Here is a 115,343-nt window from a genome sequence, read left to right as displayed (position 1 = left end):
GTCAAAAAGGATTTTCCCGACCATCAATTTGTCATTGCAGGGGCACCGAGCCTTCCAGATGATTTTTATGCTCCATTCCTAAAAGGGGACACCGTGAACTATGTTTCCAACAAGACCTACACTTTGCTCAAACACTCCCATGCCGCATTGGTCACGAGCGGAACGGCAACCTTGGAGACCGCTCTTTTTGGCATTCCCCAAGTCGTTTGCTACAAAGGCAACTGGATCTCCTACCAGATTGCGAAGCGTATCATCACTTTGGACTACATCTCCCTCGTCAACCTCATCATGGACAGGGAAGTTGTCAAGGAATTGATCCAAAGCGAATTGACAACAAAAAATCTCAAAAAAGAACTCTCCAAGATTGTTGAAGGACCAGAACGTGAGCGCATCCTGTCCGATTACCAACTGCTAAAGGAAAAATTGGGTGGAGAGGGGGCCAGTGAATTGGCGGCCCGATTAATCGTCGAAAATGCTTAGTTTTATCATCCAAGAAAGTAAATCTATTCTTGGATGTTACGAAAAACCATAATCTTACTACTGATTTTTACCGTTGCGGCCTGTGGTCCCGGTAAGAAGAAACGAACCTACAGCAAGACCCGAACCATTACGGTAGAGGGGTCCACGAAAGACACCATCCCCTTACCGAAGCCTAAAAAGGAAGAACGGAAAAATGATAAGGCCGAGGCCATTATCTCCACTGCGATGACTTTTTCAGGAACCCGGTACAAGTATGGGGGCACCACCAATAAGGGCATGGACTGCTCTGGTTTGGTGTATGTTTCCTTAAGGGAAAACGACATCCCTTTTCCGCGAGCTTCCCATCAGATGGCCCTGGAAGGCCAAAAAATAAGGGTGGAAGACGTGCAAAAGGGCGATTTGCTCTATTTTCAGACCTCAAAAACAGGAAAACGCATCAACCACGTGGGCCTAGTGGTGGAAGTGGACGGCGATGACATCCAGTTCATCCATGCCACTACCTCGCGGGGCGTTCTGGTATCCTCGTTACGGGAAGGATATTGGAACCACGCTTTTGTGAAGGCGATGCGCATCCTATAGTGCAACAACTCAATTTTGTGTCCATTAAACTCACGCTGTGGGTCATTTTGGGCATTGTGATCGGTTTTTATGCCGATGTCGCACCGCTCGTGCCCTTGGCCTGTTTGGTCCTCTTGCTGCCCGTCCTTTTTTGGACAGGCAAAAGACAACCTAGGGAAGGGGTCCCGTATTTTGAGCTGGCGACCATGGCAACTTCATTGTGTCTGGGCATCTTCGTTGTTGGAATGGCAACATCGAATGGTATGCCTCGCCATTATTCCGGCCAAGAGCTGGCCAAAGAAAACTTGTGGCACCTAAAGGTGAGGGAAGTGCTCAAGCCCAATCCATATACCCAGCGCTATATTGCCCAGGTGAATTCCGTGGGGGACAACAAAAAACAGGGGAGCATACTCTTGGTGCTTCCTTCAGATTCGTCAAGGACCAAGCTCATGGTCGATGATGAAGTGTTTGTGCTTTCGAGACCTGAGACCATCCAACCGCCATTGAACCCACATCAGTTCAATTACAAGGATTACCTGAAAAAACAAGGAATCCATCATCAGATCAGGTCCGACCGTGAATCCATTGTCATTAAAAAAAATCCATCCCCGACGCTTTTGGGCAGGGCCCAAGGATTCAGGGAGCATATCATTTCAAAATTGAAGAAGGAAAATTTCGGGGACGATGAGCTCGCGGTGATCCAAGCCCTCTTGTTGGGCCGACGGGACGATATTTCCGAAAGCACGTATGAAAACTACAAAAATGCAGGTGCGGTACATATTTTGGCAGTTTCCGGGCTCCACGTGGGCATTTTGCTGCTGTTGCTGCAATTTCTTTTGACTCCATTGGAACGTTTGCCCAAAGGCAAAACCTTGAAACTGGTCTTGATTGTCTTGTTGCTTTGGACCTATGCCTTTGTTGCAGGGCTGTCCCCTTCCATTGTACGTGCGGTGACCATGTTTTCCTTTTTGGCCTACTCTATGTCCCTCAACCGTCCCACCAACTCGTTCAACATCATTGCACTTTCCATGTTGTCCATATTGCTGGTGAAACCATTGTTCCTGTTCCAAGTGGGGTTCCAGATGAGCTACGCGGCGGTTCTCGCCATTGTCTGGATCTATCCAAAACTGCAACGGTTCTGGTTTCCCGAAAATATTGTCATTCAAAAAGCATGGCAGTTACTTTCGGTGAGCGTTGCGGCCCAGTTGGGGGTGCTACCCATCAGTCTGTTCCATTTTCACCAGTTTCCCGCACTTTTCTTTGTTTCCAATCTGCTCATCATTCCTTTTTTGGGATTGATCTTGGGCCTCGGGATTTTGGTCATTGCATTGGCATTGGCCGATCTGCTCCCCGCTTTTTTGGTCGATGGATTCAACTGGACCATCCGGATGATGAATTCGATTGTGGGGTGGGTGGCACGCCAAGAAAGTTTTATTATCAAGGACATTCCGTTCGATGCTGTGCAACTGGTGCTGGGCTATTTCATTGCGATAGCCTTGGTCACTTTTCTGTCCAGACCCAAATGGAAAATGGGCTTGGTATTCTTTGGCGGAATCATGGTCTTTCAAGCGTGGAACATTTGGAACGAGACACAATTGTACCAAAAAGAAACATTGGTCCTTGCCCACAAGTCCCAAAACACGGTCTTGCTTCACCAAACCGGCAGGAATCTTATAATCTTGTCATCTGACACTACCAATCTAGGTAGTGTGGCCCAAGATTATGCTGTTGCGGAACGCATCCAAAACATAAGCCTGTCACCATTGAAGAAGAGCTATATGATTGATCAAAAAAAGCTCTACATTATAGACAGCCTTGGTCTATTTCCTTTGGAAAAACAGCCTGATTATGTCCTGCTCACCCAATCGCCAAAAATCAACCTGGGGCGTTTGTTGGATTCCATCGGTCCCAAGATGATCCTGGCCGACGGCAGCAATTATAGGAACATGGTCCACCAATGGCAAAGGACCTGTGCCCAAAAAGAAATCCCCTTCCACTACACGGGTGAAAAGGGATTTTATGTTTTCGATATGGAGGAAGATTAAGCCCTTTCTATGGTCTCTACTTCATCTTCAACGGTGACTATTGTTTCTTTGTCTTCCGCACCATGTGTCAATCGTTTCAAAGGTTTCATAAGCAGTAGCACCAATGTTCCAAAAAGCACTGCAAAAACAAAAAGTCCACCAAAAACTTTCAGCTCACCTGCCTGTACCGAACTTTCCCCGACTATCCCGGCCACTTTGTTGCCTAGGCCGGTCGCGGCCCAATAGACCCCCATCATCAAGGCCATGTACCTCGCTGGTGCCAATTTGGTAAAGAACGATAAAGAGACAGGTGACAGACACAGCTCTCCAATGGTATGGAAGAGATAGGTCAATACCAACCAATACATTGCGGAAGAACCTGAGCTTTCATACTGCAACGATGCAAAGACCATATAAATGAACCCTACGCCCATGATAATGACACCGACGGCCATTTTGAACAAGGAGTTGGCCTCCTTGCCCTTAAGTTTTCGCTTTGCCCAAAAGTTGGCCACCAATACGGCAAAAAGAATGATAAACCCTGCATTTGCGGCCTGGAACAATGCAGCCGGAACCTCCCATCCCAAAAACATCCTATTTGTTTTCTCTTGGGCATATAGGTTCATCAGTCCTCCCATCTGCTCGAAGCTTCCCCAAAAAACGATGACCATCAAAAGAGAAATGAGCAACACCACATACCTGTCCTTTTCTACTTTGCCATTCAAATTTTTATAGATCATCATCATCATCCCAGTAATGAGTGACAAAAAGATATAGAGTATGCCATAGCCCCAATTGTCCGGTCCCTCATAGGTAAAGCCGGCATAAATGGAATAGGCCAATAAAATGGCCACAATGCCCAATTGTAGGGGGGACTTAAACAATTGCAGAAACAATTGCCCCAAACTTATGTCAGATGCCTTTTCTTCCATGGTGGGTTCGTTGCCCACATGGACCAAAAATCGTTGTCCGTACAGGTACACCAACAGCCCCACGAACATTCCTATTCCTGCAAGTCCAAAACCATAGTGCCAGCCATAGACCGCCGCGACAATACCCACCGTGATGGAGGCAAGAAACGACCCTAGGTTTATCCCCACATAGAATATACTAAAGCCTTTGTCACGTCTGATATCGTTTTGTTTGTACAGCCCACCCACCATGGTTGAAATGTTGGGTTTCAACATCCCGACACCGAGGATCACAAAGCCCAAACCTGTATAATAGGCCCATAAAGCGTCTATTGCCAAAACCCCATGCCCGATAGTGAGGAGAACGGCCCCAATGGTCACCGCTTTTTTCTGTCCCAGATACCTATCGGCCAAAAAACCTCCTGGTATGCTCATCACATAGACCAGCATCGTGTACCATCCATAGAGTGCCAAGGCTTCCGTGGTTGTCCATCCCAATCCACTTTGTGGGTCGCCGTCCAAAGTTTGGGCGGTCATGTACAAGGTAAGAAGGGCGCGCATTCCGTAGTAGGAGAATCGTTCCCACATTTCGGTGAAGAAGAGCACATACAATCCTACGGGATGGCCAAATAACTCTCTCTTATGGGCTGGTTTGGTTATTGCTGACATACTATTAGTTTTTGATTATAGATTTTCCTTGACGAAGTTGGTCAGTTTGTTGAAGAAGTGCAATCTGGTATTGCCTCCATAGATTCCGTGGTTCTTATCGGGATAAATGGCCCAATCAAAAGGTTTGTTGGCCTGTACGAGGGCCTCGATCATGCGCATGCTGTTCTGTACATGTACATTGTCATCACCCGAACCATGTACCAATAAATATTTTCCTTTCAACAATTCTGGATAGTTGAAAGGGGAATTATCATCATACCCACTAGGATTTTCCTGCGGTGTCTGCATGTATCTTTCGGTGTAAATGGAGTCGTAAAATCGCCAAGAGGTCACGGGCGCCACGGCAATGGCCATCTCAAAAACATCGTTGCCCTTCAAAATACAGTTGGTGGACATAAAACCGCCGTAGCTCCATCCCCAAATGCCAGTTCTGTTCTCATCGATATAGGGAAGCTCGCTCAACTTCTTGGCTGCGGCAATCTGGTCTTCCACTTCGTATTTGCCCAATTCCTTTTGGGTCAATTTCTTGAAATCACGTCCCTTCAGTCCGGTGCCCCTACCGTCCACACAGGCCACAATGTAACCCTCGGAAGCGAGAAGTTGGTGCCAGTAATCGTTGGTGCTGATCCAACTGTTGGAAACGGATTGGGAACCCGGGCCGCTGTATTGGAACATAAAAAGCGGGTATTCCTTATTGGGATCAAAATCGGCGGGCTTCATCATCCACATGTTCAGGTCATGGCCATTGATGTTGATGGTGGAAAATTCCTTTGGTGAAGTTTCATAACCCTCCAATTGGGCCAACAAAGCTGAATTGTCCTTTATCGCTTTTACCAATTTGCCATCGGATGCCCTGTGCAAAGTGAACTCGTAGGGCGTAACGGCATTGGAAAAGGTATTGATGTAGTAAGTATAGTCTGCACTGAAAGCAGCGGAATTGGTTCCCTCTTTGGTGGAAAGACGTTTCTTTTTCTTTCCGTTCGTGGAAATGCTGTACACATCGCGATTGATGGAACCATTCTCCACCGACTGATAAAAAATCCTATTGTTCTTTTTGTCGTATCCATAATATCGGGTCACTTCCCATGGGCCTTGTGTAATCTGGTTTTTCAATTTTCCATCCCTTCCGTAGAGATAAAGATGGTTATATCCATCGGCCTCGCTGGTCCAGATAAAACTGTCATCGGCCAAAAAGGTGAGGTCGTCATCAATATCTACATAAGCATCATCCTTTTCCTCTAACAGAAGAGAAACAGAACTATCAGTTGCCTTAACATCGAACATCTTCAAATCGTTTTGGTGCCGGTTCAAGGTCTGCACGCTCAAATGGTCCGGGTTGTTCATCCATTTTATCCTTGGGATGTAATAGGCATTGTCCAAATCCACATTGGAAATCTTACCAGAGGCCACATCGTACATGTGTAGCGTGACCAGGGAATTGTTTTCGCCCGCTTTAGGGTATTTGAACTCGTGCTGATAGGGGTAAAGCTCCTTACCATACACATCCATGGAAAAATGGGGCACTTCGGTCTCATCGAACCGCAGGAAGGCTATTTTGGTTCCATTGCTGTTCCACTCAAAGGCACGTACAAATCCGAATTCCTCCTCATATACCCAATCGGTGACCCCATTGATGATGGTTCCCTTGCTTCCATCGGTAGTTATTTGCTTGGTGGTCTTTGCCTTCAGGTCCATGATGTACAGGTTGTTGTCCAGCACGTAGGCTACTTGGCTGCCATCTGGCGAAAGGGTCGGTTCTTGGATCTTGGTATCCGAAATCTTGACCAAATCTTTGGTGGCTATATCGTATACATAAAAAATACCCAAGGTAGATCTCCTGAAAATGGATTCGACCTCGGTGGCCAAAAGCACCTTGGATTCATCATCACTGAACGAGTAGGATGAAAAATAGGGCACGTTTTCCGAAGAAGCGACAATGGTCTCCACCTTTTGCAAGGTCTCGTAATCATACTTGTCCAGACTGCTGGACCGGGGCGAACGTTCGGTGTTCAAAATGGTGTATTGCGTACCATTGTCCATGGAACGGAGCACATCCATGGATTCGGTCCTAAAGGCCCCGCCCCAAATTTCCTCAAGGGTTATTTTCTTTTTTTGTGCTGTGGATAAAGTCAAAAATCCCAAAAGGGACAGAAACAGGAAAAACGGTTTCTTCATGTAGCAAGAATTGATTAAAAACTCCCAAGTTTACTAATATTTATCGGAATAATAAACTTTACTGTTGCAAATGCAACAATGCGAGTGTTTTTGGAACACATAATGTACCGTGGAAAGTTAGCAGAAGTATCCTATCAAGCACAATCAAAGATTGTATGCTTATATTTGGTTCCTTTAACCGAACACATATGAAAACTCCCGTTGAAGGATTTTCGAAGCTTTCCAAAGCGGAAAAAATAGATTGGATCGCCCAAAATTGCACGGAAGACCCCAAGACCTCCAAACAACTGCTGGAGCGTTATTGGAACACGGATCCCCAAGTGCAAAAGCTGCATGATGAATTCATAGAGAATACGCTTTCCAACTACTACCTGCCCTTTGCTGTGGCCCCCAATTTTTTGATCGATGGGGAAATCTATGCCATTCCCATGGCCATTGAAGAAAGTTCGGTCGTGGCCGCAGCGAGCAAAGCAGCCAAATTTTGGTTGGACAGGGGCGGTTTCAAGACGGAGATCTTGGGCACAGAAAAAGTGGGTCAGGTCCATTTTATCTATAAAGGTGACCCAAAAAAGCTGACCCGTTTTTTTGAAACGCTGAAACCAGAACTGCTGCAAAGTGTTTCCACCATTACCCAGAATATGGAAAAACGGGGCGGAGGCATCAACCATATTGAACTTCGTGACCTCAGCGACAAAATAGAGGGGTACCATCAATTGCACTGTACTTTTGAGACCTTGGATGCCATGGGGGCCAACTTCATCAATTCCTGTTTGGAACAATTTGCCCAAACCCTGAAGGAAAAGGCCAAGTTACACACCGATTTCTCGGAAGAAGAAAAGAATATCGAGGTAGTCATGAGCATCCTTTCCAATTATGTCCCCCATTGTTTGGTAAAGGCAGAAGTGAGTTGCCCGATTGCACAATTGGAAACAAAGGACATGCCGGCTGAAGAGTTTGCGCAAAAATTCCTTCGGGCCGTGAACATTGCCAAAGTGGAGCCCTATCGTGCCGTTACGCACAACAAGGGCATCATGAACGGCATTGATGCCGTGGTGCTCGCAACGGGGAACGATTTTAGGGCCGTGGAAGCCGGGGTGCATGCCTATGCTGCAAAGGAGGGCCGCTATTCCAGTTTGACGCATGCCAAAATTGAAGATGGGGTTTTTAAGTTTTGGATAGAGGTGCCCCTCGCCCTTGGCACGGTCGGTGGCTTGACCACTTTGCACCCGTTGGTCAAATTGGCCCTGGAGATCCTTCAAAAACCATCGGCCAAGGAATTGATGCGGATCGTGGCCGTAGCAGGACTGGCCCAAAATTTTGCGGCGGTCCGCTCTTTGGTGACCACGGGCATACAAAAAGGGCACATGAAGATGCACTTGCTCAACATGCTCAATCAAATGGGAGCCTCGGAAAATGAAAAAAAACAACTTGTGGAATATTTCAAGAACCATACAGTGACGAATGCCTCGGTCAAAGAAGCCTTGGACAAAATCCAATCGAAGAGATGAAAAAAGCCTTTTACAGCAACGGAAAACTATTGCTCTCTGGGGAATATGCCATTTTGGATGGTGCCCTGGGCCTGGCCATTCCCACGAGTTATGGTCAATCCCTAGAGGTAATGCCCAGTTCTACCGGGATATTGGAATGGACCAGTTTTGATGAGCAAGATAGGGTGTGGTTCAGCGCAAAATTTGACCTGGAAAATTTGGCCACACTTTCCACTTCCGATGAGGCGACTTCCCAAACATTGACCACCCTGCTCTTGGAGGCCAATGCGCAAAACCCTCTTTTATTGACGGACAGCGATGGTTTCTCTGTGGAGACGCATCTCACTTTTCCACGTGCCTGGGGGCTTGGCACTTCGTCCACGCTTATCAACAATTTGGCCCAGTGGGCAAGGGTAGATGCCTACCAACTTCTATGGGATGCCTTTGGCGGTAGCGGGTACGACATTGCTTGTGCCCAGCACCATTCTCCCATCACCTACCAATTGAAAAATGGCACTCCGGATGTGAAGGAAATCGATTTTGACCCTGTTTTCAAGGATTCCCTTTTGTTTGTGCACCTCAACCAAAAACAGAGCAGTAAAAAGGCCATTGCAGCATATAGGGAACAAGCATTTGACAAGGAAACTTTGCTCCGTAAAATTACCAACATCACCCAAAAGATCATCTTGGCCCCCACTTTGGCTGATTTTGAGGTGTTGATGGAGGAACACGAGGCCCTATTGTCCGGAGTATTGGGGATACCTCCTGTGAAAGAGCTCCTTTTTCCAGATTATTTTGGGATGGTCAAAAGCCTTGGTGCCTGGGGCGGGGATTTTGTGTTGGCAACGGGCGATGAAACGTCCTTGGACTACTTCAAGGCAAAAGGGTACGAAACCATGGTTCCCTATTCAAAAATGATCCTCCAATGAAAAAGCGTGCATTTACCCTATTGATTGTCCTTATCCTATTTTCGTGTGGTAAGAAGGAAAAGCAGATAGCCCTCAAGACGGACACGTTGGAGATTGTACAACTCACCGAACACATTTATGTCCATATCTCCTATCTGGAGACCGATAGTTTCGGAAAAGTGGCCTGTAATGGGATGATCGTAGTGGATGATGGGGAAGCCATCGTGATGGATACCCCGGTGGACAATGCCGTATCCAAAGAACTTATGGATTGGCTGGAAACACAGCATGTTTCGGTAAGGACAGTTGTGGCCACCCATTTTCACGATGATTGCCTTGGTGGGTTAAAAACCTTTCATGAAAAGGGGATTGCCTCGTATGCCCATCAAAGGACCATTGCATTGCTCCCCGAAAAAGAAGGGGAACGTCCCCAAAATGGGTTCACTGATCTTATGGAAATTCATGTGGGGGATAAAAAAGTAGTCCTCGACTTTGTGGACGAAGGACATACTCAGGACAATATCATTGCCTATTTTCCCCATGAAGATGTGATGTTCGGGGGTTGTTTGGTAAAATCCATCGGGGCCAGCAAAGGGTTTTTGGGGGATGCCAACGTAGCAGCATGGTCCCAAACGGTTTCCCGTATCAAATCGAAATACCCCAACACCGCCATGGTTGTTCCCGGACATGGCGAAAGCGGGGACAGTGAACTTCTTGATTATACCATAGCTCTTTTTAAAGAGTGATTCGTTAACATTTACTCTAGTTTTTCATCCATCCGTAAACCCAAACCCCGCATCCGTCAATTGGGAGCCGATCATCTGGATTATTGATACTATGTTTGATGGTTCCATCAATCCAATTGATCCATATGACCCAAATCCATAAATCATTGGCATGCAAATCCCTTTTAGGAATCCTTTTTCTATCATCCTTCGTTTCCCTTGCCCAACAGGATGGACCTTCGACCCATCGTCTCGACACCTTCATGAATGAAAGTTGTGAAATGACCTATAGGGAAATCCCGGCCGACTCCATAGCGCAAATCCTGAAGCACAAGGTATACCACATCACCCAAGAGGTCAAAAATCTATATGGCAAAAAGGACTCCGATATACATAAGTTCATTGTGATCGATGATGGGGAAAAAGTAAGTTGCTTTGAGCGGATCCAAGGGGACACCGACCTTCCAAAATTCAAAAGTTACATCCGGGAAGATTTTAAACTTACGGACCAAACGGCCCCTTATTTTCAAGGCATGCTGGACCTGACCTATCCCTTACCGTCCTGGAAACCGGACAAAAGGGAATTCTTTTTTACCAACGGCAAGTGGTATTTTCTACGGGATGCCTATTTCCGGACCAAGCAGGGCTTCGAAGTGACCGTTGATGCTGATGGAAAAATCCTTTCCATTTGCTATAAAATGAAATGGGACGAGCCTGAGAGTAGGTAATTGTAACATGTCGGCATAAAAAAAGCCCCTTTAAAAAAGGGGCTTTCCATTTTTTTCATCCACAAATCCTAATAGAATGTTGCGCGGTTGTCCTCTATCTCTGCCTTGTCCTTAAGGGCATTGTATACCGAGCCGCTCACTCTAGCGGCGGTACTGGCCCGCAAGGTGTTGGCATAGGTACTGTAGTTCTCCACATTGGGAGCTTCTGTCTTTTTAGTTACTTTGAGCATATAAACTCCGGTTTCTCCTTTGATCAATCCAGAAGTCTGTCCTTCGCCCAAGGCAAATGCGGTACCGACTACCATAGGCTCCCTACCTGCTCCGGGCAAAGTGGGAGATTTTACGGTCAGTGCCGATGCATTGCTCGTTGTCACGTTGTTATCAGAAGCAATGGCATCCATGGATTTTCCTTTGTTTGCGGCGATAATCTGTTCGGCCTTGAGCTCTTTTCGTATTTCCGGCAAAGCTGTTGCGGAAGCATCCTCAGGGGCCATAAGGCCTTTATCGTATTTTTTGGTCAACTGCACCACGGCATAGCCATTGTTCACGTTGAAACGTCTGATATCCCCTACCTTGGTGTCCTTGTTAAATGTCCACTGCACAACGCTTCTTTGGGAACCAAGCCCTGGAAGGTTTTCGTCCATTTCCTTGATCTTGTTCACGGGCCTTACGGTATAATTACTCTCCCTTGCAATGTCCCCAAAATTTTCAGCTTCTGAGTCCAAAGCGGCCATCTCGAACTTGGTGGCATCGGTGAACAGGGTATTGATGGTCTCTTCGGAAGGTTCGATCTCCCTTGCCAATGTGGCAACTTGGATCACATCCTGCTTGTCATCCACTTTGATGATATGATACCCAAATTGGGTCTCCACCAATCCTATGGTGCCGGTTGGGTTTCCAAAGCAAAAATCGTTGAACTCATCTGCCATTATACCTTCTTGAAAGTACCCCAAATCACCTCCTCGTGGTGCTGAAGGACCGTCTGAATTGTCCCTGGCCAAAGCAGTGAACACAGTGCCCTCTTTCTTGGCCTCGGCCAAAAGCTCCTTGGCCTTGGTCTCGGCCTCTTCCTTGGTCCTTGTAATGGCGGGGTTGGCACGTTCCGCACCTTCCCAAGCAATCAGGATATGGCTGGCCTTTACAGTTCCATTGGCCTTCTTGTCCATCACCTTGGATATTTTATAGAAATTACCGTCTTTGTAGGGACCATATATCTCTCCCACTCCCATGGCCATCAACGTATCTGCGGCAACTGAGGGAAGTTCATTTTTCGCCTTGTATATGGTATCGAACTTGGCATCAGAATTCCTGTCCAAAAACGCAATCATGTCCGTAGTGTTCCTGAAGCCGGCGATGGTATCATTGGAATCGGTTTCTTCAGAGTACTCCACAGTATCGTCCAATAGTGCGGTAATGGCCTCTTTTACACTGCTCTCATCCTCTGCAGATGGCTTTTCTTCAAAATATACAAAACGGATGTCACGGGCCTTGTCCTGCTCAAACCTTTTCTTGTGGTTGTTGATGTATTTTTCAATCTCGCTCTTGGAAACTTCTATGGTACTGTCCGGAATAGAGGAATAAGGAACACGTACATATTGGATATCCACTTTGTCATTCGCCAATTTGTAATCAAATTTTCCTTCTGAAAGTGTGGCACCAACGCCTCCTTTGATCAAGTTGAAGTACATACGCTCCTTGGCCGCCTCTATAATGGCTTTCTCATCCTGCAACCAAGCATCGTAACGAAGTGGGTCGTTGGCCCTCCAATCGGCAATGGCGCTTTTGAACACCGCTTCATTGAAGATTCCGTTCTCGTCCTGAAAGTCTGGTATCTGAGCGTATCCTGAAGTTCGTACAAACTCGATGATCTGATCACTCTCCACATCGATGCCCAAGTCCTCGAACTGTTGGTTCAAAAGGGCCTTGCGCACTTCTTGGTCGTACACCATGTTCACCAACTGTGTGGAAGAAAAATTTGGGCCATAGCTCCTGGAAGCGGTTTCCACTTTGGTCCTAAAATCGTCAATGGAAATATCCTCCCCATTTACCTCGGCGATCGAGGAACCTACTTTGCCCCCAGCAAAATCGTTGCTACTGAAGACGCCTGATATTACAAATGCGAACAACGCCAAACCGATGATAAGGATCAGAACGGTGGTCCGTTTTCTAATATTCTCTAATATTGCCATTTTACTGCTAGTTTTCTTTAAATTCAGTGGGCGAAAATACCACTTTCTTTTCAAATAGGAAAGCGCAAAAAGATACGGAAATCATTAATCCTCAGTATGGACCCGCACGCTCACCAAGTCTATTTTGGTATTGGACACCTCTAGGATCTGAAAGGTAAAATTGTCGATGGTGACTTCGGAGTCCTGCTCAGGTATGTGTCCCGTCTTGTTCACGATAAGGCCGCCCAAGGTTTCGTATTCCTCCCCTTCGGGCAGTTCCAGTTTATAGTTTTCGTTGATGTAGTCCACCTCCAACCGGGCAGAGAACTTGTAGAGGTTTTCCTCGACCCGTTCTTCATGGAAGTCAATGGTATCGTGCTCGTCCTCTATCTCCCCGAAGAGTTCCTCAATGATGTCCTCCACGGTCATGATGCCGGACGTTCCGCCATATTCGTCCAAAACCACGGCCATACTCTTTCGCTTTTTGGTCAGTACATTGAGAATATCCTGGATCATCATGGTCTCCGGCACAAATTCCACCGGCATCAAAATGCTCTTGATGGTCTTGGGCTTTTTGAAAAGTTCGTAGGAGTGCACATAACCTATGATCTCGTCTATACTGTCCTTATAGACCAAAATTTTCGAATAGCCGGTCTCGGTGAAGAGCTTGGTCAGGGTTTTGGGCGTTTCGTTAAGTTCCACAGCAGTGATCTCGGTACGCGGCACCATTACCTCACGTGCCTTTACGGTGGAAAACTGTAGGGCATTCTGGAATATCTGTATTTCCGAATCCACCTCATCTTCTTCTTCCACGGTCTCCATATGCTCGGTAATGTAATCGCCCAGTTCCAACTTGGTGAAGGAGAGCTGGACCTCATCACCGTCCGTCTTGAAAAACACCCGGAGTATGAAATCGGAAACCTTGATGACAAACCATGATATGAAGGAGAACAGCACATAGAAAAAATAGGCGGGTATGGCCAAAATCTTCAATAAGGTGTTGGAATAGATCTGAAAAAGCACCTTGGGCAAAAATTCGGCAGTGAACAGGATGATCAATGTTGAGATCACCGTTTGGGAGACCAGGCTGAAATCCGTCAAGAGCGCATCCAAAAAAGCAATGTCCGTGGGCACCAAACTTTGGAACCAGCCCATGAGCAGCTCTCCCATGAACATCCCGTAGATAACCAAGGCAATATTGTTGCCAATGAGCATCGTGGCTATGAACTTGGACGGCTTTTCCGTGAGCCAAGTGAGCACCTTCGCCAAGATACCTTCCTGCTTTTTTTCAATTTCTATATGGATCTTATTGGCGGAAATGAAAGCTATCTCCATTCCTGAAAAGAATGCCGAGAACAATAGGGAAAGAAATATGATGATGACCGGGGTGTCCAAGGCTATTTCTGGTTTTCCTTTTGTCGTTGTTCAAAGCGTTTCCGATATCTTCTCCTGAAGATGAACATGGCCATGGACACGACGGCGAAGAAGATAAAAATATAGGTTTCCTTGGGGTCGATGCTCCAGAGCGTCACTATCTTGTAGATGGAAACGACCGCAACGGCCAAGTAAAGGTATTCGGTGTACTTTAAAATATTGATCATTCGTCTTCTTCTTTAATGGTCATGAGGCCAAAGGTCTTATGGGCTTTGAAAAAGGTGAAATCCTTGTTGAAATCCATTCCCTTTCCGTCCATAACGGTGCCGTCGTCCGGGTTGGTATAGGTGAATGCCCCTTCGGTAAAGATCCAATTGTTCTTCCTGTCGAAAAACAATTGATCGGTTTCCAATTTTTTCCCGTCGTGGCTTTCAATTACCACATTTCCCTGCAAATCTATCAAATTGGTCTGTGAATAGACTATCCCATAGTCGGCCACAATGACACTTTTTTGGTTCTTATCGTCAAAAAAATCCACTTTGAGTCCTTCGGGAAAGGTACGGAATTTAAAGGCTTGGTTGTCAAAATCCTCTGAAATCGGGCTACTGAGCACGGCTATCACCCTTGATTTTGCCGAATCCTGTGAGTTCATGGCCTCAACGGTCTCAGTGTAGGTAAGTGTGAAATTCTGTGCCACCCCTTGTGGAAAAATGGGTTTAACTGCCTCCTCTCCAACCCGCTCGTAGTCATCCCCACAGGATATAAAAAGGATTGCCACGGCGGATACCGTGGCAAAACACTTTAAAATATTTCTTGATTTTCGTTTCACACTATAGGCTTGGTACCGTAACGCTACCCCCAACCCAACAACTGAAAGTAATGGTCTGTCCGGCCTTGCCAGAACTGAAGATCATTTCCTTGGTAGGTGCCTTTGCATCGTAGCTGGCCGCAGTTTGGCCGGCAGTTCCGCTTAGAGCGGGGTCAACCCTTCCTGCTTTTCGGGCCATTTCGGCTGCTTTCCAGTATATGGCTCTCTTCTCAAATGCATCGTTTCCACAATCATTGGCGCTACTGGCATATAGATTGGCAATCAACAAATATGCTTTTCCATTGGCAGGATCTGCATCGATGGCCTTAAGGGCATAGCTTCTTGCCTGAGACTTGCTGCTCTTTCTAACAGTAGTAGCAATTTTATACAGGATGTTGGATTTTTTGTACGAATCCGTTTCCAATTCCACAGCCTTGTTGAAATCTTCGATGGCCCCTTTGCTATCACCAGACTTTTGCTTCAAAGTCCCACCATATAGGTAAGCACTGGCAGAGGGATCCAAAGCCAATTGGGCCTCGAACAGTTTTCGGAACATAGGGTCATCGGTACAGTCTTTGGAGAACATTCTTCCCACTGCTCGTTTCACCCAGTTTACGTCACCCTTTTTTGCATCGTAGCTCTTTTCATAGAGCGGAATAAGGTTATCGCAATCGGCAAGGTTACCCAATTTGGCGTCGATACTGCTGGCAATCTTACCAAAAGACTCTGAGTTGGTATTGGCCACTCTTAACTGGCTCTTTTCCTTGGATGTCAATGTTCCCAAAGAATCCTTGGGTAGTAGTTTTGTAACGATATCGGTCCACTCTTTGTTTTCTTCCTCAATTTTTTCAGTGACATCATCATAGGTATCAAAGACATCTTGAAGGTCTTTTTTTCCTGCTGCATGAAGGTCTACCAAACTTGAGAAGTATAGGTAAAGTGCCTTAGGGTTCTTGAAATTGGCCCTGTCCTCTTTATAGGCCGCATCCAACATATTAAAGATTTGCTCGTCGGATGCCATCTTATTGTCGTATAGCAAAAGTGCCTTGTCTATGGCCACTCCGGCTTTGGTGAACTTGGTAGGGAAATATTTGATACTGTTGTCATACAATGACATCAAATCCTGCACATATCCATCTTTATCCGCACCGGTAGATTTATCAATCTTATGGGCAAGAATCTTTTCCCCATAGGTAAAGTTGGCCCTATTGATGTCGGGGCAACTTTCATACACCATTTTCCATGGTTCATAGGCGGCATCGTAGTTCTTCACCTTTGCGTGTTCGGCGTAAATGGAAAGATTCGTCATGCACTCGGGGTTCTGTGCCTGGGCCATACTTAATCCCGTCAACATAACGACCGTTATCATTGTTAAGTAGTGTCTCTTTTTCATCTTACTAATTTTAAAGTGGTTAAAGTACAAATTTTCATTAAAAAATCCGCTTACCAGATTTTTTATGGGTGGTTATTTATCATTTTTTCAAAAAAAGGGCCTATCAATTTATTTTTGTTTTCCTAAACCATCTATCATTTAGGGATATGCCCACGTTGATCTTCAAATAACTTTCCTCTATGAGGTTTGCGTCCGTTGTTCCCCTTCTGCCCAATTCAAAACCTAGGTTCAGGTTGGAGAAGAAGGTATCGAGCGTCGTGCCGCTCAACGGTAATCCAAGACCAAAAGTTATGCCAAAGTTGTTTATCTCTTTGTTGTTCACCTCTAAGCCGGTCCTATCATAACGAAGGCCTGCGCGGTAAGTGACTCTTTTAAAGTAGCCTGTCAGGGCAGTGTGGTTCGGTACCCAATAGCCTCCAAAAGCCAATGTACTGGCATTGTTGTAGACCACATTGTTCAGGCCCAAAAACCTGTTCTCAAAATCGCTGAACTGCTGAAAGCTGTACTCCCCTCCCAAAAACCATTTCTTGTCTTCTCCAAAACCTAGCCCAACCGTTGTGCGCGTTGGTATTTTGAGCTCTGTATTTCTCAGGTTGGTGGCGTCCAGATCCACATCCACCACTTCTATATTGCTCCCCGTGGACAACGAGAACGACCCCAAGGTCTGTGTATTCTTTGACACCAAATTGCCCTGTGTGTTCACCAATACGGAAGCATACAAGGTATATTTGTCCATGATTGTCGGGGTGTAGTTCAGGGCATATTTAAAGTCATACCCGTTTACCCTGGACTCCCTATTATCCACCGTACCGAACTGCACGTCCTCCACACTTTGAACCCTTTGGTACTCCAATGTACCAAAGTTAAAGTTCGCCGTAATACCCAGACTAAGGTTCTTTATGGGTTCATATCCTATGGAAGCATAAATCCGGTTGAGCCCTCCATCCCCGTTATACACATTGATCACATCCGCCCCATCATTGTTGGTAGTTTCGTCCCTGAGGCTGTACCCTACGGATGACAATGGCATGAGACCAAAGCCCACGCCCATATTCTTGGCTATGGGGAAGCCAATGGCCAAATAGTCCAAATTGGTCACCGAGGTGTTCTGTTGGGTGGACCAATCCTTCAATCGATATTCTGTACGTGAAATTCCGGCGGTATAAGCGGTAAGCTTCAACTTGGAATAGGCTGCAGGGTTGGACAGGTTGATATGGATACTGTCGCCGTACATACTGACGCCCCCCATCATTTGATTTTCCACGGAACCATTATCCCGAAGGTCTCCGATTCCAAAATATGAATATGGGGATATGGTGGCATTTTGCGCAAAGAGCCCATGGGCTCCCATGCAAAAAAAAGCGATCAATATTTTTTTAATCATCTAGCTTTTGTTGTATTCCAGCAAGTAATTTAGACCCTCCAAGAGAAATTTGGGGTTCGCAAATATGGTGTTTTTTAGCCTTTTGGCAAAAAAATGGGCATCACCCCCTGTTAAAATAACTGTTAAATCTTGAAAGCGGGAACGATACTGGCCTATAATGCCGTCCACTTCCTGGGCAACCCCGTTGATCACACCGCTGTGCATGCACGCCTGGGTTGAGTTCCCGATAAAGTCCAGGATGTCCTCGGGCTGGAGCAATGGCAGGCCGGCCGTTTGCTGGTGCATGGCCCTGTACCGCATCTGCACACCGGGGGAAATGGCCCCACCGATGTATTCCCCAAAATTGTTCACCATGTCGTAGGTGATGCAAGTGCCGGCGTCCACCACCAGGGTGTTTCCCCGTGGGTTCTGGTAAAAGGCCGCGGTGGCCAGGGCCAGCCGGTCCACCCCCAGTGTCTGTGGTGTGGCATAGCTGTTCTTGAAAGGCACCTTGGAGGTGTTGGAGAGCACGTGCACCTTGCAGAACAGGGCCACAATGTCGCGCTCTTTCCCTTCCAAACGGCCCACCGAGGAGATGAGCGAACGGTTGATTTCGGGGAATTTGCCAAACAGCCCTTTTACCTTGGACAAAAAGAGTCCCGCCTCCGAGCTTTCGTCGTACATGAGCGTGCCGTTGTCAAAAACCGCATACTTTACCAAGGTGTTGCCAATGTCTATGACCAGATTCATAGGGCAAAGGTCGGGAAATGGAAAAAAATCGATGCCTTTTTTCCAGTTTTTGTTTGTATATCCTATTTTTGAAATTATATTTGCACCCGCTTTAGGGCATGGTACCTTAGCTCAGTTGGTAGAGCAACGGACTGAAAATCCGTGTGTCCCTGGTTCGATTCCTGGAGGTACCACAAAAAAACCCGCAAACATAGTTTGCGGGTTTTTTGTTTTTGGTGCAAAATGGAATCGAAGTGTATGCTGAACAAAAACGCTGTTTTTTGTCGAAGCAATGTCTTGGAGGTACAAAAAGATGCAATCTTGAGGAATCTGGGGATGGGGATTATTTCAATCCATTCAACATGTTTTTTAATGTTTCATTGTTTTCATCTAGTTTCAATCCCTCTTCTATTAAATCAATTGCTTTTGTTTTATCTGATTCTGCAATCAATGTCAATCCCTTCTTTAAGGATTCTCTATACTTGTAAATAAAAACTTTTGAAAGTAAGCCCAATGTAATGACATTTCTGTCATTAGCCAATAGCTTTTGAGCAATTGACTCTGCTTCTGATAATTTTTCATCCTTCAAAAAGTAGTTTGCTTTAATGGATTGCAAAACATTTGTTTTAAAACCTTTCACTTTGCGCTCAAGTATCTCTATATGCCTTTTAGCTTCATCTAGATAACCTAAATCAATACAAGTATCTGCTAGTGAAAGTCTAGCATCCAAATAGCTGTCATCAATTTTGACGACCTCTGAAAAGATATTATATGCTTCATGGCTTTGGTTTTCCTCAGCCATAAATCTGCCTGCTCGAAAAAGGAAATTTGGATTTTTTGGTTGGAACTTTAGTACATTCATTATTTTATCAATTGCCTCAGGTTTTCGGCCCATTGACCATAGAATATCTGAATAGATACTTAAAGCATATGGATCAGAAGGCGATGTTTCGAGTTTTCGTTCGATAAATGCCGCGGCCTCCTCTAATCGACCCCTTCTAAACAACAATTCACCCATACTTTGCAGTGCAGCTTCATGCTCGTTAATTCTTATGGATGTCATAAAGTATTTTTCTGCTTTATCTAAAAAAGTGTCATTTTTTTGATCATTTTCTATATATGCACGCCCGATAGCATAATTATATTTTGACAGTCGATATTTACTGTTTTCATATTCAGCTAATTTGCTAAGTATGTCTATTGATTCTTTTAACTTACCTAACCTTGACAAACATCTTGCCTTTGTAAACAATACATCCTTATCGTCTGGCCTGGATTCTAAAAAATCGTTGCAAAATATTAAGGAGGTAGAATAATCCTGTCTTTGATATAATTTAATGGCCGCATCTTTAAGTTCACCTATTAAGTCTCTTCTTAGCTGATAACTTTCATTTTGTTTTCCAGAGTAAAACAATAATCGACAAGCATTGGTAAGCCAATATACATACATTTTGTCTGTAGATTCGAGCTCTTCCAAATGTTGCTTGGCAATCTCTGAAAGCTTTTCAGTAAAAACTTTAAACTTTGGACTTGTTCTAGCCAGCCTAAGATAAAAGTCATTTACAAGTGGATGCAGTAGTAGGCCATTCCCATCAGTTTCAATAAGATTGTAGGATACCAAATTATCAACAAATTTGATGTAATCACTTGGTGGCAAGTCTAGAATATCATTAATATGTTTTGAGCTTAAAGGATGTTCGAAGATTGCTAAAATTTCCAAGATTTCTATTTCGGATTGTTTCAGTTTTGCTTTTGAAAGTATTTCCTCAGCAATATCAATTTTCAATTGATTAATGACTTGGATATTATCAATAAGATAATCAGTTCCATATTTTACAATGAATGGTGCAGCAAGTCTGCCTGCAAGAGGGTAACCATGTAATAAATGAGATATTCTTGAAATAGACTTTTCATCAAACTTCCTCGAAGGATCTGTTCTTTCTAATTCAGAACTGATAATTTGATTTAAGTGTTTATTTGATAGGCCTTTTAGATATAAATTATCTGAAATTTTGCTTTCAATGTTATTTAACTGTAACCATCTTGTTGATAAGAAAATCAATGGAAATCTGTTCAAGATTTCCTTCTCTTTAAAATGGTCAATAATATTCAAAATGTCTTCGTTCGGAGTTCCATTATCATCTAGAATAGATTCCATTTTGTTGAAGACAATAAAATGGCCTTTCGAGAGAAGAATTTCAACGGAAAGTAAATTTAATGAATTTAACTCTGCCATTGAAGCACCATCTTTAGGCAATTCAACTCCAGCTTTGGAACAAAGTTCCAGAGTTAATCTTGAACCAAAATAAGATGGTGACAATATAATTTCAGATATTTCCGGGTTACTATATGTTCTTTTTAAAGTTTCTTTAATCAGAGAAGATTTACCAATTCCAAAAAAACCGATAAGGGAAATAAATTTGATATTAGAGTCATAAAACATATCTTGAAGAGAAGTAATCTCATCATTTCTGTTTACAAACTGTCTTTTGAAGCTTCTAGCATCACCATTTAATGAATCAATTATTGAATTGATAATATTTTTGGAACTTGATATATCAACCCTAAGAAATGGTTTCAACCTCAATGGAACTTGAACATCATCAATTCTTGCCACTATTAGACGATAATCTTCATTTTCCAAATACTTGATTAATGCCATATTCAGCTCATATTTAACCCATGAGCTATCAATGGAATTCTTTGATAGAATAATAAGGAAGTTCTTTGCTTCATCAATTCCCTCTTCGATTTTATCACTTAATACATCTCCAACATCTATATCCCAAGTATCAAACCATACATTTTGTTTTTCTAATTTTTCGGCAATTTGGTTTACGAACTTTTTATCCCTGCTAGAGTGAGATATAAATGTCTTTCTTTTCATCTTCTACAAACTAATTTAGAGTTACCAAATCCTTACAAAGAAGCAAATGGCTTTAAACATTATCAAAGGGGGCCTTTGTGATGGACTAAGTTAGTAAAATAGTAGGATTTTTCTTGTGAAGAGATCTGCCGTTGAGTTGAGAATATACGCGCCATATTTTCTATCTAGGTTAGAATTTGGATCGTTTGCAATCCAGTAGAGGTTAGCATTCCTTAGTACACTTTTTTCAAAATTATCTACTCTTTTGAAAGCAATGTGTAAAAGTCGCTGCGTAAAATTGGTTGCACTGCTGGAGATGGCAGACATATTTTATATTCCCAAGCTCAACTCCTAAACTCAAAAAGCTGTGCTATATCAACATCTAATGCCTTGGCAAGTAATTTCAAATTGGAAATCGTAGTGTTCACTTCGCCATTTTCTATACGCCACACTTGATTTTTAGATAATCCGGCAATGGCTTCCAATTTGGTCTGCGATAAATTCCGTTCTTCACGTAAAGCCCTGAGATTCATCCCAAAATCCCGTATAAATAATTTCTCTTCAAGGCTTAATTTATTTCGCATGCTCCAATTTGCACTATATATAGAGATAAATCTCCCCTATATATAGGGGTGTATAAAAAATTATAGTATCTTTAAATGCCTACTTAATAAATTTCAATGCTTAACAGCCCAATACAAACCATCACCAACTTCCTCCACCAAAGTTCCCCTGCCCCGTTGCAGATCACCTTTGCCAGTCTGGAAATCTGTAGCCATCAAAACGGGGCATTGCTCCACCGCGTGCAGCGGAAACAGAGCCGCATCCTCCTCCAGCAAACCCCACAAAAAGGGCTTGCGGAGATCACGGTGCTGGACAATCTGGTCTTTAGCTTTTCCTTCCGGTTCCAGCTGCCCAGTGCCCCCACCCTCCATGAGGTGGACATGCGCTGTCTGCCCCGCCCCTTGGACCAGGGCAAGTTGTATTTGGATGACGAAAAATTGCAGCTTTCTTTTCGGATAGATGCCCCGGACCCTTCCCTTCGGGTGCAGGTCACACAGGTGTACTGCGGCATCCTTCACTTGGAACACCTGCAGCCAACGCTTTGCGGGCAACAACGGTAACGGGATGGGATCAGCCGGCGATGGCCATATCCATTTTGCCGTTCTTGAACTCGCTGGGGCTTATCCCGTATTTTTCCTTAAAGATCTTTGAAAAGTAGCTTCGGCTCGTAAACCCGATGGAATAGACCACTTCGGAGATGTTCATTTCGGTGGTCTCAATATAGTCACGGGCCACCTCTAGACGGGCATTCCGTATGTATTCGGTCACGGTCATGCCATACAAAAGCTTAAAGCCTTCCTGGAGCTTGGCCTGCGTCAAACCGGTCTCATTCGATATTTCCTCCAAGGTGAACTCCTTGGCAATGTTCTTCCCAATTTTCCCCGCATACTCCCTGATCGTGTTCAACTCCCTTTTCAGCAAGGAAGTCTCTGGGCCTTTGTTCTGCACTTCATCATTGTGCTGCACAATGTGCATGGAAAGGATCTGGTACACCAGCCCCTCTATCTGCAGAATGCGGATCATTCCCTCGGCAGTGACTTTTTTTATGGAGGACACCAGGTCTGCCATTTTCAGATTGTACGACCCATAATAGGAAAATACATTTTTATGGTCAGTGTCCAAAAACACCTCATAAAGTTGCTTGTTCAGTGCTTCTCCCTTGTTCAATCGCTTGCTCATGAACTGGTTTCTTCGCAACCGTATCACATTGATGTGCAGATGGATGCCTGCTGGCAAATAACCATGGTTCACCCCATCGGACTTACTGGAAATGATGACTGATTGGTACTGTTCCATGATTTTCAGTTCGGTCATTTCCTGGTGCCCGAACTTGTGTCCGCAGTATCCTTCCAAACAATAGACAAAGCTGATGGGATTGTATGTGGAAGTGTCCGTGATCAAGGAGACTTCATCAAAAAAAGTAATATCGTATTCCAAGAGGCTGGCCCCCCAGTCAAAGTTCAGGACCCTGATTTCCCCTTTGGCCGTTTCATTGTCCACGGAAAGTACGTGCTGCCCCCATTTTTCAGTGATTTCCCCTCCAATAACATTCTTGATCTGTTCTATGGTTCCAGACGCATCCTTGGCATTTACATGAATTGTAATCATAGGTTGTGCAGTTTTTGTGGTTGATAAAGAAAATTGCCCTGTTTAATTATTTACGGCAAATCATGGACAAAAAGACGTCCTTTCACAAAACTTTCACATTCCATTACCATTACGATTAATATGTTTTGAGTTAAGCTTTGTGATCAAAAATGGGTTGTTTTGTGTTGTTGTTGAACATGAAGAATTGAAGATTATGATCTACAAACTTTCCAATGCCGTTGAGAGAGAACACATAGAAGCAGAGCTTGGAATACCTTTCAAATATCCGCACATATACTCGCCAACCCTCATCATCAACGGTTTCAACGAAACCAACCTGAGCGTGGTGACCATGCAGGCGCCATACGAGATCAACTATGCCATTTGGGGGCTTATGCCCCAGAACTTCAAGGAAGACTGGCATATTTTCCAAAACAATGCAAACACACTCAACGTTAGTCTGCACGACCTCGAAAACATTCGCTGGATGAAGGAATCCCTGAGGCAACGAAGATGCCTCATCATTGTTTCGGGCTTCTACACCCACCTGCTCCACAACGGGGGCACTTCCACCTACCATTTGTACAAGCCCTCGCAAAGGCCATTCATGCTGGCCGGCGTCTATAATATATTGGAGGATGGTTTTTATTGCAGTGCCCTGATCACAAGCAGTGGAAACACTTCCATTTCGTCCTACCACGACCTCAGCAACATGGTCCCGGTGGTCATCCGTAATGAAGATATGGGGTTCTGGCTTTCCAAAGACACTTCGCTCGACCAGATAAGGCCCTATATTGAAAAGCCCCCCAAGGTAAATCTCAAAGCCGAACTCATCAACAATGGTATCTTCTCCGAAAGCCTTTCCTATACCCCCGACATCAGGAACTTTAACATAAAAAATTGAGGTATTTTCCGTTAAACCAACATTTCAATGATTTTTTCTCACAAAAAAATAGGTTACTATGAATTTTTTTAGCTTTTGAGTCAAAAGATAACCCATTAAAGACAAGCTTCCCCTCGCAACATTCGCAACTTTGTAGTGTACCACTTAAGAGATAAGCGGACATGAACTTAAAAACCATAGATATGTTACGTTGGACCGTCACCTTTATAATTTTGGCCATTGTGGCCGCCATTTTTGGATTTGGAGGAATTGCCGCAGGTGCGGCCAGTATTGCCAAGATACTCTTCTTCATTTTCATCGTACTGTTCATTATTTCCTTGATCACGGGAAGAAAAAAAATCTAGGACAGAAGAGTACATTAGAATATAACCCATAAATAAAATCATTAACCCTAAAATTAAATATCATGAGAAAGTCAATAAATCTATTCCTATTGTTCATTGCAATGGCCTTTAACATGAGCATGAACAGCTGTAGGGAAACCACAGAAGATAAAGCTGAAGAAGCCGTGGAAGATGTCAAGGATGCCGCCGAGGATGTCGGTGATGAAGTAGAAGATGCCGCTGACGAGGTCGGTGATGAAATCGAGGATGCCACGGATGATAATCCTTAATAGATAAGCATTGGAAAACTCGCTTTAAAAACTCTGGCCAAATGGCCAGAGTTTTTTAGTATGACAACCCAAGGTTTGGGCCTCTATCAAAAAATGCTCCATCGCCCCAAAATGGTTGTTTTTCGTAATTTTTGAAGTAGATTGTATACTCGATGCATCCCAAAACATGAAAACCGCTCTCACCATTGCTTACATCATCGTATCTCTTTGGGTCATCGTTGCCATCATCTATCACGGCAGGCGCCCTTCGCGCTCCATCAGTTGGGTAATCGCCATAATTGTACTCCCCTTTATCGGTGCCCTGCTCTACTATCTCTTTGGGATGAACCGTAGAAAGTTCAAGTTCTTCAACAGCAAGGAATTTCAAAGGCGGAGGCGGTACCATTATGAAGGGGACGCCAAGATGGAGGGAACGGCCCCCAACTTTGGTGTGGATACCCGCAAACAGAGATTGAGCCGACTTGTGAGTGCCTGCTCCGAGACCCGTCCCACAACAGGTAACACCATCACGGTGCTACAGGATGGTGGCGAGACCTTCAATGCACTCTTCAAGGCCATGGAGGAGGCCAAAGAATCCATACATGTACAGTATTACATTCTGGAGAGAGGAGCCCTACTGGACAAAATGTTGGAACTCTTCCAAAGAAAGATAGCTGAAGGCGTGGTGGTCAGGATCATCTACGACTCCTTTGGCAGTTACCGGCTCAGGGGCAGGCCCAAGAAAAAGTTCAGGGACATCGGGGTAAAGATCCACCCCATAATGCCCATACGGCTCAGTAACCTCCTGTTCTCCCTCAATTTCAGGAACCACAGAAAAATATTGGTGATCGACAACAAGGTCGCTTTTACCGGAGGGGTGAATGTGTCCGACAAGTACATCAAACACGGCAGTGAGCTGGGCAAATGGAAGGATACCCATTTGAAGTTGGAAGGCCCCATAGTGAACGACATCCACCTCGTGTTCCTGAAGGATTATTTCTTCGCCAGCAAAAAAGAGGATTTCAAGGTGGAGGAGCACCTGTGCGAACAGCCCACAGTGGGCCAAGTGGAAGCTCAAGTGGTGGCCGGGGGGCCAGATTCCAACCACCCCGCCATCATGTACCAATATATAGGCATGATGAACCAGGCCGAAAAGTCCATCTGTATCGCCAACCCGTATTTTCTACCTGGCGAGGCCTTTCTACAGACCCTAAAGATCGTTGCCCTCGAAGGTGTGGAAATTTCCCTGTTGATCCCCAAAAATTCGGATTCCATGGCCGCAAAATTTGCCATGTTCTCCCAATTTGAGGAACTTTTGGAAGTTGGGGTGAAGATCTATATGCGCAGTGATTTTTCGCACAGCAAGATTCTAATTGTGGACGACGACTTGGTCTCCATTGGTTCGGGAAACTTTGACATCCGTAGTTTTGAGCTCAATTATGAAGCGAATATCCTTATGTATGACAAGGAGATCAATAAGGAAATGAAAAGAGAGTTCCTCGGTATTTGTGAAAAGGCAGACCCCATTACCCTGGAAAGGTTCAGGAACAGATCGGTATGGCTAAAATTCCTGGAAGGCCTCTTCAAATTCTTCAAACCGCTATTGTGACCCACTTAACGAAAAGTTAAAATCATATTGCCGTAAAACGCACATTTATCGCCAACACCTCTATTGACAAAAGCCCCCATATTTTGTCGAAAAAAGAGCACTTCTTAATGTTTTCATAAATATGAAAATCAAATAGTTCCATAGTCATAAAGTATGAAACTAACTCTTATATTTAAGGCACACAGCATAACTTTAAACAAAAATGACCCAAGAGTTACTAGCAAAGGCAGAAGAGTTTGAGAGTAGACCCATGAGCCACATGTCCACCAGCGACAGGGTAGAGGCTTCTAGGGAGGCAAAACGGTTGATCCTTTCCATCAACGAGATCTATAAAAAGACCAAAGATTCCAAACTGATGGACATCATGAAGAGTCTTACCGAAAAGAAACGAAAGATTGAAAAGCGCCTTAAGGGCACTCCCTTGGTCTAGGGAATATCATATTAAGATTGTACAGGAAGGAAGGCACTTGGCCATAAATGTCCTTCCTGTTCTTTTTATGTAATGTATTGATTTTCAACACTTAAATATATTGTAGCTATAATCCTACAGGCATTTACCCATCTTGTTTTTCCATCCACAAAGTATTTTTGACCAGTTATATCCAATTTCCTGCAACGAATAAAAATGCGGATTGCAGACCCATGGTTTTGTCTAATTTCGGGTAAACAATCAACTAAAACACCTTTTCAAAAATGAACACTGTAGAAGTAAAGTTGGGGTATTTCTTTTGGTATTCCGTGATTGCCATTTCCATACTTTCCCTCATCAACAACCTGTACCATTACATTTTTTAAGCTATACTGAACACCCATCATCAATCAAGAACTTTCCATAGTCAATAATGTCTCTCGCAAAGGGATGCCAATCGTGGCATCCCTTTTTGTTCCCATCCAATCCTAAATTTCCGATTGTCCTTACCATTTATACCCCGAATAAATATCGTCCGACATACGGACCACTATGCCAAATCTGACTATCTTTAGAGTGCATTAACGACCTCCCACAAAACAAGATCAGTTGAGCAACAGCCTTCTTTTGATACTCACCCGAAACCCAGAGCTCGGCAAGTGCAAGACCCGCCTGGCCGCCAAAGTGGGCGACAAGGCCGCACTGGAAATCTATCAGTTTCTCCTGCAGCGTACCGTGTCGTTCACCGAGCACCTAAGGGTGGAAAAATGGGTGTACTATTCGGAGGAGATATGGCAGAATGATATTTGGGACAATGACCGTTATCAGAAAAAACTACAGGTGGGCAAAGATCTGGGAGAGCGCATGCAAAATGCCTTCAGGGATGGGTTCCAGGCAGGGTTTGAAAAGATCATTGTCATCGGAAGCGACATGTACCATCTGGAACAGGCAGATCTTGAAGAGGCTTTCTCAACATTGGAGACACATGACTACGTGATAGGCCCTGCGGAAGATGGTGGATACTATCTCTTGGGCATGAAATCCTTGAACCAAGCCCTCTTCTGGAACAAGCAATGGGGGACCGACACCGTTCTGGCCGATACCATGCAGGACCTGAAAACTGAAAGCGTGGCCCTTTTGAACGAGAAAAACGACGTGGATTACTATGAAGACATCAAAGATATCAAGGCTTTCGAGCCTTTCATCAAACATATAAAGCAATGACAAAGGAACATCTGAACGAATCTGTTGATTATTTGAAGAGGAAGGGATTTGATTCCCCAGAAATTGGCATCGTGCTCGGAACCGGATTGGGACAACTGGTCGATGGCATCGAAAACCGTATTGAGGCCCATTACAACCACATCCCCCATTTTCCCTTGGCAACAGTGGAGTTCCATTCCGGAAAATTGATTTTCGGTACCCTGGCCGGAAAAAAAGTGGTGGTGATGCAGGGACGCTTCCATCTGTATGAAGGCTATGACTTTGTGGACATCACCTATCCCATTCGGGTAATGCACCAATTGGGGGTCCAGAAACTGTTCGTCTCCAACGCAGCCGGGGCCATCAACCTTGACTTCAAAAAAGGGGACATCATGCTCATCGAGGACCATATCAACCTTCAAGGAGGGTCTCCCCTGGCCTTTAAAAATGTATCCGCATTCGGGGACCGATTTGTGGACATGAGCGAACCCTATGACCTGGACATGCGTAAAAAAATAGAGGTCATTGCCCAAAAAAAGGGTATTTCCATCAAAAAAGGGGTATACGCCTCCGTGGTGGGTCCCCAACTGGAGACAAAGGCCGAATACCGCATGCTGAAAATGGTCGGCGCGGACGCTGTGGGAATGAGTACCGTTCCCGAAGTAATTGTTGCCAATCATTTACGACTACCCATCGTAGCGGTATCCGTTTTGACCGACGAATGCGACCCGGACAACCTCCAACCTGTCAATGTAGAGGAAATCATCGCCATTGCCGGAAAAACAGAGCCCAAAATGATAACATTGTTCACCGAACTGATAAAGCAACTATGAGCTACCTAGACGCCACACAAGACCTTTACAAAGAAGCGGCCATTTCCCCGAACGTGGGACTTTGCTGCACCACCACGCCCATTTGGCAGTTTCCTGGACTGTCCATTCCCAAGATCATGCAGGAAATGAACTATGGGTGCGGGAGCACCGTTTCCGCACAGGATTTGGTGAACGACCCCAAGATCCTCTACGTGGGTGTAGGCGGAGGTATGGAACTGCTCCAGTTCTCCTATTTTTCTAGACAAATGGGAGGAGTTACCGGGGTGGATTCCGTCGACGAAATGTTGGAAGCGTCCCGAAAGAACTTCAAAATTGCGGAGCAGGAGAACGATTGGTTCAAAAGCGAATACGTGAACTTGGTCAAGGGAGATGCCCTGAACCTGCCCATCCCCGATGAGAGCATGGACGTGGCCGCGCAGAACTGCCTTTTCAACATTTTCAAGATGGAAGACCTCCAAAAGGCCGTCGCCGAAATGTACCGCGTACTGAAACCCCACGGCCGATTGGTCATGAGCGACCCCATCTGTGAACAGCCCATGAACGATGAGCTGCGCAACGATGATCGCTTGAGGGCGCAGTGCCTCAGCGGTAGCATTCCGCTGAAAGACTATGTGAAAGTGTTGACCGATGCCGGATTTGGCACCATAGAAATCAGGGGGCGAAGGTCATACAGGGTGTTGTCCCCCAACCACTACCCAACGGACGAGCTCATCCATATCGAATCCATCGAGATTGCCGCCATCAAAGACCCGATGCCAGAGGACGGCCCTTGCATGTTTACGGGGAAAACGGCCATTTATTACGGCAACGAACCCTATTTTGATGACAACAAAGGGCATGTGCTGCTCCAAAACCAGCCGTTGGCGGTTTGTGACAAAACAGCTTCGGCGCTTGCGAAAGCATCAAAAGAAATCCATGTGAGCGAAAGCACATGGCATTACAACGGCGGGGGCTGCTGTTAAAATCAGCTTGGTTTATTTTGCGATAAAAGTTTTGGAGGACTCATAATCCAAGATGATCCCTTCGGATATCCACTTGGCCAAAGCCTGCCTATTGTCCGGATCCAAGATTCGGCGTTGGTCCTTTTTGCTCCTGATGTTCCCTATTTCAATGTAGGCCATGGCCGGAAGCGTATTTTTCACAACGTACAGGTTGCTGCGCTCCATAAACGTACCGTTGTACAATCGATTGGGCTGGAATTTTTTGTATTTCCTCAAAAAAGTCTGGTGGATGCTCTCGGCCAATTTCTTGCCGTTCTTACTCTTTTCGTGATGGTAGAAAAACACGTCGATGTTGGTGCCTTCACCCCGACTGTCCACATGGATCACCAATAAACGCTGGTGCTTCCCGACATTTTTTCTGTACAGTTCGTTCACGGCTTCGGAGCGCTGTTTCAGACGAGCCAACTGTCCCAAGGGAAGAGGTTTGGAGAGCACGGTCTCGTCCGTATCCAGTTCAAGGACCCTCTGGTCCCTGATGCCGTCATTTTCATCCTGCACAATGATATGCACTTCCGCCCCATGCGAAATCAATTCCCGGGCTAGCCTGAGTGTGACATCATAGGCATATTCATCTTCCGCGATGAGCTTGTCATTGTATTTTTCCACGGCTCCGGGATCGGGTCCCCCATGCCCGGAGACCAGATAATATACCGTATCGTCCAAACGCTTGCTCGCTATATCCACCTTGGCGAATTGCTCACCAAAAATGGGATAGGCTACCCTCTTGTCCGTTTCTTCTACCTTTTTGGCATCCAGCGTGTCCGGCAAAAAATAGGAACGTCCCATCAGCAAGGATTCATCCTCCCCCAAATGTTCGGCGTTCAACGCCACAAACTTGTTGTAGAACTTTGTCGGGCTGATGCCATGCCTCCGAAGAAGCGAATAAATTCCTTCCCCTTCCTTGGCCACCGCCTTCAGATTGCCCTCTTGGGCCAATCCAACTCCTTGAAAATGAACAAAAACAAGTAAAACGGATATTCGTATAAACTTCATTTAATTCTCAATCTGCAAATCAACATAATCGTTCATAATACCGTCACTGATCAAGCTGGCAAACTGCTTCTTGTCCGGACGCACTGCTATTTTTTGGTTTGATGTCTTGGAAGCGTTCTCCAAGGTGAGCAAGCTTATGGCCGGAAGAATGTTCCGGGCCAGGTATAGACTGTTCTTGTCCTCAAAGATCATATTGATGTCCTTGTAAGACCTATTGGAAACACTGTGCCGCTTGAACATGTTTTGGATATTCTCCGCCAATCGCTGGCCCTCTTCGCTCTTGTTGTAATGGTAAACGGCAACGTCCATATCCTCCTTGCCGGACACGCCATCGGCGCGTATCACCAAAACCCGTTGGTATTTTCCTGTATTCTGTATGTAGCGCTTGTTGATGACCTCAATGTAGCTCCCCATTTTTTGGTTTGCCGTCACAACTTCCCCGTTCACAGGTTCGGAAACACCATCACCCATGATATACACTTTGGCCCCATGGACCATCAAATCGGCGGCGAGGCTTTCCGCCACATCCTTCACATAATCGTTTTCCGTATTCTGCGGGTCTTCGGTGATGATGTAGTATACCGCATCTTTCAGCTTATCGCTCTTGAGGGACATTTGGGCCAGTTCCCCATCAAAGATGGGCTCTTCGGTACCTTCGCCGGTGCGGACCACCACGCCTGTTTTCTTGAGGGCATCCGCTGCCTGTGGAATTTTGTAAGCTGTTCCCACTTTCAGAAAGCTGCCGTCCTTGATGTTTTCGGAATTGAGCTTGACAAACGCTTCATAGTGCTTGGCCGGGTCCAGTCCCTGTTTCCGCAAAAGGGAAAAAATCCCGTCACCCTGTTCCGCCTTCACCATATAATAGGATGCCTCTTGGGCAAACAGCATGGCACAGGAACATACCCATAACAAAAGGAATGATACTGATTTCATTATCGTATTTTAGTTGGGAGGGTGCACTGCAAAGATGGGAAAAAATTGTCAACAACGGCCTTCAATGACGGGAAAAATCCCACATTTTTCGCTCAGCCTTAAAGACTTGACTTTTTAATCGGCGCGTAACGCTGCCTGATCACCGATTCAGCAGGCTTGTTCTGCGGGGTAAACCTGTTGTCGGCGAGTCCTCCGGCCCTGTCGTGGTGGATGAACCACTTCCAGACAAAGCCTCCGGCAAACCATTCCTGGTCCCAAAATTCATCAAAAAGCACCTGCGTGGCGTCGGCCTGGGCCTGTAGGTTCACCCTTTCCTCGTTCCTGTCCACCAGCCAGGGCTTTTTGCCCGTGTAGTCCATGCTCCTGTACCCAAACTCGGTGAACAGTATAGGCCTGTCCAATTGTTCGGCAAGTTCCATCATCTTCGTTTTCCACGGCTGCCATCCCGTTCGTAGGGTTTCCGTGGTGGGGTTTTGTCTTTCGCAGAGGGGAAAATAGGCGTTCACCCCGATATAGTCCAACTCGCCCCAAAAAGGAGTGTTGGCATACTCGTCCCAATTGGCCGCATAGGTGAGTTTTCCCTTGTACACCTCCCTGACCTTGCCCACGAGTTCGGCCCAGAATGCGGGTCGGTTTTTCACAAAAGTGGCCAACTCGGTCCCGACACAATAGATATCGGCATGCGTCTCCTCCGCCAATCCTGCGTAGTGCAAAATGAACCGGGCGTAGGAGTCCTCCAATGCTTTCCAATCCGCTTCGGACTGCATGGCCATGTTCCCTGTAAACTCGCCCCTACTGATCCAGATCTGGGGTTTCAGCATCACCTTTACCCCATTTTTGTGGAGCATTTCGATGTACTGCTTAGCCCCTTTTCGGGTTTCCCCGAACCATTGCCTGTCCGAATCAAAAACAAGGTTGGGCGCGTGTGGGTCTTGCATAAAGCCGAAGGGCATGATGGCCGCAAAATTGGCATGGATGTCCAGCACGGGGTCCACATGGGACTGGGCGACCTCCTCCCGGGACGCCACAAAGCTCACTCCGTTGATCTTTTCGGGTTTATGCACCGTGCAGGAGAGCAGGGCCAGACCGCATATCAAAACCAGTTTTTTCATGTTGGGCAATCAAGTACCTCTAAAATAGTGCTTTTAGGGGAAATTTTTATTCTATTTGAGTTGACCCACAAACATTTCATATAAGATTTGTCAATTAGGCTAATTTTGGACTTGGCACCAAAAAATCTCTCGAACCAGCATTTTCCAACCTTGGCAGCATTCGGCATAAATTAAATCCTTTCTAAATTGGGGGACAGGGTTAAGTTCCTATCTTTAGGTACGACACAAGACCCATAATCCCTCTTTCATGGAGCACATTGTCATCATTGGAAATGGAATAGCGGGAGTGACCGCGGCCCGGCATATCCGAAAGCTTTCCAACAAAAAAATCACCATCGTTTCCGCCGAGACGGATTATTTTTTCTCCCGAACCGCACTGATGTACGTCTATATGGGCCACATGAAGTTTGAACATACCCAACCCTACGAAAACGCATTTTGGAGAAAAAACAAGATCAACCTTGTCCGTGCATACGCCGAAACCATTGATACCCAAAACAAGAAGATCCATGTGAAGGGTCGCCCCACTAAATTTTACAACAAAAACATCCATGTTCCGCCAGTGGACGGGGAATGGATCTCTTACGACAAGCTGGTCATTGCCACGGGATCCAAGCCCAACAAGTTTGGATGGCCGGGCCAGGATTTGGAGGGTGTCCAAGGCTTGTATTCCAAACAGGACCTTGACCTTTTGGAGCAAAATGCGCCGAACAATGACCGTTGCAAAAGGGCGGTGATCGTGGGTGGGGGATTGATCGGTATCGAGTTGGCCGAAATGCTTCGGACACGTGACATTCCCGTCACTTTTTTGGTGCGGGAAAGTAGCTTTTGGAACGGTGTGTTGCCCAAGGGCGATTCCCAAATGATCAATGAACACATTCGGGAGCACCATATCGACCTTCGGTTGAATGCCTCCTTGAAGGAAATTGTTTCCGATGGGAACGGAAAGGTCAAATCGGTGATCATTGCTGAAACCGGGGAGGAAATCCCTTGTAATGTGGTGGGATTAACGGCCGGAGTGACGCCGAACATCGATTTTTTGAAAGGTTCTGGCATCGAGCTGGGTCGAGGCGTGAAGGTGAACCGTTTTTTGGAGACCAATATAGCCGATGTGTACGCCATTGGCGATTGTGCGGAACAGCATGAAGCCATTGGCAACCGGAAACCCGTCGAAGCCGTTTGGTACACGGGCAGGATGATGGGCGAGGCACTGGCGCAGACCCTTTGCGGCAACCGAACGGAATACCGCCCGGGCCATTGGTTCAACTCGGCCAAATTTCTGGATATTGAGTACCAAACCTATGGTTGGGTGTTCCCCGAACGGAAAAAAAGCGACTCGGAAATCCATTTTCACTGGCGACATCCCCAAGAAAAAATCTGCATCACCGTGGCTTTTGACAAGGATTCTGAAACCTTTTTGGGCATCAATACCTTTGGTATCCGGATGCGGCATCAGGTCATCGACCATTGGTTGAACGAGAAAAGGGATATCGATTTTGTGATGGCCCATTTGGCGGATGCCAACTTCGACCCGGAATTTTATCGGACCCACGAGCCCGACATCATTGCCAAATACAATGCGAATCTGGGAAAATCCATCACCCTGAAAAAGAAAAGTCTCATTAGAATATTTCAATAGGAAAAAGCAACCCATGAACAGTCAAACACATAACCCAAGTATGGCCCTGACCGGGGAACCTCCAAAAAGCCTGAGCACTGGCCAAAAAATGGCGACCCTTTTGGGTGTGTCAGGACTTGGAATCCTGCTATTGGCCGTGTTCAATGTCAGTTTCCCGAACCAAACCTTGTGGTTGATCGTTTCGCTTTCCGCTATCGGCGTAGGGACCCTCTGGTTTTCCTGGGATGCCTATGCCCAAAAATTGCCTGGCATCAAAAATGACGGTGTGTGGTTCAAGTCTATTTCCAGTCGGGGCTTTTGGGCCTGGGTCGTCGGGCTGGCACTTACCGGATTTTACATCGTGCTCTATTTTTACCCCGAATACCTCGGATTGGTGAGCGGCGGGGAAAACCGGGGCGTTATTGGGCTTTTTGATCCTTTGAGCAAGTTATTGAGCGGCAATCCTGCAAGCCAATGGTTTGTGTATGGCACCTTGTACACGGTGGCCATTTTGATCTTTGGGATAAAGTTCCTTTGGAAATACCGACATAGCCGTTACCAACGATTACGAACCTTGAGCGTGATGTTTTTCCAGACCGCCTTTGCTTTCATCATCCCGGAATTGATGGCACGACTGAACGGCCATAAGATATTGGACGGGGGAAGCCTGCCCTACTACGACCTCAAAAATGTATGGCCCCTCAACTATTATAATTTTGAAGGGTACCGCATCAAAGGGTTTCTAAGTTCTGGGGATATCGGTTTTGCGTTGCTGATCTTCGCCATCCTGTCCATTTTTGTGATCACCCCGATATTGACCTATAAATACGGGAAACGATGGTACTGCTCTTGGGTCTGTGGCTGTGGCGCACTGGCCGAAACCGCAGGGGATTCCTTCAGGCAACTCAGTGACAAATCCACTTTTGCCTGGAAAGTGGAACGTTGGGTGGTGCACAGTGTCGTGGTTTTTGTCACTTTGATGACCACAGCGGTGATTTACTCCTATTTGGGAAATGATACCAGCAAATATTGGCTCACCAAGAGCACTTTTTTGATCGGGGTGGCCGTGCTGCTCACCCTCGTTTTTAGTTGGGTGATGATTTTTAAAAGAGATCAACTCCAGAAAGATGCCCAGTATGGTGCCATCGGGTATTTCGTCATCATTTTGGCCTTGATCGGGTTCCATTTTTTCAGTGGGGAAGGGCAGGTATTCCTTTTCAAATCCGAAACGCTGCGCAAATCCTATTCCTTTTTAATCGGCAGTATTTTCTCCGGTGTCATCGGCACTGGGTTCTACCCCATTTTTGGGAGCCGAGTCTGGTGCAGGTTCGGATGCCCCATGGCGGCCATTTTAGGCTTCCAGCAGCGATTGTTTTCCCGGTTTAGGATTACCACCAATGGCGGACAGTGCATTTCCTGCGGCAACTGTTCCACCTATTGCGAAATGGGCATCGATGTGCGCGCCTATGCCCAAAAGGGCGAGAATATTGTCCGTGCCAGTTGTGTGGGTTGCGGTATCTGCTCTGCCGTCTGTCCACGGGGTGTGCTCAAATTGGAGAACGGACCGCTTAAGGGACGCATTGACAGCAACCAAGTGCTTTTGGGGAACGATGTGGACCTCATGGCCTTGGTCAATCAAAAATAACGGACACAACATTTCCTTTACCTTCATTTTATGTGGATGGACCCTAAAAATCCATGGAAAAGTTTAGTTTTGGCTACTTCAAGCAAAAACTAGCTCTTCAGTGGCGGACATCAAGGTCATTATTCCTGCGATCAACGAAGGGGATTCCATCGGGAAGGTGGTTTCCGAACTGCCCAAACACGTTTCCGAAATCGTAGTGGTGGACAACGGCTCCCAGGACGATACAGTGGCAAATGCACAGAAAGCCGGGGCCACTGTCATCTCCGAAAACCGCAAGGGATATGGCTCTGCTTGCCTAAAAGGATTGAAATATATTTCCAAACAATCCAAAACACCCGACATTATCGTATTTATCGACGGAGATTATTCCGATTATCCCGAAGAATTGGATAAGGTGGTCGCCCCGATCTTGGAAAATGGTGTGGATTTTGTGGTCGGTGCACGAAAAAAATCACTTCGTGAACCCGGTTCGATGACCCCGCAACAGGTTTTTGGGAACCAATTGGCCACTTTTTTGATGCGGCTTTTTTTTAGGTCGAGATTTACGGATTTAGGGCCATTTAGGGCAATTAAATATGAAAAACTCAAAGAATTGGAGATGCAGGACACAACTTATGGGTGGACTGTGGAAATGCAGTTAAAAATTTTAAGAAAAAAAATGACATATACCGAAGTACCAGTGCGTTACAAAAAAAGAATTGGCGTCTCAAAAGTGTCTGGTACAGTAAAAGGTACTATATTTGCTGGCATGAAAATATTGGGTTGGATCTTTAAATACAGTTTAAAATAAATGGGACTTACTATCGCTCTTATCATTGTTGCTATTTACAGTACAGCCTTGATTCTTATTTTCTTCTACAGTCTTGCCCAGTTGAACCTTTTGGTCAATTATCTGGGCTACAAAAGACGAAATGAGGAAGCCCCGAAATTCAACCTATTAGATCCAAAGGAAATTCCCTTTGTCACCATCCAGCTACCCATCTACAACGAAGAGTATGTGATGGAGCGCTTGTTGGACAACATTGCCAAGATCGAATACCCCAAAAGCAAATTGGAGATCCAAGTCCTGGACGATTCAACGGACGACTCCGTCATCGAGACGGCGAGAAGGGTCGAAGAACTCCAAAAAACAGGACTCGACATACAACACATCCGTAGGGAAAACAGAAAAGGCTATAAGGCCGGGGCCCTCAAAGAAGGACTGGCCATTGCCAAAGGTGAGTTCATCGCCATATTCGATGCCGACTTCCTTCCCGAAAGTGATTGGTTGAAAAAAACAGTACCCTATTTCAAGGATAGCGAGATTGGTGTGGTGCAGACCCGTTGGGGACACATTAACCGCGATTACTCCACCTTGACCAGAATCCAAGCCTTTGCATTGGACGCCCACTTTACTTTGGAACAGGTGGGAAGAAACTCCAAAGGGCATTTTATCAACTTTAACGGTACCGCTGGCATCTGGAGGAAGGAATGTATCCTCGATGCAGGCAACTGGGAAGGCGACACCCTTACCGAAGATTTGGATTTGAGTTACCGTGCACAGTTGAAAAACTGGAAATTCAAGTATTTGGAGGATGTGGAGACTCCCGCTGAGCTTCCCGTGGTGATCAGTGCCGCCCGTTCCCAACAGTTCCGTTGGAACAAAGGAGGAGCCGAAAACTTCAGAAAGACCGTTTGGAGCGTCATCAAGGCGAAGAACATTCCGTTCAAGACCAAGTTCCACGGCGTTATGCACCTATTGAACAGTTCCATGTTCCTTTGTGTGTTCATCGTGGCCCTCTTGAGCATTCCCATGCTCTACATCAAAAATACCTACGGGCATTTGGGCTGGGTGTTCGAAGTGACCAGCTTCTTCATCGTCAGTACCATTATCCTGTTCATCTGCTATTGGTTCACCTACAAGAGTATCCAGGGCAGTAGTTTTGACAATTTTGTGGATTACATCAAACTGTTCTTTACCTTCTTCTCCGTGGCACTGGGCTTCTCTTTGCACAACACCGTGGCCGTTTTGGAAGGACACCTTGGTAAGCGAAGCGAGTTTGTACGCACCCCAAAGTTCAACATCAACAGCATTAAAGATACTTGGAAGGGCAACAAATACTTGACCAAAAAGTTGTCGCCCAACATGATCTTGGAATTTGCCCTGATGGTCTATTTCCTCTTTGGAATGTACAGCGCGGTTCCCTTGAACGACTACGGATTGTTCCCTTTCCACTTGATGTTGTTCCTAGGTTTCGGATTTGTGTTCTTTAAATCCTTGACATCCAAGGCTTAAAACATGCTATCTTACTGGCGACTGCATAGATACCCGATACTTTTTGCTATCGGTTCCCTGTTGTTCTACGCTAGTTTTGCCTATGACCTTGTCCGTACCGATTTCCTAAAACTTTTCATGCTCTTTGCGGCAACGTTCTTTCTTTGCCATAAGATCATGCAATTTGAAAAATGGAACTTCAATTTCCTCTTGGTCACCGGAATATTGTTCCGGTTGGTATTCTTAGTGGCCGAACCCAACCTCTCCCAGGACTTTTTCCGTTTCATATGGGATGGGGAACTTATCAAAAATGGCATCAATCCCTATCTGCATACCCCGGACCAACTCATGGAGCAGGGCAATGTGCCCGTAGCCAATGCGGACGAGCTCTATGCAGGCATGAGTGAGCTCAATGCCCGTCATTACAGCAACTACCCCCCAATCAATCAATTGTTCTTTGCGCTGGCAGCCCTTTTGGGAGGTGGGAGCATCCTCGGTTCCATCATCGTAATGCGGCTGAGCATTATCCTCGCAGACCTTGGCGTCCTATATTTTGGTAGAAAACTGTTACAGAACCTCAACTTGGCCAACCACATGGCCTTTTGGTACTTTTTGAACCCCTTGGTGATCATAGAGCTAACAGGAAACCTACATTTTGAGGGCATCATGCTCTTCTTTTTTGTTTGGTCGCTCTACCTCATCTCCAAAAAACAATGGAGGTGGGCCGCACCCATATATGCCGTCTCCATCATGGTGAAACTGGTTCCCCTTTTGCTCCTGCCCATGTTCCTCAAATACCTGGGAATCAAAAAAAGTATCGCCTTCTATAGTTTGGTAAGTGTTTCCTGCGTACTCATTCTGTATCCCTTTTATTCCTCCTTTTTTATTGACCATTATTCGGAAACCGTCGGGCTCTGGTTTTCCAATTTTGAGTTCAATGCAAGTGTGTACAATATGGTCAAAAAAATCGCTGTTGAACATTACGAGGCGAAACCGTGGGAACTCATCGAAACCTACGGTTCCATGATCATCAAAGCAATGATAGCCATCGTTTTGTTGATTGCCCTTCTCCGGAAAAACCAAAAATTGCAAACGGTCATCACCTCGATGATGCTGGCCTTGGCGTGCTACTATTTTCTATCCAGCACGGTCCATCCCTGGTATGTGGTGTTCCTGTTGGGAATCGCCATCTTCACGGAATATAAATTTGTTTTGGTCTGGTCGTTTGCGGTCATCCTGAGCTATTATGCCTATACCAATCCCGACTATAAAGAAAATCTTTGGTTTCTGGCCGTTGAATACATTTTGGTGATTGGCTTCTTTCTTTATGAAATGATGGCCAAAGGGTCAAAAAAGTTATATTTCTTTAAAAAATGACCCTCAATTACGGGTCTATTCGGATTAATTTGTACTTTTAACCCACAATGAAAGGACAAGAATACATATCGTTTACACTGAGCGTTCCTACGCCCATCAGTCCATTTTCTCCCCGTCGCCGCCCGTAAGGGTGCAAAATTATCTATGGAAATAGGTGAGTCCATTTCCGCAAAAACCAACAACTTTTTTTAATAATTTTTATCAGTCTATACGCTTGCAATGGAAATTGTAATTGCCAACGAATCACATTTTAAATACGCACAGATCATCTGTGACACCATAGCCGAATCGGCCAAGATCCGTGGGACCGGTATTGCCAAACGCACCCCTGAATACATCATGAAACGGTTGCAGAACGGGAATGCCATCATTGCCTTGGATGGCGATAAATTTGCCGGGTTCTGCTATATCGAGGTCTGGGGCAACAAGGATTTTGTCGCCAACTCCGGATTGATCGTACACCCCGATTACAGGAACCAAGGGCTGGCCAAGCAGATCAAGAAGGCCGTTTTTGACCTGTCCCGGAAAAAATTCCCTGATGCCAAGATCTTTGGGATCACCACTGGTTTGGCCGTTATGAAAATGAACTACGAACTGGGGTACAAACCCGTTACCTTTTCCGAACTTACGGACGACCCCGAATTCTGGAAAGGCTGTCAGACCTGTAAGAACTTTGACATCCTGACCCGGACCGAACAGAAAATGTGCCTCTGTACCGGAATGCTGTACGACCCCAACGCCAAAAAAGCGGAAGAACCCAAAAAATTGAACAGCAAGGCATTCCAAAGACTGAAGCAGATCAAGGAAACCCTTTTTCTTAAAAAGAAACAGAAGTAAATGTCAGTTCGAGCGCAGTCGAGAACAGCACCACATTTCGACTCCGCTCAATGTGACCATAAATTGAATATAAAAACATGAAAAAATTAGTATTGGCCTATAGCGGCGGATTGGACACTTCCTATTGCGCAAAATACCTATCCCAGGATGAAGGCTTTGAAGTCCATGCCGTGAGTGTGAACACCGGCGGGTTCAGCAAAGCTGAAATCGAAGAAATCGAAAAAAAGGCCCTGGCATTGGGCGCCACCACCTATACCTCCATCAACGCCATCAACACCTTCTATGACAAGGTGGTAAAATACCTCATCTTCGGAAACGTGTTGAGGAACAATACCTACCCCCTTTCCGTAAGTGCCGAACGGATCGTTCAGGCCATCGAAATCGTGAACCATGCCAAAAAAGTGGGTGCCAAATATATTGCCCACGGCAGCACCGGTGCTGGAAACGACCAAGTACGGTTCGATATGATTTTCCAAATCTTGGCCCCGGACATCGAAATCATCACCCCCATACGCGACAAAAAACTGGCCAGGGAAGTGGAAATCGAGTACCTGCAGAAAAACGGTATCGATTATTCTTGGGAAAAGGCCAAATATTCCATCAACAGAGGGCTCTGGGGTACCTCAGTGGGCGGTTCCGAGACCTTGACCTCCCATCTGTCCCTACCGGAAAATGCATTTCCGAGCCAACTGGAGAAAGAACTTCCCAAAGAACTGAAGCTGACGTTCAGCAAAGGGGAATTGGTGGCCGTTGATGGGGAAAAGGATACTCCTGTGGCCAATATTGAAAAACTTGCGGAAATTGCTTCCAAATACGCCATCGGAAGGGACATCCACGTGGGCGACACCATCATCGGGATCAAAGGAAGGGTCGGTTTTGAGGCGGCGGCCCCATTGATCATCATCAAAGCGCACCACTTGTTGGAAAAACACACCTTGAGCAAATGGCAGCAATACCAAAAAGAGCAAATGGGCAATTTCTATGGTATGTTGCTCCATGAAGGCAACTATCTGGACGAGGTGATGCGGAACATCGAGGCCTTTTTGACCGATACCCAAAAGCACGTTTCCGGGGATGTGTACCTTACGCTCCACCCCTACCGATTTGAACTGAACGGAATCTCATCCAAGCACGACCTCATGAACGCTTCCTTTGGAAGTTATGGGGAAATGAACAAAGGATGGACCGCAGATGATGCCAAAGGGTTCATCAAAATATTGTCCAATTCGGGCAAAATTGCGAACCACGTAAACCAAGACCATGATTAAATCGGGAATTATAGGGGGTTCTGGATATACGGGCGGGGAACTGATCCGAATATTGCTCAACCATCCTAACGCCAAAATCGATTTTGTATATAGCACCACAAGGGCGGGAAAACCCATCGCTTCGGCACACCAAGATCTTTTGGGGCTGACCGACCTTACATTTTCCGGAGATATCAATCCGGATGTGGATGTGGTCTTTTTATGTTTGGGCCATGGCAATTCTACCTCATTTTTGAACGAACACGCATTCTCGGCAAGTACCAAAATCATCGACCTCAGCAACGATTTCAGGCTACAGGCCGATTACACCTTCAACGGCAAACGTTTCATTTATGGGCTTCCCGAATTGAACAGGTCTGCCATTGCATCTGCAGAGGCCATTGCCAATCCCGGATGTTTTGCCACCGCGATCCAACTGGGTCTGTTGCCCTTGGCAAAGGCCGGTCTGTTGGCAAACGAAGTGCATGTCAATGCCGTAACGGGCAGTACGGGAGCTGGTGTAGGCCTGTCCGACACCTCCCATTTCAGCTGGAGGAACAACAACGTTTCGTGGTACAAACCCTTTACCCACCAGCATTTGGGGGAAATTGGGGAAAGTTTGAATTCCTTCGGCAACAATGTGGGCAAACTGCTGTTTTTGCCAAACCGGGGAAATTTCACAAGAGGAATTTTGGCCACGGCCTACACCCACTTTGAAGGTTCCTTGGACGAAGCCAAAAAACTGTACTCGGATTTTTATGCCGGTGCCGTTTTCACCCATATGTCCGAAGCGGAAATCCATCTGAAACAAGTGGTGAACACCAACCAGTGCCACATCCATTTGCACAAGCACGATGACCTTTTGTTGGTGACCTCTGCCATTGACAATTTGTTGAAGGGAGCCTCGGGTCAAGCTGTACAGAACATGAACCTGATGTTCGGTTTTCCCGAGACCGAAGGTCTATTGTTAAAAGCAGGGGTATTTTAAAAAACTTCAGGTCGAGCTGTCACATCGAGCGGAGTCGAGATGCGAGACCTAAATTGATGAAAACATACATCTCTCGACTGCGCTCGAGATGACAAAACAGAAAAACCATGAAAATAGCCATCATAGGAGCAGGGAATTTGGGACTGGCCATTGCCAAAGGGATTTTACACACCAACGGGGCCACCACCATGTACCTGACCAAAAGGAACACCAAGGGCATCAAGGATTTTGAGAAATATGGAAACGTCACGGTCACCTCGGACAATCTTGAGGCCGTAAAAAATTCCGACATCCTCATCTTTGCCGTGCAGCCGGGCCACTTTGCTTCCATTTTGGAACAGAGCAAGGAGCTGCTTACCGAAAAACATGTGATCATCAGCACCATCACCGGTTTTGGCATCGCCAGGATCGAAAGTATCATCGGTGCCGATAAGTTTATAATCCGTAGCATGCCCAACACGGCCATTTCCGTGGGCAAGTCCATGACCTGTATCTGCAGTAACGAACTGGGCAAAAAACGGGTAGATCTGGCCAAGGCCATTTTCAACCGGATGGGGCACACCATGGAAATTCCCGAAGAACAAATGCAGGCCGCCACGGTCATTTGCGCAAGCGGGATCGCATTTTGGATGCGCTTGATCCGCGCCACGACCCAAGGAGCCATCCAATTGGGATTCGATGCCAAGGAAGCCCAGGAGCTCGCCATGCATACTTGCAACGGAGCTGCAAGCCTCTTGATTGAATCGGGAAGCCATCCCGAAGAGGAAATCGATAGGGTGACCACGCCAAGGGGCTGCACCATTGAAGGACTGAACGAAATGGAGCACCAGGGGCTAAGCTCTTCCCTCATCAGGGGCATTGTGGCCTCCTACGAAAAAATCAGCCAAATCAAAAAAGGATAAAAATGTCAGGTCGAGCGGAGTCGAGACCCATTTCAATATAAAAAAGAAGCTCTCACCATGATCGAGACGACAAACAAAAAGACCATGAAACTATTCGACGTTTACCCCCTATATGATGTGACCCCAGTATCGGCAAAGGGCATTGAAGTCTGGGACGACAAAGGACAAAAATACCTGGATTTCTATGGTGGCCATGCCGTGATTTCCATTGGGCATACCCATCCCCATTACGTAAAGCGCATCGAGGATCAATTGGAAAAAATCGCTTTTTACAGCAATTCCGTGCAAAATCCGGTTCAAGAAGCATTGGCCGAAAAACTGGGAAAAGCATCAGGTTGCGAAGATTATACCCTATTCATGTGCAATTCCGGGGCAGAGGCCAATGAAAATGCACTGAAAATGGCTTCGTTCCACACCGGAAAGGCAAAGGTCATTGCCTTTAGGAACAGTTTCCATGGCAGGACATCCGCGGCCGTTGCCACCACGGACAACCCGAAGATCAATGCCCCCATCAACCTGCAACAGGAAGTGACCTTTCTTCCCTTGAACGATTTTGATGCGTTTGAAAAAACCATCGCTTCGGAAGGATACTGTGCCGTGATCTTGGAAGCGATCCAAGGCGTGGGCGGTCTTGACGAACCCACCACCGAGTTCTACCAATTCATCGCCGAAAAATGCAAGGAGAATGGCGTGGTCCTTATCGCGGACGAAGTACAGTCCGGTTATGGGCGAAGCGGAAAATTCTTTGCGTTCCAGCACCATGGCATCCAACCCGATATCATTTCCATCGCGAAAGGAATGGGGAATGGTTTTCCAGTGGGCGGTATTTTGATCCATGAATCCTTTAAACCCTCCTACGGACTTTTGGGCACCACCTTTGGTGGAAACCATTTGGCATGTGCCGCGAGTTTGGCCGTTTTGGAGGTTTTGGAAGATGAAAATCTCATAGAAAATGCTTCCGAATTGGGAGTCTATTTTAGGGAAAAAGCGACCGAGGTCCCCGAAATCATCAAAGTAAAAGGCAGAGGGTTAATGATCGGACTCGAATTTGATTTTGAGGTGGCCGAGCTGCGCAAAAAACTGATCTATGACCATCGCATGTTCACTGGCAGTGCCAATAACAAGAAGTTACTGCGATTTTTACCAGCATTGAACATCACCAAGGCACACATCGACCTATTCTTTGACGCGCTCAAAAAAGCATTGAAATGAAGCATTATTTATCCGTAAACGATATCGACTCCCTCCCCGATTGGGTGGAAGAAGCAATCAACCTCAAAAAAGACCCGTATCAATTTGAAGATCTGGGCAAACGCAAAACCTTGTGCCTATTATTTTTCAATAACAGTCTACGTACCCGTTTGAGTACCCAAAAAGCAGCCATGAACCTCGGTATGGAGGTGATGGTGATGAATTTTGGCAACGAAGGCTGGGCCTTGGAATATGGAGATGGCACCATCATGGATCAAGGCACATCGGAACACATCAAAGAAGCGGCACAAGTGGTTTCGCAATATTGCGACATTGTGGCCATCAGGGCATTTGCCGGTTTGGTGGACAAAGCAAAAGACGAAGCAGAGGAGGTCATCAACGGGTTTGCGAAATATGCGTCCATCCCTGTGGTAAACATGGAAAGTTCCGTTGGGCACCCCCTTCAGGCTTTGGCAGATGCCATTACCTTAGCGGAAAACAAGACCAAGGAAAGACCCAAAGTAGTTTTGTCATGGGCACCGCACCCCAAGGCATTGCCCCATGCGGTGGCCAATTCGTTTGTGCAGATGATGAAATTGCAAGATGCTGAATTTGTGATCACCCATCCAAAGGGATATGAATTGAATCCAGAAATCACAGAAGATTGCCATATTGAACACGACCAACAAAAAGCCATGGAGAATGCAGATTTTGTCTATGTGAAAAACTGGAGCAGTTATTCCGATTATGGCAAAGTGGTGAGCAAAGATTTGAACTGGACCATGACCGAGGAAAAATTGGGAAAGGCCAAATTCATGCATTGTCTTCCTGTCCGCAGAAATGTGGTGGTTGAAGATGCCGTGTTGGATGGGAATCAATCCTTAGTGGCAGAGCAGGCCAAAAACCGGATTTATTCGGCACAGATCGTATTGAAAAAGATTTTGGAACAAAACAAATGATGTTAAAGGATAAGGTCTGTATTGTAACCGGTGCAACAAGCGGCATGGGAAAAGCCATTGCCGAAGCACTCTCTTCCGAAGGTGCCAAACTTGTTTTATCCGGTCAGAACAGAGAGCGTGGCCAAAGCCTGGAAAAGCAGTTGGACAATTCCGTTTTTTTGGCAGGCGATGTAACAGATCCTATCTATAACCAGAATTTGGTCCAATTGGCAATGGAAACCTTTGGCCAACTGGACATCCTATCGTTGAATGCAGGTATTCTTGGATTGGGGAATGTAGAAGAACTGGCTATCGATTCTTGGCACAAAACTATTGACACCAATTTGAGCTCCATATTCTATCTTTGTAAGTATGGGTTACCCTATTTGCAAAAGGGGTCAAATAGCAACATTTTGATCAATGCCTCTATTGCAGCTTTCAAGAGCTTTCCCAACCACCCAGCATATTGTGCATCAAAAGCGGGAGCCGTTGCACTGATGAAACAAATGGCAATGGAATATGCCCCCAAAATTCGGGTGAACGCCATATGCCCGGGACCAGTGGACACCCCACTGCTTTGGGAATCGGCCAAGGCCTTTGAAAATCCGGAAAAGGCAGTGGCCAATGCGGAAAGAGCAACTTTATTGAAAAGATTGGGGACTCCGGAAGATATTGCGAAGCTCGCCCTTTTTATGGTATCGGATGATAGTTCCTGGATTACGGGGACCACAATAACCATCGATGGGGGAATAATAAATACTTAGAATGAAACAAAAACTATCCGTAGTAAAAATAGGAGGCAACCTCATTGAGGATCCCAAGGGATTTGAACATGTCTTGGACCTGTTTTCCAAAATGGACGGAAACAAGATCTTGGTCCATGGAGGTGGGAACAAAACCACTGAAATGAGCCAAAAAATGGGTATTGAGCCCAAAATGATCAATGGAAGGAGAATCACCGATGCCGACACCTTGGACATTGCCATCATGATCTATGGAGGTCTGGTCAGCAAAAAGATCGTGGCCCAATTGCAAGCCTTGGGCACCGATGCCATTGGGATGAGCGGTGCGGACGCCAACGCCATCAGGGCCCACAAACGGCCCGTCATCAAAGTGGATTTTGGGCTTGTGGGCGATGTGGACTCCGTCAATGCCTATGGTATCTTCAAGCTGCTCCAAGCAGGGTTCACCCCTATTTTTTGTGCCCTCACGCACGATGGAAAGGGACAATTGCTGAACACCAACGCTGATACCATTGCCGCGGAAATAGCCATTTCCATGTCAGACCAATTCGATACCACTCTGTATTACTGTTTTGAGAAAAAAGGTGTTTTGCAGGATGTGGAAGATGAAAACTCCGTGATCCACCATATCGATTCAAAAGGGTACGACGAGCTTTTGGCCTATGGCATCATTTCCGATGGAATGCTCCCCAAAATGCACAATTGCTTTCATGCCCTAAAGAACAACGTTTCAAGAGTCTGCGTGGGGAACAGTAGCATGCTCGAAGCTGGCAACCCTGAATACACAACGCTAACCCTATGAAGCTGACCCAAGAAACACTGACCGAAAAGGCCATCGCACTATTGAAGGAACTGATTTCCATTCCTTCCTTTTCCGGGGAAGAAGAGAAAACAGGGGATGCCATTGAGGCATTTTTACAGGGCTTTGGCATACAAACGAAACGCCAATATCACAACATCTACGCTTTCAACAAGTATTTTGATGAAAGCAAGCCTACCCTTTTGCTCAACTCGCACCACGATACCGTAAAACCGAACAGTGCCTACACCAAAGATCCTTTTCATCCGCATGTTGAAGATGGTAAGCTATATGGTTTGGGCAGCAACGATGCAGGCGGATGTCTGGTTTCCTTGCTAGCCACCTTCGTCCATTTTTATGACAAGGAAGGGTTGAGCCACAACATCATCATGGCGGCAACCGCAGAAGAAGAGGATGCTGGGGATAAAAGTTTACGTGGACTGTTACCCATTCTTCCAAAAATTGACGTAGCTGTAGTGGGCGAACCCACTTTGATGGACCTTGCCATTGCCGAAAAAGGGTTGGTGGTCTTTGATGCCGTGGTAGAAGGTACGCCTTCACATGCCGCACATCCCAACGACAACAATTCCATTTACAACACCATACCCGTGTTGCAATGGTTCAAGGATTATAGGTTTGAAAACATTTCCGAGGCTTTGGGTGAAGTAAAAATGACCGTTACCCAGATCAATGCCGGAAAACAACATAATGTGGTGCCAGCACAAGTGGATTTGGTAGTGGATGTTCGGGTGAACGACTGTTATACCAATCAGGAAATTTCGGATAGGCTGCAAAGAGAGGCCCCCTGCAAAATGACTCCTCGCTCGTTACGCTTGAATTCATCCTGTATTGATCCGAACCATGCTTTGGTAAAAAGTGGTCTAGCTTTGGGAAGAAAAACCTATGGCTCCCCTACCTTGTCCGATCAGGCGGCATTGAGTTGCCAATCGGTAAAACTGGGACCAGGTGACAGTACGCGTTCCCATTCCGCTAACGAATTTATTTTTGTGGATGAAATCAAGGAAGGCATCGACCTGTATATTAAAATCCTTTCAGGATTTTTACAATAAACAAAATTGGGCCCTGAGCGTAGTCGAAGGGCAATAGATATCGAAAATATAAGATTCCCGTTTTCACGGGAATGACAAAACCGAAATTATGAAACTCTGGGACAAAGGTTTTAGCACCGATAAAAAAATAGACCATTTTACCGTGGGCAACGACCGCGAACTAGATTTGGTACTTGCCAAATACGATGTGATCGCATCCACCGCTCACGCCAAAATGCTGGGCAAGGTGGGATTGATTACCGAAGAAGAAGCCAAGGATTTGGTAAAGGCATTGGGTGAAATCGGTAAGGATATCGAAAAGGGTAATTTCACCATTGAGGACGATTTTGAGGACATGCATTCTAAAATCGAATTCATACTGACTGAAAAATTAGGCGATACCGGTAAAAAAATCCACTCGGCCCGATCTAGGAACGACCAGGTTTTGGTAGCGATGCAATTGTACCTGAAGGAAGAACTTACCGAAATCAGGGAGCAGGTGAAATCCCTTTTTGACCTATTGATGAAGCTTGCCGAAAAACACCAGAATGTACTTTTACCAGGCTACACCCACCTTCAGATTGCCATGCCCTCCTCTTTTGGACTTTGGTTTTCTGCCTATGCCGAAAGCTTGATCGATGATCTATACTTTGTACAGGCCGCCCATAAGATTGCGGACCAAAACCCGTTGGGAAGTGCTGCCGGGTATGGAAGTTCCTTCCCTATCGACAGAACGTTCACTACTACAGAAATGGGTTTTGAGACCTTAAAGTACAACGTGGTGGCCGCCCAAATGGGTCGCGGAAAAGTGGAAAAAGCCGCTGCTTTTGGCATTTCCAGCGTGGCTGCCACCCTATCCAAAATGGCGATGGACATCTGCCTGTACATGAGCCAGAACTTTGATTTTATTTCGTTCCCGAACGAACTCACCACGGGCAGCAGCATTATGCCGCACAAGAAAAACCCAGATGTGTTCGAGTTGATCCGCGCGAAGTGTAACCGAATTCAAGCGGTGCCCAACCAACTCACTTTGATCACCAACAATTTGCCCAGTGGCTACCACCGCGATCTACAATTGGTGAAGGAAGTGATCGTACCTGCCTTGCAGGATATGCAGGCCTGTTTGGAACTGATGACCTTTAGTTTGAAGGAAATCAAGGTGAACCCCAAGATTTTGGACGACCCCAAATACGATTACCTCTTCAGTGTGGACACCTTGAACGAGCTCGTAAAAAGTGGAATGCCATTCCGGGATGCCTACAAAACTATGGGCAAGGCCATTGAAAATGGCAATTTTAAACCCAAAAAGGATATTGAGCATACCCATGAAGGCAGTTTAGGGAATCTGTGTTTGGAGCAGATAAAGGAGAAAATGGAGAAGGTGCTGGGTTCGTAAAAAACGCTAACTTCACTTACCTGTGCTGAACTCCTGCCTTTTGCAGACATGGTGTTCAGTATCGGTCGATACAATTCACTCTGCACTGAGTGTAGTCGAAGTCTTAAAAGGAATCATATCTTAGAACGTTGTACCCCATTATGAAAAAACACTTATTTTGGATTTTAATTCTTGCAACTTTCGTTTTTTCTTGTAAAAAAAATAAATCGGAAAACACAAACGGGCATAATATGAAAAATGAGTTTGTCTCAAGAATTCACACAACGGAATTAGAAACTGACTTATACCAACTTTTGGGAAAAACTTCATTGGAAAAACACATTTCGGACTTTAATAATGTGAACTGGAAAAGTAATTACGAGAAGGAATTTAACTCAATGGACTTCAATATGCCCGATTTGGAGGTTTTAAGCAAAAATGACTCAAAATATCTTTCGGTTAGTATTGCACCAAATACGGACGACACCTATCAATTCATTATTGGACTTGGAACTCATTTAGAGACAGACAATCCAAATATTCCGAATCGGAAAGTTAAACTCTATATGACAGAATCGGACAATGAAGAAGTACCAAAAAAAATTATTGAACTGTTCTTCAAAAGGGATTTTGCAAAAATAAACACGGAACTGGATCAATTGTATTTGATGGACGAAGTTGAAGATGTATATATCAATAAAAAATAACCTGGCACAACAATGGCTATAGGCAATTGCTTATTCTCGCCTACTTCTGAAAATCCTTAAGGAATTTCAGTTCCGCACAAAAATTACAAAAGCTCTTGCCCAAAATTGTATCTTGAACCATCAATTGTAGTGGTTTCGTTATGCAACAAAAAATTCTAACCTCCCTTCTGGCTTTTGCCTTGGTTTCTCTCTTAGGAAATGCCCAAGATCTTTATCCCAAAAATGAATCCGTAGATATTCAAAACTACGTTTTCGGACTTAGCTTGAACGATGAAAACAACGAAATAAAGGGTGAGGCAGAGATTACGGTTTCCTTCAAATCGGAAGCTGTTCCTTTTTCCTTGGACCTCATTCAAAAATCGGGGGAATTTGGTATGGAAGTCACCGAAGTTTTGGAAGGCACTACACCTGCCAATTATTCCTATGCGGATAACAAAATCAACATTGTTCCCACTACTTCCGAAAGCAACACCCAGACCTATACCATAAAATACCGCGGCATTCCCGAGCGGGGCCTCGTCATTTCTACGACCAAATTTAGAAAACGTTCCTTTTTTGGAGACAACTGGCCCAATTTAGCGCGGCACTGGCTTCCCTCCGTGGATCATCCGTATGATAAAGCAAGTGTGGAGTTCCGTATTACCGCTCCCGACCATTATGATGTGGTGGCAACCGGCAAAAAACAAGAAGAGAGCAACCTAGAAAATGGATATAAACTGACCATATACCAAGAACCGGCTCCTGTGGCCACCAAGGTGATGACCATCGGGGTGACCGAATTTGCATCAAGGGTTGTTGGTGAAGTGGACAACATTGAGGTTTCCGCATGGGTTTACCCGCAAAATCGCTTGGAAGGCTTTGGCGATTATACCGTGGCGAAGGACGTTCTGGAATATTTCATCAATCACATCGGCCCCTATTCGTATGCCAAATTGGCCAATATGCAGGCCAAGACGCAGTGGGGTGGACTCGAAAATGCAGGTACTATTGCCTATTTTGAGAATTCCGTGACCGGGAACAAAACTGTGGAGCCCTTGATCGCCCATGAGATTGCCCACCAATGGTTTGGGAATTCGGCTACCGAAAAAAGCTGGAACCACGTATGGCTCAGCGAGGGGTTTGCCACCTATTTCTGCATTCTTTATTTGGAAAGCGTGTATGGCGACGAGCGAAGAAAAGAGGAGCTGGCCATTGACAAAAAAGAAATCTTTGAGTATTATCGCAAAAATCCATCCCCGATCGTGGACCTTACCATCCAGGACCCGATGAAGGTACTGAGCACCAATACCTACCAAAAGGGTGGTTGGGTGTTGAACATGCTCCGCCATAAATTGGGTGATAACACCTTCTGGGAAGGCATCCGGAAGTACTATATCGTCTACCAAAACAGGAACGTGCTCACTGACGATTTCCGGCATGTGATGGAAGAAGTATCAGATCAAGACCTAGAGGCCTTTTTCCAGCAATGGCTGTTCATCAAGGGGCACCCACAGCTCAAATGGAACTGGGAATACGAAAGAGGGAACATCATTGTGCATTTAGAGCAAGTGCAGCAGCACCATGTGTTCCAATTTCCTTTGGAAATTGCTTTGGTGCATGACGGGCAAGCCATCATTGAAACCATCCAACTGGACGAACGTTCCAAAAGCTTTGAGATCAAGGCCAAAAACCGTCCAGATTCTGTGGTATTGGATCCCAACCAGTGGGCCTTGTTCGAGGAGATGGGAAAGTTATAATCTTGGCCAGTGTTAATTCTTCGTCCGCCATTCCAAAAATGTCTATTTGATAATTAGAACTGGAAAATGAGGGTTCATTGTTAAAGAACAAAGTAAATTATTACATTTACGGCACTAAACAAACCATGAATAACCTCCACCTAACCACTCCCGTTTCCATTGCATTTGCCATGTTTTTTTGTGCGCTTGCCTTTGCGCAAAAGAAAAATGCCGATTTCAAAATCCATCTGTACCAAACCGCCGAAACCTTCACCATTGACGGTATCGGCAACGAGGCTACTTGGCAAAAGGCAGAGGCCGCCCAGGACTTTTTTATGGTTTTGCCGATGGACGACCGCAAGGCCACCCAGCCTTCTGAGGTGAAAATGGCCTACGACGACCGACAGCTTTACCTCTTGGCCACCTTTCACAAAACGCCAGGAAACACTTACGTGGTGGAATCGCTCCGCAGGGACTTTTCCTTTGGAGGGAACGATAATTTTTTGCTGTTCATGGACCCGTTCAACAACCAGACCACCGGGTTCAGTTTTGGGGCCAATGCCTACGGCGCACAGTGGGACGGGACGATGTCCAACGGGGGTAGTATCGACCTGAACTGGGACAGCAAATGGGTATCGGAAGTGCAGAGCTATGAAGATAAATGGGTGGTGGAAATGGCCATTCCCTTTAAATCCATCCGGTATGAAAAAGACGTCACGGAATGGGGCGTCAATTTTTCCCGGTTGGACCTGAGCACGAACGAAAAATCGAGCTGGACGCCCATACCCCGGCAGTTCCCAACGGCATCCCTAGCCTACACGGGCACCATGGTCTGGGACAAGCCTCCGCCGAAACAGGGACTCAACTACTCCATTATTCCCTATGTATTGGGCACAGTGGGCAATTCGAGTATCGAAAATCTGTCGTACGATAACGAGTTTAAGGTTGGGGGCGATATAAAATTAGGGCTGACTTCTTCCTTGAACCTCGACCTGACCATCAATCCCGATTTTTCACAGGTAGAAGCCGACCGTCAAGTGGCCAACTTGACCCGTTTTGAACTCTTTTTTCCAGAAAGACGGCAGTTTTTTCTTGAAAACGCCGATCTCTTTGCCAGTTTTGGTTATGATGAAGTCCGTCCGTTCTTTTCACGAAGGATTGGCTTGGGTGTTCCCATCATTGCAGGAGCAAGAGTCAGCGGAAACCTGAACCGAAACCTCCGTTTGGGTGTTTTGAACATGCAAACGGACAAACTGGACGAGACGGGGCTCCCCAGCCATAATTTTGCTGTGCTCTCTTTGCAACAAAAGGTATTTTCCCGTTCCAACATCGGGTTGATGTTCGTGAACAAGGAATCGCTGGACTACAATGCCCTGGCTGATAGTCTACAAACACAATACACTAAATTTAATCGTAATTTAGGTTTGGAATACAACCTGGCCTCTGCCGATAATAAATATAACGGAAAGGTGTTTATGCTAAAATCGTTTGGGCCGGATGATTCCTATAAGGGTATTGCCCAAGGTGCCCATTTGGCCTATAGCAGTCGTAACTGGAACTGGCGGGTACAACAGGAATATATTTCGGAAGACTTTACCTCGGAGGTGGGTTTTGTGCCCCGGAACGACTATCTCAAATTTGAGGGTTCTGTGGGGTATCAATTTCTGCCTGCAAGCGAAAAAGTAGTGAGTCACGGCCCACAATACTCCGGTTTTTACTATTTCAACCCAAACATGAACGCAACGGATTATGTGTCCATTGTAGGTTATGGAGTGGACTTTATGGACCGTAGCTCCCTGAGTGTCGATGTATTTAACGAATATGTGCGATTGTTGGCCCCCTTTGACCCCACCAACACGGGACAAGAGCAACTGGCCACTGGAACTCGGCATCACTGGAACGGCGTTTACCTGCAATACAATTCACGCCCCAAAAGTTTGTTCACCTATAATTTGACCACCCGATTGGGCCGCTATTTTGCGAATGGCTACCGTACCAACTTGAATGCCGAACTTGGGTATCGATTTCAGCCCTATGTGAGTTTGGGCGCCAACCTCAGCTACAACAACCTCGATTTGCCAGCCCCATGGTACACCACGGATTTTTGGCTGGTGGGCACGGAGGTGGACATCACCTTTACCAACAAATTGTTCTGGTCCACCCTACTGCAGTACAACGAGCAGAACAACAACTTTGGCATCAATTCGCGATTGCAATGGCGCTACGCTCCTGCTTCGGACCTTTTTTTGGTGTTCAACAACAATGAACAGCTCTCCCCACTCGAAGGAAATTTGTGGTCGATGACGCTTAAGTTTACCTATTGGTTTAATAGATAATTGTATGCGATTCCTTTCAACAAATAAAAAAACCATTGGTCTAAGATTTTTCCTGCTCGACGTTGTTTGTAGGTATTTTCAGAACCACACAAAAAACAAGCATGCAAAAACTATCCCTCCTTTCACTTTCAATTTTATTTTTATTTTTTTCTTGCTCTAAAAGTTCATCGGATGTTCCAGAAGAAACTGAGTCGGAACAACCTGATCAAGAAGACAATGTAGTTGAAGAGGAAGTCTATTTCACAGTAAATGTTGGTGAAAATCACTTCAATTCAGACAGTGAAGGTTGGGTTGTGGGTCATGATGTAAACAACGGGGATATTATAAGCTATGCTCGTTTGGAAAATGGCGCAGTAACCACCTTAAAAAAACCAACTTCCTCCACAAGCCCAGATCACAATATAAGTTTAATCCATATTTCCCATTACGGAGGAAATACACACTATCGAATCAGCAGCTATGTTTTTATAAAATCCGGTGAGGTTTGGAAGCTCGGAAGCCAAAATGGGGATTATGTTAGTCCCAGAGGAGATGTAATTGGGGAAATCACCATTAATGCTGACAATTTGGTTTCACCTGGTTCTTGGATCATATCCAACAAACATGGATCTACACTTTCAGGTGGTTCACAAGTAACCACTATGGACAATTTGACCAGTATTTTCTTTGAAAACATTCCTTTATTTGAAGAAAATAAATACTTATTTTCTGTTTACGATACATATGGTAAGGTCAAATATCTATTTATTGACAACCTGAACGATGGAGACAATGTAACATTTGATGGAACTCAGCTACAATCTTTCGATAAAACCATATTGGTCTCTGCGCCCGAGGGAGGAGAGTATTTTGCATCCGTATATGGGTTTGAGGAAAACCAAGAGTTTGATGAGGGCGGTGGTTATATTCTAGCAATGTTTTTTCCGTTCGACAATGATAAAATAACGACCGACTATATAAATCTTGGGTATCTGAACACTTTCAATAAGTATATTACCACTTATACTTATTCCAAGGATAGATTCCACTTCAACTTTAAAAAGTATGGTGAAGCTGCGTTGGGCATACCAATGAGCAATATGGATAACTGGAATGTAAAAGTTATCGATGATTCGGTTGACAATTTTATATATGAGGGTGTTTCCTATAATCAATTCTCAAGACAAGGTCACTTTTGGGGAGTAAGTTCTGGTAATCGAAATGTAGATTACATCGAAACAAGTTGGTCCATTAACCAAGGGAAATTTTATTATACTTTTGAATTTAAACTACCTGAGGAAATTTTAACAGCTTACCCCGAAATGGATATAGAAGGGTTGAACTATGAGAGTAGTTTTTTTCATTTGGACAACTACGACTATTATCAATTCTTGAATGCTTCCTTTGTGGACCTAAACCCTGAAATGTTACGTGACAGGACTTTTTATAGAATAGATTCGGAATAACTATTAAGCTTTGCACTTAAGATCTGACAACAGGGACATTCGTCAATTGGGAGTCTTGGCCAAGCGAATATTTTAGACCTTCGGGATGTAACTAGAGACAGTAAGCCCACATGTTGGACAACACACATGTATTTTCATTTCAAGTTGATGGCTCTCTAGGCTCCTCTTTTAATCAATAGGGTAGAGATTAAGATGTTCAAGAAATAGGCCAGTTGCCCCAATACAAATCCACCAAGGCTCAGGACAAACAACCCTTGTGCCACGGACAACCGGTCAAACTGATCGGGACCATAATTTCCTTGAGAATACACTAGCAGGGGCAAAAGGGCAAAAGGCAAAATACTGAGGACCACATGCACCCAATGGCCCCATTTGTAGAGCCTGACCCCCTTTTTTGCAGCTATCCAGTATCCCAAACCACAAAGGGTAAACCAAATGCCGAACAGCAAGAAGAAATCGAAATAGGCCACTACATAATAGGTGTCATGGACGCTGATATCTATTAGGCTATGATCTGAAAAAAAATAAAAATAGAGTGCCAAGGCAAAAAACACCAAGGACAACATCCAAAATCTGATATGGTATCCCAAGCCCTTCAATGATCTATTTTATCATTTTCAAATTGATGACCTCTTGCTCGGTGAGGTGTCGCCAATGGCCACGGGGAAGGTCTTTTTTGGTGAGCCCCGCATAAATGACACGGTCCAGTTTGGTGACTTCGTAGCCCAAATGTTCAAAGATACGGCGTACAATTCGGTTTCGTCCGCTGTGGATCTCCACCCCGATTTCCTTTTTGGGAGACCCTTGTATGAAACTGATGCTGTCCACTTCAATGGGACCATCCTCCAGTTCCAGGCCTGCCTCGATCTTGTGCAGATCCGCCAAGCTCAGGCTCTGGTCCAAGTGCACATGATAGATCTTTCGGACACCATGCTTGGGGTGGGTCAGTTTTTTGGTCAGGTCGCCATCGTTGGTAAAGAGCAAAAGCCCTGTGGTATTCCTATCCAACCGACCAACGGGCAGCAATCGCGCCTTTGTGGCACTGGAAATCAATTCCATTACGGTTCGTCTCCCCTTTTCATCACTGGTGGTGGTGATAAAGTTCTTGGGTTTGTTCAAAAGGATATATTCTTTCTTTTCCGGGTTAAGGCGCTTTCCATCGAAACGTACATCATCGGAACGTTTTACCTTATAGCCCATTTCAGTGACCGGCTTTCCGTTTACCGTAACATTTCCTGCTGCGATAAAGGTATCGGCCTCCCTTCGGGAACAGATGCCCGCATTGGCAATATACCTGTTCAATCGAATTTCATCGGGATTTGATTTTTTTTGGGGTGAGGCAGGTTTTTGCTTGTTGATGGGTTTCTTGGAAAAAGGCTTTCGTTGACCTTGTCCTTGGTCCTTTCGGTTACCGGAAGGCCTGTTGCTGTGGTTATTGTCTGATTTCGCCATCAGTCATCAATTTTTTGCAAATGTAGTCTTTTTACACCCCTAAAGTCCCCTCAAGGGGACAATTTGTTGTGTGTCTATAAAATACGATTCAGCACGAGGTCCAAATCGATCAGAAGGATGCTGAAAACCCCTGCCACAATGATGAATTTCAATATATTGTGTAGCCACACGTAATGTATTTTGCTTCCCGATATCCACAAAAGCACAAGGAACAGCACCAAAAGACCTATGCAGGCCATAAAGTAGAAGTACATGTGCCCCACATCGAATGTTTTGATGAGCAATAGGGCCGGTACAAGGGTCAGTACAATCAAGAAAGTGATAATGGATTTGGACACTTTGGGGCCGTAGATAATAGGAATGGTCCGGTAGTTTTGGGCCATATCGCCCGCCATGTTCTCCAGATCCTTGATCATTTCACGGGCCAAGATCAACAAAAACAGGAACAGCGCATGCACAAAGATCACTGTCTTAAAGTTTTGGTAGTATACGAACACCACAAAAAATGGGGCAATGGCCAAAGTGGACGAGACCAGGTTGCCCACAAAAGGAATCCGTTTGAGTTTGTGCGAATAGAACCAAATCCCAAAAATATAGGCTGAAAAGAACAGTACAGCCTTAAAGGAGATGTAACTGGCCACGAACACTGCCAAAAAATTGAGGATGAAGTAGGTCGTCAGCTTAAAACGCTGGCTCACCAAACGGTCCAACATGCTCTTGGTGGGTTTGTTGATCAAATCCTTTTCCGCATCATAGAAGTTGTTGATGATATATCCGCTGGCAATGGTAAGGGCCGATGCGGTGACAATAAGAAAGAGGTTAAGGTCAAAAACCACTTCCCGAAGGGGGATGTCCGACGACAAAATATAGATGGATGCCAAGTACTGCGCCAAGGTGATCACCAAAATATTATAGCCCCTCACCACAGAAAACAGACTCAATAGCTTAAAAAGCAAGAGTTTGTTTTTTCTACTAAGCATGGGTTTGCTTTTAGAAGTTGTAGACTACCTCCAGATTGTAGTCCTTGAGTGCTTTTTTGGCCTTTTCCAGATCTTCGGTAAAGCCCAATATATATCCGCCGCCTCCAGATCCACAAAGTTTCAGATAATAATCATTGGTCTCGATACCCTGCTTCCAGAGTTGGTGGAACTTAGCGGGAATCATAGGTTTGAAGTGATCGAATACCACATGTGAAAGTTGCTTCAGGTTACCAAAAAGAGACTTCACGTTGCCGTTCAGGAAATCCTCCACACAGGCATCGGTATGTTTGATGAACTGGTTCTTCACCATGCTTCTGAAACCTTCCTGTTTCATCTTCTCCATAAAAATCTGGACCATGGGAGCAGTCTCCCCTGTCATTCCACTGTCCAATAAAAATACGGCACCCTTGCCATTGGTATTCTGGGAAGGGATGCTGGTGGATTCAATATTGTCCTGGGAATTGATCAAAATGGGCAGACTGAGATAGCTGTTCAAGGGATCCAATCCTGAAGATTTACCGTGGAAAAAAGACTCCATTTTACCAAAGATCTTCTTGAGCTGCAAAAGTTTGTCCCGAGTTAGGTTTTCAAGTACCGTGATCTTGTCCGTTGCATATCGGTCGTAAATCGCGGCGACCAAGGCCCCACTACTTCCAATACCATATCCTTGGGGGATGGAACTGTCAAAGTACATGCCATCGGCAATGTCCATTTCCAAGGCCTCCATGTCAAAAGATACCAGCTCTTTATCCAAGTTCTTCAAGTAGCCCGCAAAAGCCTTTAGGCTTTCGTTGGACTTGCGTGCCATTTCCGAAAGGTCCTTGTCCCGTTTCAGTGCACCTTTGAAAAAATTATAGGGAATGGAAAGTCCTTTGGAATCTTTAATGATTCCATATTCCCCGAACAGTAAAATCTTTGAATAGAAGAGTGGACCTTTCATATGCTGATACTAAGATACAAACTATACTGTTTAATTTTTAAAAAATTACGATGAACAAAACTATTTGATCTATCAAATCTTGTCCCGTGCCAAAATTTGGGCAAATAACGTAAAAAAACAGCTTAACTGTTCATTTTTAGTCGTTTATTTTGACCGCTCCTTTCCCGACCCGATCCTGTATGTACTGGCCGTTTTCACAGTGCATGACCAATGCATCATCCATAAACCGTTGCACATTGTCCTTGAAGTTTTTCGGATAGAGCATGTGCACATTGGCCCCGGCATCCAAGGTAAAACAGACCGGAACCTTGGTCTCTTGGCGATATCGCCAAATCTTGTTGATGATTTCCAAGGTATCAGGCTTCATCAGTATAAAATAGGGCATACTGGTCATCATCATGGCATGTAGGGTGAGCGCTTCGCTCTCCACCAATTGGATGAACCCGTCCAAATCGCCACTGGCCAAAATAGGTTTTAGTCTGTCCAGATTCTGTATGGCTTGTTGAAATCGGTTCTCGGCATAAGGGTGGCCCTTCATGAGTTGGTGGCCCACCGTGCTGCTCACCTGTTTTTCCCCTTTGTGCACCAGCAAAATGGTATCTTGGTACGACTTGAAAACGGGATCTACCGTAAACGGGTACTCGGTTCCATACAAGTCCGAACTTTGGGGTACGTTCCGGTGCATTCCCCATTCCACCAAACTTCCGTCAATGCTCCTACAGGCACTTCCAGAACCCAATCGGGCCAAATAGGATGCTTTCCTATTGAAGGTCACGCTGTCCATTGTCGGGTCCAATTGTTTTTCAATGTCCATCAAGCAAAGGGACAGGGCGGCCATGCCACTGGCAGATGACGCAATACCACTGCTGTGTGGGAAGGAATTGGAGGTGTCTATGTCAAAATGGTACGCCTTCAGAAAAGGCAAGTAAGGCAAAATCCTCTCGAAAAAAGTGAGGATCTTGGGTTTGAAATCTTCCTTGGGTTTCCCCTCGAACAACAGATCAAAGGAAAAATCCGTATTCCCTTCCTTCTTTGCAAAAGTCACCGAGGTAGTCGTGGCGCAGGTATCCAACGTAAAGCTGATGGACGGATTGGCCGGTATCTGGACCGGTTTTTTTCCCCAATATTTTACAAGGGCGATATTGCTGGGTGCCCTCCAAGTTACCTTGCCCGACAAGGGAAATTCCTGATAGGCACCGGGCAGAAAATCGTTCTCCGTCATTGAAAGGAAATTTGGACAAATATACGTTTGCCAGGCCCTAGCAGAAAATCGGATGCAAATAAATTCTTATTTTAGTTGCTGTTGCACCGGCCATGAAAAAAAGAATTCTCTATATCACCATAGGTATACTCGTCTGCCTGCTGATCGGGTTTTTATCCAGTATCGCCACGCAGAGCTCCGTAAATGACTGGTACACAACACTCAACAAACCTTCGTTTACTCCCCCGAACGAGCTTTTTGCCCCTGTTTGGACAGCCCTTTATATCATGATGGGCATTTCGGCCGGCATGGTCTGGTCCAAGGGCTATCACCATATTTGGGTGAAGACCGCACTATACCATTTTGTGTTCCAATTATTGTTCAACGCTTTGTGGAGCATTGTGTTCTTCGGCCTAAAAAACCCACTTTTGGGGCTTGTGGTCATTTTGGTACTGCTGACGTTGATCATGCTCACCATCAAATGGTTCCGGATCATAAGCAGACCGGCTGCCTATCTATTGGTGCCCTATGTACTATGGGTAGGATTTGCTGCTGTGCTGAACTATCGAATATGGGCCCTCAACCCATAATTTGAAAAAAACGACCCTTTCCAAAACACCACTCAAGGTTTTTGTTTAACCACTCTGATTTATTTTAGTAAATTCAAGCGCACATAAATCACAAAAATGAACCAATATATCCTTGCCCTAGATCAAGGCACTACCAGTTCCCGTGCCGTGGTCTTTGACGAAAAGGGAACGATAATCTCCGTAGCACAAAAAGAATTCACCCAAATATTTCCCAAACCCGGATGGGTAGAGCACGACCCTGATGAGATTTGGTCTACCCAAGCGGGCATGGCTGCCGAAGCAGTCAGCAAAAAAGGCCTCAAAGCGGAACAAATGGCTGCTATCGGCATCACCAATCAGCGGGAGACCGTAGTGGTTTGGGACAAAAAAACCGGCCGGCCCGTCTATAATGCCATTGTGTGGCAGGACAAACGCACCGCCGATTATTGTGATGCACTGAAAAAGGCTGGGAAATCGGACCTGATCCGGAAAAAAACGGGTCTCGTCATCGATTCCTATTTCTCTGGGACCAAGGTGAAATGGATATTGGACCATGTGGACGGTGCCCGTAAAAAGGCAGAGGCAGGTGAACTGGCCCTGGGCACCATAGACTCTTGGCTGATCTGGAAAATGACCGATGGCCAACTCCACATCACCGATGTGACTAACGCATCTCGCACTATGCTCTTTAATATCAACACCATGGATTGGGACGATGAACTGCTCGACCTTCTGACCATCCCAAAGAGTATGCTGCCCGAAGTGAAGCAATCCAGCGAAGTGTACGGGCACACCTGTCCCAATTTCTTTGCTTCCAAAATTCCCATTGCAGGCATCGCGGGCGACCAACAAGCGGCCTTGTTCGGGCAGATGTGCACCAAACAGGGGATGGTAAAGAACACTTACGGCACAGGTTGCTTCATGCTGATGAACATTGGCGAAAAGCCCATCGTTTCCAAGAATAACTTGCTGACCACCGTGGCGTGGAAAATCAATGGAAAAACACAATATGCGCTCGAAGGGAGCATCTTTATTGCCGGGGCGGTGGTGCAATGGCTCAGGGACGGTCTTGGTATCATCAAAAACTCGGCGCAGGTGGGAAAATTGGCGGCCTCGGTCGATAGTTCCGAAGGCGTGTTCTTCGTCCCAGCTTTTGCCGGGTTGGGCGCGCCCCACTGGAACCAACATGCCCAGGGCACCATTTTTGGGTTGACGCGTGGCAGCACCGATGCCCATATTGCACGTGCCGCATTGGAATCCATTGCTTACCAGACCATGGACATCTTAAAGGCCATGGAGGCCGATTCCGGTATTTCCATCAAGGAATTGCGCGTGGACGGCGGTGCAACGGTGAACGATATGCTGATGCAGTTTCAGGCTGATGTGCTGAACACGGTCACTGTGCGTCCCAAGATTGTGGAGACCACCGTTATGGGTGCTGCTTATTTGGCAGGATTGGCCGTCGGTTATTGGAAAAATCCCGAGGAAATCCAAGATATTTGGCAAACCGATGTGCATTTTGAACCTACAAAGGACCGCGATGCGATTGAAAAGGGCATCCAGGGATGGTACAGGGCCATTAAAGCACTGGAAAACTGGGCCGAAAAAGAATAATACCGAACAAAAATTAACTTCCAAACTATTATGACTCCTTTTGTTGCTGAAATTGTGGGCACTTTTTTGTTGATGCTCATGGGTTGTGGCGTCAACGCCAATGTTTCCCTCCAAAAAACCTACGGAAATGGTTCCGGCTGGATCGTGATCACTACTGGCTGGGCCTTTGCGGTCTATACCGGGGTGGTGGTGGCCGGTCCCCACAGTGGTGCCCATCTCAACCCTGCGGTGACCATTGGATTGGCCGTTGCAGGTGAATTTCCTGTTCAATCAATCGCAAGTTACATCCTTGCCCAGTTTATCGGTGCCATGTTGGGTGCTTTTGCCGTTTGGCTCATGAACAAGGACCATTTTGATGCCACTGAGGACGGAAATACCAAAAGAGGCGTGTTCTGCAATGCGCCTGCCATACCCAATATGCCTTTGAATTTATTGACGGAGATTCTGGGCACTTTCGTTTTGGTGTTTGCGGTGTTGTATTTTACGGATGCGATGCTGTCCACTGACAATGCCATCATCGGTCTAGGCTCGCTCGGCGCGTTGCCCGTGGCCTTGATCGTTTGGGGGATAGGTCTTTCATTGGGGGGCACTACAGGATATGCCATCAATCCGGCACGTGATATGGGCCCGAGGATCGTGCACGCACTGGTCCCGATCAAAAACAAGGGCTCCAATGGGTGGGGCTATTCCTGGATTCCCGTTGTGGGACCCATATTGGGTGCCGTCCTTGCGGCAGGCATCGCCCTACTTTTGCAATAAATCAGAGGATGAGGCAACAATGCCTTGGGCGGCCAAATAGGCCCCTGTCCAGGCATTCTGGAAGTTGAACCCCCCGGTTATCGCATCCACATTGATGATTTCCCCAGCAAAATAAAGGTTGGGCAGCAATTTGCTTTCGAAAGTCTTAAAGTTGATCTCTTTTAGGTCAACACCGCCTGCGGTCACGAATTCTTCCTTGAAAGTGCTCTTCCCTTCTACCCTAAAGGAACATGCCGTAAGCTGCTCCGCAAGGTTCCAAAGCTTTTCCTTGGTCAGATCCGCCCATTTTTCATCGGGTTGAATGTGGGCCGCCTGCACCAGCTTTGCCCAAAGTCGTTTGGGAATATCAACGGCCGAGGTACGCAAAACTGTTTTTTTTGCCTCCACTTCCTTGATCTTTCTTAAGAAAGCCTCCATGGAACCTGTAGTGTACTCAGGGGTCCAGTTGACGTTCAGCCGGAAGGAATAGTGATAATCGTGCAATAGGTTGGCACCCCATGCGGAAAGCTTCAGGATGGCTGGACCGCTCAATCCCCAATGTGTGATCAAAACGGGGCCTTCCGATTGCAGCATGGGTTCTGTTTGGTTTGCACTTTTGAGACCAAGCCCTGCTTTTTCGGTCACAAAAACCTTTTTGGGCAATACCTCCACGGCCGCATCGACACTGATTCCCTGAATCCCATTTATCCGTTCATCCGTAATGTTGAAGGTGAACAATGATGGGACGGGTGGAACGATGTGATGGCCCATTTGTTCCAATTGTTGCCATATTTTGGTATTGCTACCTGTAGCCAATAGCAACTTTTTCGTCTGGTAATGTTTGTTCATGGTGGTCACCTGCCACCCGCCATCCATTGGGTCAAACCGTTTTACCGAACTGTTTTTCAAAACTTTCACCCCCAATCGTTCAACTTCATTGAGGAAGCAATCGATAATGGTCTGCGAAGAGTCGCTTTGGGGAAATACACGTCCGTCCTCTTCTATTTTCAAAGAGACCCCGCGTTCCTCGAAAAAGGACATGACGTCCATGGGGGCATATTTATGGAAAGGTCCCAAGAGTTCCTTTTCGCCCCTAGGATAATTGGTGGCAAGCTCCTTGGGTGAGAATTCGCCATGGGTGACATTACAGCGTCCACCTCCCGATACTTTCACCTTGGAAAGGACGCTCTTGCCCCTTTCGAAAATGGCAATTTTCAACTCCGGCGCTTGCTCCGCAATGTGGATTGCCGCATAGAAGCCAGCGGCTCCTCCTCCTATAACTATGACATCGAACATCAATGGGCCCGTTCAGGATAGTTGGTAATGATCCCGTCCACCCCAAACGCTTTCATTTGCTGGATGTCCTTAGGTTCGTTCACGGTCCATGTGTAGATTTTCAGCCCTTGGCTGTGCATCTCATCCACATTTTCTTGGGTAAGTTTCTTGAAATAGGGATTGATGGCCACAGCGTCCAGTTCCTTGGCCACTTGGATGGCCTCCAGTGGATCTTCTTCGGTTAGAACTGCTATTTGAATATCTTTATTAAGGTTGCGCATAGCCCTGAGCTCATTCCATTTAAAGCTCGATATGATGAAATTCTCTGCGGACCATCCTTTGTTTTTGATATGGTCATTGATGATGAAATTCACCCTATCTGTAGTTCCAACTCCCTTTAGTTCGATGTTGAGGGCCACTTGATTGTCGATCACCTCCAATACGTTTTGAAGTTCCGGAATTTTGTGGTCTCCCTCCAGGGTAAGTTGTTTCAGGTCCACGATGTTGTATTCCTCAATGTTCCCGCCCCCATTGGCAAGCCTGTCCACCTTATCATCATGGAATACGACAATTTCGCCACTACGGATTTTGAACACATCAATCTCAATCATATCCACGCCAAGGTCTATGGCTTTCTGTATGGAAGCCAAGGTGTTCTCCGTTTCGTGGCCCATGGCCCCTCTATGCCCGATGACCAAAGGTTCTGATCTCATCATGCCGCAACTGTTGTAAAGAAACATGGCCATACAAGCCCAAAGTTTGTAGGTCTTCATTCATGATTTGTTTTGCATGCTAAAAATACGATATGAAAACGAAACGGCAGCAGTCTAGAAGGCTAAAACAAAGGATGTTTTTCAAACAAAAAAATAGATATGATAATAAATATTAATAATAATTAATGATATGATAAATATTTATTAATAAATTTATCATATTACTAACCAATAATTTAGCAAGTATGTTTTCAAAATCCAATTTATTGGCCACATTGGTTGGCACGGTCGTCATGTTCTTTTTGGGATACCTTGTTTGGGGTATTGCCACTGTAGACTTTTTTGAGAAACACTCTACCATCAATGCGATGAAAGAAGTCCCGGATATGGGAATGATCGCCCTGTCCAACCTTATTGCCGTTTTTGCGTTGAGTACCCTTTACGGCAAATGGGCAAGGGGCCACCACTCCTTGAGCCAAGGATTCCAATTTGGGGTATGGATCGGTGTTTTTACAGGCTTAGGTCTGGGGTTGTTAAACTATGGCACTACAGAACTCATGGATTTGACAGGCTATATGGCCGAAGCTGTCCTTGAAATTGTCTTCTATGGAATCTTAGGGGCAATTATCGCCTTCGTATACCAAAAAACAGCATCCAAAGAATAAAATACGACAACCAATCCTAAAAAGGCGGATTGATGACAATCTGCCTTTTTTATTGTTTCAAACCGAAGATATAGGATTGCAACGGCTCCATTTGAACCGAAACGTTTCCTATACCGTTTTCAACCTTGAGTTCAGCATTAACAATTCCGTACAAGGCTTCGTGCAGTACATAATTTCCATCCTTCAACTGCCATTTGTCCACTACATCCCTTGGGATCTTTAAGTTGAATGCATAATTTTTTTCCGAATCAAAATTGGTCACAATGATGAGCTTTTCATTTTCGCTCCATCGTACATAAGACAGTACTCGATGATCGTAATTCTCCGTATGCTCGTTGTTGTAAAAATGGATTTCTTGGTATTTCCCCATCAACGCATCACTTTGGATGGTGAAGTTCAACAAGCGTTTGTAAAAATCCCGTAGGTCCTTTTCTTCTGGAGTAAGTTGGCCGCCATCAAACTTTTTGTTGTTCATCCATCGCTGATGATGTGGCACCCCAGTGTAATCAAAAATGGATGTACGGGAAGGTTTCCCAAATCCTGCATCCTCGGCGCCGGGCTCTCCTACTTCCTGACCGAAATAGACCATGGTCGGTGAGGTGCTGATCGTGGCCGAAACCACCATGGCAGGTTTGGCAATTTCTGCCTTGCCCACAAACTCGGGGCTTGCTATACGCTGTTCATCATGGTTTTCCAAAAAGTGGAGCATGTGGTGTTCAATATCGGCCATTCCCTTTTGTACCACAGGAATATGGTCTGTCCAACCATACCCCTTCATGATGTGCTTGATACTATCATAAAGCTCCACCTTGTCATAGAGGTAATCCATTTTGCCCTTAAAAATATAATCCCGGTACAAACTGGGATTATACACTTCGGCCAACAAAAAGGCATCGGGGTTCTTCATTTTGATATTGGAATTGAGATAACTCCAAAATTCCACGGGCACCATTTCCGCCATGTCAAAACGGAATCCATCCACTCCAAAACCCAACCAGTAAAGGGCTATATCCTTGAACTTGTGCCAAGAATCGGGCAAGGTCTTGTCCTTCCAAAAGTCAAAATGGGCCTGATGGTCCTTGCTACCGAAATCGTCGGGCAATTCCACAAAATCCTTGGCTCCGTCGGGTTTCACCCCATAATTGATCTTTACCGTTTCATACCAGTCGTAAAAATCAGGCTGGGCCAGTCGGGAACCGTTCCCTGTCCATTTGGCCGGATTTTCCTCAAACTTGGAATCGGCCAATGCATTTTTATCACCTCCCAAAGGCAAGTAACCCTCTTTCCATTCTGGCACCTTAAAGGCTTGCCCCGGGATATAGTAAAAGTTATTGTTGAGGTCGTATTCCTTGCTCGTGTCGTCCGTTGCCCCAAAATCTTCCACTCCTTCGGGGTTGGTCTTCCCTTCATAGTTGCGAGCCACATGATTGGGAACAATATCGATGATCAACTTCATGCCTGTTTTATGCGTTCGATCAATAAGTTCCCTGAATTCTTCCAAACGCTTTGCGGGATCTATGGCCAGATCGGGGTTCACATTATAGTAATCCTTTACTGCGTAGGGAGACCCTGCTCTACCTTTCACCACATCCGGATCGTCATTAGAGATGCCAAAGGCAGTATAATCATTGATCAGGGCATGATGGGGTACCCCGGTATACCAAATATGCGTAACCCCAAGATCCTTGATTTCCTTTAAGGCTTTGTCATCGAAATCGGCAAACTTGCCCACTCCATTTTCTTCAATGGTTCCCCAAGGTTTGTTGGTGGTATTGGTATTCCCGAACAATCGGGTGAACACTTGGTATACAACGGCTTTCTTTTTCATCGGCAACTCAACTTGTTTCTGGTAGATTTCCTGTTTGCACGAAGACACGGCTCCAAGCACTACCAGAAAAGTGATGAAGCGATTGGTTTTCATGCGGTAATTCTTTTTCCTGGAATCAATTCAACAAACTTCCCTTTGACCTTTATGGTCAAGGTATCATTTCCTGTGAGCTCGAAAAAAGTCCCTTCTCTGGAAGCCGTTATAGTGACAATCTGCTCCCTGAAATTGATTTTAAAGGAAAATGAGGTCCATTGTTCCGGTATCTGTGGTTCAAAGTTCAAGGTATCATCCAACACCCTCATGCCCCCAAAACCTTCCACAATGCTCATCCAAGTTCCTGCCATGGAGGTAATGTGCAGTCCTTCTTCCACTTCTTTGTTGTAATCATCAAGATCTAAACGAGAGGTTCTTAAATAGAAAGTATACGCCTGCTCCATCCTGCCCAATTTGGCCGCCTGTATGCTATGGACACAGGGAGACAAGGAAGATTCATGTACCGTAAAGGGTTCGTAGAAATCGAAATGGCGCTCCAATTCTTCCTTGCTGAAGTGATCTTCAAAAAAATAGAATCCTTGGAGCACATCGGCCTGTTTGATGTAAGGGGAACGCAAGATGCGATCCCAACTCCATTTTTGGTTGATGGGCCTTTGTGTCTTGCCCAAATCCTGAACCTTGATCATCTCCTTGTCCAAAAACCCATCTTGCTGCAAGAACACTTGGTGCTTTTCCGAATAAGGGAAGTACATATTGGCGGCAACCTTGGCCCAATCCTTGATCTCCGCTTCGGTAAGTTTGGTTTTGGCCATGATACGCTCATGGTCATCGGCATAGTTTTCTGCCACCTCCCCAATTTGTTCTATGGCATACTCAATGCACCACTTGGCGAGGTAATTGGTGTACCAGTTATTGTTTACGTTATTTTCGTATTCGTTTGGACCCGTGACGCCCAACATGACATATTGCTGTTTCTCTTCCGAAAAATTGACACGTTGGTGCCAGAATCGGGCAATCCCGATCAGCACTTCCAATCCCATCTTGGGAATATAACCGTAATCTCCCGTAAATCGATAGTAATTGTAGATGGCAAAAGCGATGGCTCCGTTCCTATGGATTTCCTCAAAAGTAATCTCCCATTCGTTGTGGCATTCTTCCCCGTTCATGGTCACCATAGGGTATAGGGCGGCCCCGTTGGAAAATCCTAATTTTTCGGCATTCTCTATGGCCTTGGGCAAATGGTTGTATCGATATTGAAGCAGGTTCCAGGCCACTTGTTGGTTTTTGGTGGCCATATAGAATGGCAAACAATAGGCCTCGGTATCCCAATAGGTACTCCCTCCGTATTTTTCCCCTGTAAAGCCTTTGGGTCCAATATTCAATCGGGAATCCTTGCCCAAATAGGTTTGGTTGAGTTGGAATATGTTAAAGCGGATACCTTGTTGGGCCTTCACGTCCCCTTCAATGGTGATATCGCTCATCTCCCATATTTGGGCCCAGCTCTCTTTTTGTTTTTGAAGCAATGCATCAAATCCCAAGCTGGAAGCCTTGTCCAATACCTTGTTGGCCGCTTCCATCAGTTTATCCTTCGGATGGTTCCTATCTACCGTATACCCCCCAAATTTTATCAGGGTGATGGTTTCGTTTTTCGCAGCTTCAACGGAATAGGTATGTCCCACCAGAGTTTCGGTCTGCTCTACTTTTGGGGCTTCCTCTATTTTCTCTCCATCCACAAACACATTGGCCTGCATAAAGGTACACACCGAAAAATCGGTCTTCATGGTGTGGGAATTCACATAGGCTCTATTTCCCTCAGAGGCAATATTGGTTATGTTCCAAAATTTATCGGCCCAGTTGCTGTCCATGTTTTTGATGCCACCATCAACATAAGGTGTAAGTGATACCTCTACATCGTCATTCAAAATTTGAAGATGGTACTGTATGGCTCCTGTTTCATCCAAAGCGAGGCTCAGGAACCGGACCACTTCCACAGCCACTTCCAATCTGTTGGGCATCGTGGCCACAAAGCTGCGTTTGTACCAACCTTCCTTCATATTGAGTTCACGACGGAAGTTCTCTACCTTTTTACAGGAGTTCAGATCTAAAGGCTCTTGGTTGATGGAAATGTTGATCCCGATCCAATTGGGGGCATTAAGTACTTTGGCAAAATATTCGGGATAGCCATTTTTCCACCATCCCACTCTGGTCTTGTCGGGATAATAAACCCCTGCAATATAACTCCCTTGGAAAGTTTCCCCGGAATAGTGTTCCTCAAAATTGGCACGTTGTCCCATGGCCCCATTACCGATACTGAACAGGCTTTCGGAGGATTTGACCTGTTCCCGGTCAAATCCTTCCTCGATAATGGACCAAGGGTCTGCTTGGATATAATCTTGATTCATAAACAATTAAACTTGATGAACAACTGCAATTGCCCCATGGGCAGAATGCACAAACTTAATGATTTATGGATTCCCTGATCACCAATGTAGGCTCCAAAATTTTGGTCTGGTAGGTTTCTTCCTCTTCTTCGCTTTCAATTTTGTCAATGAGCATTTTAGCCGACACTTCGCCCATTTTCTCCCCATGTTGTGCGACCACGGTGAGACTTGGGTTGGCATATTTGGAGAGGACACCATCTGTGAAACCGATAAAGGAGATGTCGTCCGGGATCTTTAAGCCGTTTTTCTGTACCAAACGCATGCTGTACACCGCAAATATTTCGTTCACGCAGAGGACGGCATCCGGTTTTTGGGCCTCTAGGAATTCCTTGATACGGTTTTCATCCATCTCCATGGATGGCATTTTGAGCACCAAGGATTCGTCCACGCCCAGCTTGCTTTCGGACAGAGCCTTTCGGTATCCCATGCTTCGGGCCTTGCTCACGCTCAAATAGTCGTCCGTGGAGATCAGGGCGATTCTTTTTTTGCCTTGCTCTATGAATTTCTTGGTGGCCATGTATCCGCCCAGTTCATCATCGATCACTACTTTGTCACAATCAATCTCATTGGTGATCCTATCGAACAACACTACGGGGATTCCCTGTTCTGTAACCTCCTTTAAATGGTTGTAGTCCCCTTTTTGTTGCGTTTCCGAAGAAAGGGACATGATAAAGCCATCAATGCTCCCATTGGCCAACATTTCCATATTGATGACCTCTTTGTCAAAAGATTCTTCAGAAAGACACACAATTACGTTATATCCCCTGGCATTTGCATATTTCTCGATCCCGCGGATCACCGTGGTAAAGAAATGGTGTACGATATCTGGAATCACCACGCCGATGTTCTTTGTCCTCTTGTTCTTGAGGCTGATGGCAATATTGTTGGGCTTGTAGTTATAGAGTTTGGCAAAGGCCTGTACCTTTTCCTTGGTATCCCTACTTATTTCCTCACTATTCTTGAGCGCTTTGGATACAGTAGAAATGGATACTTCAAGTTCCCTGGCTATATCCTTTAAGGTAATCTTGGTTTTCAATTTGGTTCAATTTAATCTTCTTGGTTCGACATTGGAAATTACTCAATAAAGAAACAAGCCATTGGAGAAAACGAGCATTTTAACAAAAAGTCATGGAAGCTTTAATAAACTTCCAAATTGAATGTTAACACAGGCAAAAAGAAAAAACACTATATTAGCTGTACTATTGCGGATTTCTCTAAATAGACTTGGTTATTTTGTGATATGGATAAATCAGCTCTTTAAGTTTTGCCAACCTCGCACCCGCCCAAAGTTATCAACACGAAACCGTTTTCGTGATAGATTGCGATATAGTTAAATTTCGATTAACATTTTTTTTATATATGTTTAACACTTGAATTAAAATTAACTAAACTTAAAATTAATCATTTATGAAGATTACGCTACTAAAAAGCTTTTTGTTGCTTGGGGCATTCTTATGCTTTGGCATGATAAAAGCCCAAACAGTATCAGGTACCGTTTCGGATGCAAACGGTCCTTTGCCAGGGGCTAGCGTATTGGTCAAAGGCACGACCAATGGTACCCAGACCGATTTTGATGGTAATTATACCCTGAACAACATCGATGGTTCGGCCACGTTGGTGTTCAGCTACATCGGTTACAAGACTGTGGAAAGAGCTGTCAATGGCCAATCTACCATCAATGTAACCTTGGAAGAAGATGCACAGGCTTTGGACGAGGTGGTCATTATTGGTTATGGCCAAACCACTGTAAAGGATGCCACAGGGGCAGTGGCCGCGGTCACTTCTGAAGACTTCAACAAAGGTGTCATTTCTTCCCCTGAACAGTTGATTCAAGGTAAGACCGCAGGTGTACAGATTTCCCAAGGAAGTGGTGAACCAGGATCTGGGGTTGCCATTAGAATCCGGGGTACTTCCTCGGTCCGTTCCAACAACAACCCACTTTTTGTTGTGGATGGAGTCCCATTACCTTCGGGCGATACTTCATCTGAAGGAACAAACATTGGCGTTGGATCTAGCTCCGCAAGAAACCCGTTGAGCTTCCTTAACCCAAATGATATTGAGAGCATGAGTATCTTGAAAGATGCTTCAGCTACAGCAATATATGGTTCTCGTGGTGCCAATGGTGTGGTCATCATTACCACCAAAAGTGGAAAAGGTGGAGCCAAAGGGGGTACTTGGGAGTATTCATCAGATTTGAGCTACTCCACTCCCGCCAAAGAATTTGATTTGCTCAATGCTTCTGAATTCCTTGATGCCGTAGATGCCTTTGGAGGTTCTGCCATCAACTATGGCAATGATACCAATTGGCAAGATTTTGTTTTAAGATCTACCGCTTCTACCAACAACAACTTGGCCTACTCCCAGAATTATGGTTCCGGAAACGTTAGGGCCACTTTCAATTATGGAAAACAGTTTGGTATCATTGAAAAATCATCTCAAGAAAGGATTACCGGAAGATTGAATGCCTCGCATCGCTTCTTGGAAGATAAATTACGCCTAAACCTGCAGGGTACTCTTTCAAGGGTTAATGATGAAGCGCCCCCATTGAGTGGTAGCGCTGGATCAACAGGTGATTTATTGGGTGCAGCTTATGCCTCCAATCCAACTTGGCCTGCAAGCCCTACCTTTAACCCCGGTGACAGGATCAACCCTCTCAACCTTTTGCAAAACTGGCAGAGCATGACCTACACTGATCGCGTATTGGTAAATTTCTCAGCGGAGTACGACATTTTGGATGAGTTGACCGCCAAAGTAACCGTGGGATACGACAAATCCGATTCCAAAAGAGAAGCATCGCTTTCCAGCAAATCATTTAATGTTGGTAGTGGTGCAGCTGGAAATGGTAGAGGTGCTCTTAACGACCTTATCAATGAGAACAGATTGTTGGAATTGACATTGAACTACAACACCGAGTTTACGAACTCCAAGTTGGATGCTTTAGTTGGTTTTTCTTACCAAGATTTTAATGTAAGGGGCAGAAATGTCCAAGGATGGGGCTACAGTTCGCCAGATTTGAACCAAATGGCAACAGATCTTTCAAACTCAGCTTCTACTTTGGAAGCAATGATTTCGGGCAGATACCAACAATACGGTTATTCGTTTGATGTTCCCAACAATCCTGCGGGGCTTTTCGTGAACCGTTTATTCCCAACGCCTGAAACCGAATTTCTTGGAGAAACTACCGGTCTTGGTGTACGCGCCCTGTTTACTGACATCTTTGACAATACCGATGAACTGCAATCCTTCTTTGCAAGGGCCAACTATACCATTGCTGACAAGTATTTGTTCACTGCCACAGTAAGAGCTGATGGTTCTTCAAGATTTGGCGAGAACAACAAATATGGTATCTTCCCTTCAGCTGCATTTGCATGGAAGATCAACGAAGAAGACTTTATTGGTGACGCCGTATCCACCCTTAAATTGAGATTGAGCTATGGTATCACCGGTAACCAAGATGGTATTGGCTACGGAAGGTATATAAGAAGGGAAAGATACTCTGGCGGGGGAATCGGAGACGGTGGAGCAGTAAATGTTCCTGGTACAAGCACTGTTGATTTTGCCAATCCAGACCTTAAATGGGAAGAGACCACTCAATACGGCGTCGGTCTTGATTTCGGATTTTCCAATGACCGCCTGAACGGTAGTGTCGATGTTTATCGCAAAGAAACCCGAGACCTTTTGTTGAGTGTGGAGGCAGCACAGCCATCCCCGCAACCGTTCTTCTTCCAAAACTTGGATGCTACTGTCCTTAACCAAGGGATTGAATTCTCACTTAACTATGACATCCTACAAGGAGAAGACTATAGCTGGACTGCTGGTTTCAATATGGCCTACAACAAAAATGAAATACAAGATTTTGAAGGAGCTATTCCGGCAGGAACCATTAGAGGAGCTGGTCTGACCAATGCATTTGCACAGCGCTTGCAGAATGGACAACCACTTTATTCATTTTATCTACGGGAATTTATCGGATTTGATGAAAACGGAAACCCAGTACATGAAGGCGGAACCGATAATCAAAAATTCGTTGGCAAAAGTGCCCTTCCAGACTTTACAGGAGGTTTTTCAACCTCTGCCCGATATAGAAATTGGGATGCTTCACTTTATTTCAATGGGCAGTTCGGCAATTATATCTATAATAACACTGCCAATGCCTTCTTTACTGGAGGTGCTATTGGAAGTGGGAACAATGTGATAAAGGATGTAGTGGCTTTAGCTGGCGAAGAGAGTCGTTTTGCTGAAGCTTCCGTTTCTACCCGATTCTTGGAAAAAGGAGATTTTGTGAGGCTACAAACAGCCTCCATAGGTTACAATGTGCCTTTGTCTGGAGAGGGTATGTTTAAATCAATGAGGCTAAGTCTTACAGGTCAGAACTTATTCGTGATCACTGATTACAGCGGATTGGACCCTGAGGTAAGTGTTACGCCTGCCACAGGAGATTTATTGAACGGTCTTCCCATAGCTGGTATAGACTACTCAGCATTCCCAAGGCCCAGAACATATACGTTTGGCTTTAGTGTAACTTTTTAAAAAAATTAGCATGAAACTAGAAACATATAAAAAATTTGTTTTTGCTTCACTTTTCATAATAGGCTTCACCCTCTCTTGTACCGATTTGGAAATTGAGGGAACCGACTCCATTATTAGTGAAGGCTCGGGCGATGGCGGATTTACAGGTGTCGCCAACCCAGAATCAGCCCTGAACGACCTGTATAACAAGGTAGGTGGAGATTTTGCAACACAGGAAAACATGTACGCTCTATCCGAGGTCACCTCAGACGAACTATTGATTCCAACTAGGGGAACCGATTGGGGAGACAATGGGGTGTGGAGACAATTGCACACGCACACATGGACCCCTGACCACCAGTTTGTAAAAAATGCTTGGAACAATTTGAACCAAAATATCTTTAGGGCATCAGAAATTATTGAAACAACAAGTTCCAGTGCTGGTGTAGTCGCTCAAGCCAAATTCCTGAGGGCATTCAATATGTTCTTTGTTATGGACCTTTATGGGTCTGTTCCCTTTAGGGAAGTTGATGAAGGACCTGAAGTTAACCCAACGGTACTATCCAGAAGCGAAGCCTTCTCTTTTATTGAGTCGGATTTGAACGATGCCTTATCTGGATTGTCATCTGTTGCCCCAGGAGTGGCCAACGTTGGAACCGCTTCCGCAGAAGCTGCAAAGTTTCTATTGGCCAAAATGTACCTGAATGCACATATCTATAAAGGCACGGGTACAGCCGAAACAGCTGACATGCAAAAAGTCATCGACCTAGTGGATGAAATCAAAGCAAGTGGATTCGATATACAAGAAGGCTACTTCCAAATTTTTGAACCCACAGATGATTCAGAGACCATATTGTTTTTAAGAAGTGACATTGGTGCCAGAATCTGGAACAGTATGCACTACAACCAAAATAGCCCTGATAATACAGGTGGAGGTTGGAATGGTTTTTCCACACTTGCCGAGTTTTACGATCTTTTTGAAGGAGATCCGGACTCCAATTATGTAGGCGATGGTCAAGAAGAGCGAAGAGGCTTTGTTCCAGATGCAGCCACTGCAAACAATTTGAACTTGGGAATTGGGTATGGTTTCTTGATCGGTCTTCAATATAATGAAGACGGAACCCCCCTTGAGAATAGACAAGGACAACCCTTGGTGTTGAAAAAGGAAATACCATCCTTGGTAGGTAATGGTGAAACAGAAGGAATCAGGGTTATCAAATACCACCCTTATGATCCAACTGAAGATGACAATGTAAATTCTTTCAGACAACATCAAATCCTCTTCAGGTATTCAGATGCACACTTGATGAAGGCCGAGGCCATGATGCGAATGGGAGATGATGCAACCGCTTTGGTAAATGAGCTTCGTGCAAAAAGAACGGATACAGACCCACTTCCAAGTGTAACAGAAGAAACTCTTCTGGATGAGAGGGCACGTGAACTGTACATAGAGTTCTGGAGAAGAAACGATTTGGTAAGATTTGGCCAGTTTACCGCACCTTGGGGCCTTAAGGAAGTTAGTGGGGATCCAAATGTAAATTTGTTCCCAATTCCAGCAACTGCCCTATTATCAAATCCAAACTTGGTACAAAACCCAGGTTATTAAAAAGAAAAAAGTTTAAGTTGTTTATATGCCGCCCCTATGTGGGCGGCATTTATTTTTATTTAATTACAAGCAGCTATTTCCTATGTCATGGCACCTCGAAGCTATGAATGAAAAAACAGCAAATAAACGATTAACAAAATATTAATGGCTTTAGAATATTTTGAGATAATTACCCATCTTGGTAGATTAGGAGTTTCGTATAGGCTTTAGTTCTCAAGACACATAAACGCAGGCCATATGAGACCTACAAACATATCCAGAATTCACAAAATGAATGGATGGAAGTAGCAATTAAACCATAAAATGCTACACCCAATGATAAAAAGAACATCAAATGAAACTAAAATATGCTACTATATCCCTTCTTTTGATTCTCGCAACTGCATGCAAGAACAAAAAGGCAGAAAAACCGGAAGTGGGAGATAAAGGAGAAACACTATTCACATTGCTACCTTCCGAAGAAACTGGCATAAGCTTTATCAATACGGTTGAAAACCAGAAAAACTTCAACATTTTTAAGTACAGGAACTTTTATAATGGAGGAGGTGTGGCCATTGGTGACATCAACAACGACGGACTTCAAGACATTTATCTGACTGGGAACATGGTCCCGAACAAGCTCTATCTGAACAAAGGAAATTTCAAGTTTGAGGATATTTCCGAAAGTGCGGGCGTGGGCGGCAACAAACCGTGGTCAACGGGCGTGGTAATGGTGGATGTGAACCAAGATGGCCTACTGGACATCTACGTTTGCAATGCAGGAAACATGGAGGGCAACAACCACGACAACGATCTTTATATCAACAATGGGGATTTGACCTTTACCGAGAAAGCGAACGAATACAACCTTGCCAAAACCGGGTTCACCACTCATGCCTCGTTTTTTGATTATGACAAGGATGGCGACCTAGATGTTTATATCCTAAATAACAGTAACATCCCAGTGAGCAGCCTTGGCTATGCCGAACAACGTCAGGTGCGTGCCCAAGATTGGGAAGGTGTTCCCGACATTTTTAAGGGTGTGGGTGACATGCTTTTACGCAATGACAATGGAAAATTTGTGGATGTCAGCGAAGAAGCAGGGATTTATGGTAGCCTTATCGGGTTCGGACTTGGGGTCTTGGTCACGGATTTCAACGGGGACCTATATCCGGACATCTATGTTTCCAATGATTTTTATGAAAGGGATTATCTCTACATCAACCAAAAAGATGGCACTTTCAAGGAGGAGATCAAGGAATGGACCTCGCACCTCAGCCTTTCCGCCATGGGAATCGATATTGCCGATATCAACAATGATGGGCACAACGATATCTTCATCACCGATATGCTGCCCGAAGAAGAACAACGGGTAAAATCCGTTATGGAATTTGAAGGGTACAACGTCTTTGACCTTAAACAGAATAAGGATTTTTACCAACAGTACATCCAGAACACCCTGCAACTGAACAATGGCAACGGCACTTTTTCCGAGGTTGCCTATTACAGTGGCATAGACGCAACGGATTGGAGTTGGGCAGGCCTCATGTTCGATATGGACAACGACGGTCTCAAGGATATTTTTGTGACCAATGGTATCAACCACGACCTGACCGACCTGGACTTTGTCGACTTTTTTGCCAACGAAATTGTGCAGAAAATGGCCCTGACGGGGAAAAAGGAATCCATAGATTCCATTATCAGTAAAATGCCCATTAAGCCCCAGCCCAATTATGCATACAGGAACAATGGTGACATCACTTTCAAGAACGCCAACAAAGAATGGGGATTTGATCTCCCTTCCCGTTCCAACGGGGCCGCTTATGGGGACTTGGATAACGATGGCGACCTGGACCTGGTCATCAATAACGTGAATACGGAGGCCTACATATATAGAAACAATACCGATGCACAGTTGGACAACAACTACATCCAACTCAAATTCAAAGGATCTGAAACAAATCCCTTTGCCGTCGGCACCTTAGCCAAATTTTATTTTGAGGGGCACATCATCAACCAGGAACTGATTCCCTCACGTGGTTTCCAATCCTCCATGGAATATGGAATGACCATTGGTCTGGGAAAATCCGAAGCTTTGGACTCCATTCGCATCGTTTGGCCGGACAATCGCACCCAAAAACTTGAAAATGTCAAGGCCAACCAAGTATTGACCTTCGCCCACGCCGATGCAACGGAAACCTATAAAATTCCTAAAAAGGGGGCCATCAAATCCCTCTTGAACCAATTGGATACAAGTACAATGGCATCCCACCAAGAAGATGCCTACAACGATTTTGACTACGAAGGCCTGATCTATCAGAAACTTTCACAAGAAGGCCCTTCGCTTGCAGTGGCAGACATCAATGGCGACGGCCACGAAGATTTTTTTATTGGAGGGGCACACGGGCAGGCCGGTACCATATACCTGCACGCGGGCAATGGAAAGGTCTCCCAGAAAAAATCACAAGTGTTCGAAAACGACAGGGAATTTGAAGACGTGGCAGCGGCCTTTTTCGATGCCGATGGCGATGGAGACCTGGACCTTGTAGTGGGCTCCGGAGGCAACAATGTGGGCATGCAACGTAGTTATAGGACCAGACTCTATCTCAATGATGGGAAAGGAAACTTCTCAAAATCCCCAAGCGAACTGCCCTCCACCTTCAAGAACATCGCTACCATTTCTCCCTATGACTTTGACAATGATGGGGATATGGACCTATTTATTGGATCGCGAAGCGTAGTGGGCGTATATGGCATCTCACCGGATCACCTGCTGCTTGAAAATATGGGGGACGGCACGTTTACCAATGTTACGGAACGATTGGGCTATGACCTGAAAGATGCCGGCATGGTCACCGATTCCAAGTGGGCAGACGTTGATGGGGATTCCAAAAAAGACCTCATCGTCACTGCCGAATGGGACACCCCTAAGATTTACAAGAATACGGGCAGAAGACTGGTAAAAATGTCCAGTTCCTTGGATAGTCTTTATGGATGGTGGAACACGGTAGAGGTAGCCGACCTTGACAATGACGGTGACTTAGACCTCATCTTGGGCAACCAAGGGCTCAACCTCCATTACAAGCCCACCCACGAGACTCCCATGAAAATGTGGATCAATGATTACGACAACAATGGCACCATAGAACAGATCACTACCTTGCAAAAAGATGGGAAGGACTATCCTATCCATCAAAAGAGGGAACTTACGGAACAATTGCCTGCACTAAAGAAACAAAACCTCAAGGCCTCTGATTATGCTGGACGGACCATACACGAACTTTTTCCAAAAGACATATTGGACAAATCCATTGTAAAAAAGGTGGAGACTTCCGCATCGGTCATAGCCATCAATGAGGGAGGTGGAAAGTTCACCATCAAAAACCTTCCGCCAAGGGTACAGCTTTCCTGCATTTGCGACATCACCTGCATGGATGTGAACAAGGACGGCAATCTGGACTTGATCATGGCCGGGAACAACTTCGAGTTCAAACCACAATTTTCAAGATTGGATGCCGGATATGGCAACGTTTTGTTGGGCGATGGCAAGCTCGGTTTTGAATGGCAGGATTTTGACACCAGTGGCTTCAAGATCCGCGACGAGGTCAAGTATCTTAAACAGTTCAAGGACAAAAATGGCAAGGTATTCGTCATAGCCGCCATCAACAACAACACCCCCAAGATTTTTGCCATCAATGAGTAGGTTTCGCATCGCACTGGTATTTGTTGCCCTTTTGGTTTCCTGCCAAAAAGAAGGGAGTCTTTTCAAAAATCCGGACCCTGGGGAAACTGGGATTACTTTTACCAATACACTCACCCCAACGGATGAGCTGAGCATACTGGACTACCTCTATTTCTACAATGGGGGAGGTGTTTCCATAGGCGATATCAACAACGATGGCCTCCCCGATATTTTCTTTACGGGGAACCAGGTCAAGAACAAACTATACCTGAACAAAGGCAATCTGGAGTTTGAGGACATTTCTGCCACTGCCGGGATTGAAGGAAACAGTACTTGGAATACAGGGACCACCATGGCAGATGTGAACGGTGATGGCCTTTTGGACATCTATGTATGTGCCGTGGTAGGCATCAATGGGTTCAACGGGCACAACGAGTTATATATCAACAATGGGGACAACACCTTTACGGAAAGTGCTTCGCAATATGGACTGGATTTCGACTCCTACAGCTCCAATGCCGCTTTTTTTGACTACGACCTGGATGGCGACCTCGACCTGTACCTCTTGAACCATGCCGTACACACCCAAAATTCCTTTGGAAAGTTCGATCTGCGATTTGAAAGACGATACGAGACCGGCGACAAGTTATTACGCAACGACAACGGAAAATTCAAGGATGTAAGTGAGGAAGCGGGTATCTATGGGGGTATCAACGGGTACGGACTTGGCTTGGCCATAGCCGATTTCAACCAGGACGGCTACCCGGACATTTATGTGGGTAACGATTTCCATGAGGACGATTACTACTATTTGAACAATGGCGATGGCACTTTCACCGAAAGTCTCCGGAAATATTTCGGACACACCAGCAGGTTCTCCATGGGGAATGACGTGGCTGACATCAACAACGATGGCAGGCCCGATTTTTTATCCTTGGATATGTTGCCAGAAGATGAAGTTGCCCTAAAGTCATCGGAAGGGGACGATAACATCCAGACCCAAAAAATGAGGGTGGACCGTTTTGGCTATCACTATCAGTTTACCCGGAACATGCTCTACGTGAACCAACCGGACGGCAATTTTACAGAAACGGCCCTTATGAGTGGCATTGCGGCTACCGATTGGAGCTGGAGTGCCCTTTTTGGGGATTATGATCAAGACGGATACCAAGATGTGTTCATCTCCAATGGCATTCCCAAAAGGCCGAACGACCTTGATTTTATAAAGTTCGCCTCCAACAACGAGATCCAGAAGAAACTGGACAATACCAAATTGGTGGATGAAAAGGCATTGGACCTAATGCCTTCGGGAAATGTGCACAACTACACCTTCAAAGGAGGTAAGGAGCTCATGTTCCAGGACACATCCGGAGATTGGATCACCAAGGACACCTTGATTTCCGGGGCAACGGCCATGGGCGACCTGGATGGGGATGGCGACTTGGACCTTGTGACCAATAACATAGACCAACCTGCGTCCTTATACATCAATAAGATGGACAAAAAGTCCAACTATTTGAAAATCAAGTTCAATTACACCCCAAAAAATAGGTTTGGCATTGGCACCAAGGTATATTCCTATCACGAGGGGAACCTTCAGTTCAAGGAGCTCTTCCCTACCCGCGGCTTTCAGGCTTCTTCGGAACCCTTGATCCATTTTGGGTACGGAAAGATCCAAAAAGTGGATTCCCTAAAAATCATTTGGCCGGACATGACCTATCAGGTCCTGAAAGATGTCCCAGTAAACCAGGCCCTGACCTTGAAACCAGGGAACACAAAGCCTTTTGATTATAGAACCTTGCACAAGACAACACCACCCCTATTCACGGCCGTGGAGAATAATTTGGGCTTGGACTATACCCATATTGAAGATAATTATACAGACTTCAACCGCGAAAAACTCATTCCCTATCAGGTGTCGGACAGGGGCCCCGCTTTGGCACAGGGCGATCTGAACAATGATGGCAAAACGGATGTCTTCTTTGGTGGATCCAAATTTTTCCCTGCCCAAATATATGTCCAACAGGACAGCGTCTTTATGGCCCAATGGTTCGATAGCATCCAAAAAGATTCCATTAGGGAAAATGTTTCAGCCGCTATTGCAGATTTCAACAATGATGGCAAGAACGATCTTTTTGTCACTTCCGGGGGAGGTGATTTCTTTGGCCAATCGGATGCCCTATTGGATGCCTGTTACCTTCAGACAGATTCGTCATTTTCCAGCATCCAACTACCTGAAATCTTCCAGAATTCATCCGTGGTAAGACCTTTCGATTATGACGGGGACATGGACATGGACGTCTTTGTCGGAGGACATACATTGACGGCCCAATTTGGCGCACCCGCCACATCCTATCTACTGGAAAACCATCAAGGCCAATTTCAATTGGTCGACAGTTTTGCCGAACATTCCAAAGGAATGGTCACCGATGCCATTTGGAGCGATTTTGATGGCGATGGCTCAACCGACCTCATCTTGGTCGGGGAATGGATGTCGCCCAAATTCTTAAAAAATGAAAACGGCACCTTTACGGAAGTAGGCTCGCTGGACCTCAAGGGGCTATGGCAGAGTATTGCAGCCTTTGATATGGATGGGGATGGCGACTTGGACTATCTGTTGGGAAATTGGGGCACCAACTCCAAATTCAGGGCTTCCCAAGAATTCCCCATGCAGCTCTATTTTGATGATTTTGATGACAATGGTCAGACAGAGACCGTTACCGCCATGGAGAAAAATGGAAAATACTATCCCTTGGAGTCCATGGACGGCCTTACGGCACAATTGGTCTATCTCAGAAAAAAATACACCACCTATAAATCTTTTGCTGGCAAGACGATGGAGGAAATCTTCGGAAAGGAAGCCCTGAAAAAATCCACGGTTTTGGAGGTCAACACCTTAAAATCGGGTTATTTGAGGAACGATGGAGGCAATTTTGTCTTTGTCCCGTTCCAGAATGAGCTCCAAGTTTCGCCCATAACGGCATTCTTGGTGGATGACTTTGATGGCGATGGTTCCCCAGAGGCCCTTTGCGGGGGCAATTTCTTCGGTGTGAAACCGTACCATGGCCGTTTGGACTCCTTTTCCGGGGCCCTTATCAAAAATGGGGAAACCGTTATCTTAGGAGCCGAGTTGGGCCTCGATTTCACCAAAAGATCATTGAGGCACCTACAAACCCTGGAAATGAACAACCAAAAATATCTATTAGCGGTGTTCAACAACGATAAAGCACAAGTTTATACATTCAAAAATTAACTAAAAGGTCATGAAATTAAGGTCGAGTTTATTTGCGGTAATACTTTTGACATTGGCAGCCTGTCAAAAAAAGGAAGAACCCATTGTAATCACTTCGGAGGAGTTCCATAAATCAGTGGACAAGGTGATCGAGGTCATGATACACGATATCTTTTCCCCACCCGTAGCCAGCAGGATCTTTGCGTATCCCAACATCGCTGCATACGAGATTGTTGCAAAAAAGGATGAAAAGTACAGGTCGCTTGCCGGACAATTGACCGGTTTAGGCAATATCCCAGACCCCAAGGATACTGAAAACGTGAATTTTGAAGTGGCCGCATTGGTGGCCCATATCGATTTGAGCCGAAGACTTATTTTTTCCGAGGAAAGAGTCTCCAATTTCAGGGACAGTCTCTATACCCTGTGGACAGAAAAGAACGAGACCATGTTCAACGCCTCCAAGGACTACGGGATGGAGGTTGCGGATTATATCGCTTCGTGGATGGGTAAGGACAACTACAAGGAAACCCGTACCATGCCCAAATTTTCAGTGGATTCCGACGACCCTTCACGATGGCAGCCCACACCTCCGGCCTACATGAACGGCCTTGAACCACATTGGGCCAAGATCAGGCCCTTTGCCATAGACTCGGCCGCACAGTTCAAACCCATACCACCACCTGCATTTTCCATGGAAAAAGATTCCGACTTTTATAAAGAACTGATGGAAGTCTATGAAGTCAGGAATGAGATGACCGCCAAAGGCGATGCTTCAGAAGAAGTGGCCATTGCCAAATTTTGGGACTGTAATCCCTATGTTTCTGTGACCCGCGGGCATTTGATGTTCGCTACAAAAAAAATCACTCCAGGCGCACACTGGATCGGGATTACCAAAATTGCCTGTAGGAAGACCGATGCGGATTTTGCAAGGACCGTTTTTGCCTATACCAAGACCTCCATTGCCATTGCAGATGGATTCATAAGCTGCTGGGACGAAAAATACCGAAGCAACCTCATACGCCCCGAGACTGTGATCAACGAGTATATTGACGATAGTTGGACCCCCGTTCTGCAAACTCCCCCTTTCCCCGAATATACCAGTGGGCACAGTGTGGTTTCAGGTGCGGCATCCACCGTTCTTACGAGCATTTTTGGGGATGGCTTCTCCTTTGATGACGATACGGAGACCCCTTATGGCCTTCCCGTCCGATCGTTCACTTCGTTCAACCAAGCAGCGGATGAGGCTGCCATTAGCAGGATGTACGGTGGCATACACTACCGCGCCGCCATTGAAGTGGGGATCAAACAAGGACGTGATCTAGGAGAATTTATTGTGGACAAACTGGACATGACCAAAGGCTAATTTCCTATTTTTACGGATTAGTTATGAAGAAGGTTTTTATATCCGTTCCAATACTCCTATTGGTTTTACTCTTGTGGTATCTGTTCATAAAGCCTCAGGATTATCAGGTCAGTTTTAAGGCAAAGGCCATCCCGGGCACTATTTATGAGACCGTGAAGGCATGGAATATGGGCTTTGACAGTGTTGTGCCCCTGCAATTTGAAAGTCCTACCCATTTTGAACAGACCATTGTGGTGAACGATTCCGTTCACGTCTATGAATGGAACATCACCCCTATCCACGATTCCTTAAGTCAAGTAAAGGTCAACATCAAAGATCCTGAGCACACCTTAAAGAATAAGGTTTCCGTTCCTTTTTCGGATACGAATCTTGAAAAAGGGGCCCGAAAGACCCTCATACAGTTCAATGGTTTTTTGAACGACCATTTGAAAGACTTTAAAGTATCAATTGTGGGCGAAGCAGAGCTTTTTTCCTCTTTTTGCGCCTGCGTTGCCCTCAACACCACCCCAGAAAACAAGGCAAGAGGCATGATGGCCAATTATTCCCTGCTCAATTCCTTTTTGGTGGACAATGGAGTTACGCTGAATGGTCTTCCCTTTGTGGAAGTGGAGAATTGGGACCTGAAGGCCAATATGCTCACCTATAATTTCTGCTATCCGATTCTACGATCCGAAAAACTACCCAACCATCCCGATATTGCATACAAACGCATTTTTAGCAAAAAAACCCTAAAAGCCATTTACAATGGCAATTACATCACTTCGGACAGAGCTTGGTATGCACTTCTGGATTACGCCCAGAAAAACAACATCGATGTTGAGAACAAACCCATAGAGGTGTTTTATAACAACCCGAATATGGGCGGCAACGAGCTGAATTGGAAGACCGAGGTCTATATGCCCCTAAAAGAATCAAAGTGAAAAACATTGTATTGATCCTCGTTTTGGTCGCTGTACAGGCCTGTGCCCAAAAAACCTATTATGGGGATTTGGAGCCATTGGGCAAGTTTCCATCCAAACTCGAAGAGGTATCGGGCATAGAGGTTTCACCTGCTGGGGCCATATGGGTTATACAGGACAGTGGAAATGAGGACGAGATCTTTCAGGTGGATATGAAGGCAAAATTGGTCCAATCCCTCAAAATCGATCATGCCAAAAATCAGGATTGGGAAGATTTAGCGCTAGACAACAAAGGCAATCTGTATATCGGGGATTTTGGGAACAATGCCAATAAGCGCAAAGATTTGACCATTTATAAAGTTCCCCGATCCGAGTTGGACAAGAAAAAACCGAATGCAAAAAAAATAGCGTTCCACTATCCCGATCAGAAAAGTTTCCCTCCTGAAAAGGATAGTCTCTATTTTGATACGGAAGGATTTTTTCATCTGGACGGCCATCTGTACATCTTTACCAAGAACAGGACACGCCCCTATTCTGGAAAAACATTGATATATCGGGTTCCTGATACCGAGGGTAAATATGCTGCAGAATCTTTGGGTTCCTTGTTCCTGTGCGGGGACCAGGACCATTGTTCGGTGACCGGGGCGGACATTTCCCCCGATGGGAAGACCATTGCCCTCCTCAGCTACGGCCTTGTGTTCTTATTGACAGATTTTGAACTCTCCGATTTTTCCAAAGCCTCCATTAAAACCATCGATTTGGACTGTCAAACCCAGATTGAGTCCATCTGTTTTTTGGACGACAAAACCCTGTTGATCGCTGATGAACAGAACAGGTATGGTGGGCGGAGCCTCTATCAATTCAAGCTGGATTAAAACCCGAATCCGAGCCCAAAAGCAAACCTGAGCCCATCTGCACTTTGGAACAAGCCCGCATTTGCCGTCACAATATCTGCGCCGTTCAAGAAAAAGCCACCACCGTAAGAGTTATGCCATTTTTGGGACGCATCACCTGGAAACCAAATCCGACCATAATCGAATCCCCCGTATATTCCTGGGGTGACAGGTAGGACACCTGTTGGTCTGGCCCTGAAACTGTACCGCAGGTCCGAGCTTTGGTAAAAAGCAGTTTTGCCCGTGAAGCGTTGGAACCGATAGCCCCGTAATCCATCATTGCCTCCGATGCTGGCACCTTGATAAAATTCAAAATCATCGCCAATATTGAAGTGTCCTTTCAGTTTGGTGGCAAGCACAAGTCTTCCGTTCGGAACCAACCTATGATCTATGGACAGGCTGGGCACAATGAACCCAAAGGACCTGCCTTGCTCTTCCACATTGGTCTTGTAGCCGCCGAGCAGTGTGAATGCCATTCCAAGGGTCGGGAAAGCTTCATTGTCCGTGTTGGAATAGCTGTATTCGCCTTCCACTCCCAAAAAGCTCTTGTGGTTCTCCTCGCCGTTTTCTACATAAAACTCGTTGATGAACCTGTTCTCCGTCTCTTCCACCTCGATACTTTCATAAGAAATACCGGCCCGCACCTTGGAGCCCAGATAGCCCCGCCAAACCAAGGAAGGTGTAAACCTCAACGTCCGCAAACGCACTCGGTTATAATCCAGACCCAAAGGTTCGTCATCATCATTGTTGCCGGTCTCATTCCCAAAACCAAAAAAGTTAAGCGTGAAGTTGGGACTGGTGAATCTTGCGTTCAATTCCAGGTTCACATGGTTGAAGATATGGGCAAATTCCCCTTTGTACCCCAAATCATATCCTTTTGTGGCAAAATAATAGGCGGCATTAAACATGTGCTGTTGGGTGAACGGGTTCTTCCTAAACCCATTGAACGTATAGGTATCCGTCAGCCCGATACGCAACCCATCATCCGGATTGAAGCCAATGGTGGGCAGGATTTGGTTGTTGCTGGCCTTTATGTTCAGAAATTCATACGTATTGGTATCATAATCGTCCAAACGGTTGATGCTTCCCCCGTAGGCTTCATCATAGGTGTTCTTCTTGGCCTTGAAATCATACACAAATGCCTTTTTTGACTTTTCAGAGATTTGGTACACATCATTGTTCTGTCCGCCGACCATGCGTACCTTAATTTTTGAAGATTCCGTGGCCACTTCAAAAACATCATCATCATCCAACCCATACAGCCAAATTTCCTTGGTATAGGCAGGGTCGTACACTTTATGGAAAAATTGATCCTTGATCTCACCACCTTTGATTCGATGGCCCCATACTTCCACTTTTCCATCTGGCAGGGAAACCACCTTGAAATGATCATCCTTGTCCGTACCGGTCACCACGCTATATTTGTTCAACACGGAAAAATATTCCTTTGCGGTCTCTACAAGATTTTCCTTTCTTGCCAATAAAATCTCCTTGATCTCAGCAAGGGTCCCATCCCTTACTTCCTCTGGGAAATCCAAAAAGGCCTCATCGATCACTGCTTCGTTGATCTGCTGTTGAATAAACTTGGCCTGATCGACCCAAACGTCCATCGATGTTTCCGATAGCAGGGCCATATCGAGGGCAAAGGTCCTGGGCGATGATGTAAAGCCCTTGACACTTCTGATCTCTTTATGGAAGCCTTCAAAAATACGGAGTGCTGGGACGGCCCTTGAACCAAAATTCATGATCACCCCATCACCCCATCGTGAAAAAACTTGGTCCCTGTCCCTAGGTATGGGCCTGAACACTTTATCCCCGTCCTTGGTTTCAAATTCGGCCCATCGCCATTGGTCCACATGGCGGTCCCAATCCCCGATGAGGATGTCGAACAAACGTGCCTTGGCATATTCCTTTTGGTCAATGCTGTATTTTTCATCTTCCCTTAACTTATCGATAAGGTCGTAGGTGCTCTCTATTTTCTTTGTCCGTCCAAAACTTTCAAGGTCTTCGTGCTCGTCGGAAACATGCTCTTCGATCATATAGAGCGCATCCCCATAGTCCGAATTGAAATCTCCCAAAACGGATTGTTTCGGTACATAATATAATTTAGGATTGGTGTGATAGAGGCCGACCGCATCGGAGAGTTTGCCAACGGCGAAGGGTGCATATGGATGTGCTCCCGTGTATAGATCTAGCAACAATTTTTCGGTAAAAGTGCCCTCAAACTGGCCTATGATGTATTGATCTTGGAAAGCTATGGCCTGAAGATAACGCTCGGCACTTTTTCTTAGGTCCCGCATTACGTATTGTTTTCCCTTTTCATCTTCCAAACGAAGAGAGTTGGACTGGTTGCCCCCTCCTTTTCGCACCACCTTCAATCCCCCGAAAAGGGTATCCAGATCCACGGTGGGTGCCTTGACCTTTGTGGCGTAGTATTTTCTGTAGCGTTCGCCCCAAAGCCATTTGTGGAACCCGCTTTTGTCCACTTCTTCATCGGTATAGACCGATGTTTCCATATACGGCTGAAATTCTTCCGAAAGTCCAGTCATTGTAGTAGATCTGTCTTTGGGAAGCACCTCGGTGTGGAAAAGCAGTTCCTCCGAAACATCATCTGCCCCATAAAAATCCACAGTTGATGACCCATCTTTGTACACCTTGAGGATGGCATATCCGTTCCTGCCCGTTGAAAACTTACTCCCGTTCAACAGGCGGGTGGCACCTGTCTTGGCCCCGGAACCACTCACTATCTGTGGCTTCCCATATTCCTCCACATATTGGAGGGTGTGCTCGTGACCGGACACAAAAATCACCTTTTCGGAAAATTGGGACAGGGTCAGCATCCTCTTTTTCAGTTCATTGTATTTCTTGTTGGATTGGTCCTCCACTGAGGCGCCAGAGGTTTTCCGTAAAAAATTGGCAACTGTTCCCAAAACGGGAAGAGGCACTTTCCCTCCGCTGGGAAATAGGTGTTGTTCAAAGGAAAATTGACCTCCGTGAGAACCATACGTAAACATGGGGTGGTGTAGGGCAATGATCACGGTCTTGTCCAAATTTTTCTTGATCTCGCTTTCCAGTTCCTCAAAAAATCGACCCCTGTCCTTGATCTCGCACTTGTCGTTCATGGTGGGGTGTTTGTCCCAATCGGTCAAGTACCATTCCGTGTCGATGGCAATGACCATGACCTTGTCGCTGATGGCTATCTTTTCTATGGGGCAGCCATTTTTGGGTTGAAATACCTCCTTGCTGCCCAATGCCTCCTGGATGTACTCTTCTTCACGCTCCAGACCTTTCAGGCCATTACTGTACCAATCGTGGTTGCCCGGAATAAAAATGGTGTTTCCTTTGAACGATTCGAGCGTTTCCAATTGGGCATCCAAGTAGTGCTTGGATTGTTTGTTGCCCACGGGGTCGTCATTTTCATCCACAAATCCTGCTGGATAAATATTGTCCCCCAAGAAAAGTACAGTACTGTTTTTGTTGGCCGTCTCCAGAACAGATTTGAACCTCTTCAAGGTAGGGTTGAGTTCTCCCATAGGGGATTGTCCGGCATCACCGATCAAGTAAAAAGTGTGCTCCAATTCCTTATCGTAGACCGTATCTTTATTGGAAAAAGGTGTTGCATATTTGGCTTCATAAGTGGCACAACCACATACCAAAGCAATCAGAAGGAACAGTAAGTAATGTTTAACCATATCCATATGAGGTTGATTCCAAAATTTTGTACTTTGGATTATTCAAACATAGGATTATGTCGGAAATTGTTGAAAAAACTGAACGCTTTGCATCAAAACTTCTAACGGAAAAACTGGATCCCAGGTTTTTATACCACAACCTTCGACATACCCAACGTGTTGTTAAAAGTACTAAAGAATTGCTCAACTTCTATAGCTTGGGTGATGATGAAAATGAGAAGTTATTATTGGCCGCTTGGCTCCATGATATTGGCTATGTTGAAGGCGGGGAGAACCATGAGGAGGCCAGTTGCAAAATGGCCATGTCCTTTCTTGGTGAAAATGGATATGGCACAGCGGATGCAACCCAAGTATGCAAACTGATCATGGCCACCAAAATGGGATATGAGCCACAGAATCTATCCGAAGAAATCATCAGGGATGCCGACACCTCCCATTTTGCCCAAAGCAGTTACTGGGAAACCACGGATTATTTGAAGGAGGAGCTCAAATTGCTCGGCATTGCCGATTTCTCCTCAAAAGAATGGAGGGAAAAGAACATCCAAATGTTCAGGGACCATCATGGTTTTTATACCGACTATGCCAAAGAAAATTGGGGGGAAGGCAAGGAACGTAACTTAAAACAACTGCTCAAAGAGAAGAAAACCGAAAAAAACATAGCCAAGAAAGAGGCGCTAAAGGCAAAATACAAAAATGAAAGCCCTGACCGGAGCATACAGACACTTTACCGCGTAACCCTAAAAAACCATCTGAAACTCAGTGACATTGCAGACACCAAGGCCAACCTCCTGTTGTCCGTAAATGCCATCATCATTTCTTTGGTGCTTGCCAACCTCCTGACAAAATTGGACAACCCTTCCAATGCCTACCTTATCTATCCAACATTTGTTCTCATCATTTTCAGTGTGGCCTCCATGGTATTGTCCGTTTTGGCCACCAGGCCCAATATTACCAGTGGAAGGTTTACCAAGGAAGATGTGGAACAGAAAAGGGTCAATTTGCTGTTCTTCGGTAATTTCCATAAAATGGAACTCAAAGAATATGAATGGGCACTTCAAGAACTGATCAAGGACAAGGAGTATGTATATTCCTCGCTCACGAAAGATCTTTATTATTTGGGGCTTGTACTGAACAGGAAGTATAAGATACTAAGGGTCACCTACACCATTTTCATGTTGGGTATGATCATCTCTGTAGTTGCTTTTGGTATTGCCTTTCGGTTTTTTGGTCCTGACCGGATAACTTTCTGATCGTTAAGCCCTCAACTCTTCCATGAGGTCGTCATAGGTATAGGTACGCTCGGATTTTTTGTCCTTTTTGTAGAGTATCTCCGCCCTTATGGCCTTGAGCCCGGTCACCCCTTGCAGCCCTTCGAGTTCCACGATTTCAATATTGTTGGTAAAATAGCCCTTTGCCTTCAAGAACCCTAGATATCTCATATACTCCCTTTCGTCCTTGCGCTGGGAATATACTATGGAAAGTTTTCCCTTTTGGGTCAATCGCTCATTGGTGCCCTTGATGTATGATTTGTCGATCCGCTTTTTGATGACCTCGTACCTGGCATTGTAGGTTCCATCCACATCAAAACGCTTTTCATCCATCCGGAAACGTATGGCCAAGGAAGTGCTATATACCAAAATAAGGGAGGCCACATCAAGCTTTACGGGCAACTTGGATTTGAGTGCGTAGTATTTGTTCTCCATTTCGCACATTACCTGAAGTTGCCAAAGCCTAAGATTGCTCAAATAAAGCTTATCAAAAACACGGTCCCTAGCAATGGAACTGCCAATGTACATGTTGTGTTCCACACCATCGGTCTTGTAACGCTCAAAATAGTGGGGGAACATGGCCTGGGCCTCTTCCTGTTTTTTGTCCAGATGGGAAGCCAACAGCATATTGGCCTCCATGACGCTTTCGTCATAATTGCGACGGTGGTCATAATAGGACTCCGTGGTGCCATCTATTTTTTTCTCATATTCCCCTATGAGTGCCTTCAGGTACTTGTCCTCTTTCTTGAAATGTTTGAAGACAGGGTCGATCTCTTCCTTCACAAAATCGAATACGGCCTGTTCGGTATGGGTAAACAAAGCTTCCCTGACCTCTTCCAGATAGTTGTCCACCCGGTATATGAGCTCTTCATAAATGGGAAGCCCATATTTCTTCACAGCCTCTTTGAGGATTTCATTGATCTCCGAAAGCTGGATCATAAGATCCCTTTGTATGGAAAGGTTTCTTTCCTTGGAAGAGTCCTTGATATCGATCTGCCCATAGAGCGGGTAAACATCTTTAAAGACGATTTCCCTGAAAACGGGCTGATTGCCTGCCAGTTCATCCGCCATGAAACGCTTGGCCTCTTCCTGGAATTTCCAGTAAACCGAAGGGTGGACCGTAGTGCACTCGTGCTGTATCACGGCATCTATCAGGTTTTCCTCTTCTTCAATGGTCCGCATGACCGCCGATATGATATAGGGCATCACATCGTCCAGTTTATTGGCGTTTACACTGTTCAGTTCATTGGGCTTTTTGGAAACAAGTTCCAAGACTCCCAAGAGGTTTCCATTGACAGATATGGGCGCCAATATGGCACTCCGTATCCCTTGTTCCATGAGGTTTTTATAGGGCTGTACACCTCCTGACGACTTCTCAAAGTATTTTTCCACATTGGAAATGGCGAAGTACTTACCTTCATCGAACAACTTTCCATGCGAATTATCACAGAGCATGGCATCGCAGGATTCAAGGTCCTTTCCGTTCAGGACATAACTTTCCATACCCTTGCCATAGATCTTGAAAAAATTGTTGGCATTGGAATCATATCCAGCAAAACCTACGTTGATATCCTTCAACCTGAACAAAGACCGGAACGTATTCTGAAAACTCTCCATGAAAGGTTCGTTTTCCTTTTTCTTGCTCCCGATCAATGTGGACTTTATTTCCGAAATGGAATGTTCCGCGGTCACATCGAACATATTGGAGATGATGAAACCTTTTGCGATAAAGCTGTTCGGTGGGATCTTTTCCTTCCACAGATCAAGGTTGTCAAAACTAGCCAAGAGCTCATCCACATCATCCTCTGTGAGTTCCTTTGCCTTTTCGGTGGGAAGAATCTCCATAAAATCAGCATTGTACATGATGCGGTAACGGTTCATTACCCCATTGGCATCAGGAATGTCATAGAAAAGGGGACGCTTAAAGTCGAGATTGTAACCGTAATGAAATTTGAGGATTACACTACATTTCATAATGTAGGTGTATTCCATGGGTAAATTGTGGATTTCAGGCTCAAAACCTTCCCCTGCCTCTTTCAACAGTTTTTGAAAGCGTTCCGAGGAATTGAACACTAAATCTTCAAAGGCCGTAGTGGCCGTTTTTATCTCATTATTGGTGAGTATGGGAGCAAAGGTGTCTTCCAAGATGATCTTGATTACATCCTTGTGTTCTTCCAAAAGCGAAAGATCGCTGAACCCTTCCCTCAATATGGGGTACGGGGCTTGTGCGTCCAACACATATTTGGCCCGCTCGGCCAAATGCGTATTGGGACTCTTCAGCTGTTCATCGTAATGCTCCAATAGTTTATTGAAACTTACCAACTGAACCACAGGGCTTTCCATACCTTTATCCTGCTTCATAGAAGTGTTAGTCGAAATTGAGTCCGTAAAGTTACAAAAAGAAAAAATGCATTCCGTTCAATGCAGATCTTTATGGATTAATTGCCATTTTTGAGGATATTTGGTAAAATTTATCCCATGTCATCCACCACAAGATTGGACCGGGCCTATGAAAATGCCAAGGCCATCTCTTTTGACAACACTTCCAAATTCATTTTCTTCAGTGATTGCCACAGGGGGGACAACAGTTTTGCGGATGATTTTGCCAACAACAGGAACATCTATTTCCATGCCCTGAACCACTACTATAGGGAAGGTTTCCACTATTGCGAGCTTGGGGATGGGGATGAGCTTTGGGAAAACCTTAGTTTCGATTCCTTGATCGAGGCCCATAAAAATGTATATCAGTTGTTACGCCAGTTCCATTTGGAAAAACGGCTGCACATGCTTTGGGGCAACCATGATATGGTCTACCGTGATGAAAATTATGTGAAAAAGCACCTTTCCCATTATTTTGAGCCCATTGACGGTTCCGATAAAGCCCTTTTTGAAGGGATCACCTATCACGAGGCCCTCATCTTGAAGCACAGGGAAACTGGGCAGGAGATATTCTGTACCCATGGCCACCAAGCAGATTGGTGGAACTATGTGTGCTGGCGCATCGGCAGGTTCCTGGTAAGGGTGCTCTGGAAACCGCTCCAGGTAGTGGGCATTGCAGACCCCACCAGTCCTGCAAAGAACTACAAGGAACTCATCCGCATTGAAAAACGCATCAAACGCTGGATCTTGAGAAAAAACCTTCTGCTCACCATTGCGGGACACACCCATAGGCCCCGGTTCCCCGAACCGGGACAGATTCCCTTTTTCAATGATGGTAGCTGCGTACACCCGCGGAGCATTACAGGTATAGAGATTGAAAACGGCCAGATTTCGCTCATCAAATGGCATATTGCCACCAAGGCGGACGGCACGCTCCAAATTGTACGGGTATTGCTGGAAGGCCCTGAAAATCTATCGGATTATATAGCTCCCTGACATGAACAGCCTCGAGGCCCTACTTGACCAGATCCCGATACGTCACAACCTTGTGTCCCACATCATGTTCCTTGGGATCGCACAGGGGCTTTTCCTGACCTTGGTCATTTTTGTCAGGGCCAAAAGAAAATCCGCCATCCTATTTTTTGGTTGGATGCTGTTGGTTCAATGCTTTGTGTTCCTGGATGTGTACCTGTGCTATACGGGTCTTATAAAATATGTGATAGGGATGAACGATTCCACCGAACCTTTGGTGCTCCTTATCTTCCCTACCCTATATTTTTTCCTCTATGCCCTCCTCGAGCGCAAACCCATTACCCTGAAAAAACACTGGCCTCATTTTTTGTTGCCCGTGGCCTATGCCCTGTCGCAGACCTATTATTATCTAAGCCCGATGGAAGTAAAGGTCAATGCCTATATGGGTGCCTATTATCAAAACCTTGGTTTTTTGGACATTCCCGATGGGGTGAACCACTCCTATCACATCATAAAAGATCGATTTAGGTGGTTGGTTCTGTTCAGCTGCTCGCTCTACTTGGTCCTCTTATTCCGTTTGGTATTGAAATCCAAAAGAAACGGTTGGATGTCCACCAAGAACATCAAACTGGACAAGTACCTTTTTTCGCAGAATACTGTGGTGATCTCCTTGATCCTATCGTTGACCCTCTTTTTGATCTTTTTCAATTTTGATGACGATGGTGGGGACCATTATATTGGTATGATCCATACCCTCACCGTATTCATCACCTCTTTTTTCATTCTTTCGGAATCCCGATTTTTCGAAAAATCATGGATTGCCGACAAATATGAGACCTTGGCAGGTAGTTCCATCGAGTTTGGGACCATGGAGCAGTTTTTGAATGAAACCGGTTATTATTCGGACCAAAATGCCTCCCTGAAAAATCTGGCAGAAAAACTGGGCACCAATGCCAATACCGTGTCCAGATTGATCAATTCACAAACGGGGATGAACTTTAACGACTACATCAACCAGAAAAGGATTGTGCTTTCCAAAAGTAGGTTGATGGACCCTGATTTTGCCCATCTAACGGTCGAGGCCATTGGGCAAACGGTGGGCTTTAAGTCCAAATCCGCTTTTTACAGTGCCTTCAACAAACATGTGGGGCAATCGCCATCGGCCTTTGTAAAGCAGAAAAACGGGCAAAAAACGCTCTAATTTCTCCCAAATTGTAATTCAGGACATTTGCATGGACCTAAAATCAAGCGATTTACAAACGCACTTCCCATCTTTGGCCAAAATTCATCAAAATGGAAAAAACGATTAGACGTTATGATCTCGACTGGCTACGAGTGATTGTATTTGGATTGCTCATTTTTTATCACGTGGGCATGTTCTTTGTCCCTTGGGGCTGGCATGTGAAGAACAATGTGATCTACGATTGGCTGCGTTGGCCCATGCTGTTCCTCAACCAATGGCGGCTTCCCATACTCTTCACCATCTCCGGGATGGGCACGTACTATGCCCTGGGCAAAAGGAGCTTGGGCAAATTTGCCTGGGAGCGTTTCCTTCGGCTGGGGATTCCACTGGTTGCAGGCATGCTGCTCATTGTCCCTCCCCAAGTTTATTTTGAACGCTTGGCGGAAGGCTCTTTTGCGGGTTCCTACCTTCAGTATTATCGGTCCATGGCTTTTGATGGGGTCTATCCCGAAGGGAACCTGAGTTGGCACCACCTCTGGTTCCTTCCCTACCTTTTACTGTTCTCCTGGGTGCTTTCGCCCCTATTTGTTTACTTGAGAAATCATAGTACCACGTTCATCGATTGGATCAAAAGATTGCTCCAGAAGCCTTTGAGAATCTATTTGTTTGTTATACCCCTTTATTTTGTTGAAGCTTTGGTGGAACCGTTCTTTCCCGTGACCCATGCCCTCATCGGGGACTGGTTCACTATCATCTTCAATGGCATCTTGTTTTTCTATGGGTTTGTCCTGATCGCGACCGGAAACGTATTCTGGGAAAGTCTGACCCAGCTAAAGCACAAGGCACTTATCATCGGCATAGCGGCTTTTTCGGGACAATTGGTCATTTGGCTGTTTTTTGAGGACGGCTATGTGGTCCATTTCACCGAGGCCCTACTGAAAGTGGTGAACATTTGGTCGTGGATATTGGTGTTGTTCGCTTACGCCTCCAAATACCTGAACAGGCCCAGCAAGGGTCTTGCTTATGCCAACAGGGCCGTTTATCCTTTCTACATCCTACACCAAACCGTGACCGTGGGTATTGCTTACTACCTCATGGATCTGGATTGGGGTCTTTTGCCTAAGGCATTCCTATTGATTGTGGGTACATTTGGCATCAGTTGGTTGATCTATGACCTTGTCATTTTAAGGATTCCTTGGTTGCATCCCCTGTTCGGGTTAAAAAAAGAAAAGGTCAAATCGCTTGCTGATTAACGATTTAACGTCAATTTATCATCTTCATGGCAAGGTATTTGTTACTTTTATAAGTGCCAAATTGTTCCATCTTGCCATGAAAAAGATAATCTTTGCTCTACTGGCCATGCTACTCTCAACAGCTCCTTCGTTCGCACAGGGTGATCTGCCCACTACGCGTCCGTTAAAAATTGGCGAGAAGAACGACCTCGATGTCAAGGCCAGCAACCAAGGCACATTACTACGAATGCCTTCTGTATTGGACGAGAACCTCACTTCCAAAAATGAGAAACCCGGCATCCAGATGTTGCCCGATCGGGAACTGCTCCAGGCAGGCCACGACATGGTCATCGATCCCAAGGTCGGGGAAAAGAAGGAAAAAGGCAGCAACGAACATTTTGGCGATCAATATCTGGGCGATTTCAAGACCAATGCCAAGTTTGTGGGCATTGTGGCAAGAGATCACGAATATGTCGATGGTGACCGCATCAAAATCTATGTGAATGGAGAAGTTGTGGAGTACAATCTGTTGTTATCTGGCTCGTTCAAGGGCATCAATCTTGATTTGGTCCCAGGGTTCAATCGTGTTGAGTTTGAGGCCTTGAACCAAGGTTCATCCGGACCCAACACGGCCCAAGTGGTCGTGACCGATGACAAGGGGGAGGTGATCCACAACAACCGATGGAACCTTTCCACGGGCTCCAAGGCAAGCTTGATCATCGTGAAAGAAGACGAATGATCACTGCCCGGGCCTATACGTCCGTTCGGCCCGCTCCAATACATCTTCCTTATAATACGCCGCATCTTTGAATTTGATATCGGCATAACGTTGTGCTTGGTCATTGAAATGGGGAGAATCGGGATTTCCACTTTGGCCTCCGGCAAGCATCGTCTTGGCTCTGACCTTGTCCCCAAATTCCACCACGGCCACAAAACTGTTGCCCCGGGTTCCATAAATCTTTTTGGTATCGTTGTCGTACCGCGCACCATAGGCCGCCAATGCACCCCAAGTGCCACTGGCAAAACCGATGGGAATGCTGGGCTTGGCATCATCAAAGGGTTGATAGATGTCCCCGTTCAACCTTTGGTAACGGTTCACTTCGCCCCAAGGCATTCTCCAACTACCAAAATCGTCGGTCAACTGATTTAAACTCTCTTGAAACAAATCAAGCTTTTCCGAATTTGGGGAAGCTGTGCCCCAATATTCCACAAGTTCCATACCTGAAAGACCTTCAGGCCGCTCTGCTTTGGAGTAACTCATCGTTCCATAATAATGGGCCAGAGTCATCGCCACAGATTCTTCGGATGTTGCAAAATCCCAATTCCGCATGATATCAATAGCTTCTTTCAGTTTCTGTCTTGGTTCGGCATCATACGCACGCACCAGACCAGGAATCAACGCTTCAAAAGCAGGCAAATATGGGTCGTGTGCCAATTGGATGAGACTGTCCAAGGTATAACCGCTACGCCCGGTCAACAGCCGTATGGCGTGGACACCCCTAAAATTTTCTTGGTCCTTGGACATGTAGTTAGGGTAATCCTCTCTTTTGGGACTGTATTCCAACGCTGAAGTGTATGGGGTCGAATTGCAGTTCTGTATCCATCCATTTTTTGGGTTCAGCACCAGAATGTTCTCGTCCACCGTGTGCAGTCCCTGCCAATCAGTTTTGGGATCACTGCCATCCACAGGCCGGGTATAATCATAAATGGTATCGCGCTTCGGGATGAAGTTTCCATGGAAATAAGCGATGTTGCCCCCTGCATCGGCATAGACCGTGTTGTTCGATGAATTGGTTCGGATGTCCATCATTTTTCGAAAACCATCATACCCACCCTGTTTGGTACGGATATAGGATTGTTCCAAAGCCTTTACCGGCTCCCACATCATGGCCGAAGCGGTCCATTGGTCCCCCACTTGATGGGTGATCGGGCCGTGATGGGTACGGTACACGGGAAAGATCTTCTCCTTCAAACCATCCCCATCTTTATATTTTAAGGTCACTTGGCTGGAATCCACAGGGCGCAGTTCCTCTCCGTATTTGTAGAAAAGTTTGCCCTCATTCTTCACAATGGTCTCCTTGAACTCGTCCATCACATCGGTATAGGTCGATGTGTGCATCCAACCTGTTTTTTCATTAAATCCCTGGTACACAAAAAATTGCCCCCATGTGACGGCACCGTAGGCATTTAAACCTTCCTCACTGACCACGTGCACTTCGCCCCGAAAATAGAACGAGGTATGTGGGTTGATGAGCAACATCGCATGGCCAGATTGGGTCAGGTCCCCAGAAATGGCAATACCATTGGAGCCTTGGGGTTCGGCCATTTCTTCTTCCTTTTTTTGCTGGAGCAATTCCATTTCAGGGATTTCCATACCACTTTCGTAAAAGTTTTTAATCTTTCGAATGGAAATGCGTTCAATGTCACCACCAATAGACCCCTCGCTGAAATACATGGGCATCCAAGGCTCGAAATGCGTCAAAAGTTTGGGTTTCACTTCTGGATGGGTGTGCAAATAATAATTGATGCCATCGGCAAAGGCATCACAAAGTTTCTTCAGCCATTCGGGGCTTTTTTCATAATTGGCCTTGGCCTCCTCCTCTGTCATGAAAAGTTTGGCTCGTAGATCACTGTACAGAGCCTCTTCCCCTTCCACTTCGGCCAATCGGCCCGTAGCCCAGATATAATTTTGTTCCACACGGTTGAAATCATCCTCACATTGGGCATACAGTAATCCAAAAACGGCATCGGCATCGGTTTTCCCATAAATGTGGGGCACTCCAAAATCATCGCGGATGATGGTGATATTCGCCGCTTGGGCTTCCCATTCTTCAACTTCGGTCCGTGGTTTTTCCGAGCAGGAAAGAAAGACGAAAAGAATGGCAACAAGAAATGTCCTCATGGTATACTGGCTTGGTTTTCGTTCCATGAAAATACGGGAATTCCCCTTGCCTACCAACTTCCGCTGGCACCGCCCCCTCCCGAGCTACCCCCGCCACCCGAGAAACTACTGGAACTTCCCCCAGAACTACTGGACCCAAACGAATGGCTCCCCGAAGATGAAAAGGTCTTGCCCATATACGTCTTGTCCGATTTGAACCAAGAGAGCTTGAAGTCTTCCTTGCCCTTGACCAAAATCTTTAGCACAGCTAAAAAAATCGTCAACAAAAAGAACCCGCCAAAAACAAAATAGACCCATGTAATGTCCTCAACCAAGGCTTCAAAATTGAAGTTGAAGCCATAGACCATGGTGAGAAAAAAAAGCGGCATCAAAATAAAGACCAACCCAAACCCGACCATGAACAGCGCGGAGAAAATCATGAACAAACCGGGAACAAGCCCCAATTTCCCTACCATGATTCCCCGAAACATTTCCACCAGACCCGAATAGCCCTTGTAGAAAACAAATACCCCTGCAGCAATAAAGATGGATAGGAACAGGGTAAACAACACATAGCCCCACCAAGGCATTTCGCCTTCTGCCTCAATTTCCCTGTTGAATTCCGCCAAGGCTTCAGGGTTGTTGAGGAACTCTATGATCTGACCCGTGGCATCATCTATCCCGGCAAAATAGGCTTCTTCCTTGAATTTAGGAATCATGGTGTTGCGGATGATTCGGGAAGCCACGGCATCCGTGATGTAAGATTCCAGTCCGTAGCCGACCTCAATACGCACTTCCCTATCATTCTTTGAAAAAAGGATAAGAATGCCATTGTCCTTGCCCGCCTGTCCCAGCTTATTCTGGTTAAAGACCCCGTTGGCATATTCTTCAATGGTCTCGTAGCCCAGATCATTGATGGTCAACACCACCACTTGATTGGTGGTCTCATCCTCAAACTGGATAAGTTTTGTCCTAAGGCCCTGTAGTTCTTCTGAGGTGAAAATATTGGCATTGTCCGTGACAATCTCGGTCAATTGTGGGTACGGGTCCTGTCCCCAGCAAAATCCCGAGAACCACAACAAAAAATAGAAAAGCAATGTCCTTCCCATAAACTTGTTCAGCAAGAAAAACTAAAGATAGGGTTTTGTTGCTTTGTCCGCTCTTGGATTTGACCGATGGCCTCCTTGGGTCAGTCCTCGGCAGGGGCCAGCTCCACTTCCAGACCGTCGAGGTCTTCGGTAATGTGCAGTTGGCAGCCCAGTCGGCTGTTGTCCTTTACAAAAAAGGCTTCGGCCAACATGGCGTCCTCATCGTCGGATTTTTCAGGGAGCTGATGGTCTGAAAGCACATAGCATTGGCAAGAGGCACACATGGCCATCCCTCCACAGATCCCTATGGTGCCCTCTGGGGCTAGTTCGTAGGACCGAACCACCTCCATCAGGTTCATGTTCATATCTGTTGGGGCATCTACCTCGTGCAGAACGCCATCACGGTCGGTTATTTTTAATTTTATGTCGCTCATTCTATTTTAGGAAATAGGAATTAGGAGTTAGAGGCATTGGTCTTCATGGATTTTATCAATCCATATAATAATTTCGAAACTTCATGGGTAACCTCAATTATTTCATCTGCTCTTCCTTTGGCCAACAAATTTAATTTATTGGAACCAAGAGCGTAGAATAAAAACTTGGAAAAGTCAGCATTGGAACTTCTTTCAAAGCCTTCGGCGATATTATTGGATACTGAAACAGAAGCTTTTCTTATTTGATCTCTGAATCCAAAATCCTTACATTCATGAAAATCGTTATAGATGATAACTGCCAGTTCTTGAGCTTTCTGCCAAACAATTAAATCTTCGAACCTCTGAACCGCCATACCTAACTCCTGTATACTAATTACTAACTACTTATTAATCTATTGCTTTTACAACTGCTTTTGGAGCCTCTTTTTTACTTCCATCAAATCCCGTTACGCCACCTACCGTGGTATATTTCATCACATATTTTTTATCCGGATGGATACGCTGGTAGGCACTTTGGCACATCAGGGTCGCTTCGTGGAAACCACAAAGGATCAGTTTCAACTTTCCGGGATAGGTGTTCACGTCCCCAATGGCATAGATGCCGGGGATATTGGTCTGGTAGTCCAAAGCATTGTCCACCTTGATGGCATTTTTTTCGATTTCCAATCCCCAATTTCCAATCGGTCCTAGCTTGGGCGAAAGTCCGAACAAGGGGATAAAGTGGTCTACCCTGACCTCTGTGTCTTCATCCGTGTCGGTATTCCTGACCATGACCTTCTCCAATTTGCCCTCACCGTGAAGGGACACTACCTCGGCAGGGGTCATCAGTTTTATTTTTCCTTGATCTTTGAGGTGTTGTACTTTTTCCACAGAGTCCAAGGCTCCCCTGAACTCGTTCCTGCGATGCACCAAAGTGACCTCTTCGGCCACATCGGCCAAGAAAATGGACCAATCCAGGGCAGAATCGCCTCCACCGGCAATCAGCACTTTTTTGTCACGGTACATCTCTGGCTCCTTGATCATATAGGCCACCCCATTGTCCTCATATTGGGCAAGGTTGTCCAAGAGTGGCTTTCTGGGTTCAAAACTGCCCAGACCGCCAGCGATGGCAACTACGGGGGCATGGTGCTTGGTTCCCTTGTTGGTGGTGACCACAAAGGTACCATCATCCAATTTTTCAATGGTCTCTGCCCGTTCTCCCAGGGTAAAACCGGGCTGAAAGGGCCTGATCTGTTCCATGAGATTGTCCACCAGCTCTCCAGCCAATACTTCGGGGAATCCAGGAATATCGTAAATGGGTTTTTTGGGATAGATCTCGGAACATTGTCCGCCGGCTTGGGGCAATGCGTCTATCAGATGGCATTTCAATTGGAGCAGGCCTGCTTCAAAAACGGCAAAGAGACCCGTAGGTCCCGCTCCGATTATCAATATGTCGGTCTTGATCATGTGCAATGGATTTTGTGGCATGCAACTTACTGCGTACCAAAGGAAAGACGAATGACTTTTATCAGTTAGCTCAAATTGATGACTTCCTCAATTTGGGGCGCATATTTCTTAATGGTCATCTCCACACCACTCTTCAGGGTCATCTGGTTGACGCTACAGCCTATGCAATTGCCCTCCAATCTAACTTTTACGGAGTTGTCATTGTCTATCGAGACCAAGGTGATATCGCCCCCATCACTCTGTAGGAAGGGTCGTATTTCCTCCAAGGCCTTTTCAACATTGCTTTTTATTTCTTCTGATGTCATGCTCATTTCTTTTTAACGGCGGCACAACCGGCCATTGTTGTAATCTTTATTGCTTCGGTGGGAGGCAGATCGGTATTTCGTTTCACCAATTCCTGCACCACGTTTCGGGTCAGTTCTTCAAAAGCCTCCTCTATTGGGGTGGCTGTCTGCAATGCCGCCGGTCTTCCCACATCACCTGCTTCCCTGATGCCCTGCACCAACGGGATCTCTCCCAAAAAGGGCACATCAATGTCTTCAGCCAAGTTTTTGGCACCGTTCTGTCCAAAGATATGGTATTTATGGTCAGGAAGTTCGGCCGGGGTAAAGTAGGCCATATTTTCCACGATACCCAAAACCGGTACGCTTATGGCTTCCTGCTGGAACATGGCAACGCCTTTTCGGGCATCGGCCAAGGCAATTTCCTGCGGGGTACTCACCACAACGGCACCTGTGACGGGCAAGGACTGCATGATGCTCAAATGAATATCCCCTGTCCCTGGGGGCAGATCCAGCAACAAAAAGTCCAATTCACCCCAGTGGGCATCAAAGATCATCTGGTTGAGAGCCTTGGCCGCCATGGGACCACGCCAGATAACGGCCTGGTTAGGCTGGGTGAAAAATCCGATGGACAATAGTTTCACCCCATAGTTTTCAATGGGCTTCATCTTTGCCTTGCCATCCACATTGATGGACAAGGGTTTTTCGTTGGCTACATCGAACATAATAGGCATGGAAGGTCCGTAGATATCCGTATCCAACAACCCCACCTTAAAGCCCATCTTGGCCAAAGTGACCGCCAAATTGGCGGTAATGGTCGATTTTCCCACACCCCCCTTGCCCGATGCCACGGCCACAATGTTCTGGATGCCTGGAATGGGGTTTCCCTTAATCTGGTTGACCTTGGGTGTGGCGGGCGCATCAACCTTTAGGTTGACCTTGATCTTGGCCTTTTCGTAGACCTCTCTATGGATACACTTCAAGATTTCCACCTCGGTCTTCTTTTTGGCCTGAAGACTTGGGTTCTTTATGGTGACGTCCACTTCCACTTCATCGCCAAACACTTGGATGTTGGTGATTGCCCCGCTCTCCACTATATTTTGACCATCTCCAGGCGCAGAAATTTTTTCCAATGCCTTGAGAATATCTGCTTTTTTCAACTTCATTGTCCGTATTTTATATGCAGTCGTTTGTACTGATTCTAAATTACAAAGATACGGTGTTGCGCTTAGATTTAGAAGTTGGTCCATTGAATTTCAATATGGTAGAACAACTTGCCTCTATAATGTGATGATTTGTCCCATTTTAGTGTGCTTTTTGAGCCTTTTTAGGTTTTCAAACTTGGAAATAATGCTTCTGTACCGATAGATATAAACCACAATCGACCTCTTTTTTTTGAAAAAAAATGTAGCTTAGGCTATCGAACATACCCATAACCGACCACATATGCCGACCAACCTTAAAATTCCTCCTTTCCTTTGCTTCTTTGCTTTGATCTGTTTGATTTCCTGCGCCTCAAAACATGAATTCACTAAAAGGGATGTCAAAAAATCTGAACGCCTGATCGGCATTCATTTTTCGAAAGAGGCACGGGACACTTTGTATCCATACCTGCAAAGGAACCGTGAAGGGTTCGATTCGCTCCGAAAATATCCGTTGGACAATGCTGTTTTTCCTGCCATCCGTTTTGATCCCATTCCATTTGGCTTTGAAATGCCCGAACAATTGGAACATCAGGGTTGGGAAATTCCCGACCATGTAGAGATCCCAGAACCTTATGATCTGCTGGCGTTTTATACCATTCCACAGCTCGCATCACTCATCAAACATCAAAAAATCACTTCGACCGAACTCACCCAATTCTTTTTGGACCGATTGAAAAAGTACCAGCCCATGTTGCAATGCAGCATCACCATTACCGATAGTCTCGCAATGGCACAGGCCAAACGCGCTGATCAGGAAATCAAAAGTGGACAGTATCGGGGCATTTTGCACGGCATCCCCTACGGCACCAAAGATTTGATGTTCGTTGCCGGATATCCGACCACTTGGGGGGCTGTTCCCTACAAAGATCAAGAAATCGACCAAACCGCCACCGTGATCGAACGCCTTGAAGAATCGGGCGCCATATTGGTAGCGAAGCTCGTTTCGGGGGCCTTGGCCCGGGGCGATGTATGGTTTGGCGGGAAGACCAAAAATCCGTGGGACACCACTCAAGGTGCCAGTGGTTCTTCAGCCGGTTCGGGGTCGGCCACTTCGGCAGGACTGGTCCCCTTTGCCCTCGGGACCGAAACCTTGGGTTCCATCACATCACCCAGTACTAGAAATGGGGTCACAGGGCTGCGACCTACCTATGGAAGGGTGAGCCGACATGGCGTGATGAGCCTGAGCTGGTCCATGGACAAGGTTGGGCCATTGGGACGGAACGCTGAGGATTGCGCCATTGTATTTGCGGCCATTCAAGGGAAGGACGAAAAAGACCTGACCACGATCGATCTTCCCTTTGGTGTCGATTGGAAAAAAGATATCACCAGCTTAAAGGTGGCCTATCTTAAAGAGGACATCGAAAAAGACACCACGCAAAGTGGCGATAATTTGAGAAATGCCCTTGAAACCCTAAAATCGATAGGAATCGAACCAACGGCCGTAAAAATGCCCGAAGCCATTCCCTATCGCGGGTTTGACATTATTCTCAGAGCTGAGGCAGGAGCTTTTTTTGATGCATTGGTGCGTTCGGGAAAAGTAGATGAAATGGTGGAACAGGACCAGCGTTCGCGGGCCAATTCCTTGCGGCAAAGTCGCTTTATTCCTGCTGTGGAATACCTGCAGGCGAATCGGCAAAGACAGGTATTGATGCAGGAAATGAACGCGTTGATGAAGGACTACGATGTACTGATATCACCTTCGTTCGGGAATGACCAATTGCTGGCCACCAACCTGACAGGACATCCCGTAATTGCCATACCCACCGGTCTGGACGATAAAAAGCATCCCACCAGCATGACCTTTGTGGGCAACCTATACGATGAAGCCAGTATTTTACTATTAGCGAAGGCCTTTCAGGAAAGAACGGGGTTTGACGAGATGCATCCCCCTGGATTTTAAAGCTCCTTTCCGGGGTCCCAAAAATATTTTTGAAAATCCACAATTTGATTGTCCTTCACTTTGACACCCTCATTTTCCAAAAGTTGTTGCATGAGATTGGTTCCCTCAAAATGATGTTTCCCTGTAAGCACCCCAACACGGTTGACCACCCTATGCGCCGGCACATCCTTTGCAGACGAATTGTTCATGGCCCAACCCACCATTCGGGCACTACGGGCCGCTCCAAGGTATTTGGCAATGGCCCCATAAGAAGTCACCCTTCCATAGGGAATTTCCCTTGCCACCGCATATACTTTGTCAAAGAAGTTTTCCTCTTCCATATCAACGGTAAAAAATCCGAATAAGGGTAATCACCAACAGCAAAAGCATAAGTGCACTCAGGATGTAATTGGAGTTTTTGGAGAAGCGATTGGTCTTGGTCTCCAATTTATCAAAATAGAAGGTATAGAGGTAGAGCACGGAAAATGTTCCCGCCCCGGCCGCTACCACAAAGGTTGTAATGTCCTTGGCCTCAAACTTGATCCATCCCGCTTCGTTCCACATGGCATTGAGCCCACTATAGTATGGAATAGTGAGCAGGTTGACGGCTGCCAAAAGTATTCCCTTGAAAAAACTGTTCTTCTTGCTCAGGTTCACTTTTTTGATCTTCTGCGCTTTCTTCCGTTTTGCCACTATAAAAAAATACACCGCAAAAAAGGCAAAAATGGCAATGGCAATTTTGAGAAGGAGGTCGATGACCTCGGGGTTCCTGTATAAAAACTTGGAGATGAAGACCGCAATGTAGGCTTGCACCATAATCATGGAAGACACCCCGAAACTGAAGATGACCCCGTTGACCTTTCCCTTTTCCACACTGATCTTGGCCGCATTCATATTGAGCAATCCCGGCGGCACTGTAGCCATGAAGGCTGCCGAAAATGTGGCAAAAAAGAGAATGAGGATATGGGTCATTGGTCAGTAGATCCTAACTTAAACTGGATATATGTAATCGGTTTTCCTTTCTCAAGATACTGATTTTCATAGAAAGTCTGGATTTCCAAAACCTCTTTGGGGCTCCCACTGTTTTTATACACATCGTGGTTGGCATAGGCAATCTCATATCCCAATCCCTGTAACAGGCCAAGCGTGTAACCGTGCATGAACTCACTGTCCGTCTTTAGGTTCATTGTCCCTCCCTTTTTCAGGATGTGTCTGTATTTTTCCAAAAAAACGGGATTGGTGAGCCTGTGTTTGGTCCGTTTGTACTTGATCTGTGGATCGGGGAAGGTGATCCAGATCTCTTCCACTTCATTTTCAGCAAAAAGATGGTCCACCAATTCGATTTGTGTACGCAGGAACGCCACATTGGGCAATTGCTTATCCACAGCGATCTTGGCCCCACGCCAGAACCTTGCACCCTTGATATCGACCCCGATGTAGTTCTTGTCCGGGTTCCTTTCGGCCAAACCAATGGTGTATTCGCCCTTGCCGCAGCCGAGTTCCAGGACAATGGGATTGTTGTTCCCAAAAAATGAGGCCCAATCGCCCTTATACTTGAATCCTTGAAGGACCTCATCCCTTGTGGGCTGTACCACGTTCGAAAATGTCTCGTTCTCCTTGAACCTCTTAAGTTTGTTCTTGCTTCCCACTTTTGTCCAGAATTGACCAAAAATTTAATGATTTGGCAAAACTAAGGAAATCCACAAGCAAATTACATTTTGTTTTTTTGCGCTTATGTTCAATTCCAAGCGGATTTTGGTCGCCCCGTTGAATTGGGGCCTGGGACATGCCACAAGGTGCATCCCCATAGTTCGGGCTTTGCTGGAGCACGGCCACCAGCCCTACCTTGCATCGGATGGGGTAGCCCTATCATTGCTGCAGAAGGAATTCCCCGAACTGCCCTCTTTTGAACTGCCGTCTTATAAGATTACCTATGCGGAAAAGGGCAAAAACTTCAAGATCAAGATGATCTGGGACTCCCCGAAGGTGATCAAGGCCATGGCCAAGGAAAAAAAAGAGGTGAAGCGATTGGTGAAGGAACATGGACTGGACGGGATCATTTCCGATAACCGATTGGGTGCATTCTATAAAAAAGTACCCTGCGTGTTCATCACCCACCAGTTGAACGTGCTCTCCGGAAACACCACTTGGATGAGTTCCAAGGCGCACCAGAAGATCATACAGAAATTTGATGCCTGTTGGGTCCCCGATGTTGAGGGCAAACCCAACCTGACGGGCAAATTGGGACACTTGAAAAAATCCAAGTTGAAGATTGCCTACTTGGGGCCGCTGAGCCGTTTTGAAAAATTGGATATCCCTATTTCCCATGACCTTATGGTGTTGCTTTCCGGCCCAGAGCCCCAGCGTACTTTTTTGGAGGAAAAACTATTGAAGGAACTCCAAGGATTTGAGGGAAACATCGTTTTTGTACGTGGGAAAATTGAAGACGAACAGACCTTCGAGGAACAAAAATTGGCCAAGGGAAACCTCCACCTATACAATTTCATGAAATCCGATGCCCTCCAAGAAGCACTGAACCAAAGCGCCAAAGTATTGTGCCGATCGGGATACACCACGGTCATGGACCTGGCCAAACTGGAAAAAAAGGCCTTTTTCATACCTACTCCAGGGCAGTACGAGCAGGAATATTTGGCCAAGCGATTGGAAAAACAGGAACTGGTACCCTACTGCGATCAGGATGCCTTCCGTCTTTCGGAATTGTCAAGGATAGCTAATTTTAAGGGGCTTGCCCAATTTGAGTCCGATATAGATTATTCGACTCTTTTTGCGGTCTTTTCCAGAGTGAACGAAAACTCGGAACCTATACCCACTTCGCTTTCCACATAGATTTTCTCTCCGTGGGCCTCAATGATGTGCTTCACAATGGAAAGTCCCAATCCCGATCCACCTTCACTACGGCTACCGCTCTGGTCCACACGGTAAAAACGTTCAAAAAGTCGCGGAATGTGCTGTTTTGGGATTCCAGAACCGTTGTCCGTCACCCTAATGATCACCTTGTTCTTGATCAAATTTTCCACACTGACTTCGGTAGTACCGTTTGCATGGCCATACTTAATGGAATTGACCAAAAGGTTACTGATCACCTGTTGGATTTTCTCCCGATCTGCGTTCACATAAACAGGATTGGGATATTCCATGTCAAAGACGAGGGCTATTTGTTTTTGGGCGGCTTTCATCTCCAGCAGATCAAACGTGTTCTGTATGAGTTCTATGATGTCAAAATCCTCCCTTGCCAATTTGAGGTCCCCAACTTCCAATTTGGTGATGAGATCGAGGTCCTTGACAATATAGATAAGACGCTCCACCCCTTTACTGGCCCTTTGCAGATACTTTTGGCGCAGTTTCTTATCATTCATGGCACCATCCAATAAGGTGAGTATGTAACCTTGCACGGTGAACAGGGGTGTTTTGAGCTCGTGGGACACGTTCCCCAAAAAATCCCTTCGATACTCTTCCCGGATCTTCAAGGTGTCAATCTCTATCTTTTTGCCCTCGGCAAACTTTTCGATCTCTTCGGTAAGGGTCTTCATGTCCGTGGTGACCGGCTTTGACGAAAATGATGTGGATTCCAGAAGGGACACATCATCATATATTTTTTTGATGCGCCTATAGATGAACCGTTCCACCCTGATCTGGATAACGACAAAGCAAACGATGAAGCAGATTACGGCAAACAAAATGGCATAAGGCCAATCCAATCGGCCCTTGTCCAAAAGAAAGGCCACGAACAGTGCAGAAACAAAAAAAGTGATCAGAAGGGACGACCTTAAAGCAAATTTATATGACTTCTTTAGCTTGATGGCCATTAAAGAACAAACTTATACCCTACACCCTTGACGGTTTTAAAGTGATCATCACCTATTTTCTCCCGAAGTTTTCTGATGTGGACATCTATGGTACGCCCACCAACGACGACCTCATTGCCCCATACCTTGTCCAGGATCACTTCACGTTTGAAAACCTTGTTGGGTTTGGAGGTCAATAAGGACAATAGTTCGAATTCCTTTCTGGGCAATACGATTTCTTCCCCATCATTGATGATCTTGTATTCTTCCCTGTTGATGACAATACTGCCCACCTTGACAATGTCCTCCACTTCCTTCTTGTCCTCTTTCAGCCTTCTCAGCAGTGCCTTTACCTTGCTCACCAAAACTTTTGGTTTTATGGGTTTGGTGATGTAATCATCGGCCCCGGCATCAAAACCGGCCACTTGCGAATAATCCTCCCCGCGGGCAGTAAGGAAAGTGATGATGGTGTTTTCCAATCCTGGTGTGTTGCGTATCATTTCGCAGGCCTCGATACCATCCATCTCGGGCATCATCACGTCCATGATGATCAAATGGGGGGTCTTTTTCTTGGCCTTGGCCACACCTTCCACACCATTTTTGGCGGTAAAGACCTCATAGCCTTCAGAGGCTAAGTTGTAGCTCACAATTTCCAGAATATCAGGTTCATCGTCAACAAGTAGAATCTTAATGTCCTTCGTTTTCATGGGATGGTATTTCTATGTTAAACGCCCAAATGTAAAGATAATACTATAACGGCATAAATGCTTAACGTTCATTTAATCTGGTAACCTTATTGTAACGATAAGCAAAAGAACACTTAACACCTAGCTAACATCGCTTTTACAGCCTGTGGCGTTCTTTGCGCCAAATACTTAGCTGAGAATGAAATACTTTTTATTGATTTTTGTGTTTGCCTTTGCAACCTATACTTATGCACAGCAAACCACCGGGAGCATCGTTGGTAAACTCACGGACAGAGAGCAGAACGATGAGCCTCTAGCATTTGCCAACATCCTTATTAAAGGGACCACTTTGGGTACGACATCTGACTTTGATGGTCTCTACGAAATCCCCAACGTGGAGCCTGGAACCTACACTTTGACATTTAGCTTTTTGGGTTACGAAACCGTTGAAATCCCCAATATTGAGGTAGTTTCGGGTAAAGTGACCAGTATTGACGTACCCATGAGCGCTTCGCAAGGGGTTGCTTTGGACGAAGTAGTGGTGACCACCGTCGCCAGAAAAGATTCAGAAATAGCATTGCTATTGGACCAGAAAAGGGCCATAACCTTGGAAACTTCCATAGGGGCACAGGAATTGGCCAGAAAGGGAGCCAGTGATGCTGCCACTGCGGTCACTAAAGTTACCGGGATCTCCAAGGAAGAAGGTACTGGAAACGTATATGTCCGTGGTCTAGGGGACCGTTACAACATCACTACCTTGAACGGATTGCCTCTCCCCTCCAACAATACTGCGAAGAAGAACATTGATTTGGGACTTTTCGGGACATCCATCATTGAATCCATTGGTATTGACAAGACCTACAATGCACAAAATTATGGTGACTTTGGTGGGGCCAACATCAATATTGTTTCCCGCAACTACACTGGGGCAGGCTTTTTGGAGCTTGGTGTCAGTTCAGGGGCCAACTCGGAGGCAATAGGCGTCGAGGATTTCTACCTCTATGAAGGACCTGACTTTTCTGGATTTTACAATAAAGAAATCCCCAACAATCCTTTCAACAATACTTTTGATACCAGTTGGGACCGTGAAACAAGAAGCACTCCCATCAATTCAAGCCTTTCCCTTAAAGGTGGGGACTCATTCAACATCGGCGAAAATTCCACATTGAACTTTTTTGCGGTAGGTTCCTTTAGCAATAAAAATTCATACCGGGAAGGGGTCAACAGAGGTGCTCCCAATTTGGGAACGGGACTGCCAAACTCTGATTTTGACTACCAAAGGTACAGTTACGAAACTGCCACTACCCTTATGGGGAATGTTGGACTCCGTTTGGGTACGGCCAATGATATCAAGTACAACTTCGTGATGCTCAACAATTCTGAGCAAAAGCATGAGGAATTTGATGGTATCCTGGACAGGGAGGACGATGCCCCCAACGGAGGTGGTTTCATCCAAAGGAACACTTTTGAAAGAACCACGCTGATGATCAATCAATTGTTGGGAAGCCACGATTTGAGCGAAAATCTTGAATTGAATTGGGGCGTGGGGTACAACAATGTACGGAATCTGGTCCCAGATAGAAGACAGAACATTCTTTTGCCTAACTCCAACAATGATCCCCAAGGTCCAAAATCATTCCGATTGGTATCGGCCGCATCAGCCAACCATAGGTTTTTTCAAGAATTGACCGAAGATGAACTTGCCGCCAACATCTCCACTTCCTTCAAGTTCAAGAAAAATGAGGACGATGCCTTTGATGGTAAGTTGACCGTTGGATATAATGGTAGGTTCAAGGACGTTTCCTTTGAAGCGACCCAATTCAACTATCAAATATTGAATGTTGCCAACCAGCCCACGGTTGACCCTTATAATATTGATGCCTATTTTCAGGAATATGGTCCCGGCACTGGATATTGGCAGATCCGAACCTTTAGGGGCACTGCCTCTACCCCTGGTGCATTGGACCCACAGACCTATGGCGGGGAGCAACAGATCAATGCAGGGTTCTTGACCTTGGAATACAAGTTTACTCCCAAGTTCACCTTGTTTGCAGGTGCAAGGGGCGAACAAATTGTGCAACGAATCGATTGGAGTACCGTGATCCAAGGTGAGGGTAGCAACGAACTGGAAACTTTTGAGTTTTTGCCGTCATTGGCCCTTAAATATGAGCTCAATCAAAAGCAAAACCTAAGGTTTGCCGCCAGCAAGACCTATACCTTGCCCCAATTCAAGGAGCGTGCCCCCTTCCTGTTCCAAGAGGAAATCAATCAGGATACACAGGGTAACCCTGCACTCGAAAACTCCACGAACTACAATTTTGATTTGAGATGGGAGCTGTTCCCATCTTCTAGCGAACTGGTTTCTTTCGCCGTATTCGGGAAATATATCGAGAACCCGATAAATACCTTCTTGATCGTATCGGCGGCCAACAACCTCAGCTATGCCAACACAGGGGATAGCGCTACTGCCTTTGGCGCCGAACTTGAGGTAAAGTTGGATGTACTTGAAAATGAAAAAGAAAGCGCTGAAAGTATGCTCGTCGATCGGTTGTCCGTTGGAGGGAACATTTCTTACCTGAACACCAATCAGGAGTTGGATTATCAAAAAGTATCCGAAGAGACCAATTTTGCTGCTGCTTTTACCAACACGGAAGCACCCCTTCAAGGAGCCTCGGACTTCATTTTCAATGCCGACATCAGTTACTATACCGAGTTCGCCAACAACAAAAACCTGAGGACCACACTGGCCGGAAACTATTTCTCCGACCGCATTTTTGCCTTGGGAAGCACCGGTAGAGGGCATTTGGTGGACAAAGGCTTTGTTACCCTTGATTTTATTACAGCGGCCCAGCTTGGCGACCATTTCGGGCTGGGGTTGAACATCAGGAACCTACTCAATCCATTGGTGGAACGTGTCAATGAAAATGCTGAGGGAGATTTGGACACTAGCAACCCGGCAATCCCTGGTTTCTTGGAAAATGGGCCTGTGACCGCATTATCCTACAAAAAAGGGGTTGATTTCAGCCTCTCCCTAACCTATAAGTTTTAAAACTATCAAACGATAAATATTAAATCTGAATTTCTTTAATCTAAAACTATACTTATGAAAAAATCATTTTTCAAATTTATGTTAAGTTTCGCTGTAACGGCCTTTGTGGTATCGTGTAGCGGTGACGACAATGGCGGCGGTAGCACCTGTTCGGATGGTATCCAGAACGGTGATGAGACCGGAGTTGATTGTGGAGGCTCCTGCACCCCATGTGCCGATGCAGCCGTGGAACTTTCTGGAGAGGTCACCGAAGATACCGATTTGGATGCTACAAAAGAATATAAACTTACTGCATCTTACATTGTAAAAGCTGGTGCGTCATTGACCATTCCTGCCGGAACCGTGATCAAGGCCTCTGGAGGTACTGCCGCTTTCATCGGTGTTGAAAGAGGTGCCCAGATTTTCATCAATGGTACTGCTGAAGCTCCTGTGGTGATGACTTCTTCTAGCGAGACTCCTGCCCCTGGCGATTGGGGTGGATTGGTGATTGCAGGTGATGCCCCTACCAACAAAGGGGTGGACGTGACCACTGAGGTAGGTGACCTTACCTATGGTGGTGCCACTGCCGATGACGATTCTGGTTCCATCACCTACCTTCGTGTGGAATATACCGGGGCCACTTTCTCCAACGATAAGGAGTTCAACGGTGTATCCCTCTTCGGTGTTGGTTCAGGAACCACTTTCGAATATGTACAGTCTTTGAATGGTGGTGACGATGGTATCGAGTTCTTCGGAGGCACCGTAAGCGGTAACTACCTTGTATCCATAGGAAGCGGTGACGATTCCATCGACTTCGCAGATGGTTGGACCGGTAACGGAAGCTACTGGTACATCGCTGGTGGTGCAAAAGCAGGTATCGAAGGTTCCAACAACGGGGACAATGGCGATGCCACCCCTGTGACCACGACTACCTTGAGCAACATCACCGTGGTAGGTCCCACCAGTGATGAAGGTGCCCTTTTCTACAAAGAAGGTGGGGGCAGCTTTTCCATCGACAACTTTTATGTGAGCAATGCT

At 45.7% G+C, this 115,343-nt stretch carries 94 protein-coding genes and 1 tRNA gene (1 of these 95 running past the window's edge); 56 read left to right on the top strand and 39 right to left on the bottom strand.

The window, feature by feature from the left end:
- The 3 genes in view from lpxB to D2V93_RS14495 are tightly spaced (at most 33 nt apart) and all read left to right on the top strand, a layout consistent with a single transcriptional unit that may run on beyond the window.
- Window positions 1-480, top strand: partial view of a lipid-A-disaccharide synthase gene (gene lpxB / locus D2V93_RS14505; protein WP_119619901.1) — the final stretch only. 633 nt of this gene lie to the left of the window's left edge; 480 of the gene's 1,113 nt are visible here — the last part of the coding sequence; the start codon falls outside the window, past its left edge; it ends in the stop codon at window positions 478-480.
- Between the two features lie 33 nt (window positions 481-513).
- Window positions 514-1,059 carry a C40 family peptidase gene (locus D2V93_RS14500; protein ID WP_072875723.1) on the top strand — a complete coding sequence of 182 codons (546 nt, stop codon included), beginning with the start codon at window positions 514-516 and terminating at the stop codon, window positions 1,057-1,059.
- Between the two features lie 17 nt (window positions 1,060-1,076).
- Window positions 1,077-3,083 (top strand): ComEC/Rec2 family competence protein, encoded by a 2,007-nt coding sequence (locus D2V93_RS14495; RefSeq protein ID WP_119619998.1) that lies wholly within the window; start codon window positions 1,077-1,079, stop codon window positions 3,081-3,083.
- Here D2V93_RS14495 and D2V93_RS14490 read toward each other — a convergent pair.
- Entirely contained in the window at window positions 3,080-4,642 is a 1,563-nt protein-coding gene (locus D2V93_RS14490; protein WP_119619900.1) for a peptide MFS transporter, read from the bottom strand. The two genes, D2V93_RS14495 and D2V93_RS14490, sit on opposite strands and share 4 nt — an antisense overlap.
- 15 nt (window positions 4,643-4,657) lie before the next feature.
- On the bottom strand, window positions 4,658-6,817 hold the full coding sequence (locus D2V93_RS14485) for a S9 family peptidase (RefSeq protein ID WP_119619899.1): 2,160 nt from the start codon (window positions 6,815-6,817) through the stop codon (window positions 4,658-4,660).
- Between the two features lie 188 nt (window positions 6,818-7,005).
- On the opposite strand from D2V93_RS14485, the gene D2V93_RS14480 reads away from it, so the two are divergent.
- The 4 genes from D2V93_RS14480 (at window position 7,006) to D2V93_RS14465 (ending at window position 10,665) form a co-directional block, all read left to right on the top strand.
- Window positions 7,006-8,325 carry a hydroxymethylglutaryl-CoA reductase, degradative gene (locus tag D2V93_RS14480; RefSeq protein WP_119619898.1) on the top strand — a complete coding sequence of 440 codons (1,320 nt, stop codon included), beginning with the start codon at window positions 7,006-7,008 and terminating at the stop codon, window positions 8,323-8,325.
- Window positions 8,322-9,233: a GYDIA family GHMP kinase gene (locus tag D2V93_RS14475; RefSeq protein WP_119619897.1), complete on the top strand. Its 912-nt coding sequence runs from the start codon at window positions 8,322-8,324 to the stop codon at window positions 9,231-9,233. The genes D2V93_RS14480 and D2V93_RS14475 overlap by 4 nt, the downstream gene beginning before the upstream one ends.
- Window positions 9,230-9,958 carry a subclass B1 metallo-beta-lactamase gene (gene bla / locus D2V93_RS14470; RefSeq protein ID WP_119619896.1) on the top strand — a complete coding sequence of 243 codons (729 nt, stop codon included), beginning with the start codon at window positions 9,230-9,232 and terminating at the stop codon, window positions 9,956-9,958. The genes D2V93_RS14475 and bla overlap by 4 nt, the downstream gene beginning before the upstream one ends.
- A gap of 125 nt (window positions 9,959-10,083) precedes the next feature.
- Window positions 10,084-10,665 carry a hypothetical protein gene (locus tag D2V93_RS14465; RefSeq protein ID WP_072875736.1) on the top strand — a complete coding sequence of 194 codons (582 nt, stop codon included), beginning with the start codon at window positions 10,084-10,086 and terminating at the stop codon, window positions 10,663-10,665.
- A 68-nt stretch (window positions 10,666-10,733) separates the two neighbouring features.
- On the opposite strand, the gene D2V93_RS14460 is transcribed toward D2V93_RS14465, so the two are convergent.
- From D2V93_RS14460 to D2V93_RS14430, 7 genes are all read right to left on the bottom strand, one after another.
- Entirely contained in the window at window positions 10,734-12,854 is a 2,121-nt protein-coding gene (locus D2V93_RS14460; protein ID WP_119619895.1) for a peptidylprolyl isomerase, read from the bottom strand.
- An 84-nt stretch (window positions 12,855-12,938) separates the two neighbouring features.
- Window positions 12,939-14,228 carry a hemolysin family protein gene (locus tag D2V93_RS14455; protein ID WP_072875741.1) on the bottom strand — a complete coding sequence of 430 codons (1,290 nt, stop codon included), beginning with the start codon at window positions 14,226-14,228 and terminating at the stop codon, window positions 12,939-12,941.
- A 2-nt stretch (window positions 14,229-14,230) separates the two neighbouring features.
- Window positions 14,231-14,434, bottom strand: a complete 204-nt coding sequence (locus D2V93_RS14450) for a hypothetical protein (protein ID WP_119619894.1) — start codon at window positions 14,432-14,434, stop codon at window positions 14,231-14,233.
- Window positions 14,431-15,036: an LPS export ABC transporter periplasmic protein LptC gene (gene lptC / locus D2V93_RS14445; RefSeq protein ID WP_119619893.1), complete on the bottom strand. Its 606-nt coding sequence runs from the start codon at window positions 15,034-15,036 to the stop codon at window positions 14,431-14,433. The genes D2V93_RS14450 and lptC overlap by 4 nt, the downstream gene beginning before the upstream one ends.
- Window position 15,037: 1 nt before the next feature.
- Window positions 15,038-16,408 carry a tetratricopeptide repeat protein gene (locus D2V93_RS14440; RefSeq protein ID WP_119619892.1) on the bottom strand — a complete coding sequence of 457 codons (1,371 nt, stop codon included), beginning with the start codon at window positions 16,406-16,408 and terminating at the stop codon, window positions 15,038-15,040.
- Between the two features lie 103 nt (window positions 16,409-16,511).
- Window positions 16,512-17,792 carry a BamG family beta-barrel-assembly machinery protein gene (locus D2V93_RS14435; protein WP_072875749.1) on the bottom strand — a complete coding sequence of 427 codons (1,281 nt, stop codon included), beginning with the start codon at window positions 17,790-17,792 and terminating at the stop codon, window positions 16,512-16,514.
- Complete coding sequence (locus D2V93_RS14430) at window positions 17,793-18,521, bottom strand: type III pantothenate kinase (protein WP_072875751.1); 729 nt, start codon at window positions 18,519-18,521, stop codon at window positions 17,793-17,795. It abuts the gene before it with no gap.
- Window positions 18,522-18,621: 100 nt separating this feature from the next.
- Between D2V93_RS14430 and D2V93_RS14425 the strand changes: the two genes are divergently transcribed.
- Window positions 18,622-18,694, top strand: a tRNA-Phe gene (locus D2V93_RS14425).
- A gap of 149 nt (window positions 18,695-18,843) precedes the next feature.
- Here D2V93_RS14425 and D2V93_RS14420 read toward each other — a convergent pair.
- Together D2V93_RS14420 and D2V93_RS14410 are read right to left on the bottom strand one after the other, a co-directional pair.
- Entirely contained in the window at window positions 18,844-21,387 is a 2,544-nt protein-coding gene (locus tag D2V93_RS14420) for a toll/interleukin-1 receptor domain-containing protein (RefSeq protein WP_119619891.1), read from the bottom strand.
- Window positions 21,388-21,710: 323 nt separating this feature from the next.
- Window positions 21,711-21,950 carry a helix-turn-helix domain-containing protein gene (locus D2V93_RS14410; protein ID WP_119619889.1) on the bottom strand — a complete coding sequence of 80 codons (240 nt, stop codon included), beginning with the start codon at window positions 21,948-21,950 and terminating at the stop codon, window positions 21,711-21,713.
- 96 nt (window positions 21,951-22,046) lie between these two features.
- Between D2V93_RS14410 and D2V93_RS14405 the strand changes: the two genes are divergently transcribed.
- On the top strand, window positions 22,047-22,490 hold the full coding sequence (locus D2V93_RS14405) for a hypothetical protein (protein ID WP_119619888.1): 444 nt from the start codon (window positions 22,047-22,049) through the stop codon (window positions 22,488-22,490).
- Between the two features lie 10 nt (window positions 22,491-22,500).
- Here the strand turns inward: D2V93_RS14405 and D2V93_RS14400 are convergent, their stop codons facing one another.
- Complete coding sequence (locus D2V93_RS14400; protein WP_119619887.1) at window positions 22,501-23,538, bottom strand: helix-turn-helix domain-containing protein; 1,038 nt, start codon at window positions 23,536-23,538, stop codon at window positions 22,501-22,503.
- A 193-nt stretch (window positions 23,539-23,731) separates the two neighbouring features.
- Between D2V93_RS14400 and D2V93_RS14395 the strand changes: the two genes are divergently transcribed.
- The 8 genes from D2V93_RS14395 (at window position 23,732) to arsM (ending at window position 30,029) form a co-directional block, all read left to right on the top strand.
- Window positions 23,732-24,421 (top strand): SOS response-associated peptidase family protein, encoded by a 690-nt coding sequence (locus D2V93_RS14395; RefSeq protein WP_143070647.1) that lies wholly within the window; start codon window positions 23,732-23,734, stop codon window positions 24,419-24,421.
- 182 nt (window positions 24,422-24,603) lie between these two features.
- Complete coding sequence (locus D2V93_RS14390) at window positions 24,604-24,765, top strand: DUF1328 family protein (RefSeq protein WP_072876807.1); 162 nt, start codon at window positions 24,604-24,606, stop codon at window positions 24,763-24,765.
- A 62-nt stretch (window positions 24,766-24,827) separates the two neighbouring features.
- Window positions 24,828-25,034, top strand: a complete 207-nt coding sequence (locus D2V93_RS14385) for a YtxH domain-containing protein (RefSeq protein WP_119619886.1) — start codon at window positions 24,828-24,830, stop codon at window positions 25,032-25,034.
- 166 nt (window positions 25,035-25,200) lie between these two features.
- On the top strand, window positions 25,201-26,622 hold the full coding sequence (cls, locus tag D2V93_RS14380) for a cardiolipin synthase (RefSeq protein WP_119619885.1): 1,422 nt from the start codon (window positions 25,201-25,203) through the stop codon (window positions 26,620-26,622).
- Between the two features lie 202 nt (window positions 26,623-26,824).
- Window positions 26,825-27,052 (top strand): hypothetical protein, encoded by a 228-nt coding sequence (locus D2V93_RS14375; RefSeq protein ID WP_072875767.1) that lies wholly within the window; start codon window positions 26,825-26,827, stop codon window positions 27,050-27,052.
- A 588-nt stretch (window positions 27,053-27,640) separates the two neighbouring features.
- Entirely contained in the window at window positions 27,641-28,255 is a 615-nt protein-coding gene (locus tag D2V93_RS14370; protein WP_119619884.1) for a TIGR04282 family arsenosugar biosynthesis glycosyltransferase, read from the top strand.
- Complete coding sequence (locus tag D2V93_RS14365) at window positions 28,252-29,067, top strand: purine-nucleoside phosphorylase (RefSeq protein WP_119619883.1); 816 nt, start codon at window positions 28,252-28,254, stop codon at window positions 29,065-29,067. Before D2V93_RS14370 ends, D2V93_RS14365 begins: the two co-directional genes overlap by 4 nt.
- Entirely contained in the window at window positions 29,064-30,029 is a 966-nt protein-coding gene (arsM, locus tag D2V93_RS14360; protein ID WP_119619882.1) for an arsenosugar biosynthesis arsenite methyltransferase ArsM, read from the top strand. Before D2V93_RS14365 ends, arsM begins: the two co-directional genes overlap by 4 nt.
- A gap of 12 nt (window positions 30,030-30,041) precedes the next feature.
- On the opposite strand, the gene D2V93_RS14355 is transcribed toward arsM, so the two are convergent.
- The 3 genes from D2V93_RS14355 to D2V93_RS14345 all read right to left on the bottom strand — a co-directional run bounded on the left by D2V93_RS14355 (window position 30,042) and on the right by D2V93_RS14345 (window position 33,106).
- On the bottom strand, window positions 30,042-31,061 hold the full coding sequence (locus D2V93_RS14355; RefSeq protein ID WP_119619881.1) for an N-acetylmuramoyl-L-alanine amidase family protein: 1,020 nt from the start codon (window positions 31,059-31,061) through the stop codon (window positions 30,042-30,044).
- Window positions 31,062-31,994: an N-acetylmuramoyl-L-alanine amidase gene (locus D2V93_RS14350; RefSeq protein ID WP_119619880.1), complete on the bottom strand. Its 933-nt coding sequence runs from the start codon at window positions 31,992-31,994 to the stop codon at window positions 31,062-31,064.
- 98 nt (window positions 31,995-32,092) lie between these two features.
- Window positions 32,093-33,106: a glycoside hydrolase family 113 gene (locus D2V93_RS14345; RefSeq protein WP_119619879.1), complete on the bottom strand. Its 1,014-nt coding sequence runs from the start codon at window positions 33,104-33,106 to the stop codon at window positions 32,093-32,095.
- A 247-nt stretch (window positions 33,107-33,353) separates the two neighbouring features.
- On the opposite strand from D2V93_RS14345, the gene D2V93_RS14340 reads away from it, so the two are divergent.
- The 19 genes from D2V93_RS14340 (at window position 33,354) to D2V93_RS14250 (ending at window position 56,272) form a co-directional block, all read left to right on the top strand.
- The gene (locus tag D2V93_RS14340) at window positions 33,354-34,745 is read left to right on the top strand and encodes an NAD(P)/FAD-dependent oxidoreductase (RefSeq protein WP_119619878.1); all 1,392 of its coding nucleotides are present in this window, start codon (window positions 33,354-33,356) and stop codon (window positions 34,743-34,745) included.
- 13 nt (window positions 34,746-34,758) lie between these two features.
- Complete coding sequence (locus D2V93_RS14335) at window positions 34,759-36,369, top strand: 4Fe-4S binding protein (protein ID WP_119619877.1); 1,611 nt, start codon at window positions 34,759-34,761, stop codon at window positions 36,367-36,369.
- A gap of 100 nt (window positions 36,370-36,469) precedes the next feature.
- Window positions 36,470-37,159, top strand: a complete 690-nt coding sequence (locus tag D2V93_RS14330; RefSeq protein ID WP_119619876.1) for a glycosyltransferase family 2 protein — start codon at window positions 36,470-36,472, stop codon at window positions 37,157-37,159.
- Entirely contained in the window at window positions 37,160-38,644 is a 1,485-nt protein-coding gene (locus D2V93_RS14325; protein ID WP_072875785.1) for a cellulose synthase family protein, read from the top strand.
- A gap of 3 nt (window positions 38,645-38,647) precedes the next feature.
- Complete coding sequence (locus D2V93_RS14320; protein WP_119619875.1) at window positions 38,648-40,000, top strand: MptA/MptB family glycosyltransferase; 1,353 nt, start codon at window positions 38,648-38,650, stop codon at window positions 39,998-40,000.
- 219 nt (window positions 40,001-40,219) lie between these two features.
- Window positions 40,220-40,837: a GNAT family N-acetyltransferase gene (locus D2V93_RS14315; RefSeq protein ID WP_072875789.1), complete on the top strand. Its 618-nt coding sequence runs from the start codon at window positions 40,220-40,222 to the stop codon at window positions 40,835-40,837.
- 77 nt (window positions 40,838-40,914) lie between these two features.
- Window positions 40,915-42,105, top strand: coding sequence for an argininosuccinate synthase (locus tag D2V93_RS14310; protein ID WP_119619874.1), 1,191 nt, complete (start codon window positions 40,915-40,917; stop codon window positions 42,103-42,105).
- Window positions 42,098-43,072: an N-acetyl-gamma-glutamyl-phosphate reductase gene (gene argC / locus D2V93_RS14305; protein ID WP_119619873.1), complete on the top strand. Its 975-nt coding sequence runs from the start codon at window positions 42,098-42,100 to the stop codon at window positions 43,070-43,072. The genes D2V93_RS14310 and argC overlap by 8 nt, the downstream gene beginning before the upstream one ends.
- 107 nt (window positions 43,073-43,179) lie before the next feature.
- Window positions 43,180-43,974: a pyrroline-5-carboxylate reductase gene (gene proC / locus D2V93_RS14300; RefSeq protein ID WP_072875795.1), complete on the top strand. Its 795-nt coding sequence runs from the start codon at window positions 43,180-43,182 to the stop codon at window positions 43,972-43,974.
- 84 nt (window positions 43,975-44,058) lie between these two features.
- Window positions 44,059-45,186 carry an aspartate aminotransferase family protein gene (locus tag D2V93_RS14295; RefSeq protein WP_119619997.1) on the top strand — a complete coding sequence of 376 codons (1,128 nt, stop codon included), beginning with the start codon at window positions 44,059-44,061 and terminating at the stop codon, window positions 45,184-45,186.
- Window positions 45,183-46,124, top strand: coding sequence for a Rossmann-fold NAD(P)-binding domain-containing protein (locus D2V93_RS14290; RefSeq protein WP_119619872.1), 942 nt, complete (start codon window positions 45,183-45,185; stop codon window positions 46,122-46,124). Before D2V93_RS14295 ends, D2V93_RS14290 begins: the two co-directional genes overlap by 4 nt.
- Window positions 46,121-46,867, top strand: coding sequence for an SDR family NAD(P)-dependent oxidoreductase (locus D2V93_RS14285; protein ID WP_119619871.1), 747 nt, complete (start codon window positions 46,121-46,123; stop codon window positions 46,865-46,867). The genes D2V93_RS14290 and D2V93_RS14285 overlap by 4 nt, the downstream gene beginning before the upstream one ends.
- Before the next feature lies 1 nt (window position 46,868).
- On the top strand, window positions 46,869-47,648 hold the full coding sequence (argB, locus tag D2V93_RS14280; RefSeq protein WP_119619870.1) for an acetylglutamate kinase: 780 nt from the start codon (window positions 46,869-46,871) through the stop codon (window positions 47,646-47,648).
- Window positions 47,645-48,715 carry a M20 family metallo-hydrolase gene (locus D2V93_RS14275; protein ID WP_119619869.1) on the top strand — a complete coding sequence of 357 codons (1,071 nt, stop codon included), beginning with the start codon at window positions 47,645-47,647 and terminating at the stop codon, window positions 48,713-48,715. The genes argB and D2V93_RS14275 overlap by 4 nt, the downstream gene beginning before the upstream one ends.
- 88 nt (window positions 48,716-48,803) lie before the next feature.
- Window positions 48,804-50,090 (top strand): argininosuccinate lyase, encoded by a 1,287-nt coding sequence (gene argH, locus D2V93_RS14270; protein ID WP_119619868.1) that lies wholly within the window; start codon window positions 48,804-48,806, stop codon window positions 50,088-50,090.
- 230 nt (window positions 50,091-50,320) lie between these two features.
- Window positions 50,321-50,776, top strand: coding sequence for a hypothetical protein (locus D2V93_RS14265; protein ID WP_220473642.1), 456 nt, complete (start codon window positions 50,321-50,323; stop codon window positions 50,774-50,776).
- 140 nt (window positions 50,777-50,916) lie between these two features.
- Window positions 50,917-52,512, top strand: a complete 1,596-nt coding sequence (locus D2V93_RS14260; RefSeq protein WP_119619866.1) for a M1 family metallopeptidase — start codon at window positions 50,917-50,919, stop codon at window positions 52,510-52,512.
- A gap of 125 nt (window positions 52,513-52,637) precedes the next feature.
- On the top strand, window positions 52,638-54,827 hold the full coding sequence (locus tag D2V93_RS14255) for a DUF5916 domain-containing protein (RefSeq protein ID WP_119619996.1): 2,190 nt from the start codon (window positions 52,638-52,640) through the stop codon (window positions 54,825-54,827).
- Between the two features lie 101 nt (window positions 54,828-54,928).
- Window positions 54,929-56,272 carry a hypothetical protein gene (locus D2V93_RS14250; RefSeq protein ID WP_119619865.1) on the top strand — a complete coding sequence of 448 codons (1,344 nt, stop codon included), beginning with the start codon at window positions 54,929-54,931 and terminating at the stop codon, window positions 56,270-56,272.
- A 155-nt stretch (window positions 56,273-56,427) separates the two neighbouring features.
- On the opposite strand, the gene D2V93_RS14245 is transcribed toward D2V93_RS14250, so the two are convergent.
- The 5 genes from D2V93_RS14245 to D2V93_RS14225 form a co-directional block, all read right to left on the bottom strand.
- Window positions 56,428-56,838 carry a hypothetical protein gene (locus D2V93_RS14245; protein WP_147377412.1) on the bottom strand — a complete coding sequence of 137 codons (411 nt, stop codon included), beginning with the start codon at window positions 56,836-56,838 and terminating at the stop codon, window positions 56,428-56,430.
- Between the two features lie 37 nt (window positions 56,839-56,875).
- A complete protein-coding gene (locus D2V93_RS14240) occupies window positions 56,876-57,724 on the bottom strand; it encodes a pseudouridine synthase (protein ID WP_119619863.1) in 849 nt (282 codons plus the stop codon).
- Window positions 57,725-57,798: 74 nt separating this feature from the next.
- The gene (locus D2V93_RS14235) at window positions 57,799-58,704 is read right to left on the bottom strand and encodes a geranylgeranylglycerol-phosphate geranylgeranyltransferase (RefSeq protein ID WP_072875833.1); all 906 of its coding nucleotides are present in this window, start codon (window positions 58,702-58,704) and stop codon (window positions 57,799-57,801) included.
- A 10-nt stretch (window positions 58,705-58,714) separates the two neighbouring features.
- Window positions 58,715-59,644: a mevalonate kinase family protein gene (locus D2V93_RS14230; RefSeq protein ID WP_119619862.1), complete on the bottom strand. Its 930-nt coding sequence runs from the start codon at window positions 59,642-59,644 to the stop codon at window positions 58,715-58,717.
- 136 nt (window positions 59,645-59,780) lie between these two features.
- Window positions 59,781-60,866 carry a diphosphomevalonate decarboxylase gene (locus D2V93_RS14225; RefSeq protein WP_119619861.1) on the bottom strand — a complete coding sequence of 362 codons (1,086 nt, stop codon included), beginning with the start codon at window positions 60,864-60,866 and terminating at the stop codon, window positions 59,781-59,783.
- Between the two features lie 92 nt (window positions 60,867-60,958).
- On the opposite strand from D2V93_RS14225, the gene D2V93_RS14220 reads away from it, so the two are divergent.
- From D2V93_RS14220 to D2V93_RS14210, 3 genes are all read left to right on the top strand, one after another.
- Complete coding sequence (locus D2V93_RS14220) at window positions 60,959-61,435, top strand: TspO/MBR family protein (protein WP_072875839.1); 477 nt, start codon at window positions 60,959-60,961, stop codon at window positions 61,433-61,435.
- 96 nt (window positions 61,436-61,531) lie between these two features.
- Window positions 61,532-63,028, top strand: a complete 1,497-nt coding sequence (gene glpK, locus D2V93_RS14215) for a glycerol kinase GlpK (protein ID WP_119619860.1) — start codon at window positions 61,532-61,534, stop codon at window positions 63,026-63,028.
- 30 nt (window positions 63,029-63,058) lie between these two features.
- Window positions 63,059-63,787 carry an MIP/aquaporin family protein gene (locus D2V93_RS14210; RefSeq protein ID WP_119619859.1) on the top strand — a complete coding sequence of 243 codons (729 nt, stop codon included), beginning with the start codon at window positions 63,059-63,061 and terminating at the stop codon, window positions 63,785-63,787.
- Here D2V93_RS14210 and D2V93_RS14205 read toward each other — a convergent pair.
- Together D2V93_RS14205 and D2V93_RS14200 are read right to left on the bottom strand one after the other, a co-directional pair.
- Window positions 63,773-65,062, bottom strand: a complete 1,290-nt coding sequence (locus D2V93_RS14205) for a BaiN/RdsA family NAD(P)/FAD-dependent oxidoreductase (protein ID WP_119619858.1) — start codon at window positions 65,060-65,062, stop codon at window positions 63,773-63,775. The two genes, D2V93_RS14210 and D2V93_RS14205, sit on opposite strands and share 15 nt — an antisense overlap.
- Window positions 65,062-65,814 (bottom strand): glycerophosphodiester phosphodiesterase, encoded by a 753-nt coding sequence (locus D2V93_RS14200; RefSeq protein WP_245978246.1) that lies wholly within the window; start codon window positions 65,812-65,814, stop codon window positions 65,062-65,064. The genes D2V93_RS14205 and D2V93_RS14200 overlap by 1 nt, the downstream gene beginning before the upstream one ends.
- 206 nt (window positions 65,815-66,020) lie before the next feature.
- Between D2V93_RS14200 and D2V93_RS14195 the strand changes: the two genes are divergently transcribed.
- Entirely contained in the window at window positions 66,021-66,419 is a 399-nt protein-coding gene (locus D2V93_RS14195) for a hypothetical protein (protein WP_245978245.1), read from the top strand.
- A gap of 49 nt (window positions 66,420-66,468) precedes the next feature.
- On the opposite strand, the gene D2V93_RS14190 is transcribed toward D2V93_RS14195, so the two are convergent.
- From D2V93_RS14190 to D2V93_RS14180, 3 genes are read right to left on the bottom strand one after another with little or no spacing between them, the layout of a single operon-like run.
- The gene (locus D2V93_RS14190; RefSeq protein ID WP_119619856.1) at window positions 66,469-68,340 is read right to left on the bottom strand and encodes an alpha-amylase family protein; all 1,872 of its coding nucleotides are present in this window, start codon (window positions 68,338-68,340) and stop codon (window positions 66,469-66,471) included.
- Window positions 68,337-70,643: a glycoside hydrolase family 65 protein gene (locus D2V93_RS14185; protein ID WP_119619855.1), complete on the bottom strand. Its 2,307-nt coding sequence runs from the start codon at window positions 70,641-70,643 to the stop codon at window positions 68,337-68,339. The genes D2V93_RS14190 and D2V93_RS14185 overlap by 4 nt, the downstream gene beginning before the upstream one ends.
- Window positions 70,644-70,698: 55 nt before the next feature.
- On the bottom strand, window positions 70,699-71,718 hold the full coding sequence (locus D2V93_RS14180; protein WP_072875856.1) for a LacI family DNA-binding transcriptional regulator: 1,020 nt from the start codon (window positions 71,716-71,718) through the stop codon (window positions 70,699-70,701).
- 371 nt (window positions 71,719-72,089) lie between these two features.
- Here D2V93_RS14180 and D2V93_RS14175 point away from each other — a divergent pair, with 371 nt between their 5' ends.
- The 7 genes from D2V93_RS14175 to D2V93_RS14145 all read left to right on the top strand — a co-directional run bounded on the left by D2V93_RS14175 (window position 72,090) and on the right by D2V93_RS14145 (window position 86,827).
- A complete protein-coding gene (locus D2V93_RS14175) occupies window positions 72,090-75,212 on the top strand; it encodes a SusC/RagA family TonB-linked outer membrane protein (RefSeq protein WP_119619854.1) in 3,123 nt (1,040 codons plus the stop codon).
- Between the two features lie 10 nt (window positions 75,213-75,222).
- Window positions 75,223-76,797 carry a RagB/SusD family nutrient uptake outer membrane protein gene (locus D2V93_RS14170; protein WP_182849996.1) on the top strand — a complete coding sequence of 525 codons (1,575 nt, stop codon included), beginning with the start codon at window positions 75,223-75,225 and terminating at the stop codon, window positions 76,795-76,797.
- 334 nt (window positions 76,798-77,131) lie between these two features.
- A complete protein-coding gene (locus tag D2V93_RS14165) occupies window positions 77,132-80,479 on the top strand; it encodes a CRTAC1 family protein (RefSeq protein ID WP_119619852.1) in 3,348 nt (1,115 codons plus the stop codon).
- Window positions 80,472-83,711, top strand: a complete 3,240-nt coding sequence (locus tag D2V93_RS14160; protein ID WP_119619851.1) for a VCBS repeat-containing protein — start codon at window positions 80,472-80,474, stop codon at window positions 83,709-83,711. The genes D2V93_RS14165 and D2V93_RS14160 overlap by 8 nt, the downstream gene beginning before the upstream one ends.
- A gap of 10 nt (window positions 83,712-83,721) precedes the next feature.
- Window positions 83,722-85,053: a vanadium-dependent haloperoxidase gene (locus D2V93_RS14155; protein WP_072875877.1), complete on the top strand. Its 1,332-nt coding sequence runs from the start codon at window positions 83,722-83,724 to the stop codon at window positions 85,051-85,053.
- Window positions 85,054-85,076: 23 nt separating this feature from the next.
- A complete protein-coding gene (locus D2V93_RS14150; RefSeq protein ID WP_119619850.1) occupies window positions 85,077-85,973 on the top strand; it encodes a GyrI-like domain-containing protein in 897 nt (298 codons plus the stop codon).
- On the top strand, window positions 85,970-86,827 hold the full coding sequence (locus D2V93_RS14145) for an NHL repeat-containing protein (RefSeq protein ID WP_119619994.1): 858 nt from the start codon (window positions 85,970-85,972) through the stop codon (window positions 86,825-86,827). The genes D2V93_RS14150 and D2V93_RS14145 overlap by 4 nt, the downstream gene beginning before the upstream one ends.
- Here D2V93_RS14145 and D2V93_RS14140 read toward each other — a convergent pair.
- Window positions 86,824-90,537 carry a metallophosphoesterase gene (locus tag D2V93_RS14140; protein ID WP_313791654.1) on the bottom strand — a complete coding sequence of 1,238 codons (3,714 nt, stop codon included), beginning with the start codon at window positions 90,535-90,537 and terminating at the stop codon, window positions 86,824-86,826. The two genes, D2V93_RS14145 and D2V93_RS14140, sit on opposite strands and share 4 nt — an antisense overlap.
- A gap of 56 nt (window positions 90,538-90,593) precedes the next feature.
- On the opposite strand from D2V93_RS14140, the gene D2V93_RS14135 reads away from it, so the two are divergent.
- Window positions 90,594-91,787, top strand: a complete 1,194-nt coding sequence (locus tag D2V93_RS14135) for a Pycsar system effector family protein (RefSeq protein WP_072875883.1) — start codon at window positions 90,594-90,596, stop codon at window positions 91,785-91,787.
- Window positions 91,788-91,790: 3 nt separating this feature from the next.
- Here D2V93_RS14135 and D2V93_RS14130 read toward each other — a convergent pair whose 3' ends face one another.
- Window positions 91,791-94,166 (bottom strand): GAF domain-containing protein, encoded by a 2,376-nt coding sequence (locus D2V93_RS14130; protein WP_072875885.1) that lies wholly within the window; start codon window positions 94,164-94,166, stop codon window positions 91,791-91,793.
- A gap of 117 nt (window positions 94,167-94,283) precedes the next feature.
- On the opposite strand from D2V93_RS14130, the gene D2V93_RS14125 reads away from it, so the two are divergent.
- From D2V93_RS14125 to D2V93_RS14110, 4 genes are all read left to right on the top strand, one after another.
- A complete protein-coding gene (locus tag D2V93_RS14125) occupies window positions 94,284-95,180 on the top strand; it encodes a metallophosphoesterase family protein (protein WP_119619848.1) in 897 nt (298 codons plus the stop codon).
- Between the two features lies 1 nt (window position 95,181).
- On the top strand, window positions 95,182-96,357 hold the full coding sequence (locus D2V93_RS14120; RefSeq protein WP_119619847.1) for a helix-turn-helix domain-containing protein: 1,176 nt from the start codon (window positions 95,182-95,184) through the stop codon (window positions 96,355-96,357).
- Between the two features lie 92 nt (window positions 96,358-96,449).
- Window positions 96,450-97,592, top strand: coding sequence for an acyltransferase family protein (locus D2V93_RS14115; RefSeq protein ID WP_182849995.1), 1,143 nt, complete (start codon window positions 96,450-96,452; stop codon window positions 97,590-97,592).
- Window positions 97,593-97,668: 76 nt separating this feature from the next.
- Window positions 97,669-98,310, top strand: a complete 642-nt coding sequence (locus D2V93_RS14110; RefSeq protein WP_072876821.1) for a hypothetical protein — start codon at window positions 97,669-97,671, stop codon at window positions 98,308-98,310.
- On the opposite strand, the gene D2V93_RS14105 is transcribed toward D2V93_RS14110, so the two are convergent.
- From D2V93_RS14105 to D2V93_RS14075, 7 genes are all read right to left on the bottom strand, one after another.
- A complete protein-coding gene (locus tag D2V93_RS14105; protein ID WP_119619992.1) occupies window positions 98,311-100,473 on the bottom strand; it encodes an acylase in 2,163 nt (720 codons plus the stop codon).
- Between the two features lie 50 nt (window positions 100,474-100,523).
- Entirely contained in the window at window positions 100,524-101,561 is a 1,038-nt protein-coding gene (locus D2V93_RS14100; protein WP_119619846.1) for a TPM domain-containing protein, read from the bottom strand.
- 80 nt (window positions 101,562-101,641) lie between these two features.
- On the bottom strand, window positions 101,642-101,974 hold the full coding sequence (locus D2V93_RS14095) for a 2Fe-2S iron-sulfur cluster-binding family protein (RefSeq protein WP_072875890.1): 333 nt from the start codon (window positions 101,972-101,974) through the stop codon (window positions 101,642-101,644).
- A gap of 20 nt (window positions 101,975-101,994) precedes the next feature.
- Window positions 101,995-102,327, bottom strand: coding sequence for a four helix bundle protein (locus D2V93_RS14090; RefSeq protein ID WP_119619845.1), 333 nt, complete (start codon window positions 102,325-102,327; stop codon window positions 101,995-101,997).
- Between the two features lie 34 nt (window positions 102,328-102,361).
- The gene (locus D2V93_RS14085; RefSeq protein ID WP_119619991.1) at window positions 102,362-103,420 is read right to left on the bottom strand and encodes an NAD(P)/FAD-dependent oxidoreductase; all 1,059 of its coding nucleotides are present in this window, start codon (window positions 103,418-103,420) and stop codon (window positions 102,362-102,364) included.
- Window positions 103,421-103,485: 65 nt separating this feature from the next.
- Window positions 103,486-103,725, bottom strand: coding sequence for a NifU family protein (locus D2V93_RS14080; RefSeq protein WP_072876825.1), 240 nt, complete (start codon window positions 103,723-103,725; stop codon window positions 103,486-103,488).
- 2 nt (window positions 103,726-103,727) lie between these two features.
- Window positions 103,728-104,867 (bottom strand): Mrp/NBP35 family ATP-binding protein, encoded by a 1,140-nt coding sequence (locus D2V93_RS14075; RefSeq protein ID WP_072875901.1) that lies wholly within the window; start codon window positions 104,865-104,867, stop codon window positions 103,728-103,730.
- 280 nt (window positions 104,868-105,147) lie between these two features.
- On the opposite strand from D2V93_RS14075, the gene D2V93_RS14070 reads away from it, so the two are divergent.
- Window positions 105,148-106,806, top strand: coding sequence for an amidase (locus D2V93_RS14070; protein ID WP_119619844.1), 1,659 nt, complete (start codon window positions 105,148-105,150; stop codon window positions 106,804-106,806).
- On the opposite strand, the gene D2V93_RS14065 is transcribed toward D2V93_RS14070, so the two are convergent.
- From D2V93_RS14065 to trmB, 3 genes are read right to left on the bottom strand one after another with little or no spacing between them, the layout of a single operon-like run.
- Window positions 106,803-107,126: an MGMT family protein gene (locus tag D2V93_RS14065; protein ID WP_119619843.1), complete on the bottom strand. Its 324-nt coding sequence runs from the start codon at window positions 107,124-107,126 to the stop codon at window positions 106,803-106,805. The genes D2V93_RS14070 and D2V93_RS14065 overlap by 4 nt on opposite strands.
- Window position 107,127: 1 nt before the next feature.
- Window positions 107,128-107,757: a LysE family transporter gene (locus D2V93_RS14060; protein WP_072875906.1), complete on the bottom strand. Its 630-nt coding sequence runs from the start codon at window positions 107,755-107,757 to the stop codon at window positions 107,128-107,130.
- Entirely contained in the window at window positions 107,754-108,434 is a 681-nt protein-coding gene (gene trmB / locus D2V93_RS14055; RefSeq protein WP_119619842.1) for a tRNA (guanosine(46)-N7)-methyltransferase TrmB, read from the bottom strand. The genes D2V93_RS14060 and trmB overlap by 4 nt, the downstream gene beginning before the upstream one ends.
- Before the next feature lie 85 nt (window positions 108,435-108,519).
- Here trmB and D2V93_RS14050 point away from each other — a divergent pair, with 85 nt between their 5' ends.
- Complete coding sequence (locus D2V93_RS14050) at window positions 108,520-109,632, top strand: glycosyltransferase (RefSeq protein WP_119619841.1); 1,113 nt, start codon at window positions 108,520-108,522, stop codon at window positions 109,630-109,632.
- Here D2V93_RS14050 and D2V93_RS14045 read toward each other — a convergent pair.
- A complete protein-coding gene (locus D2V93_RS14045; RefSeq protein WP_119619840.1) occupies window positions 109,557-110,612 on the bottom strand; it encodes a sensor histidine kinase in 1,056 nt (351 codons plus the stop codon). The genes D2V93_RS14050 and D2V93_RS14045 overlap by 76 nt on opposite strands.
- Window positions 110,612-111,298, bottom strand: a complete 687-nt coding sequence (locus D2V93_RS14040; protein WP_072875915.1) for a response regulator transcription factor — start codon at window positions 111,296-111,298, stop codon at window positions 110,612-110,614. The genes D2V93_RS14045 and D2V93_RS14040 overlap by 1 nt, the downstream gene beginning before the upstream one ends.
- Window positions 111,299-111,476: 178 nt before the next feature.
- Between D2V93_RS14040 and D2V93_RS14035 the strand changes: the two genes are divergently transcribed.
- Together D2V93_RS14035 and D2V93_RS14030 are read left to right on the top strand one after the other, a co-directional pair.
- On the top strand, window positions 111,477-114,326 hold the full coding sequence (locus D2V93_RS14035) for a TonB-dependent receptor (RefSeq protein WP_119619839.1): 2,850 nt from the start codon (window positions 111,477-111,479) through the stop codon (window positions 114,324-114,326).
- Between the two features lie 54 nt (window positions 114,327-114,380).
- Window positions 114,381-115,343: hypothetical protein (locus D2V93_RS14030; RefSeq protein WP_119619838.1), on the top strand; the 963-nt coding region annotated here is incomplete at its 3' end.

The sequence above is a fragment of the Flagellimonas taeanensis genome (assembly GCF_003584105.1).
GTDB classification, from domain to species: Bacteria; Bacteroidota; Bacteroidia; order Flavobacteriales; family Flavobacteriaceae; genus Flagellimonas; species Flagellimonas taeanensis.
The sequence above is the reverse complement of the archived record's forward strand: the minus strand, read 5'-3'. Positions and strand labels throughout refer to the sequence as shown.

Bases quoted from the DNA above. Each gene is read 5' to 3' on its own strand.
- D2V93_RS14240 (WP_119619863.1), bottom strand. From the start codon at position 57,724: ATGGCGAAATCAGACAATAACCACAGCAACAGGCCTTCCGGTAACCGA.
- D2V93_RS14220 (WP_072875839.1), top strand. From the start codon at position 60,959: ATGAAAAAAAGAATTCTCTATATCACCATAGGTATACTCGTCTGCCTG.
- D2V93_RS14475 (WP_119619897.1), top strand. From the start codon at position 8,322: ATGAAAAAAGCCTTTTACAGCAACGGAAAACTATTGCTCTCTGGGGAA.
- D2V93_RS14365 (WP_119619883.1), top strand. From the start codon at position 28,252: ATGACAAAGGAACATCTGAACGAATCTGTTGATTATTTGAAGAGGAAG.
- D2V93_RS14105 (WP_119619992.1), bottom strand. From the start codon at position 100,473: ATGAGGACATTTCTTGTTGCCATTCTTTTCGTCTTTCTTTCCTGCTCG.
- D2V93_RS14345 (WP_119619879.1), bottom strand. From the start codon at position 33,106: ATGAAAAAACTGGTTTTGATATGCGGTCTGGCCCTGCTCTCCTGCACG.
- D2V93_RS14485 (WP_119619899.1), bottom strand. From the start codon at position 6,817: ATGAAGAAACCGTTTTTCCTGTTTCTGTCCCTTTTGGGATTTTTGACT.
- D2V93_RS14165 (WP_119619852.1), top strand. From the start codon at position 77,132: ATGAAACTAAAATATGCTACTATATCCCTTCTTTTGATTCTCGCAACT.
- D2V93_RS14110 (WP_072876821.1), top strand. From the start codon at position 97,669: ATGAAAAAGATAATCTTTGCTCTACTGGCCATGCTACTCTCAACAGCT.
- D2V93_RS14400 (WP_119619887.1), bottom strand. From the start codon at position 23,538: ATGATTACAATTCATGTAAATGCCAAGGATGCGTCTGGAACCATAGAA.
- arsM (WP_119619882.1), top strand. From the start codon at position 29,064: ATGAGCTACCTAGACGCCACACAAGACCTTTACAAAGAAGCGGCCATT.
- D2V93_RS14160 (WP_119619851.1), top strand. From the start codon at position 80,472: ATGAGTAGGTTTCGCATCGCACTGGTATTTGTTGCCCTTTTGGTTTCC.
- D2V93_RS14340 (WP_119619878.1), top strand. From the start codon at position 33,354: ATGGAGCACATTGTCATCATTGGAAATGGAATAGCGGGAGTGACCGCG.
- D2V93_RS14320 (WP_119619875.1), top strand. From the start codon at position 38,648: ATGCTATCTTACTGGCGACTGCATAGATACCCGATACTTTTTGCTATC.
- D2V93_RS14235 (WP_072875833.1), bottom strand. From the start codon at position 58,704: ATGCTTAGTAGAAAAAACAAACTCTTGCTTTTTAAGCTATTGAGTCTG.
- D2V93_RS14205 (WP_119619858.1), bottom strand. From the start codon at position 65,062: ATGTTCGATGTCATAGTTATAGGAGGAGGAGCCGCTGGCTTCTATGCG.
- D2V93_RS14130 (WP_072875885.1), bottom strand. From the start codon at position 94,166: ATGAAGCAGGATAAAGGTATGGAAAGCCCTGTGGTTCAGTTGGTAAGT.
- D2V93_RS14085 (WP_119619991.1), bottom strand. From the start codon at position 103,420: ATGATCAAGACCGACATATTGATAATCGGAGCGGGACCTACGGGTCTC.
- argC (WP_119619873.1), top strand. From the start codon at position 42,098: ATGATTAAATCGGGAATTATAGGGGGTTCTGGATATACGGGCGGGGAA.
- D2V93_RS14190 (WP_119619856.1), bottom strand. From the start codon at position 68,340: ATGAAAACCAATCGCTTCATCACTTTTCTGGTAGTGCTTGGAGCCGTG.
- D2V93_RS14150 (WP_119619850.1), top strand. From the start codon at position 85,077: ATGAAGAAGGTTTTTATATCCGTTCCAATACTCCTATTGGTTTTACTC.
- D2V93_RS14170 (WP_182849996.1), top strand. From the start codon at position 75,223: ATGAAACTAGAAACATATAAAAAATTTGTTTTTGCTTCACTTTTCATA.
- D2V93_RS14255 (WP_119619996.1), top strand. From the start codon at position 52,638: ATGAATAACCTCCACCTAACCACTCCCGTTTCCATTGCATTTGCCATG.
- proC (WP_072875795.1), top strand. From the start codon at position 43,180: ATGAAAATAGCCATCATAGGAGCAGGGAATTTGGGACTGGCCATTGCC.
- D2V93_RS14120 (WP_119619847.1), top strand. From the start codon at position 95,182: ATGAACAGCCTCGAGGCCCTACTTGACCAGATCCCGATACGTCACAAC.
- D2V93_RS14395 (WP_143070647.1), top strand. From the start codon at position 23,732: ATGATCTACAAACTTTCCAATGCCGTTGAGAGAGAACACATAGAAGCA.
- D2V93_RS14095 (WP_072875890.1), bottom strand. From the start codon at position 101,974: ATGAGCGACATAAAATTAAAAATAACCGACCGTGATGGCGTTCTGCAC.
- D2V93_RS14440 (WP_119619892.1), bottom strand. From the start codon at position 16,408: ATGAAAAAGAGACACTACTTAACAATGATAACGGTCGTTATGTTGACG.
- D2V93_RS14210 (WP_119619859.1), top strand. From the start codon at position 63,059: ATGACTCCTTTTGTTGCTGAAATTGTGGGCACTTTTTTGTTGATGCTC.
- D2V93_RS14040 (WP_072875915.1), bottom strand. From the start codon at position 111,298: ATGAAAACGAAGGACATTAAGATTCTACTTGTTGACGATGAACCTGAT.
- D2V93_RS14080 (WP_072876825.1), bottom strand. From the start codon at position 103,725: ATGACATCAGAAGAAATAAAAAGCAATGTTGAAAAGGCCTTGGAGGAA.
- D2V93_RS14375 (WP_072875767.1), top strand. From the start codon at position 26,825: ATGACCCAAGAGTTACTAGCAAAGGCAGAAGAGTTTGAGAGTAGACCC.
- D2V93_RS14050 (WP_119619841.1), top strand. From the start codon at position 108,520: ATGTTCAATTCCAAGCGGATTTTGGTCGCCCCGTTGAATTGGGGCCTG.
- D2V93_RS14390 (WP_072876807.1), top strand. From the start codon at position 24,604: ATGTTACGTTGGACCGTCACCTTTATAATTTTGGCCATTGTGGCCGCC.
- D2V93_RS14035 (WP_119619839.1), top strand. From the start codon at position 111,477: ATGAAATACTTTTTATTGATTTTTGTGTTTGCCTTTGCAACCTATACT.
- D2V93_RS14310 (WP_119619874.1), top strand. From the start codon at position 40,915: ATGAAAAAATTAGTATTGGCCTATAGCGGCGGATTGGACACTTCCTAT.
- D2V93_RS14490 (WP_119619900.1), bottom strand. From the start codon at position 4,642: ATGTCAGCAATAACCAAACCAGCCCATAAGAGAGAGTTATTTGGCCAT.
- argB (WP_119619870.1), top strand. From the start codon at position 46,869: ATGAAACAAAAACTATCCGTAGTAAAAATAGGAGGCAACCTCATTGAG.
- D2V93_RS14335 (WP_119619877.1), top strand. From the start codon at position 34,759: ATGAACAGTCAAACACATAACCCAAGTATGGCCCTGACCGGGGAACCT.
- D2V93_RS14200 (WP_245978246.1), bottom strand. From the start codon at position 65,814: ATGAAGACCTACAAACTTTGGGCTTGTATGGCCATGTTTCTTTACAAC.
- D2V93_RS14175 (WP_119619854.1), top strand. From the start codon at position 72,090: ATGAAGATTACGCTACTAAAAAGCTTTTTGTTGCTTGGGGCATTCTTA.
- D2V93_RS14480 (WP_119619898.1), top strand. From the start codon at position 7,006: ATGAAAACTCCCGTTGAAGGATTTTCGAAGCTTTCCAAAGCGGAAAAA.
- glpK (WP_119619860.1), top strand. From the start codon at position 61,532: ATGAACCAATATATCCTTGCCCTAGATCAAGGCACTACCAGTTCCCGT.
- D2V93_RS14465 (WP_072875736.1), top strand. From the start codon at position 10,084: ATGACCCAAATCCATAAATCATTGGCATGCAAATCCCTTTTAGGAATC.
- D2V93_RS14355 (WP_119619881.1), bottom strand. From the start codon at position 31,061: ATGAAGTTTATACGAATATCCGTTTTACTTGTTTTTGTTCATTTTCAA.
- D2V93_RS14315 (WP_072875789.1), top strand. From the start codon at position 40,220: ATGGAAATTGTAATTGCCAACGAATCACATTTTAAATACGCACAGATC.
- D2V93_RS14225 (WP_119619861.1), bottom strand. From the start codon at position 60,866: ATGACGGAGAACGATTTTCTGCCCGGTGCCTATCAGGAATTTCCCTTG.
- bla (WP_119619896.1), top strand. From the start codon at position 9,230: ATGAAAAAGCGTGCATTTACCCTATTGATTGTCCTTATCCTATTTTCG.
- D2V93_RS14290 (WP_119619872.1), top strand. From the start codon at position 45,183: ATGAAGCATTATTTATCCGTAAACGATATCGACTCCCTCCCCGATTGG.
- D2V93_RS14250 (WP_119619865.1), top strand. From the start codon at position 54,929: ATGCAAAAACTATCCCTCCTTTCACTTTCAATTTTATTTTTATTTTTT.
- D2V93_RS14275 (WP_119619869.1), top strand. From the start codon at position 47,645: ATGAAGCTGACCCAAGAAACACTGACCGAAAAGGCCATCGCACTATTG.
- argH (WP_119619868.1), top strand. From the start codon at position 48,804: ATGAAACTCTGGGACAAAGGTTTTAGCACCGATAAAAAAATAGACCAT.
- D2V93_RS14115 (WP_182849995.1), top strand. From the start codon at position 96,450: ATGGAAAAAACGATTAGACGTTATGATCTCGACTGGCTACGAGTGATT.
- D2V93_RS14435 (WP_072875749.1), bottom strand. From the start codon at position 17,792: ATGATTAAAAAAATATTGATCGCTTTTTTTTGCATGGGAGCCCATGGG.
- cls (WP_119619885.1), top strand. From the start codon at position 25,201: ATGAAAACCGCTCTCACCATTGCTTACATCATCGTATCTCTTTGGGTC.
- D2V93_RS14155 (WP_072875877.1), top strand. From the start codon at position 83,722: ATGAAATTAAGGTCGAGTTTATTTGCGGTAATACTTTTGACATTGGCA.
- D2V93_RS14090 (WP_119619845.1), bottom strand. From the start codon at position 102,327: ATGGCGGTTCAGAGGTTCGAAGATTTAATTGTTTGGCAGAAAGCTCAA.
- D2V93_RS14350 (WP_119619880.1), bottom strand. From the start codon at position 31,994: ATGAAATCAGTATCATTCCTTTTGTTATGGGTATGTTCCTGTGCCATG.
- D2V93_RS14070 (WP_119619844.1), top strand. From the start codon at position 105,148: ATGCCGACCAACCTTAAAATTCCTCCTTTCCTTTGCTTCTTTGCTTTG.
- D2V93_RS14065 (WP_119619843.1), bottom strand. From the start codon at position 107,126: ATGGAAGAGGAAAACTTCTTTGACAAAGTATATGCGGTGGCAAGGGAA.
- D2V93_RS14285 (WP_119619871.1), top strand. From the start codon at position 46,121: ATGATGTTAAAGGATAAGGTCTGTATTGTAACCGGTGCAACAAGCGGC.
- D2V93_RS14405 (WP_119619888.1), top strand. From the start codon at position 22,047: ATGCTTAACAGCCCAATACAAACCATCACCAACTTCCTCCACCAAAGT.
- D2V93_RS14410 (WP_119619889.1), bottom strand. From the start codon at position 21,950: ATGCGAAATAAATTAAGCCTTGAAGAGAAATTATTTATACGGGATTTT.
- D2V93_RS14325 (WP_072875785.1), top strand. From the start codon at position 37,160: ATGGGACTTACTATCGCTCTTATCATTGTTGCTATTTACAGTACAGCC.
- D2V93_RS14420 (WP_119619891.1), bottom strand. From the start codon at position 21,387: ATGAAAAGAAAGACATTTATATCTCACTCTAGCAGGGATAAAAAGTTC.
- D2V93_RS14460 (WP_119619895.1), bottom strand. From the start codon at position 12,854: ATGGCAATATTAGAGAATATTAGAAAACGGACCACCGTTCTGATCCTT.
- D2V93_RS14185 (WP_119619855.1), bottom strand. From the start codon at position 70,643: ATGAATCAAGATTATATCCAAGCAGACCCTTGGTCCATTATCGAGGAA.
- D2V93_RS14260 (WP_119619866.1), top strand. From the start codon at position 50,917: ATGCAACAAAAAATTCTAACCTCCCTTCTGGCTTTTGCCTTGGTTTCT.
- D2V93_RS14265 (WP_220473642.1), top strand. From the start codon at position 50,321: ATGAAAAATGAGTTTGTCTCAAGAATTCACACAACGGAATTAGAAACT.
- D2V93_RS14385 (WP_119619886.1), top strand. From the start codon at position 24,828: ATGAGAAAGTCAATAAATCTATTCCTATTGTTCATTGCAATGGCCTTT.
- D2V93_RS14500 (WP_072875723.1), top strand. From the start codon at position 514: ATGTTACGAAAAACCATAATCTTACTACTGATTTTTACCGTTGCGGCC.
- D2V93_RS14100 (WP_119619846.1), bottom strand. From the start codon at position 101,561: ATGGGAAGGACATTGCTTTTCTATTTTTTGTTGTGGTTCTCGGGATTT.
- D2V93_RS14295 (WP_119619997.1), top strand. From the start codon at position 44,059: ATGAAACTATTCGACGTTTACCCCCTATATGATGTGACCCCAGTATCG.
- D2V93_RS14125 (WP_119619848.1), top strand. From the start codon at position 94,284: ATGTCATCCACCACAAGATTGGACCGGGCCTATGAAAATGCCAAGGCC.
- D2V93_RS14245 (WP_147377412.1), bottom strand. From the start codon at position 56,838: ATGTTGTCCTTGGTGTTTTTTGCCTTGGCACTCTATTTTTATTTTTTT.
- D2V93_RS14045 (WP_119619840.1), bottom strand. From the start codon at position 110,612: ATGGCCATCAAGCTAAAGAAGTCATATAAATTTGCTTTAAGGTCGTCC.
- D2V93_RS14230 (WP_119619862.1), bottom strand. From the start codon at position 59,644: ATGAAAGGTCCACTCTTCTATTCAAAGATTTTACTGTTCGGGGAATAT.
- D2V93_RS14135 (WP_072875883.1), top strand. From the start codon at position 90,594: ATGTCGGAAATTGTTGAAAAAACTGAACGCTTTGCATCAAAACTTCTA.
- D2V93_RS14450 (WP_119619894.1), bottom strand. From the start codon at position 14,434: ATGATCAATATTTTAAAGTACACCGAATACCTTTACTTGGCCGTTGCG.
- D2V93_RS14430 (WP_072875751.1), bottom strand. From the start codon at position 18,521: ATGAATCTGGTCATAGACATTGGCAACACCTTGGTAAAGTATGCGGTT.
- D2V93_RS14075 (WP_072875901.1), bottom strand. From the start codon at position 104,867: ATGAAGTTGAAAAAAGCAGATATTCTCAAGGCATTGGAAAAAATTTCT.
- D2V93_RS14060 (WP_072875906.1), bottom strand. From the start codon at position 107,757: ATGACCCATATCCTCATTCTCTTTTTTGCCACATTTTCGGCAGCCTTC.
- D2V93_RS14140 (WP_313791654.1), bottom strand. From the start codon at position 90,537: ATGGTTAAACATTACTTACTGTTCCTTCTGATTGCTTTGGTATGTGGT.